The 115,343-nt window shown below is 37.3% G+C and carries 105 protein-coding genes, 4 tRNA genes and 1 other RNA gene (2 of these 110 cut by a window edge); 75 read left to right on the forward strand and 35 right to left on the reverse strand.

The window, feature by feature from the left end; translation table 11 throughout:
* The 4 genes from BMY21_RS01655 to BMY21_RS01670 form a co-directional block, all read left to right on the forward strand.
* Nucleotides 1-1,050 carry the 3' portion of a RelA/SpoT-related domain-containing protein gene (locus tag BMY21_RS01655; protein ID WP_074640277.1) on the forward strand. Its footprint begins 198 nt before the window's first position, so 1,050 of the gene's 1,248 nt are visible here — the last part of the coding sequence; its start codon lies off the left edge, out of view; its stop codon occupies nucleotides 1,048-1,050.
* A 91-nt stretch (nucleotides 1,051-1,141) separates the two neighbouring features.
* Nucleotides 1,142-1,213: transfer RNA gene (locus BMY21_RS01660), tRNA-Glu, on the forward strand.
* A 55-nt stretch (nucleotides 1,214-1,268) separates the two neighbouring features.
* Nucleotides 1,269-3,722: a helicase C-terminal domain-containing protein gene (locus BMY21_RS01665; protein WP_074640279.1), complete on the forward strand. Its 2,454-nt coding sequence runs from the start codon at nucleotides 1,269-1,271 to the stop codon at nucleotides 3,720-3,722.
* 49 nt (nucleotides 3,723-3,771) lie between these two features.
* Nucleotides 3,772-4,533 (forward strand): lysophospholipid acyltransferase family protein, encoded by a 762-nt coding sequence (locus BMY21_RS01670; RefSeq protein ID WP_074640281.1) that lies wholly within the window; start codon nucleotides 3,772-3,774, stop codon nucleotides 4,531-4,533.
* A 178-nt stretch (nucleotides 4,534-4,711) separates the two neighbouring features.
* On the opposite strand, the gene BMY21_RS15630 is transcribed toward BMY21_RS01670, so the two are convergent.
* Complete coding sequence (locus tag BMY21_RS15630) at nucleotides 4,712-4,885, reverse strand: hypothetical protein (RefSeq protein WP_143064140.1); 174 nt, start codon at nucleotides 4,883-4,885, stop codon at nucleotides 4,712-4,714.
* A gap of 156 nt (nucleotides 4,886-5,041) precedes the next feature.
* On the opposite strand from BMY21_RS15630, the gene rpsT reads away from it, so the two are divergent.
* The 7 genes from rpsT to rpmE all read left to right on the forward strand — a co-directional run bounded on the left by rpsT (nucleotide 5,042) and on the right by rpmE (nucleotide 12,213).
* Nucleotides 5,042-5,317 carry a 30S ribosomal protein S20 gene (rpsT, locus tag BMY21_RS01675; RefSeq protein WP_074640283.1) on the forward strand — a complete coding sequence of 92 codons (276 nt, stop codon included), beginning with the start codon at nucleotides 5,042-5,044 and terminating at the stop codon, nucleotides 5,315-5,317.
* A 100-nt stretch (nucleotides 5,318-5,417) separates the two neighbouring features.
* Nucleotides 5,418-5,729 (forward strand): HU family DNA-binding protein, encoded by a 312-nt coding sequence (locus BMY21_RS01680; protein WP_074640285.1) that lies wholly within the window; start codon nucleotides 5,418-5,420, stop codon nucleotides 5,727-5,729.
* The gene (lnt, locus tag BMY21_RS01685; RefSeq protein WP_074640287.1) at nucleotides 5,719-7,407 is read left to right on the forward strand and encodes an apolipoprotein N-acyltransferase; all 1,689 of its coding nucleotides are present in this window, start codon (nucleotides 5,719-5,721) and stop codon (nucleotides 7,405-7,407) included. Before BMY21_RS01680 ends, lnt begins: the two co-directional genes overlap by 11 nt.
* A gap of 17 nt (nucleotides 7,408-7,424) precedes the next feature.
* Nucleotides 7,425-7,856 (forward strand): bactofilin family protein, encoded by a 432-nt coding sequence (locus tag BMY21_RS01690; protein ID WP_074640289.1) that lies wholly within the window; start codon nucleotides 7,425-7,427, stop codon nucleotides 7,854-7,856.
* 214 nt (nucleotides 7,857-8,070) lie between these two features.
* Nucleotides 8,071-9,831, forward strand: a complete 1,761-nt coding sequence (rho, locus tag BMY21_RS01695; RefSeq protein ID WP_074640291.1) for a transcription termination factor Rho — start codon at nucleotides 8,071-8,073, stop codon at nucleotides 9,829-9,831.
* Between the two features lie 60 nt (nucleotides 9,832-9,891).
* The gene (locus tag BMY21_RS01700) at nucleotides 9,892-11,694 is read left to right on the forward strand and encodes a bifunctional metallophosphatase/5'-nucleotidase (RefSeq protein WP_074640293.1); all 1,803 of its coding nucleotides are present in this window, start codon (nucleotides 9,892-9,894) and stop codon (nucleotides 11,692-11,694) included.
* Between the two features lie 309 nt (nucleotides 11,695-12,003).
* Complete coding sequence (rpmE, locus tag BMY21_RS01705) at nucleotides 12,004-12,213, forward strand: 50S ribosomal protein L31 (protein ID WP_074640295.1); 210 nt, start codon at nucleotides 12,004-12,006, stop codon at nucleotides 12,211-12,213.
* Between the two features lie 55 nt (nucleotides 12,214-12,268).
* Here rpmE and BMY21_RS01710 read toward each other — a convergent pair whose 3' ends face one another.
* Complete coding sequence (locus BMY21_RS01710; RefSeq protein WP_074640297.1) at nucleotides 12,269-13,411, reverse strand: class I SAM-dependent methyltransferase; 1,143 nt, start codon at nucleotides 13,409-13,411, stop codon at nucleotides 12,269-12,271.
* A gap of 37 nt (nucleotides 13,412-13,448) precedes the next feature.
* Here BMY21_RS01710 and BMY21_RS01715 point away from each other — a divergent pair, with 37 nt between their 5' ends.
* From BMY21_RS01715 to BMY21_RS01730, 5 genes are all read left to right on the forward strand, one after another.
* Nucleotides 13,449-13,652: a hypothetical protein gene (locus BMY21_RS01715; protein WP_143064141.1), complete on the forward strand. Its 204-nt coding sequence runs from the start codon at nucleotides 13,449-13,451 to the stop codon at nucleotides 13,650-13,652.
* Between the two features lie 29 nt (nucleotides 13,653-13,681).
* Nucleotides 13,682-14,683 carry a hypothetical protein gene (locus BMY21_RS01720; RefSeq protein ID WP_074640300.1) on the forward strand — a complete coding sequence of 334 codons (1,002 nt, stop codon included), beginning with the start codon at nucleotides 13,682-13,684 and terminating at the stop codon, nucleotides 14,681-14,683.
* Nucleotides 14,684-14,785: 102 nt separating this feature from the next.
* Nucleotides 14,786-14,953, forward strand: coding sequence for a hypothetical protein (locus BMY21_RS15730; protein WP_177177692.1), 168 nt, complete (start codon nucleotides 14,786-14,788; stop codon nucleotides 14,951-14,953).
* Nucleotides 14,954-15,107: 154 nt separating this feature from the next.
* Nucleotides 15,108-16,784 (forward strand): DEAD/DEAH box helicase, encoded by a 1,677-nt coding sequence (locus BMY21_RS01725; RefSeq protein WP_074640302.1) that lies wholly within the window; start codon nucleotides 15,108-15,110, stop codon nucleotides 16,782-16,784.
* 15 nt (nucleotides 16,785-16,799) lie between these two features.
* Entirely contained in the window at nucleotides 16,800-18,452 is a 1,653-nt protein-coding gene (locus BMY21_RS01730) for an ABC-F family ATP-binding cassette domain-containing protein (protein WP_074640304.1), read from the forward strand.
* A gap of 91 nt (nucleotides 18,453-18,543) precedes the next feature.
* Here the strand turns inward: BMY21_RS01730 and BMY21_RS01735 are convergent, their stop codons facing one another.
* On the reverse strand, nucleotides 18,544-20,574 hold the full coding sequence (locus BMY21_RS01735; protein ID WP_439895602.1) for an ATP-dependent helicase: 2,031 nt from the start codon (nucleotides 20,572-20,574) through the stop codon (nucleotides 18,544-18,546).
* A 138-nt stretch (nucleotides 20,575-20,712) separates the two neighbouring features.
* Between BMY21_RS01735 and BMY21_RS01740 the strand changes: the two genes are divergently transcribed.
* From BMY21_RS01740 to flgE, 5 genes are all read left to right on the forward strand, one after another.
* Nucleotides 20,713-22,002 carry a hexokinase family protein gene (locus BMY21_RS01740; RefSeq protein ID WP_074640307.1) on the forward strand — a complete coding sequence of 430 codons (1,290 nt, stop codon included), beginning with the start codon at nucleotides 20,713-20,715 and terminating at the stop codon, nucleotides 22,000-22,002.
* A gap of 70 nt (nucleotides 22,003-22,072) precedes the next feature.
* Nucleotides 22,073-22,702: a periplasmic-type flagellar collar protein FlbB gene (locus BMY21_RS01745; RefSeq protein WP_074640309.1), complete on the forward strand. Its 630-nt coding sequence runs from the start codon at nucleotides 22,073-22,075 to the stop codon at nucleotides 22,700-22,702.
* Nucleotides 22,703-22,747: 45 nt separating this feature from the next.
* On the forward strand, nucleotides 22,748-24,151 hold the full coding sequence (locus BMY21_RS01750) for a flagellar hook-length control protein FliK (RefSeq protein WP_074640311.1): 1,404 nt from the start codon (nucleotides 22,748-22,750) through the stop codon (nucleotides 24,149-24,151).
* 79 nt (nucleotides 24,152-24,230) lie between these two features.
* Nucleotides 24,231-24,695: a flagellar hook assembly protein FlgD gene (flgD, locus tag BMY21_RS01755; protein ID WP_422100121.1), complete on the forward strand. Its 465-nt coding sequence runs from the start codon at nucleotides 24,231-24,233 to the stop codon at nucleotides 24,693-24,695.
* A 26-nt stretch (nucleotides 24,696-24,721) separates the two neighbouring features.
* Entirely contained in the window at nucleotides 24,722-26,113 is a 1,392-nt protein-coding gene (gene flgE / locus BMY21_RS01760; protein ID WP_074640315.1) for a flagellar hook protein FlgE, read from the forward strand.
* A 205-nt stretch (nucleotides 26,114-26,318) separates the two neighbouring features.
* On the opposite strand, the gene BMY21_RS01765 is transcribed toward flgE, so the two are convergent.
* Entirely contained in the window at nucleotides 26,319-27,227 is a 909-nt protein-coding gene (locus tag BMY21_RS01765; RefSeq protein ID WP_074640316.1) for an ankyrin repeat domain-containing protein, read from the reverse strand.
* 114 nt (nucleotides 27,228-27,341) lie between these two features.
* Here BMY21_RS01765 and BMY21_RS01770 point away from each other — a divergent pair, with 114 nt between their 5' ends.
* The 5 genes from BMY21_RS01770 to BMY21_RS01790 all read left to right on the forward strand — a co-directional run bounded on the left by BMY21_RS01770 (nucleotide 27,342) and on the right by BMY21_RS01790 (nucleotide 32,191).
* On the forward strand, nucleotides 27,342-28,001 hold the full coding sequence (locus BMY21_RS01770) for a hypothetical protein (RefSeq protein WP_074640318.1): 660 nt from the start codon (nucleotides 27,342-27,344) through the stop codon (nucleotides 27,999-28,001).
* A 27-nt stretch (nucleotides 28,002-28,028) separates the two neighbouring features.
* Entirely contained in the window at nucleotides 28,029-28,712 is a 684-nt protein-coding gene (locus BMY21_RS01775; protein ID WP_074640320.1) for a hypothetical protein, read from the forward strand.
* Between the two features lie 87 nt (nucleotides 28,713-28,799).
* On the forward strand, nucleotides 28,800-30,614 hold the full coding sequence (locus BMY21_RS01780) for a bifunctional metallophosphatase/5'-nucleotidase (RefSeq protein ID WP_218141020.1): 1,815 nt from the start codon (nucleotides 28,800-28,802) through the stop codon (nucleotides 30,612-30,614).
* Nucleotides 30,615-30,737: 123 nt separating this feature from the next.
* Nucleotides 30,738-31,487, forward strand: coding sequence for a VUT family protein (locus BMY21_RS01785; RefSeq protein WP_074640323.1), 750 nt, complete (start codon nucleotides 30,738-30,740; stop codon nucleotides 31,485-31,487).
* Nucleotides 31,488-31,498: 11 nt separating this feature from the next.
* The gene (locus tag BMY21_RS01790; protein ID WP_074640325.1) at nucleotides 31,499-32,191 is read left to right on the forward strand and encodes an SDR family NAD(P)-dependent oxidoreductase; all 693 of its coding nucleotides are present in this window, start codon (nucleotides 31,499-31,501) and stop codon (nucleotides 32,189-32,191) included.
* Between the two features lie 87 nt (nucleotides 32,192-32,278).
* Here BMY21_RS01790 and BMY21_RS01795 read toward each other — a convergent pair.
* A tRNA-Phe gene (locus BMY21_RS01795) sits at nucleotides 32,279-32,351 on the reverse strand.
* A gap of 139 nt (nucleotides 32,352-32,490) precedes the next feature.
* Between BMY21_RS01795 and BMY21_RS01800 the strand changes: the two genes are divergently transcribed.
* From BMY21_RS01800 to BMY21_RS01820, 5 genes are read left to right on the forward strand one after another with little or no spacing between them, the layout of a single operon-like run.
* A complete protein-coding gene (locus BMY21_RS01800) occupies nucleotides 32,491-33,657 on the forward strand; it encodes a UDP-N-acetylglucosamine--N-acetylmuramyl-(pentapeptide) pyrophosphoryl-undecaprenol N-acetylglucosamine transferase (RefSeq protein WP_074640327.1) in 1,167 nt (388 codons plus the stop codon).
* Nucleotides 33,654-34,133, forward strand: a complete 480-nt coding sequence (locus BMY21_RS01805; protein ID WP_074640329.1) for a CvpA family protein — start codon at nucleotides 33,654-33,656, stop codon at nucleotides 34,131-34,133. The genes BMY21_RS01800 and BMY21_RS01805 overlap by 4 nt, the downstream gene beginning before the upstream one ends.
* Nucleotides 34,126-35,352, forward strand: coding sequence for a DNA polymerase III delta subunit-related protein (locus tag BMY21_RS01810; protein ID WP_074640330.1), 1,227 nt, complete (start codon nucleotides 34,126-34,128; stop codon nucleotides 35,350-35,352). Before BMY21_RS01805 ends, BMY21_RS01810 begins: the two co-directional genes overlap by 8 nt.
* Entirely contained in the window at nucleotides 35,337-36,551 is a 1,215-nt protein-coding gene (locus BMY21_RS01815; RefSeq protein ID WP_074640332.1) for a two-component system sensor histidine kinase NtrB, read from the forward strand. Before BMY21_RS01810 ends, BMY21_RS01815 begins: the two co-directional genes overlap by 16 nt.
* 6 nt (nucleotides 36,552-36,557) lie before the next feature.
* A complete protein-coding gene (locus tag BMY21_RS01820; RefSeq protein ID WP_074640334.1) occupies nucleotides 36,558-37,904 on the forward strand; it encodes a sigma-54-dependent transcriptional regulator in 1,347 nt (448 codons plus the stop codon).
* 170 nt (nucleotides 37,905-38,074) lie between these two features.
* Here BMY21_RS01820 and BMY21_RS01825 read toward each other — a convergent pair whose 3' ends face one another.
* Together BMY21_RS01825 and BMY21_RS01830 are read right to left on the reverse strand one after the other, a co-directional pair.
* Nucleotides 38,075-38,548, reverse strand: coding sequence for a hypothetical protein (locus tag BMY21_RS01825; RefSeq protein ID WP_143064142.1), 474 nt, complete (start codon nucleotides 38,546-38,548; stop codon nucleotides 38,075-38,077).
* Nucleotides 38,549-38,583: 35 nt separating this feature from the next.
* Nucleotides 38,584-39,876 (reverse strand): glucose-1-phosphate adenylyltransferase, encoded by a 1,293-nt coding sequence (locus tag BMY21_RS01830; protein WP_074640338.1) that lies wholly within the window; start codon nucleotides 39,874-39,876, stop codon nucleotides 38,584-38,586.
* Nucleotides 39,877-40,080: 204 nt separating this feature from the next.
* On the opposite strand from BMY21_RS01830, the gene BMY21_RS01835 reads away from it, so the two are divergent.
* The 4 genes from BMY21_RS01835 to BMY21_RS01850 all read left to right on the forward strand — a co-directional run bounded on the left by BMY21_RS01835 (nucleotide 40,081) and on the right by BMY21_RS01850 (nucleotide 44,391).
* Entirely contained in the window at nucleotides 40,081-42,156 is a 2,076-nt protein-coding gene (locus BMY21_RS01835) for a SpoIIE family protein phosphatase (RefSeq protein ID WP_074640340.1), read from the forward strand.
* 109 nt (nucleotides 42,157-42,265) lie between these two features.
* Nucleotides 42,266-43,063: a flagellar basal-body rod protein FlgF gene (gene flgF / locus BMY21_RS01840; RefSeq protein ID WP_074640341.1), complete on the forward strand. Its 798-nt coding sequence runs from the start codon at nucleotides 42,266-42,268 to the stop codon at nucleotides 43,061-43,063.
* An 11-nt stretch (nucleotides 43,064-43,074) separates the two neighbouring features.
* Nucleotides 43,075-43,869 carry a flagellar basal-body rod protein FlgG gene (gene flgG / locus BMY21_RS01845; protein ID WP_074640343.1) on the forward strand — a complete coding sequence of 265 codons (795 nt, stop codon included), beginning with the start codon at nucleotides 43,075-43,077 and terminating at the stop codon, nucleotides 43,867-43,869.
* Nucleotides 43,870-43,875: 6 nt separating this feature from the next.
* On the forward strand, nucleotides 43,876-44,391 hold the full coding sequence (locus BMY21_RS01850) for a rod-binding protein (protein WP_074640345.1): 516 nt from the start codon (nucleotides 43,876-43,878) through the stop codon (nucleotides 44,389-44,391).
* 109 nt (nucleotides 44,392-44,500) lie between these two features.
* Here BMY21_RS01850 and BMY21_RS01855 read toward each other — a convergent pair whose 3' ends face one another.
* Nucleotides 44,501-45,877 (reverse strand): GGDEF domain-containing protein, encoded by a 1,377-nt coding sequence (locus BMY21_RS01855; RefSeq protein ID WP_074640347.1) that lies wholly within the window; start codon nucleotides 45,875-45,877, stop codon nucleotides 44,501-44,503.
* A gap of 121 nt (nucleotides 45,878-45,998) precedes the next feature.
* Here BMY21_RS01855 and BMY21_RS01860 point away from each other — a divergent pair, with 121 nt between their 5' ends.
* The 5 genes from BMY21_RS01860 to BMY21_RS01880 all read left to right on the forward strand — a co-directional run bounded on the left by BMY21_RS01860 (nucleotide 45,999) and on the right by BMY21_RS01880 (nucleotide 50,972).
* Entirely contained in the window at nucleotides 45,999-47,027 is a 1,029-nt protein-coding gene (locus BMY21_RS01860) for a hypothetical protein (protein ID WP_074640348.1), read from the forward strand.
* 19 nt (nucleotides 47,028-47,046) lie between these two features.
* The gene (murC, locus tag BMY21_RS01865; RefSeq protein ID WP_074640350.1) at nucleotides 47,047-48,579 is read left to right on the forward strand and encodes a UDP-N-acetylmuramate--L-alanine ligase; all 1,533 of its coding nucleotides are present in this window, start codon (nucleotides 47,047-47,049) and stop codon (nucleotides 48,577-48,579) included.
* Between the two features lies 1 nt (nucleotide 48,580).
* Nucleotides 48,581-49,447, forward strand: coding sequence for a YicC/YloC family endoribonuclease (locus BMY21_RS01870; protein ID WP_074640351.1), 867 nt, complete (start codon nucleotides 48,581-48,583; stop codon nucleotides 49,445-49,447).
* 115 nt (nucleotides 49,448-49,562) lie between these two features.
* Nucleotides 49,563-50,111, forward strand: a complete 549-nt coding sequence (gene cmk, locus BMY21_RS01875) for a (d)CMP kinase (RefSeq protein WP_074640353.1) — start codon at nucleotides 49,563-49,565, stop codon at nucleotides 50,109-50,111.
* 150 nt (nucleotides 50,112-50,261) lie between these two features.
* Complete coding sequence (locus BMY21_RS01880) at nucleotides 50,262-50,972, forward strand: zinc ribbon domain-containing protein (protein WP_074640355.1); 711 nt, start codon at nucleotides 50,262-50,264, stop codon at nucleotides 50,970-50,972.
* Between the two features lie 51 nt (nucleotides 50,973-51,023).
* Here the strand turns inward: BMY21_RS01880 and thrC are convergent, their stop codons facing one another.
* Together thrC and BMY21_RS01890 are read right to left on the reverse strand one after the other, a co-directional pair.
* Nucleotides 51,024-52,436, reverse strand: a complete 1,413-nt coding sequence (thrC, locus tag BMY21_RS01885; RefSeq protein WP_074640356.1) for a threonine synthase — start codon at nucleotides 52,434-52,436, stop codon at nucleotides 51,024-51,026.
* 18 nt (nucleotides 52,437-52,454) lie between these two features.
* The gene (locus BMY21_RS01890) at nucleotides 52,455-53,420 is read right to left on the reverse strand and encodes a hypothetical protein (protein WP_074640358.1); all 966 of its coding nucleotides are present in this window, start codon (nucleotides 53,418-53,420) and stop codon (nucleotides 52,455-52,457) included.
* A gap of 137 nt (nucleotides 53,421-53,557) precedes the next feature.
* Here BMY21_RS01890 and alr point away from each other — a divergent pair, with 137 nt between their 5' ends.
* The 10 genes from alr (at nucleotide 53,558) to BMY21_RS01940 (ending at nucleotide 66,796) form a co-directional block, all read left to right on the forward strand.
* Nucleotides 53,558-54,706 (forward strand): alanine racemase, encoded by a 1,149-nt coding sequence (gene alr / locus BMY21_RS01895; RefSeq protein ID WP_074640359.1) that lies wholly within the window; start codon nucleotides 53,558-53,560, stop codon nucleotides 54,704-54,706.
* 66 nt (nucleotides 54,707-54,772) lie between these two features.
* On the forward strand, nucleotides 54,773-56,113 hold the full coding sequence (locus BMY21_RS01900) for a bifunctional folylpolyglutamate synthase/dihydrofolate synthase (protein ID WP_074640361.1): 1,341 nt from the start codon (nucleotides 54,773-54,775) through the stop codon (nucleotides 56,111-56,113).
* 86 nt (nucleotides 56,114-56,199) lie between these two features.
* A complete protein-coding gene (gene trpS / locus BMY21_RS01905; RefSeq protein ID WP_074640363.1) occupies nucleotides 56,200-57,300 on the forward strand; it encodes a tryptophan--tRNA ligase in 1,101 nt (366 codons plus the stop codon).
* Entirely contained in the window at nucleotides 57,300-58,010 is a 711-nt protein-coding gene (locus BMY21_RS01910; RefSeq protein ID WP_074640364.1) for a LytR/AlgR family response regulator transcription factor, read from the forward strand. Before trpS ends, BMY21_RS01910 begins: the two co-directional genes overlap by 1 nt.
* A gap of 61 nt (nucleotides 58,011-58,071) precedes the next feature.
* Entirely contained in the window at nucleotides 58,072-58,578 is a 507-nt protein-coding gene (locus BMY21_RS01915) for a hypothetical protein (protein WP_074640366.1), read from the forward strand.
* A gap of 14 nt (nucleotides 58,579-58,592) precedes the next feature.
* Nucleotides 58,593-59,339: a sensor histidine kinase gene (locus BMY21_RS01920; RefSeq protein WP_083379634.1), complete on the forward strand. Its 747-nt coding sequence runs from the start codon at nucleotides 58,593-58,595 to the stop codon at nucleotides 59,337-59,339.
* Between the two features lie 98 nt (nucleotides 59,340-59,437).
* On the forward strand, nucleotides 59,438-61,231 hold the full coding sequence (locus BMY21_RS01925) for an ABC transporter ATP-binding protein (protein ID WP_074640367.1): 1,794 nt from the start codon (nucleotides 59,438-59,440) through the stop codon (nucleotides 61,229-61,231).
* A gap of 3 nt (nucleotides 61,232-61,234) precedes the next feature.
* Complete coding sequence (locus tag BMY21_RS01930) at nucleotides 61,235-63,067, forward strand: ABC transporter ATP-binding protein (RefSeq protein ID WP_074640369.1); 1,833 nt, start codon at nucleotides 61,235-61,237, stop codon at nucleotides 63,065-63,067.
* 47 nt (nucleotides 63,068-63,114) lie between these two features.
* Nucleotides 63,115-64,944 (forward strand): ABC transporter ATP-binding protein, encoded by a 1,830-nt coding sequence (locus BMY21_RS01935; RefSeq protein ID WP_074640370.1) that lies wholly within the window; start codon nucleotides 63,115-63,117, stop codon nucleotides 64,942-64,944.
* Nucleotides 64,934-66,796: an ABC transporter ATP-binding protein gene (locus tag BMY21_RS01940; protein WP_074640372.1), complete on the forward strand. Its 1,863-nt coding sequence runs from the start codon at nucleotides 64,934-64,936 to the stop codon at nucleotides 66,794-66,796. The genes BMY21_RS01935 and BMY21_RS01940 overlap by 11 nt, the downstream gene beginning before the upstream one ends.
* A 34-nt stretch (nucleotides 66,797-66,830) precedes the next feature.
* Here BMY21_RS01940 and BMY21_RS01945 read toward each other — a convergent pair whose 3' ends face one another.
* Nucleotides 66,831-69,065, reverse strand: coding sequence for an ATP-dependent helicase (locus BMY21_RS01945; protein WP_074640373.1), 2,235 nt, complete (start codon nucleotides 69,063-69,065; stop codon nucleotides 66,831-66,833).
* Nucleotides 69,066-69,128: 63 nt separating this feature from the next.
* On the opposite strand from BMY21_RS01945, the gene BMY21_RS01950 reads away from it, so the two are divergent.
* From BMY21_RS01950 to BMY21_RS01960, 3 genes are all read left to right on the forward strand, one after another.
* Nucleotides 69,129-69,737, forward strand: coding sequence for a hypothetical protein (locus tag BMY21_RS01950; protein WP_074640375.1), 609 nt, complete (start codon nucleotides 69,129-69,131; stop codon nucleotides 69,735-69,737).
* Nucleotide 69,738: 1 nt separating this feature from the next.
* Nucleotides 69,739-70,557 (forward strand): sensor histidine kinase, encoded by an 819-nt coding sequence (locus tag BMY21_RS01955; protein WP_074640377.1) that lies wholly within the window; start codon nucleotides 69,739-69,741, stop codon nucleotides 70,555-70,557.
* A 66-nt stretch (nucleotides 70,558-70,623) separates the two neighbouring features.
* On the forward strand, nucleotides 70,624-71,241 hold the full coding sequence (locus BMY21_RS01960) for a response regulator transcription factor (protein WP_074640379.1): 618 nt from the start codon (nucleotides 70,624-70,626) through the stop codon (nucleotides 71,239-71,241).
* Here BMY21_RS01960 and BMY21_RS01965 read toward each other — a convergent pair.
* Nucleotides 71,238-72,662: a CCA tRNA nucleotidyltransferase gene (locus BMY21_RS01965; RefSeq protein WP_074640380.1), complete on the reverse strand. Its 1,425-nt coding sequence runs from the start codon at nucleotides 72,660-72,662 to the stop codon at nucleotides 71,238-71,240. The genes BMY21_RS01960 and BMY21_RS01965 overlap by 4 nt on opposite strands.
* A complete protein-coding gene (locus BMY21_RS01970; protein WP_074640382.1) occupies nucleotides 72,659-73,033 on the reverse strand; it encodes a hypothetical protein in 375 nt (124 codons plus the stop codon). Before BMY21_RS01970 ends, BMY21_RS01965 begins: the two co-directional genes overlap by 4 nt.
* A gap of 76 nt (nucleotides 73,034-73,109) precedes the next feature.
* Here BMY21_RS01970 and BMY21_RS01975 point away from each other — a divergent pair, with 76 nt between their 5' ends.
* The 18 genes from BMY21_RS01975 to rodA all read left to right on the forward strand — a co-directional run bounded on the left by BMY21_RS01975 (nucleotide 73,110) and on the right by rodA (nucleotide 90,280).
* Nucleotides 73,110-73,814, forward strand: a complete 705-nt coding sequence (locus tag BMY21_RS01975) for a hypothetical protein (RefSeq protein ID WP_074640384.1) — start codon at nucleotides 73,110-73,112, stop codon at nucleotides 73,812-73,814.
* A complete protein-coding gene (gene aroH, locus BMY21_RS01980; protein WP_074640386.1) occupies nucleotides 73,815-74,195 on the forward strand; it encodes a chorismate mutase in 381 nt (126 codons plus the stop codon).
* Nucleotides 74,196-74,220: 25 nt separating this feature from the next.
* Nucleotides 74,221-75,792, forward strand: a complete 1,572-nt coding sequence (locus BMY21_RS01985; RefSeq protein WP_177177693.1) for a glycogen synthase — start codon at nucleotides 74,221-74,223, stop codon at nucleotides 75,790-75,792.
* Nucleotides 75,793-75,868: 76 nt separating this feature from the next.
* Nucleotides 75,869-75,941: transfer RNA gene (locus tag BMY21_RS01990), tRNA-Thr, on the forward strand.
* A 6-nt stretch (nucleotides 75,942-75,947) separates the two neighbouring features.
* Nucleotides 75,948-76,029: transfer RNA gene (locus BMY21_RS01995), tRNA-Tyr, on the forward strand.
* A gap of 149 nt (nucleotides 76,030-76,178) precedes the next feature.
* On the forward strand, nucleotides 76,179-77,111 hold the full coding sequence (locus BMY21_RS02000; RefSeq protein ID WP_074640390.1) for an MBL fold metallo-hydrolase: 933 nt from the start codon (nucleotides 76,179-76,181) through the stop codon (nucleotides 77,109-77,111).
* The gene (locus BMY21_RS02005; protein WP_074640392.1) at nucleotides 77,108-77,299 is read left to right on the forward strand and encodes a hypothetical protein; all 192 of its coding nucleotides are present in this window, start codon (nucleotides 77,108-77,110) and stop codon (nucleotides 77,297-77,299) included. The genes BMY21_RS02000 and BMY21_RS02005 overlap by 4 nt, the downstream gene beginning before the upstream one ends.
* On the forward strand, nucleotides 77,296-78,360 hold the full coding sequence (mltG, locus tag BMY21_RS02010; RefSeq protein ID WP_074640394.1) for an endolytic transglycosylase MltG: 1,065 nt from the start codon (nucleotides 77,296-77,298) through the stop codon (nucleotides 78,358-78,360). Before BMY21_RS02005 ends, mltG begins: the two co-directional genes overlap by 4 nt.
* A gap of 9 nt (nucleotides 78,361-78,369) precedes the next feature.
* The gene (dnaG, locus tag BMY21_RS02015; protein ID WP_083379636.1) at nucleotides 78,370-80,187 is read left to right on the forward strand and encodes a DNA primase; all 1,818 of its coding nucleotides are present in this window, start codon (nucleotides 78,370-78,372) and stop codon (nucleotides 80,185-80,187) included.
* A gap of 11 nt (nucleotides 80,188-80,198) precedes the next feature.
* On the forward strand, nucleotides 80,199-82,058 hold the full coding sequence (gene rpoD / locus BMY21_RS02020; protein WP_074640898.1) for an RNA polymerase sigma factor RpoD: 1,860 nt from the start codon (nucleotides 80,199-80,201) through the stop codon (nucleotides 82,056-82,058).
* Nucleotides 82,059-82,188: 130 nt separating this feature from the next.
* Complete coding sequence (locus BMY21_RS02025; protein WP_074640396.1) at nucleotides 82,189-83,160, forward strand: zinc ribbon domain-containing protein; 972 nt, start codon at nucleotides 82,189-82,191, stop codon at nucleotides 83,158-83,160.
* A gap of 28 nt (nucleotides 83,161-83,188) precedes the next feature.
* Nucleotides 83,189-83,601: RNase P RNA component class A (gene rnpB / locus BMY21_RS02030), an RNA gene on the forward strand.
* 21 nt (nucleotides 83,602-83,622) lie between these two features.
* A complete protein-coding gene (locus BMY21_RS02035; protein WP_074640397.1) occupies nucleotides 83,623-84,579 on the forward strand; it encodes a tetratricopeptide repeat protein in 957 nt (318 codons plus the stop codon).
* Between the two features lie 30 nt (nucleotides 84,580-84,609).
* The gene (locus BMY21_RS02040) at nucleotides 84,610-85,647 is read left to right on the forward strand and encodes a rod shape-determining protein (RefSeq protein WP_074640399.1); all 1,038 of its coding nucleotides are present in this window, start codon (nucleotides 84,610-84,612) and stop codon (nucleotides 85,645-85,647) included.
* A gap of 26 nt (nucleotides 85,648-85,673) precedes the next feature.
* A complete protein-coding gene (gene mreC, locus BMY21_RS02045) occupies nucleotides 85,674-86,549 on the forward strand; it encodes a rod shape-determining protein MreC (protein ID WP_074640401.1) in 876 nt (291 codons plus the stop codon).
* Nucleotides 86,550-86,554: 5 nt separating this feature from the next.
* On the forward strand, nucleotides 86,555-87,079 hold the full coding sequence (gene mreD, locus BMY21_RS02050; RefSeq protein ID WP_074640402.1) for a rod shape-determining protein MreD: 525 nt from the start codon (nucleotides 86,555-86,557) through the stop codon (nucleotides 87,077-87,079).
* Nucleotides 87,072-88,955 (forward strand): penicillin-binding protein 2, encoded by a 1,884-nt coding sequence (mrdA, locus tag BMY21_RS02055; RefSeq protein ID WP_074640404.1) that lies wholly within the window; start codon nucleotides 87,072-87,074, stop codon nucleotides 88,953-88,955. The genes mreD and mrdA overlap by 8 nt, the downstream gene beginning before the upstream one ends.
* 11 nt (nucleotides 88,956-88,966) lie before the next feature.
* Nucleotides 88,967-90,280, forward strand: a complete 1,314-nt coding sequence (rodA, locus tag BMY21_RS02060; protein WP_074640406.1) for a rod shape-determining protein RodA — start codon at nucleotides 88,967-88,969, stop codon at nucleotides 90,278-90,280.
* A 12-nt stretch (nucleotides 90,281-90,292) separates the two neighbouring features.
* Here the strand turns inward: rodA and BMY21_RS02065 are convergent, their stop codons facing one another.
* Nucleotides 90,293-91,621, reverse strand: a complete 1,329-nt coding sequence (locus tag BMY21_RS02065; RefSeq protein ID WP_074640408.1) for an endo-1,4-beta-xylanase — start codon at nucleotides 91,619-91,621, stop codon at nucleotides 90,293-90,295.
* 161 nt (nucleotides 91,622-91,782) lie between these two features.
* Between BMY21_RS02065 and BMY21_RS02070 the strand changes: the two genes are divergently transcribed.
* From BMY21_RS02070 to BMY21_RS02085, 4 genes are all read left to right on the forward strand, one after another.
* Nucleotides 91,783-92,184, forward strand: a complete 402-nt coding sequence (locus BMY21_RS02070; protein WP_143064143.1) for a hypothetical protein — start codon at nucleotides 91,783-91,785, stop codon at nucleotides 92,182-92,184.
* A gap of 16 nt (nucleotides 92,185-92,200) precedes the next feature.
* Nucleotides 92,201-96,667 carry a leucine-rich repeat domain-containing protein gene (locus BMY21_RS02075; RefSeq protein WP_074640412.1) on the forward strand — a complete coding sequence of 1,489 codons (4,467 nt, stop codon included), beginning with the start codon at nucleotides 92,201-92,203 and terminating at the stop codon, nucleotides 96,665-96,667.
* 133 nt (nucleotides 96,668-96,800) lie between these two features.
* Complete coding sequence (locus BMY21_RS02080; protein WP_074640414.1) at nucleotides 96,801-97,673, forward strand: 2-oxo acid dehydrogenase subunit E2; 873 nt, start codon at nucleotides 96,801-96,803, stop codon at nucleotides 97,671-97,673.
* A gap of 11 nt (nucleotides 97,674-97,684) precedes the next feature.
* Nucleotides 97,685-97,897, forward strand: coding sequence for a SlyX family protein (locus BMY21_RS02085; RefSeq protein WP_074640416.1), 213 nt, complete (start codon nucleotides 97,685-97,687; stop codon nucleotides 97,895-97,897).
* Between the two features lie 21 nt (nucleotides 97,898-97,918).
* On the opposite strand, the gene BMY21_RS02090 is transcribed toward BMY21_RS02085, so the two are convergent.
* The 21 genes from BMY21_RS02090 to mfd form a co-directional block, all read right to left on the reverse strand.
* Complete coding sequence (locus tag BMY21_RS02090; protein WP_074640418.1) at nucleotides 97,919-98,254, reverse strand: hypothetical protein; 336 nt, start codon at nucleotides 98,252-98,254, stop codon at nucleotides 97,919-97,921.
* Between the two features lie 167 nt (nucleotides 98,255-98,421).
* Complete coding sequence (locus BMY21_RS16115) at nucleotides 98,422-98,754, reverse strand: transposase domain-containing protein (RefSeq protein ID WP_083379637.1); 333 nt, start codon at nucleotides 98,752-98,754, stop codon at nucleotides 98,422-98,424.
* The gene (locus BMY21_RS16000) at nucleotides 98,667-99,050 is read right to left on the reverse strand and encodes a hypothetical protein (protein WP_143064144.1); all 384 of its coding nucleotides are present in this window, start codon (nucleotides 99,048-99,050) and stop codon (nucleotides 98,667-98,669) included. The genes BMY21_RS16115 and BMY21_RS16000 overlap by 88 nt, the downstream gene beginning before the upstream one ends.
* A gap of 209 nt (nucleotides 99,051-99,259) precedes the next feature.
* Entirely contained in the window at nucleotides 99,260-99,919 is a 660-nt protein-coding gene (locus BMY21_RS02105; protein ID WP_074640422.1) for an HAD family hydrolase, read from the reverse strand.
* Between the two features lie 114 nt (nucleotides 99,920-100,033).
* Entirely contained in the window at nucleotides 100,034-100,381 is a 348-nt protein-coding gene (gene tnpB / locus BMY21_RS02110; protein ID WP_074640424.1) for an IS66 family insertion sequence element accessory protein TnpB, read from the reverse strand.
* Nucleotides 100,378-100,755, reverse strand: a complete 378-nt coding sequence (locus BMY21_RS02115; protein WP_074640426.1) for a hypothetical protein — start codon at nucleotides 100,753-100,755, stop codon at nucleotides 100,378-100,380. The genes tnpB and BMY21_RS02115 overlap by 4 nt, the downstream gene beginning before the upstream one ends.
* Before the next feature lie 48 nt (nucleotides 100,756-100,803).
* Nucleotides 100,804-101,379: a hypothetical protein gene (locus BMY21_RS02120; RefSeq protein ID WP_074640428.1), complete on the reverse strand. Its 576-nt coding sequence runs from the start codon at nucleotides 101,377-101,379 to the stop codon at nucleotides 100,804-100,806.
* A 116-nt stretch (nucleotides 101,380-101,495) separates the two neighbouring features.
* Nucleotides 101,496-101,660 (reverse strand): hypothetical protein, encoded by a 165-nt coding sequence (locus tag BMY21_RS15740; RefSeq protein ID WP_177177694.1) that lies wholly within the window; start codon nucleotides 101,658-101,660, stop codon nucleotides 101,496-101,498.
* 127 nt (nucleotides 101,661-101,787) lie between these two features.
* Complete coding sequence (locus tag BMY21_RS02125; protein ID WP_074640430.1) at nucleotides 101,788-102,426, reverse strand: hypothetical protein; 639 nt, start codon at nucleotides 102,424-102,426, stop codon at nucleotides 101,788-101,790.
* A gap of 149 nt (nucleotides 102,427-102,575) precedes the next feature.
* Entirely contained in the window at nucleotides 102,576-103,019 is a 444-nt protein-coding gene (locus tag BMY21_RS02130; protein WP_074640432.1) for a DUF2589 domain-containing protein, read from the reverse strand.
* A 3-nt stretch (nucleotides 103,020-103,022) separates the two neighbouring features.
* Nucleotides 103,023-103,217, reverse strand: coding sequence for a hypothetical protein (locus BMY21_RS02135; protein WP_074640434.1), 195 nt, complete (start codon nucleotides 103,215-103,217; stop codon nucleotides 103,023-103,025).
* Nucleotides 103,218-103,219: 2 nt separating this feature from the next.
* Complete coding sequence (locus BMY21_RS02140; RefSeq protein WP_074640435.1) at nucleotides 103,220-103,783, reverse strand: DUF2589 domain-containing protein; 564 nt, start codon at nucleotides 103,781-103,783, stop codon at nucleotides 103,220-103,222.
* Between the two features lie 48 nt (nucleotides 103,784-103,831).
* The gene (locus BMY21_RS02145) at nucleotides 103,832-104,467 is read right to left on the reverse strand and encodes a DUF2589 domain-containing protein (RefSeq protein WP_074640437.1); all 636 of its coding nucleotides are present in this window, start codon (nucleotides 104,465-104,467) and stop codon (nucleotides 103,832-103,834) included.
* A 244-nt stretch (nucleotides 104,468-104,711) separates the two neighbouring features.
* A complete protein-coding gene (locus tag BMY21_RS02150) occupies nucleotides 104,712-107,246 on the reverse strand; it encodes a heavy metal translocating P-type ATPase (protein ID WP_074640439.1) in 2,535 nt (844 codons plus the stop codon).
* 14 nt (nucleotides 107,247-107,260) lie between these two features.
* Nucleotides 107,261-107,605, reverse strand: a complete 345-nt coding sequence (locus BMY21_RS02155) for a metal-sensing transcriptional repressor (RefSeq protein ID WP_074640441.1) — start codon at nucleotides 107,603-107,605, stop codon at nucleotides 107,261-107,263.
* Between the two features lie 112 nt (nucleotides 107,606-107,717).
* On the reverse strand, nucleotides 107,718-108,185 hold the full coding sequence (ribH, locus tag BMY21_RS02160; protein WP_074640443.1) for a 6,7-dimethyl-8-ribityllumazine synthase: 468 nt from the start codon (nucleotides 108,183-108,185) through the stop codon (nucleotides 107,718-107,720).
* Between the two features lie 20 nt (nucleotides 108,186-108,205).
* On the reverse strand, nucleotides 108,206-109,417 hold the full coding sequence (locus tag BMY21_RS02165; protein WP_074640445.1) for a bifunctional 3,4-dihydroxy-2-butanone-4-phosphate synthase/GTP cyclohydrolase II: 1,212 nt from the start codon (nucleotides 109,415-109,417) through the stop codon (nucleotides 108,206-108,208).
* Complete coding sequence (locus tag BMY21_RS02170) at nucleotides 109,414-109,998, reverse strand: riboflavin synthase (protein WP_074640447.1); 585 nt, start codon at nucleotides 109,996-109,998, stop codon at nucleotides 109,414-109,416. Before BMY21_RS02170 ends, BMY21_RS02165 begins: the two co-directional genes overlap by 4 nt.
* Nucleotides 109,983-111,110 carry a bifunctional diaminohydroxyphosphoribosylaminopyrimidine deaminase/5-amino-6-(5-phosphoribosylamino)uracil reductase RibD gene (ribD, locus tag BMY21_RS02175; protein ID WP_074640449.1) on the reverse strand — a complete coding sequence of 376 codons (1,128 nt, stop codon included), beginning with the start codon at nucleotides 111,108-111,110 and terminating at the stop codon, nucleotides 109,983-109,985. Before ribD ends, BMY21_RS02170 begins: the two co-directional genes overlap by 16 nt.
* A gap of 76 nt (nucleotides 111,111-111,186) precedes the next feature.
* Nucleotides 111,187-112,617, reverse strand: coding sequence for a DUF4932 domain-containing protein (locus tag BMY21_RS02180; RefSeq protein WP_074640451.1), 1,431 nt, complete (start codon nucleotides 112,615-112,617; stop codon nucleotides 111,187-111,189).
* An 81-nt stretch (nucleotides 112,618-112,698) separates the two neighbouring features.
* On the reverse strand, nucleotides 112,699-115,343 hold the 3' portion of the coding sequence (gene mfd, locus BMY21_RS02185; protein WP_074640452.1) for a transcription-repair coupling factor. 991 nt of this gene lie beyond the right edge of the window; only the last 2,645 of its 3,636 coding nucleotides appear in the window; its start codon lies beyond the right edge, outside the window; its stop codon occupies nucleotides 112,699-112,701.

A 115,343-nucleotide genomic window follows, 5' to 3' on the forward strand; every position in this document is an offset into this window, starting at 1 on the left:
CAGATGGAAGAAACAAAATCTCTCATATACCTTACTGATATGATGGGTATAAGAATGATTTGTGCCTTTCTTGAAGATATCAATATAGGTCTTGAACAGATTAAAAAGCTTTTTGAAATTAAGGAAGTAGAAGTAAAAGGTGCAGAGAAGAAGTTCTCTGAATTCGGATATGAATCTATTCATGTTCTGGTAAAGATTCCTCCAGAGTTTTTGCCTCCTCTTGAAGGTAAGTATGAAGGTCTTGCTCCAATTTCTGACGAGCTTGTTTGTGAAATTCAGATTAGAACAATTCTTCAGGATGCATGGGCAGAAGTGGAACATGAGCTCATTTATAAGATTGAGTTTAATCCTTTTGATATTCCATTACGCCGTAAGCTTGCATCTATAAATGCATCTCTTACACTTGCAGATATAACATTCCAGGAAATCCGTGATTATCAGAATAAACTTCAGCGCGAACTTGATGAAAGACGACGTTCTTTCTACAGCCTTGCCGATGGTTTCTTAAACGAGAAAACAGAAAAGAAAGAAGAAGATATTAACCGTGTAAGTCCATTTGTACAGGGCACAATAGATGATCTTCTGCTTAAGGCAATTGAAGCTCATAATGACGGGCATCTTTCCGAAGCAGTTGATATTTATACAAGAATTATTGATGCTGTTCCAGATACAGATAAAAATGTACTGGCTGTAATCCGTAAGCACCGTGGTATGGCCTTCTTTGCTATGAATAAACTGGATGATGCTCTGGAAGACTTTCAGAAGAGTATTGAAGCAGATCCTAAGGCTTTCCGTTCTTATTATTATAAGGGTATTGTTTATTCAATCCTTAAGAAGTATAAGGAAGCTATAGAGTGCTATACTAAATCTCTTGAAATCAACGAGTTCCAGGCTCATACTAATTTCCGCCGTGCAATGGCATATTATGAACTTGGTGAATACGAGCAGTCTATGAACGACCTGGACGTTGCTCTTAAACTTGGAATGAATCCGGATGAATGCAAGCCTTTACAGGAAAAGCTTGTTAAAAAGTTCGGAATGAATATGTAAAAAAATATTAAAAAAATTAAAAAAAAGAGACTTAAGCTATTGACGAAACTTTACGTCTCTGATATATTCTTAAAAGTCAGAAATGACTTATGTCTCCTTCGTCTAGTGGTTAGGACATCGGGTTTTCATCCCGACAACAGCAGTTCAATTCTGCTAGGAGATGTACAAGCCTTGTAACGTCAGTTGCAAGGCTTTTTTTTTAGGTGGTGGGAAAAAACGTGGAAATTTCTAAATACTTATCTGATTCTGCCAGACAGACGATAAAGGCTGCAGTAAAGGAAGCAGGCGGAAATGAAGTTTTCTTTACAGGTGATATTACCAGTAACGGTCTTGTTGAATCTGTTAAAATCGGCTCACGAGGCAATTCCCACACTGTTCCTGTCAATTTCCACGACGCACGAAATACATCAGTTTTAATTCATAATCATCCAAGTGGAAATCTTCTTCCGTCTGAAGCTGATCTAAATGTTGCTGCCGGTGCTTCTGAAAATGGCTGCGGCTTTTATATCATCAACAATTCGGCTACAGAAATTTATGTTGTTGTTGAACCTGTGCTTCCTCATGTTGCAAAAAAAGTAAATGAAGACGAAGCCGGGGAATATATTTCTGAGGGCGGCCCTTTATCTAAAATCTCAGATTCTTTTGAAGAGCGTCCTGTCCAGGTTGAACTTCTTAAGCAGATTGTAAATGCTTTTAATGATGATAAAATTGCAGTTTTTGAAGCTGGGACTGGAGTTGGAAAATCTTATTCTTATCTGATTCCTTCTGCCTTGTGGGCACTTACAAATCGTGAAAAGGTTATAATCTCTACCGGAACAATAAATCTTCAACAGCAGTTATGTGAAAAAGATGTTCCTGCTGTAGAAAAAATTATTGGAAAGAAAATCAAATATGTTCTGATGAAAGGCCGTCAGAATTATGTCTGCCTGCGTCGCCTTAATGATGCGGCTTCAATTCTCGATTTATTTGAAGGTGAGGGTGATGAACTTAAAAAAATTGCCGAATGGGCTCAGTCTTCACCTACAGGAAGCCGAAGTGATCTTTCCTTTATGCCTACTGAAAATATATGGTCAAAAGTAAATTCAGAAAGTGATGCCTGCATGGGAATGCGCTGTCCTTATCATAATGACTGTTTTGTCATGAAGGTAAGAAAGGAAGCTGCGGGTGCAAATCTGATTATTGTAAATCACCATCTGTTGTTTGCTGATATTGAATCAAGGTTAAGTGGTGCAGGTTATGATGATGCTGCCGTACTTCCTCCATATCGTCATATAATTTTTGATGAGGCTCATGGAATTGAAAATGCTGCAACAAGTTTTTTCAGTGAAAGTGTAAACAGATTTAAAATCAATAAACTTGTAAATCAGATGTATCGCCATAGAAAGAATTCTGAGGCTGGACATTTATGTAGTCTGGCTATCCTTTCTGCAAATGAAGAAAAAGCTGGAGATGCTTTTGAGTTTACAAATAAAATAAAACTTGCCCTTACTAATGTTGAAATAACAGCTAAGGATTTACTGACCAATGATTATACAATGCGGCTTTATGAAGGTACGGCCAGAAATTTCGGACCTTTCCTTGTAGCCGTTGGTGAACTTACTCGTGCACTCGGTGCTTTTGCAGATTTAATCAGAATAGTTATGGAAGGTGTAAGCGATGACGATAAGGATGCTCCATGCTATTGGGAATCAAAAACAATTCTGCGCCATCTTGATAGTTATGTAATTCTTTTGAAAAACTTTCCTATGTGGGATGAGAAAAAGGATGATGTATTCTGGATTCAGAAAAAAAGACTTCCGCCGGATATGATTCGCGATGGCGGAGATCCTGAATATGTAATTCTTACACAGACTCCTCTTGATATTTCACATCTGATGAATGACGGTGTTTTTGAACAGATGTCCAGTGTAGTATGTACTTCTGCCACCTTAAAAACAGGCAGGGATTATTCTTACTGGATGCGCCGTACAGGTGTAACACTCGCTGGTGAAGATAGAATCATAAAAGGGGAGTTTCCTTCACCATTCCCATACAATAAAAATATGCTTTTTGCTGTTCCGAATGACGCACCGTTACCGGATAACATTCAGTATCAGCAGTATATAGAAATGGCTCTTCCCCGATTGATTCAGGCTGCTGCTGGTCGTACTCTGGTGCTTTTTACTTCTTATGAATCACTCAAGAGTGCTCATCGTACGGTTGTTGCCTGTATGCGTGGATTCCCTGGCAGAATCATGAAGCAGGGCGATGACGATAATTCAAAACTTCTTGAAGCTTTTAAAAAAGAAAATGAAAGCGTTCTTTTTGCAACCGATTCTTTCTGGCAGGGAGTAGATATTCCTGGAGAATCCTTATCTCAGGTTATTATAGTAAAGCTTCCTTTTACTGTTCCTAATGATCCTGTATTTGTTGCCCGTGCAGAAGCTATTGAAAAAAGAGGCGGCAGCTCATTTATGGAACTGAGTGTCCCAGAAGCCGTAATAAAATTCAGACAGGGTATAGGACGTCTTATACGCCGTTCTGATGATAAAGGTGTAGTAGTAGTACTTGATCGCCGTATTTATGAAAAACGTTATGGCAGCTGGTTTATTGCCAGTATGCCGGAATGTAAAAAGGTTTATGAGCCTTTATCTGATATAACTGATAGAATAAATTCCTTTATTTTTAACTGAAAATAAAGTATAATACATATCAGATTTTTTGATTTTCTGGAGCCGATATATGTCTCACTTTCTGACTATTTTATGCTTATTTTCTATGGTAATTCCTGCAAGTATTGCGAATATATTTGCATATCCTGTAAGCAAAAAACTTAGTGTCAGAATCTCTGATTATATTGTAAAGGTTCTTGCTCCTCGTCTTTTTGCAATTCTTTATACTTATAGACATTTCCATTTCTGGGGCTACGAGGATAAAAAAGATTCTCTCCCTGAAAACTTTATTCTGATTTCAAATCACCAGAGTCTTCTTGATATTCCTGTTTTTATGAAATTCTTTGAAGGACAGGAAGTTCGTTTTATAGCAAAGGATACTCTTGGAAGACATATTCCGCTTGTTTCAGAAATGCTTCGTGCTCAGGAGCATTGTCTTATTCCTCGTAAGGCAAAACCAATGGAAGCAATGCGTTATATTTCTGATTTTGGAAAACGTGTTGTAGCACGAAAACAGATTCCAATTCTGTATCCGGAAGGATCTCGTACACGTGATGGTAATGTTGGAAAGTTCTTTTCTGCCGGTTTCCGTCAGCTTTCAGAATCGACAGGACTCCCTGTTGTTGTATGTGCACTTGATGGCGGCTGGCAGCTTCGTGATTTAAGAAAGCTTGTTACAAACCTTAAAAACGGCTGTTACCGTGTAAAGATTCTTAGAATATATGATTCTCCAACAACAAAGGAAGAATGTAATCAGATTCTTGAAGAATCAAGAATGCTTATGCAGCAGCAGCTTGAATACTGGCGAAAGCTGCCATCTGATAAGAAATAGATTCTGAAATAAAATAGTGAAAGCAAAAAAAAAAGACCGTACGTTTCATGATTACGTACGGTCTTTTTGTGTCGGTAAGCATAACTTACCTCTGAGCCATTATGTCGATAATCCTAAAACGACCCTTTCGGCTCGTTTTTTAACGGATTTTCGATTATAGGCAAGTAAAAACTAAAGATTATTTGAAATCTTTAGGTCTTCTTTCAACACGTTTGCATTTCTGGCATTCTGCCTGATTCTTAAGTCTACCATTTTCAATCATGGTCTTCATTATGATTTCGCCACCACAGTCAGGGCAAATGAATTTTTGTGTTGCAACAGTTGTACGAGAGTTTTTACTAGCTCCAGCCATTATGTGCCTCCAATCGAATATTCGTAACAAATATAATAATGAGATAAGGCGCTAGTGTCAATAATTCAAATCACAAAAATCGAAACTTTCATTGACACAAAATATGTAATTTGATAGTATGAACAACAGTTAACTATATTTTTTGGGGGTCTCCAATTGGCAGGCAAAAAATCATCTGCAGAAAAAAGACACGCACAGAGCGAAGTTCGCAGACTTCATAATAAAGCAATCAAGAGTACTTGCAGAACTTATGCAAAGCAGTTTGTAGAAGCAGTTCAGGCTAAAGACCAGAAACTCGCAGAAGAAAAATACAAGCAGCTCCAGAAGGAACTTGATACTGCTCGCAGCAAGGGTGTTTTGAAGAGAAATGCTGTGTCTCGCAAGAAGTCAAGAATGATGAATCTTTATAATGCTACATTTGCAGCAAAATAACATTTTTGATTAATGCATTATAGAAAACCAGTTGAAATAATTTTCAACTGGTTTTTTTTTTACTTTCTGTGTTATAATAAATTAAACAGGAGATTACAAAATGTCAGATTCAAAAATAACTAAAAGTGATTTAGTTGATGCAGTTTATAAATCAACTGATATCGAAAAGCAGATCATTCAGAATGTAATAGACAGTTTTTTATTACAGACAAGAGAGGCTTTGGAACAAGGCTCAACAATTGAATTACGGGGCTTTGGAACCTTTGAGGCAAGACTTCGTAAAGGTAGAGCAGTTGCTCGAAATCCTAAAACAGGTGAAAAACTCAGTGTAGCGCCTCATTATGTTGCGGCTTTCCGTGCTGGACAAATCTTAAAGGACAAGCTCTGGAATCTAAAAAAAGATGAAAAATAAAAAGGCTGCTTCAAAAACTCTGGATTTTTTTCAAAAAACTTTACTCCTGATTACAGCTTCAGTTTTATTCTGGCTTTCAAATCCAAATATTTTTTTTGAAGATGGTCTTGGCTGGCTTGCTTGGTTTAATTATCTTCCAGTTTTTTTCTTAATCAGAAAATGTAATATACGTCAATCCATATTATACGGTGCTTTTTACGGCATTATTTCATATGGTCTTTATGGTTACTGGCTGAATACCTTTCATCCGCTTGGCCTGATTATTGTTTGTATTGCTTATATGATTATCTGCGCACTGCTGTTTGTTGGCTTAAAATGGGCAGATTTAATTTGTATTAAAAACGGCTGGCTGCTTCAGTTTGTTTGTGTCTGCGCTTATGAATATTTAAAAACGCTCGGTTTTCTTGGAATGAGTTACGGTGTAACAGCTTATACTCAATGGAAGTTTACCACTTTGATTCAGATCTGTTCTGTGACAGGTGTGTTTGGTCTTAATCTGCTTGTAATATTTCCTTCAGCATTTTTATTCAGTTTGATTTCAAAAAAACAGGCGAAGCAGAAATTGATTCATCAGGTTGATTTTGAAAGAAAATCGCATATTTCGGCTTATGTGAAAAAAGAGAAGGCGCTTGCCGTTAATTCGCTGCGTTTGACTTATATTTGTGGACTTACCTGGGCTGCGCTGTTTTTTTCTACTTTGATTTACGGCAATTATGTTGTGAGACAGCCTGTTTCAAAAAAATCTGTTACTGTAGCCGCAATTCAAAATAATGATAGTCCTTGGAAAAATGGAATTGAAGAATATTCACGTAATGTAAAGAATCTTATTCAATTGACAGAGGAAGCACAGTCTCTTTCTTCTGAAATTGATTTTGTTGTATGGCCGGAAACTGCTGTAGCCCCATCAATCATTTACAACTATGATTATGGAAATGATGTAAGACGTTTTATGCTGATTTCTCAGCTGCTGAATTTCCTGGATGAAAATAATGCAGTTTTTGTAATTGGAAATTCCCATGAGGTAGAATTTCGTGGTGCAGAAAAGCAGTACTATAACAGCGCATTAGTTTTTGAATCAGGTAAAAATGTGCATCCGCCGGAGCCTCAAATTTATTCAAAAATGAAACTGGTGCCTTTTACAGAAAGCTTCCCATTAAAGCATACTTTTCCTTCATTATATGTCAGGCTTTTGAATGGCGGCTCTCATATGTGGCAGAAGGGTGATGAGTATACAGTATTCAATTACCGTGGCTTAAAGTTTTCTACGCCAATCTGCTTTGAAGATACTTTCAGTACAATCTGTCGTCAGATGGTATTAAATGGTTCCCGATGTTTTATAAATCTGAGTAATGACTCCTGGTCAAAAAGTACTGCCTGTCAGCATCAGCATCTGGCAATGGCTGTTTTCCGTTCTGTTGAAAATCGTGTACCGACGGTAAGAAGTACTGCCAGCGGGGTAACCTGTATAATTAGTCCGACTGGAAAAATTGAAAAGATTGCTCCTGAATTCTGTCAAGCTTTTGTAATTGGTAAGGTTCCGCTGATGAATGAAAACTCACAGACAGTATTTACCAAAACTGGAGATATTGCAGGAATGGCAGAAGCTGTGCTGGGAGCATTTATATTGCTAATACAGACAATTGTTGTTATAATTAAAAAGATATTAGATAAGAAATAATATTTGCAGGTGAATTGATGGCTGATAAAAACGAAATTGAAAAAAAGAATATAACAGTTTTTGGTGAAGAAACAGAATTCGATGGAGTACTTGAATTCAGCGACCGTCTTGTTATTACTGGAAAATTCAGCGGAAAAATAAATGCACCTGCAGGTGACCTAGAAATTGCAAAGAATGCAGTTTGCAAAGTTGATAAAATTGATGCTAATTCAATTATTGTAGCCGGTGGTGATGTAAACGGTGATATGAATGCAGCAGAACGTGTTGAAATCTGTTCTGGAAGTAAGGTAATCGGTAATATCACAACTGCAAGAATCAGAATTGCAAATAATGTAGAGTTTAGTGGTGATGTAAACATGCTTGATAAGGAACCGGAAGTTGATTTGTTCTCGGTTGCATCATCAGAATACAAACAGGCAATGCTTATTCATTCTGATGTTATAAAATAAAGGCTACAATCGAAGAAACGTTATATGCATCAGTGGCAAGCTGTACTTGCCAGTTTTTAAAAATATTGACAGAAATGTCAAAAAAGATAATAATAGAAATATAGGAAATATTTAATCAATTCTTTTTCCAAAAAAATCATTTAAATCGGTGTTTATTTTTTAATCAATATATAAAATCAAAATATAATTCTAATTTTTTTATGAGGATTTTTTAATGGCAGCATTAAGAAGACGTCGCGCAGACGGTGAAAATGTTTCAGAGCCTGCAGAAGAAGCACAGGCTACTCTTGATTTTGGTTCACCAGAAGAACAAAACACAACAGAAACTCAGGTAGAAACTCCTGTACAAAATGAACAGACCGAAGAAGCTTCTTCCGAAACACTACCAGTAGAAGGTGAAGCTGCAGATGCCGGCAAGGTTGTTGTAAAAAAACGCCGCGTTGTTAAAAAGACAGAAGAAACTGAAAAATCAGAAAAGGCAGAAGGCGCTACACCTGCTTCAGAAGAACGTCCAAATACAAACAATTATCGATATCAGAATAACCAGAACAATCAGAACAGATATAACAATAACAGACGCGGTCAGGGCGGAATGAGAAAACCTTATGGTCGTAACTCTTATACACCACCTAGTCCGGAAGTTGCAGAAATGATGGCTGCAGAAGCTGCTGCCGCTGCAGAAGAAAATGCAAACAAACCACGTCTTTTAATCAATGACCTTACAATCAAATCTATGCCAGAGCTTCGTGAACTTGCAATGAACTATGGCTTTACTGCAGATGACCTTGCTCCAATGAAAAAACAGGATTTGATTTTTGTTATCCTTAAAGCACATACAGAACACGGTGGAATTATTTTTGCTTCCGGTTCTCTTGAGATTTTGCCTGATGGTTACGGCTTCCTCCGCAGCCCTCAGAACTCATATCTTCCTGGTCCAGATGATATTTACATCAGCCCAAGTCAGATCAGACTTTTCAATCTTAAGACCGGTGATACAGTTTACGGACAGACCCGTTCTCCAAAAGAGGGTGAACGCTTCTTTGCATTGCTCCGCATTGAAACTGTAAACTTTGATGAGCCACGTATTGCTCAGACTCGTGTTCCATTTGAAAACCTTACACCGCTTTATCCAAATGAAAAGCTCCGTCTTGAAACTGTAAGTACAGAAGTTTCAACACGTATCGTTGACCTCTTTGCTCCAATCGGTAAAGGTCAGCGTCTTTTGATTGTTGCGCCTCCAAAGGCCGGTAAGACAATCCTTATGCAGAAAATTGCTAATGCCATTACAGCAAACAATCCTGAAGTTTTCCTTATCGTTCTTTTGATTGATGAACGTCCTGAGGAAGTTACTGAAATGGAACGCGCTATCAAGGGTGAAGTTATTTCTTCTACTTTTGATGAGCAGGCTACACGCCACGTTCAGGTTGCAGAAATGGTACTTGAGAAGGCTAAGCGCCTTGTAGAGCATAAACGTGATGTTGTAATTTTGCTCGATTCAATTACTCGTCTTGCACGTGCTTATAACCAGACTGTTCAGACTTCTGGTAAAGTACTTTCTGGTGGTGTTGATTCTAACGCACTGTTCAAGCCAAAGAGATTCTTTGGTGCTGCACGTAACGTAGAAGAGGGTGGTTCTCTTACAATCATTTCTACTGCTCTTATTGAAACTGGTAGCCGTATGGATGAGGTTATTTTTGAAGAGTTCAAGGGAACTGGTAACTCTGAAATTGACCTTGACCGCAAGCTTGCAGAACGCCGTCTCTTCCCTGCAATCAATATCAAAAAATCTGGTACACGTAAGGAAGAACTGCTTCTTACAGAAAATGAGCTTCAGAAAATCTGGATTCTTCGTAAGGTACTCAACCCAATGGAAGATGTTGATATCACCGAACTTATTCTTGACCGCATGAAGAAGAGCAAGACTAACGAAGCCTTCCTTGCCAGTATGAATGCTGGTACTGCAGGCATTGAATAATAGAGATTTCCCGGCACAAAAAATGCCGGGAAATTATTCATTTAATAATCAATTTAGAAAATGAGAACAAAATTAATTACTATTTTCACTATTTTTACCTTTTTAATTTCTTTTATTTCCTGTGAACAAAATGAAGATGCCTTGCCTGAGTCTGGTAAAAAAGTCCCGGCAGGCACATACATTTTGTCTCTTATTGAAACCACCGATATTCATGGCTACCTTGTGAACACATCGGAAGAAACTGTTCATTACAAGCTTGCCTATATTGCAGATAAGGTAAAGGATATCCGCGGACGGGGAGAGGCCTATAGTAAAGAAAAAATGCTTCTTCTTGACGGTGGCGATATTTATCAGGGGACTACAGTATCAAATCTACAGAGAGGAAAACCTCTTTATATTGCCTTTGATAAAATGGATTACGATGCAGTCGCAGTAGGAAATCATGAGTTTGACTGGGGCTTTGAAAATATGGTCGAGGCAGATGGAACCCTTCCAGCTTATGAACTTGACGGCCAGCTGTATACAAATCCTGTGCCTGTAATTTGTGCAAATCTTTTTCAGAATGGAAGCCGTATTACAAATACAAAGGATTATGTTATCGTCGAAAAAAATGCTGTAAATGAAAATGGTCACAGTGTTACTGTAAAAATCGGCATTATTGGATTTGCAGAAGATTGGGCTTCAAGTGTTATGACTGCCCAGTTTACTGGAAAAGGTTATGAGATTAAAGAGAATTATTCTATTGCAAAAAATATTGCAGTTGAGCTTGAAGCAAGCGGAAAATGTGATGCTACAATTCTTCTGGTGCATGGGGCTGCAGATACTGCAGTAAATAAGATTGGTAATGATTCTGTAATTGATCTTGTACTTGGCGGACACACACATGTAAATCTTTCCAGTGAAGATGGCCTTATGCCTTCTTATCTGCAAAGTGAGTCTTATGGGGAAGCCTATGCTTATGCAGAGCTTTCTTTTTATGTTGATGATGACGGAAATGTGTCTTTTGCAAACATAAGCAAAAATGAAACAATTCCTGTTGATAAAACAAAGGATACATATACTTTTGCCGGCGAAAATGCAGAAGATCTTGATGAAGAAATTCTTAAGCTCTCCGATGTCGCAATTGAAAATGTCAGGCCTCTTCTGGAGGAGGTTATTGGTTACATTACTGTTGATGCAACCAATAATTATCCGGATACAAGTCTTTCAATTAAAGGAAGTGATGGAAGGGCAAGTGTTATGGCTAACTGGATGTGTGACATCATCCGGGAAATTGGTAATGCTGATATTGCCTTTGTAAACAGTGGCGGGGTTCGTACTTCTATTACCCTGGATGGTTCAGCTAAAAAAAATATAACTGTTTCAGATGTATATGAAATTTTCCCTTTTGATAACCGGATTTATGTTTATGATATTACTTATGAGGAATTGCTTTCGGTTTTCGAATATGCAATGACAAGCAGTGGAAAAGGATTAATTTCCAGAGTAACTGGAATAGACTGTTATTTTACCAAAGAGAAAAAGCTTAGTGTTTCGGGTAAAACGTACACAGCTTATGCAGTTAAGTCGCTTTCAAAAGACGGAGTGCAGATTTATGCGGATGGAAAATGGGCTGACACCTGGAAGGACCGCAAGGTTAGTGTTGCCTTGAGCGAATATCCTGCTACAACAGATCGGCAGAGTTATTCAGATCCACATAATCCATTTGTTGCATGGAATGAAACTGAAAAACTTGTTCAGGATAGTCTTATAGATAATGAGAATGCGATAAAGGTATTGAAAAAGGAAGCTGCTGAAAATTCAGGATTACTTACTATAGATACTCGTCCGCATTTTATTTTGTACGAAGATATTTCGAAATGATTGTATACGGATTTTTAAGGTTTTAACGGTAATTTTGTTTTAGAACCTTTTGTGTTTATGGGGTCTAGCAGGACTTCCGCAGCGCCAACATTACTGAATTAATTAATAATGTGAAAGCCATGTGGCGGCAATAAATTTACAAGTTGCGCACTTGACCTGATAATTTGATTTTAATATAATAATTTAATCATTTTTATCTTGTGATATTATTTTTGTAATTTGTTGACGGTAGCGGAATGATGGTAGTTCTGATAGGACAAGCCAGGGGCAGCCGGGCGTAATATCGGGCAAGAGTATAGGAGTTATAATATGAAAAAGGGAATCCACCCAGACTACAAACTTACAAAGATTACTTGCGTATGCGGTAACGTAATCGAAACACGTTCAACTGTTGAGAACATCCACGTTGAAATTTGTTCAGCTTGCCACCCATTCTATACTGGTAAGCAGAAACTCGTTGATACTGCAGGTCGTATCGATCGCTTCAACAAGCGTTACGGTATTAAAGACAATAAGTAATTTTATAATTATACTTTATCAAAAAGACTTCCGTATGGAAGTCTTTTTTTTATCTTTATTTCAAAACAAATTCCCAAACTTTATGAGCTTTCTTTCCTGCATAGTCTTGTGGAATTGTTTCTTCTGTTATTTCTTTCCAGATGAAGTCGGTGCCGGCTGCGGTTTTCGCTGGGATTTTTGAGATGTCGAATTTTATACGTTCTGAGTTTGTGGAGAAGTAAAGTCTTCCGCCCGGTGCAAGGATATTAAGACAGTCTTTCACTAGCTGCGGCCAGTCGCGGTTTATATCCAGCACATCTGTTGTTGACTTGCTGTTACTGAAGGTGGGTGGATCCAGAATAATCATATCAAAAAGTTCTTCTGCTTTGGGCTTTCCGCTTTTTGCAGCAACTGCTTTTTCCTGCAAATAACGCATGCAGTCTGCACGGGTAAAAACATATCGGTTTTTGTCAGTAAAGCCATTTAACTTCATATTATCTTTTGCCCATGTAAGATATGTGTTTGATAAATCCACAGATTCTACATAAGATGCATTTCCCTGGGCAGCATAAACAGAAAAGCTTCCTGTATAACAGAAGAGATTAAGTACACGCTTTTTGCTTGCAGTGTCGCGAACAACAGTCCTGAGAGGACGGTGATCAAAGAAAAGTCCTGTATCAAGATATGTTGTAAGGTCTACGCGGAAAATCTGTCCCTGTTCCTGAACGAATCCGCTGATTTCCTGTGCATTGTCATTTTTCTGATATTGTTCATCATCCTTATGGCTCTTATGTCCGCGGGATTTTTTTACGATATGAGAAGCTTCAATTCCAAGTACAGCGCTGGCAGCTTCTGCCATTGCATTCAGCCATTCAGCTTCATCTTCATCTGATTTTTCATAAGGACGTTCATAAAGATAGAGTACTGCATAAGTTCTTTCTTTAATTCCCTGTTCAACTGTCGGATCATTTGCAGAAAGACGGGCGTTCTGGTCACTCATAAATCGGGCAGTTTCAATTACAGAATCAACTCCATCCGGAAGAAATTCATAAAGATCAAGACTTACTGGAACTTCCGGAATATCACGGTCATAAAGTCTGTAGCAGCTTATTCTGTTTTTTCGTGCCCACTTACGGAGTTCCTTATATTTTTTTTTCAAACGGTTAGAAAAAAGCTCCGCCTGATAGCTTGTTTTAGTCTGTGTATCGGAATTATTCATGCTTGAAGTTTACCACATATCTGTTATAATTAAAACTATGACTGCGACTGAAAAATATCTTGCTATGAATAATGAATTCTGTAAACTTCGTGATGCAATTTACGAAAGTAATGTAGTAGAAGCAGATGAAGATGAAAATGTTCAACAGAGTGTACAGATGGCTCTGGGAGTTTTGTGCCAGTATCTGGATTACTACAAGGAATTAAACAAGGTTAAAAGCCGCGAAAAAACAAAACAATAAACAGATATTGTTTTAAGGAGAGAGGTTTAATGAAGAAATTCTTTTCAGTATTGCTCAGCATTCTTTTTGCTGTGTGTCTTTTATTTACTTTACTGCTTTCTGTAGTACGTTTTAATTTCAGTTATTCTTCAATTACAAAAATGCTTAGCGAAATGATGAAGCCGGTTGCTGCTGCTCCTGTTGCAGAAGATGGACTTTTTCATCCGGAAGATATTCACTATATGCTTGCAGGTTATGAAGATTATGGGGAATTTGATTTCAGCAGTGTTGATTTAAGTTCAATTGATATGACCAATATGGACGTAAATGCAATTGTTGAGACATATCTGGAAGCTGCCGGCATTGAAGTTGAGCCTGAGTTTGTAGCAGAGGTTCTTGCTTCTCCTGATATATCAGAATTTGTAGACAAGTATGTTGGTGAAATCGTTGATTATATGACAGGTACAACACAAGAACTCAATATAAATCCTGATGATATTTTGAATGTATTGAACAAGTCAATTGATATGTATGAAGAGCATACAGGAGAAGTTGTTGATAGAACTGGAATGAAGGAAGCTGTTACAAACAGTGTTGCAGAAGCAAAAGTTCAGCTGGAAGAAAGTCTTGATCAGGTAAAAGCAGAAAATGCTGAAACTCTTTCGTATTTGAAAAAACTCGATTTACTGCTTTCGTTGAAATTCTATCTTCTTTGTATTTGTGTTTGTGTCGTTTTAGCTTTAATACTATTTTTGATTAACCGTAATATTTTCGTCTGGTTAAAATATGTATTTTTACCATGCTTTATTGATGGTCTGATTCTTTTCATAATTGCTATTGCTGGCAGCGGTATTCTTCCTGGAATTCTGAAGACAGTTATCTCTCAAAATCAACTTCCAGGAGGAGTGTACGAAGGAATCTGGAGTATTGTTGCTAAACTTCTTTCTCAGATGAAGATTTATGGAATTATAAGTGCTGTTCTTGGTATTGCGTTATTTGTTTTTGGAGTATCTCTGGATAAAAAAACTTCTGTGGCAGCTGCTAAAGAGTAAATAAAGCGGATTTAAGGGGGATTCGTCTTTCCCCTTAGTTCAAGTACTTCTTTTACATATAGTAAAGAATGCGTAATTTATTGACGATATATATAAAGTAGTATGGATAATCAGCAGATTAGGGAAATTTTGGAAAGTCTCATAACAGAAAGAAAAGTTCGTCCTCCTGTTAAACTTATTTCTCAGGAAAAACTTGATAAGCTGATAGATTCCTATTACAAAGAACAAAAGGAACCTGTAAAAAGCAGAGTTTCACCTCGCGCTCACTAAATCAGCGATTTATTGTAACTATCTACTTATATATACATAATCTCCAAAAAACATTATAATAATAATCTCAAAAATTTGCATTTATCCCACGGCCTGTGTGTGCGTGCGGTAAAAATATATTTGTGTGACCCTGTGTGGTCAGTAAAGGAATCTTATGGATTTTACAGAGTTTGGTCTTGATGAAAGACTTTTGAAGGGAATTGAAGCCGCCGGTTATGTTACATGTACTCCGGTTCAGGAACAGGTTATTAAGGCTTCTAAAGCAGCAGAGGGAACAAAGGGCCCTGATTTGTACGTTCAGTCTCAGACTGGAACTGGAAAAACCTGCGCATATCTCGTAGCAGTAATCGGAGAGATGGTTAAGGCTGAAAATGCAGGAAAAAAATGTTTGATTCTTGCTCCTACACGTGAGCTTGCAGTTCAGATTGAAGAGGAAGCAAAGGTACTTGTTGGAACAAGCGGACTTAAGGCTTTCTCTGTTTACGGTGGTGTTGGTTACGAAAAGCAGATTGCCACTCTTAAAAAAGGTGTGGATATTGTAATTGGTACTCCTGGTCGCGTAATTGATTTGAATGAGGGTGGAAATCTCGACCTCAGCAATTCACATTTCTGCGTAATTGATGAAGCAGACCGCATGTTTGATATGGGATTTTACGATGATCTTCGTAAGATTTTGAAGAAGCTTCCAGAAGCAGAAACTCGTCAGACTATGCTTTTCTCTGCAACTCTTAACACATATGTAAAGAATCTTGCATGGGAATATACACGTGATCCTGTGGAAATCACAATTGAAGCTGAAAACATTACAGTAAGCGAAATTCAGCAGGAACTTCTTCATGTTTCATCTGATGAAAAAATGAAGCTCCTTGTTGGAATCCTTAAGCATGAAAATCCAGAATCAGCAATCATCTTCTGTAACACAAAGCGCAGCTGTGAAGTAATTGCAAAGCGTCTTGTAATCAATGAGATTCAGGCTGAGTTTATGATTGGAGATCTTCCTCAGTCTAAGCGTCTTGCAATCCTCAAAAAGTTCAAGGCTGGAGAAATTAAGATTCTCGTAGCAACTGATGTTGCTGCCCGCGGTATCGACGTAGATGACCTTGCTATGGTAATCAACTACGACCTTCCTGTTGAAGCTGAAAACTATGTACACCGTATTGGTCGTACAGCTCGTGCCGGTAAATCTGGTAAAGCATATACTTTCTGTTCTGAACAGGATGTTTATAACCTTCCAGCTATTGAGCGCTATATCGAAATGTCTATTCCAGCAACTGTAGCTTATCCAGATCAGATGGAAGAAGATAAATCTGCCGGTATGTATATTAAGACTGAAAACTGGCGTGGGGACGATGATTATGATAACCGCGGTGGTTACCGTAAGGGTAAGGACGGCGATATTCATAACAGACGTCGTGATGACCGCGATGGGCGTGGACACGGAAAACGTAACGGACACGGTCGCGATGACAAGCGTGATGACCGCCGCCATGACGGATATAAGAAAGACGGCTACAAGAAAGGTGGAAAAGGTCGTGATTTCGAAAAGCGCGGAAAGAAGCCTTACATCGATCCTGCTAAACTCGCTGGTCTTTCATACGAAGAGCGCATGAAGATGTATAAGGATGCTTATGCTTCTGGATCTGTTTCAAAAGGTGCAAAAGACATCTACAAGAAGGGCGGATATAAGAAGGGTGATTATAAGAAAGGCGATTACAAGAAGAACGGTAAAAAGCCATACAACAAATCTTATAACAATAACCGTCCACAGCAGAAAGCTGCTCCTGAGAAGAAGTCATTCTGGCAGAAAGTAAAGAGCTTCTTTGGTAGATAATTGAGGGGATAATAAATGATTACAGTTAGTGATGTTAGTGTTTCGTTCAGTGAAAAACCGCTTTTTAAGGACGTAAACCTTAAGTTTAATAAAGGAAACTGTTATGGAATTACCGGTGCAAATGGTGCCGGTAAATCTACTTTCTTAAAGCTGCTTAGTGGAGAGCTCGAAAAGGATTCCGGAGAAATCTTTATGACTCCGGGCGAGCGTATGGCTGTTTTGAAGCAGGACCACTTTGCTTTTGATGAATATTCAGTAAAAGATACTGTTATGATGGGCTTTCCTCGTTTGTATGAGGTTTCAAAGGCTCGTGATGAGATTTACGCAAAGGCAGATTTTACTGAAGAAGACGGAATTAAGTCTGCAGAGCTTGAGGCTGAGTTTGGAGAACTCGGTGGATACGAAGCAGAAAATCAGATTGAGCAGATGCTCTCAGGTCTTGGTCTTGAAGAAGAACACCATGACAAGATGATGAGTGAACTCGACGAATCGCAGAAGGTTCGAGTACTTCTTGCACAGGCAATCTACGGTAACCCTGATGCATTGATTCTCGATGAGCCTACAAACGGTTTGGATATTGAATCAATCACATGGCTTGAAAACTTCCTTCTGGATTTTGAAAATACAGTAATTGTTGTATCGCACGACCGTCACTTCTTGAATACAGTTTGTACATTCATCTGCGATATCGACTACGGTAAGATTACTCAGTTCAGCGGTAACTATGACTTCTGGTATCAGATGACTCAGGTTATGCAGCGTCAGGCTCACGACCAGCAGAAGAAGACTGAAGAAAAGATGAAGGACCTTCGTGAGTTCATTCTCCGCTTCTCTTCTAACGCTTCTAAGGCTAAGCAGGCTACAAGCCGTAAAAAGATTTACGACAAATTGGCAGATTCTCTCGAAGAAATCCCAATTTCAACTCGTAAGTTCCCATATGTAAACTTTAAGGCAGACCGCGAAATTGGTAACAACGTTCTTGAGTGTAAGAACCTTTGTCTTAAGGATGCCGATGGAACTGAGCTTTTGAAGAACTTCAGCCTTACAGTAAACCGCACAGACAAGATTGCTTTTGTTGGTATTGAGCATAACTCGGTAACAGCACTTTTTGATATTGTAAACGGTGTAAGAAAGCCTGATTCAGGTGAGTTCTTCTGGGGACAGACAACTTCTCAGACTTACTTGCCACGTGACAACTCAGAAAACTTCAATAATGATATGAATATTACTGAATGGCTTAAGCAGTACTCTAAGGAACAGGACGACGCATACGTTCGCGGCTTCCTTGGACGTATGCTTTTCAGCGGTGATGAATCTTTGAAGAAGGTAAAGGTTCTTTCCGGAGGTGAAAAGGTTCGCTGTATGCTTTCTAAGATGATGCTCAGCGGTGCAAACTGTATCACTATGGATGATCCTACAAACCACCTTGACCTTGAAGCTATTCAGTCTTTGAACGAAGGTTTGATTGCATTCCCTGGTGTTCTGCTTTTCAGCTCTCACGACCACGAGTTCATTCAGTCTGTTGCTAACCGCATCGTAGAAATTACTCCTAACGGAATTATTGACCGCATGATGAGCTTTGATGATTACATCACAGACCCACAGGTTAGTGAACTTCGTGCTAAGTTGTACGAAGGAACTGGAAAGAAGATTAAATATAGAGTGTAAGTCGGCAAGCATAGCTTGCCTCTGAGGCATTCTTTCGATGAACCTAAAGCAACCCTTTCGGCTTGCTTTTTAACGGTTCTTCGATTGTTGCCTACATTTTGGCTTTTAATTGTCCTAAGAAGTCGGAGAACATCGCACCGGTTTCTTCCTCGGTAATCTGCTTTGGTTCGTGGTATTCTACGAGGTTGGCAGGGATTTCGTCGAGGAAGCGGCTTGGTGTAACTTCTGTATAATCAAAGGGGCTTCCTGAGCCAGTATCATCAGTTCGGAACTGGCGTCTTTTCCTTTTCTGACAGGAAGTCATAACTAGTTTTTCTCTTGCTCTGGTAATTGCAACATAAAATAATCTTCGTTCTTCTTCAACATCACCATTATTTTCTTCAACAGAACGTGCATGAGGAATCAAACCTTCTTCTACACCGGCTATGAAAACAACTGGAAATTCCAGACCCTTTGAGGCATGAATGGTCATCAAGTTGACTTTTCCTTTATTTGCTTCATCATCCCCATTATCATGACTGGCAAGAGTAATACGATTTAAGTAATTATACAGATTAGGATTATTGTTGTCCGGATCATTTTCCCAGGTATCAATAAACTGTGTAAACTCTTCGATATTTTTTAATTTATAAGAAACAGCCTTTTCACTTTTTGGATATTCAGAAATAAGGTAACTCTTGTAATCAATATCATCTACAAACTGGCGAACTTTATTTGCAAGGCCACGTCCACTCAGAAGTTTCTGTCGGTTTTCTTCAATAATATCAACAAAGTTCTGAAGATCTTCTTTAAGAGTGTCACTCGCTGTTGAAGCTTCTGCGTGAATCAAATAATCAATCGCGTTCCAAAGCGTACAACCGTTAAGTTCCGCAGCTTCATTCATAAGTTGAATTGCTGCACGTCCAATTCCACGTCGCGGTGTATTTATAATTCGCAGTAGATTTATATCATCATCATGATTTGAAATAACACGGAGATAACTGATTACATCTTTGATTTCTTTACGTTCAAAGAAGGAAGTTCCACCACTCATTGTGTACGGAATATTGTTATGCAGGAATGCTTCTTCTATGTAGCGGCTTTGAGTATTAGCACGCATAAGAACGCCAAAATCATCGTACTTGCGTTTTTCTTCAACTGCGATTCCAAGAATAGATTCAGCAATAAAGTCTGCTTCATCAGTCTCATTTTGTGGCATAAAAAGTTCAATCGGCTTACCGACACCTTTACCGCTCCACAGCTTTTTATCCTTACGGTTTGTGTTGTGGGCAATTACACCGTTTGCAGCTTCCAGAATTGTTCCTGTTGAACGGTAATTCTGTTCGAGGCGGATTTCTGTTACATCAAAATCTTTTTCAAAATTAACAATATTCTGATAGTCGGCACCACGCCAGCTGTAAATACTCTGGTCATCATCACCAACGACAGCAACATTTTTATCTGCAAGAAGATGCATCATTTCGTACTGCTGATGGCTTGTGTCCTGAAACTCATCAACCATAATGTATTTATAGCGCTCACGGTAGCGGGCAAGAACTTCCGGATATTCCTTAAAAAGTTTAATCGGAAGAACAATGAGGTCATCAAAATCAACTGCGTTATAAAGTTTAAGCCCTTCCTGATAAAGCTCGTAAAGAGGCTTGTACATATCGTTTGCAGTTTCCCAGTTCTTGCGTCCTGTTTTGATATTTGAAATCAGGTTTCCGATTGTGTAAATATCCATTGCTTCCGGTGAAAATTTAAGCTCGCGGCCACATTCCTTAATAAGAGCTACACGGTCTGTTTCATCATAAATTGAAAAGTTTTCCCGCCAGCCTAGTTTGTCTATATCCTGTCGAAGAATCTTTACTCCAAAAGCATGGAAAGTTGAAACAGTAAGATTCTGAAGTTTTTTCTCTGTAAGAGTTTTGATTCGGTCTGCCATTTCCTTTGCAGCTTTATTTGTAAAGGTGAGGGCAAGTATTGAGCTTTGTGGAATACCTTTATCGAGCATGTGAGCAATTCGGAATGTGATTACACGGGTTTTTCCGCTTCCGGCTCCTGCGATAATAAGGATTGCTCCTTCTGTTGTTGTTACAGCGCGGTACTGCTGAGGATTAAGTTCATTTTTCAAGGCTTCCAAATCAAGCATAGGGTTTTATAATACGCAGATACTATTGTCGGGTCAAGTACGGCATTCGACCATCAGATGTATTTGCTATTATAGGGAATTCCTTGTATAATATATGCAACAAAAAACAACATACAGGAAAAAACTATTATGAATAATCAGGTAAGTGCATTTCTTTCTGCACATAATTTTGTAAATCATGTTGATGTATTAACTGTCGCTCAGGCAATTCTGGACGATATGAAAAAGGGCTTGCGCAAGGACGGCGCAGATCAGGATATGATCCGTACTTTCTGTAATCCTCCTGCAGCTTCTGCAAAAGGCAAGTCTGTAATCGTTATTGATGCTGGCGGAACAAACTTCCGTTCATGCCTTGTTACTTTTGATGATGCTGGTGTTCCATCTATTTCTGATATGGAAAAGACCCGTATGCCAGGTGTAGAAAAAGAGCTTTCTCGTAAAGACTTCTTTGAACAGATTGCAAATAATCTTGAACACTTGAAAAATAAATCAGACAGAATCGGATTCTGTTTCTCATACCCAATGGAAATTCAGGAAGATGGCGACGGTATTCTTCTTGGTTTCTCAAAGGAAGTAAAAGCTCCGGAAGTTGTAGGTTCTAAAGTTGGTGCCTGCCTTAAGGAAGCTCTTTCTGCTCATGGCTGGAATTCAATTAAACGCATTACACTCTGTAACGATACTGTTGCTGCATTGCTTGCTGGTGCTGCCTGCGCAGAAGATGGTGATAAATATTCTTCAAACATCGGTTTCATCCTTGGAACTGGTATGAACGCTGCTTATATTCAGCCTGACTGTGACTGCTGCAATATCAAAAAGCAGATAGTAGTTTGTGAGAGCGGTAAGTTCCTTAAAGTAAATCGTTCTGATTTTGATGTTGATTTTGATAGGACTACTGTAAAACCTGGTACATTCTACCTTGAAAAGCTTTGTTCTGGTGCTTATCTTGGACCAGTTTCATGGTTTGCACTCAAGGCTGCTGCTAAAGATGGTCTTTTCACAGAAAAAACTGCTGCAGCAATCAATGGTCTTGAGACTCTTACTCTTATTGAAATGGATAAGTTCCTTCATCATCCATATGATAAATCTTGTGTACTTGGAAAAATCGCTGCCGAAGTTGCAACTGAAGAAGATGTAGATAAGATGTTCCAGATTCTGGATGCAATTGCTGAGCGTTCTGCCCGTTATTCTGCTGCAATTCTTACAGCATGTGCTGTAAAAACTGGAGAAGGTAAGAATTCTTCTAAGCCAATCTGTATTCTTTGTGACGGAACAACATTCTTTAAGACATATAAGGTTCGTGAACGAGTATACGGCTATCTTGATGAAGTTCTTACTCGCCAGCTTGGTATTTACTGGAATATCGTATCTTGTGATAACGATATTACTTTAGGTGCAGCTATTTCAGGTCTTATAGATTAAAGTTTGATTGATTAAACTTTATGTGATATAATTTAATGACAGTCTTCGGACTGCCATTTGAGGGGAAATTATGTCTTTCAAAAAGTCTTTAGGAAAAACTTTTGTACTTTTAATTATCATTCTCATTCTTCTGGCTGGTGGGCTTTTATGGTTCGATTATCTTGGTGTCGTTCATGTAAAATCAGTTTTTTCACCTGTATATAAGATTCTGAAGAAAAATCCACAGACCTCTACAACTACAACACAATCACGTCCCCTCGTTGCAAATCTTGATGAAGACAGACTCAGAAAACAGCGCGAAGCTCTTGATATTTTTAAAGAAGAGCTTGATAAACGCGAATCTGATGTAGAAGCAGCTGAAAAACAGAATGAACAGGTAAGTGCAGAGCTTGCTGAGCGTGAAAAAAATCAGGAAGAAAGAGAAAAAACATTTAACCTCAAAGTAAAAAAATACGATGATAAGAATATAAACGTTGAACAGATTGCTAAAAATCTGAATGGTATGAGACCTGAAGCAGCGGTTAACATTCTTGTTGCGATGGATGATCAGACTGTAATTGACGTCCTTCGCAAGGTCGAGGAGATTGCAGCCGCTGAAGGTTCTTCATCTATGGGTTCGTACTGGCTTTCCTTAATGCCGTCTGACCGGGCTGCAGAAATACAGCGGAAGATGATAAGTAAGCCGGAGTCCCTGGACTAGCATTCAGTAATGGCAAATCTTCAACGCATTAAGGAGATTTGCCAAGTGTCATATCAGGCAATCACAGATATCATCGTAAATCCTTCTCAACTTCAGGACTTACAGTTATCTAATACAGTTAAAGATTCTCCGAAACAGACTTCTGTATCTTTTGCAGATTATCTTGCAGCTTATAACAGCGAAGATGTATCTAAAACAGAAACAAAAACTGTTCAATCAGAAGACCAGACTTCAAAAATTTCTGATTCAGAAAAAGCTGAAAACACAGAAAAATCTGAGAAAACTTCTGATAATCAGGTAAAAGATCAGAATGAATCTGAAAAAGTATCGGAAAAGACTGTAGAAAAAACTGAATCTGATGAAAATAAGGATAATAAAATATCTGAAAAAACAGATTCTAAGGGAAAATCCGTTAATAATTCTGAAACAGAGGCAAAAAAATCTGTAGAAGATAAGAAAACTGGAAAGGCAGATTCAAAGGATACTAAGGATTCAAAGAATAAAAAGCTTTCTGATAAGGACTTTTCTCGTTTTGAAGAAATAGCAAAAACTGCTGAATCAGAAGATAATTCTGCAAAACTCGCAGGGGCTGTACAGAACTCAATTAAATCAGATGAAAAAGAAATAAAGCTTTCTGATAATGAAATTGAAGTTTCTGAAAACGCTATAAATACAGATTCTTCTGCACAGCTGGCATTGAATAATATTCAGACAGAAGAAAGCAGTTCAGATACAGAATTTGATTTTTCAGGTAATCAGGATAAGACAAAAAATCAGTTTACTCTTGATAAAGACGGAAAAATTACAGTTGAAGATCAGCGTACAAAAGAAGTTGCAGAAACTGATAATACTAAAAAATCCGCTCTTAAAACTTCTGAAATAAAACTTGCAAATGAAAACACAGCAGTAATGTCTGTTGAATTGAATCCAAATGCAGAAGCAGATGTTCTTTCATTGAATACTCAGACAGCTGCTTCAAATGGTTCAAACTTCCAGGCAATGCTTTCAAATCAGCTTCAGAATGTTGCTCCTGAATTTGTAAAAGCTGGAAACTTAGTTCTTAAAGACAATAATCAGGGAACAATAAATCTTGTATTACATCCGGATGATCTTGGAAATGTAAAGATTCATCTTTCTCTGGATGGAAAAACATTGAGCGGTCATATTACTGTAGCTACTAAAGAAGCTCTTCAGGTTTTCAAGGATAATTCTGAGACACTGCGCGAAGCTTTCATTAAGAGTGGTTTTGATGCAGCCAGCTTTGATGTTGCCATGAATAATGGTTCTATGGCAAATCAGAATATGGGATTTAATGGTCAGGATGATGGAAGAAATATTTTTGCACAAAGATTGTATGGAAATTCAGCAGAGGGGCTTAGCGCTGAATTGGACGACATCTTTGAAAATGCAGTAGATATTTCGAATTATTCTGTAAACATCGTAGCGTAAGCTGACGATATAAAAAAGGCGGTTCAGAAATCAGTGTGGTGGCTGATTTCTGAAATAACATAAAAAGTGATTGAGGAGAATGATGGAACTACTTAACACACAAAACAGCATTAACACTCAAATGAGTGCGAGCGAACAGTTTGCAGTTGAAAATGCAGTAAACAACTACAACAAAACGCTCGTTGTGGAAGGAAGAAAAACTTCCAATGAATTGGGAAAGGATGATTTTCTGAAGCTGCTTATTACCCAGCTGCAGAACCAGGATCCGACTAGCCCTATGGAAAATACAGAGTTTATTTCCCAGATGGCTCAGTTCAGTTCTCTGGAACAGATGACAAACATGAGTTCATCCTTTTCGAGAATGGCAGCCTTTATCAACAGCTCAGAAGCTGCTGCCACATTAGGTAAGACAGTTGAATTGGATATAGGTGATACATCCGTTCAGGGAGTTGTGGAAGGGGCAACCCGCGGGGAAAATCCACAGGTTCTTGTAAAAGGCATGTATTACAGCATGGATAAAATTAAGGCGATTTACGCTGACTAATCGGGTAGGAAGGAAGGGAATAGCATATGATGAGATCACTTTATTCTGGAGTTTCAGGACTTCAGAATCACCAGACACGAATGGACGTAATTGGTAACAACATTTCCAACGTTAATACAAACGGCTTTAAACGTGGCCGCGTAAACTTCCAGGATATGATCAGCCAGCAGATGAGTGGTGCAGCTAAACCTACTGACGAGCTTGGTGGTGTAAACCCTAAAGAAGTTGGACTTGGTATGACTGTTGCCTCAATTGATAATATCTTTACACAGGGTAACCTTCAGTCAACAGGAGTTTCAACTGATATCGCAATCCAGGGTAACGGATTCTTCCTTCTTAAAAGTGGTGAAGAATCATTCTATACAAGAAACGGTGCATTCGGTCTTGACCGTGATGGTACTCTTGTAAACCCTGCAAACGGTATGCGTGTTCAGGGATGGATGGCAGATGAAGTAAACGGCCAGATGCTTGTTTCTACAGCTGCAACTCCAGAAGACCTTATTATTCCTGTAGGTTCTAAGGATCCTGCTAAGGAAACAACAAATGTAAACTTCGCATGTAACCTTAACAAGAATACTCCAGAGATTCTTGAAGGTGCAAGTGCAGATGATATCTATAAAGGAACATGGGGAACTGAACAGAAGATTTACGACAGCTTTGGTAACGAACACCTTCTTTCAGTTTCTTTCCGCCGTGTAGTTGGTAATCCAAATCAGTGGGAGGCTACAGTTCTTGTAGATGCTGATAATGCAGATTATACACAGACTCGTGTAGGTCTTGGAACAACTGACGGTGTCGGAAATACTTTCCTTGTAAACTTTGATAACTACGGTGCTCTTCAGTCTGTAACAGACTCTTCTGGAAGAGAATCAAATCTTGAAGGACAGATTGTAATTCAGACTTCTTTTGCAGTAGCTGAATCAAATCCTGACGCAGAAGGAAATCCTTACCGCCAGACAATGAACATCAATCTTGGAACAATCGGGTCTTTCAAGGATACAATTACACAGTCTGCTTCTAAGTCTACTACAAAGGCTTTCTATCAGGACGGATACACAATGGGTTATCTTGATAACTTCAAGATTGACTCAAGCGGAATTATCACTGGTGTATACTCAAACGGTACAAACCGCACAATTGGTCAGATTGCTCTTGCAAGTTTTGCCAACGACCGCGGTCTTGAAAAGGCCGGAGACAACACTTATGTAGAATCTAACAACTCTGGTATGGCTCGTATCGGTGAATCAGGAGTTGCAGGTAAGGGTACTTTGATGGCTGGTGCTTTGGAAATGTCAAACGTTGACCTTTCTGAACAGATGACAGACATGATCGTAACACAGCGTGGGTTCCAGTCTAACGCTAAGACAATTCAGACAGCAGATACACTGCTTGAAACAGTATTGAGCCTTAAGAGGTAATAGGTTCTAGGTTTTAGGTTCTAGAATTTAAATATAAAATAATTAATCCCGGTAGATAATCCATCAATCTGCCGGGATTTTTTTTACTGAAAAGCATGGGGATTTTAAGGGGCTTAGCCCCTTAGGAGAAAGGGTAGCCCGCAACAAAGTGCGGGCGTAGGGGAAGACTTTCCCCTCCTATAACCTGGAACCTGACACCTATAACCTATATCTCTTTATGGAAAGGCTTTAAGATTTCTACAAGTCTTTCTTTTTTGAAAAGTACCGCATAATTATAGGCACTCATACCCATCATATCTTTTACATCAGGATCTGCGCCGTTTTCTGCTAGAAGCTTTACGAGAGATTCTCTGTTTGCTCCAACTGCAAGAATCAGATTATTCTGGCCTTCCTTGTTGATTGTATTAAGATCAGCACCTTTTGAAATCAGATACTTTGTAATCTTTTCGTTTCCACGCCATACTGCATCCATTACAGCGGTATAACCGCGGTCTTCTGAAACAGCATTCAGTTCTGCACCAAGATCATAAATCATCTGTACAAATTCGAAATTGTCATTGCGGCATGCAATGTTAAGCATTGGAGTTCCAAGGTCATCGCGGGAATTTATACTCATGCCGGCTTCAAGAAATTCATGAACAATTTCAGGCTTGTTTTTTGCAATATAAGTTCCAAAACAATCAGAAGTATATGGAATTCCTCTATTTAACAGCTTTTTCTTTGCAATTCGCATGTTAGCTTCTTCAGCAAGATTATTGTATTTCTTAGTTAGAACTTTATACAAATCATCTGCATCTTTTCCGCCAATTCCAATTTCTTTTCCAAAAAGATAATTTTCAAGAATAAAATTATTGTTTGTAATTACCGGAATATTTTCAGCTGCAAAAAATCCAAAGACTGCACTCAGTCCTGCACCAACCGAAGGAGATATAGATTTCGGATCTTTAGTAAAAATAATACATGCAGAAAGATCTCTGAATATTTTTTTATATTTCTTAAGTGATTCATCTGTAATTGGGGCACAGAATACTTTATTTTTCTTATTCTGCTCAGAAATAAAAGTATTTATTTTATCAGAGAGAATTTCATCATCAGATATGACCAGCCATTTCATAGTTATTTAATTATAAGGTACAAAAACTCATAACACAAGAAAAATGATAAATCGAATAATTCTTTTTTTTTCTTTTACAATATGGAATTTATAACTTATAATTATATTATATACATGAGAGTTTCATCTACAAATACAACGGTTCCAGATTTCTCATCTGTTATAGCATGTATTTCAAATCATGTTCCATTTGAATATACTCTGACTAGCCCTGGTGCTGAAAGCAGAGAGTTTATTAAAAAGATTACAAATGAATATTTAAAACAGATTCATCTGGAAAAATATTACAATTTATTAGGCCTTTGTATGGAAGAGATTATTTCAAATTCAGTAAAGGCAAATATTAAGAGAGCTTATTTTATTACTCATAATCTGAATATAAATAATCATGATGATTATGAATCTGGAATGAAGCATTTTAAGGAACAGGGATTAAGTAATATTAGAGATGCTAAATTTGTTGAAGAAATCAATAAACTTGGTTTATATGTAAAGCTTTCTTTTAATGTTGAAAATAATTGTTTATATATAACAGCGCGAAACAATTCAGTTATATCTAAAGAAGAAATTTCTAGAATAAATAAGCGACTTTCAATGTCTGAAAATAAGTCATCAGAAGATATTTTTATGAATTCTATTGATCAAACTGAAGGTGCAGGACTTGGTATAATTATGATTAAGAAGATCCTTAGCCAGATAAGTTCAATAGACGAATGTTTCAGGATAAGAGCTACAGATACAGAAACAATTACAGAGTTAATGATTTTACCTTAAAAAAATTATATAATTAAAAATATTATTATGAAAAAGTTTATTTTATTATTTATTACTCTAAATCTTTTTACAGGTTTATTTTCTTTTGATAGAACAATTTCTCATTCGTATAAGGCTGATTACAGTCTTTTTCCAGAATCAAAATATAAGAAAACATATACTGATAAATTAACCGGAAATTATGATATCAGATATTGTGTTCAGACTAATTTAGTTATTCCAAAAAAAGAAGCTAATGGATATACCTGTGAACAGATTATTAAGAAACTGGATCAGATGGGTGGACTTGATAAAGAATGCTTTGGTGTTAGTTTTATAGATGAAAAAAGCCGGGAACGAAAGGCATTATTTAAGCAGGCTGTTTTTAATCAGAATGAAGGGCTTTTATATGTGAAGGATAGGGCTGCAGGTGGACTTAATTTTGATGTGGCAATTGATACTTATAAAAACAACGGAAATATTTATGCAATAAATGCAATCATAAATAAAAAACCGGATAATATTTTTGTAAGAGGAATAAAAAAACGGGAAGCAGAAATATTTGTTTTTATGCAGGAAAATGATGAGACTGTCAGTGTTTATGCTCTTGTACAATGTTCCTATTCTCCGCTAGAACATAAAATAATTAAGAACCTTGTTGAAACCTCAGTTACCTTAAGGGTAGTTGAAATTCAAAACTGGTTTTACAGAATGTTGACAGGAAAAAAATAAATAGATGTAGTCTTCTGAATAATAAAAGGTTATAATGAAGACATGAGAAATCTATTTATAAGAAGAATAATTAGTTATTTTATTGTGATGAGTTTTAGCCTTTGTCCTTTAATGGCTCAAGAATCAAAGACTGTAGATGTAATGTTTACTCATGATGTACATTCCTTTCTGGACAGAATTGCGCAGGCAAAAACTTTAATAAACAGACAGAAGGCTTTAAATCCTGAAACACTTCTCCTGGATGCTGGTGATTTTTCTCAGGGAACTTTATATCAAACTGTTTATGCATCAAAAGCTGCTGAATTAAGAATATTAGGACTTGCAGGCTTTGATGCTACAACAATGGGAAATCATGAATTTGACTGTATGGACACTGGCGTTGCCGGTATGCTTGATGCGGCACGATTAAGTGGCGAGAGACTCCCAGAGTTTTTGCTTTGTAATGTTGACTGGTCAAAAGATGATGATTATACAAAAACTGTAAAGCGTGCTTATGATGCTTACGGAGCGAAGGATTATACTGTATTCGAAAAAAATGGAGTTCGAATTGCAGTGTTTGGTTTATTTGGTGAAAACTCTCTGTTCTGTGCGCCAACTTGTAAACTTACATTCTTTAATCAATATGAGCAGGCTGCAAAGGTTGTTGCTCAGATTAAACAAAAAGAAAAGCCTGATATGATTGTCTGTATAAGTCATAGTGGTACAGATAAGAAAATCAAAAAAAGTGAAGATGAACAGCTGGCAAAAAAAGTTCCAGATATCGATCTTATTATAAGCGGACACACTCATACTATTCTTGAGAAACCAATACAGCATGGAAATACTTACATTGTAAGCTGCGGTGAATTTGCACAGAACATCGGCTCTCTTTCAATGAAACAAAATAAGAACGGCCGATGGGAAATGGCACGATATGAGATTATTCCAACTGAAGGCGTTGAACCCGATTCAGTTATAGCTGCTAAATTAGAGTCCTTCAAAAAAGATATAGATGAAGAATATTTGAGTAAGTTTGGTTTTGAAACAAATGAAGTTTTAGGAAAGGCTTACACTAACTATTCTCATCCGGAAATGGGCCATATCATTTCGGATATGTATAGAAAGGCAGTTGCAGAATATGAAATCACAAATCCAAATGCAGAAAAAACTGGCTTTGGAAAACATATAGATTTAGCCGTTGTCCCAACTGGTGTTGCCCGAGAGGATCTTGTAAAAGGTAATGTAACTACTAAAGATGTATTTAATTCATTCAGTCTTGGAATTGGTCCTGATGAGATTGCCGGCTATCCGCTTGTAAGTGTTTATTTGAGTGGCCGTGAATTCAAGAATGCCTGTGAAATAGATTTATCAATGGGCTCAACTTTAGGTTTCTCTCTATTAAATCTTTATTTTTCTGGAATCACTTATGAATATAATCCTCATAGACTTGTTCTTGATAAGGTAACAAAAGTATATCTTATTAAGGATGATGGAACAAAAGAAGAAGTTCAGGATGATAAATTATATAGAGTAGTTTCTGATATCTACACAGGAAGAATGCTTGGAAGTGTAAATGATTTAAGTTATGGACTTTTAAGTTTAATTCCTAAAAACGCTGATGGTACAATAGTTGAAAATCTGGAAGATAATATCATAAGAACTTCAATTTTTCCCGGTACAACAGAATTTAAGGCCTGGGCAGCAATTGCTACCGGTGTAAAGATGACAGGTGATATTGGCGATTATTCTGGAATTTTAGAAGCTGCTTATAAAGAAGTTCCGAGCAGAAACATCTTTAAGATTCTCAAAAAGCCAAGTAAGTTTGCAAAAATTGTTTACTGTTTGATTTTTGGACTTATAGTAGTTATTGCCGGAATTGTATTACTTTGTATTAAGCGAAAGAAAAGGAATAAGAAGGCTTAATTTTTCTTATACTTGCGTAATAAACTTAAAATTGCTATATTACTCTCGACGTTAGTCCGTGCAGTTTATGATTCCTCATAACACTCCTGCGCGATATAAATTAAAATTCTTATCGAGGTTAACATGAATAAAATCTCTTCCTGGTTCAAGACTGAACTGGATGACACTAAACTTCTTCTTAGAAGTATTCCTTCCCTTACAGTTTGTTTTTTCGTACTTTCTGTTGTTTGCGCAAATCTGATGGCAAATAAAGAGCTTATTAGTTATAAGTTTATTGTTTTTGATTGTGGATTTGTTTTCAGTTGGGTTATGTTTCTTTGTATGGATATAATCTGCAAACGCTGGGGTGCGAAAGCTTCTATTAAGGTATCACTGATTGCATTACTTATAAACCTTGCTGTCTGCGGAGTTTTTGCATTGCTGGCACTCGCTCCTGGAAAGTGGGGTGAGTTCTATTCTTCAGAAGTGAATGAAATAAGTATAGCTGTAAACTCTGCTTTGAATAATACTTTTGGCGGTGCCTGGTATGTTGTTCTTGGGTCAGCACTTGCATTTACAGTTTCTTCAATAGTTAATGCATTATTGAATTCTTTGATAGGAAAACATGTATCAGAAAAAGGATTTGGTGCTTTTGCATTGCGTTCATACATTTCTACAATGCTTGCTCAGTTTGTTGATAATTTCCTTTTTGCAACAGTAGTTTCTAAATTCTTCTTTGGCTGGACCTGGATACAGGTAGTTATCTGTTCGATAATTGGTGCAGTCGGTGAACTTTTGTGTGAAATTTTCTTCTCAGGGATCGGCTATCGCGTTGTATGTAAATGGGAACGTGAAAATGTTGGTTCTGATTATTTAAATAAACAAACTGCATAACGGAGTTAGTGATGAAAGTTGTAATTACCGGTACAAGCAGAGGAATTGGAAAAGCAGCGGCTCTGTTATTTTTACAGAATGGTCATGATGTTTTTGGAATTGATGTTGGGGAATCTACAATTCAAAAAATTGATGATGGCTTTGAACGATACACTCATTATGTTGCCGATATTACAAACAAAGCATCTCTCCCCGAAATATCTGATGTTGAAATCTTAATAAATAACGCAGGAATCCAAACTCCAGTAATTGATGTGGAGAAAGCTTCCTGCGATATTACAACAAATCTAATTGGAACAATGTATGTAACTGAACAATATGCATTCCAGTCTAAAATAAAATCTGTTCTTTTTAATGCATCTGTATCAGCCTTACACGGAAACGAATTCCCTGCTTATGCAGCTTCTAAAGCCGGTGTAGTAGGGTATATGAAAAATACAGCAATCCGTCTTGCCAATGAATATAAAGCTACATGTAATGCACTTTGCTTTGGTGGAGTAAAAACCGAGTTAAATGAAACTGTAATGAATAACCAGGAATTGTGGCAGAAAATAATGGATGTAACTCCATTAAAAAAGTGGCTCTCTGTTGAAGAAGCAGCTCAGTGGATGTATTTTATGACTGTTACAAATACCTTCTGTACCGGCCAGACTATCGACATTTCTGGTGGCGAAAGAAACTGTGCTGATTTATTTGTCTGGTAAAATATTTTAAATCAATTAAATTATTTATTTTTTTATTTTAAATAATTGAACATAAAAAAAAGGCTTCTAACAAGAGTTAGAAGCCTTTGCCACAGGTTGGAATCGAACCAACGACATACGGATTTTCAGTCCGGCGCTCTACCAACTGAGCTACTGCGGCGTTCAGTTGATGTATCTTAATATATAGAAAATGCTCATTTGTGTCAATAGCTGATAAGGCAAATTTTAAAAAAAATTATTAAATGAATTTCAAATTACAGACTTTAAAAAATGCAAATACTGTGTTAAAATGACACACTATGAAATTAAATAAAAATCTTGTTTTTTTTACTGGCGGTGGTACAGGAGGTCATATTTATCCTGGACTTGCTGTTGCAGATGAATTAAAAGCTATTTCGAAATCAAATAATCACAATATATCAATTAACTGGATTGGCTGTTCAAAAGGAATGGATAAAAACATTGTTGATAAAGCAACTGGTCCTGATGGTAATAAAACTGTTGATAAGTTTTATGGCATTCCTTCTGGAAAACTCAGAAGATATTTTTCTTTAAAGAACTTTTCTGATTTATTCAGAATTGCAGGTGGATTTTTTGCAGCTTATCATATACTTAGAAAAAACAAACCAGCTGTGCTTTTTTCTAAAGGTGGTTTTGTAAGTGTTCCACCATGTCTTGCTGCAAGATTGCTTCATATCCCTGTTTATACTCATGAATGCGATTTTACTTTAGGACTTGCAAACAGACTCAATTTTAAGTCTGCTGACTGTATGTTCGTTTCCTATGATGAAACAAAAGCAAGACTGTCTGTAGCTGAGCAGAAAAGAGTTGTTGTTACTGGTAATCCAATTCGTCCTGTTTTTTACAATACCAATCCCCAAAAAGGTCTCGAATTCCTGGGAATAAAAGAAACATCAAAGCCTGTTCTTCTTGTGCTTGGAGGCAGTTCAGGAGCACGTCAAATAAATGAACTGGTATACGATAATATTGATTTTCTAACTGAAAACTTTGTTGTAGTTCATCAGACTGGATTATTAAATTCAGATGACAATCGTTCTGCAGTTCTTTCTGAAAAATATGGCGATTCATATAAACCATATAATTTTATTTATAAGGAAATGCCGGATGTTGTTTCCTGTGCAGATGTTATTTTAAGCAGGGCAGGGGCAAACTCAATATGGGAAGCTGCTGTATTACATAAACCGATGGTTCTCGTTCCTCTTTGTGGTAATGGTACAAGAGGTGACCAGGTTGATAATGCAGAATTCTTTAAATCTCATGGAGCAGCAGAAGTGCTTCTGGGGCAGCAGGCTGATTCTGAACATCTAAAAGAATCTCTTTCAAAAATGATTGAAAAAGAAAACAGAATTGTATATTCAGAAGCCTTAAAAAAGCTGACAGAAGGAGAAATCCCTGCAAATAAAATTGCAAAGATTCTTTTTGATAAAATAGGAGAGGAAAAATGAGCTTTACTGTTATTGACTGGATTTTCAGTATAATAATTCTTATATTTGCGATTTCTGGAGTTATTAAAGGTTTTATTGATAATGTCTTTGGAAAAATTGCTTTTATAGCAGGAATCATATTAGGCTATATATTTTATAAAGATATAGCAACAGGTTTACTTAAGGATATCAAAGTTCAGTTTGCAGCAAATATAATCGCATTCCTTTTAGTTTTTGTTGTTACTTTCTTAGTAATTAAGCTTATACAGATGATTATATCTAAGGTATTTCAGTGGAGTATATTAAAAAGCCTCGATCGTACTCTGGGATTTATTTTTGGAATGGTTGAAGGGGTTGCAGTTGTTGGACTTATTATATTTTTGTTTAATGCGCAGCCTTTTTTTGATGCAGATAAGATTTTTGATGGAAGCTTTTATTTTAATATCGTGTCCAGCCTGTTTATGTCTTCTAAAGAGGAGATAGGAACTCATGTTTGAAAATCTAGTTAATCAGGAAGCGGGAAAACTTCTTGCAGCTGATATAAAATATAACAGACTCCCTGGTGCAATTTTATTTGCAGGTCCGGAAGCCAGCGGAAAACTCACTGCTGCACTTGAGACAGCGCGTATTCTTTCCTGTCATGAGGCTCCTCAGGGAAAATGGATGTGTACCTGTCCATCCTGCTTGCAGCATAAGGCTCTTGTATGCTCAAATCTTATGGTTATGGGACCTAGAGACTGTTCTCTGGAGATTTCAGCAGCTGCTAAAACTTTTACGGAAGCTCATTTTATAAATGCAAAATATATTGATGCTGCCAGATATCTGTTTTTAAGAAGTGTAAGAAAACTGACGCTCCGTTTTAATGGTATTCTTTGGGAAGGGGATACAAATCTTAATAAAATCGGAAGCCTTATAGAAGAAATTAACGAAAGCCTTGAACAGCTTGATTTTCCTCGTGAACTACCGGACGTTAGTAATGTTAAAAAGTTATGCGAAGAAATTACAAAGCAGTGTATGAAGCTCGAAGATGAATATCTGTATGATTCGATTCCAATAAATCAGGTTCGAAATATGGAAGGCTGGGCTCATATAAAATCTGAAGAAGGCCGTAAAACTGTTATTATTGAAAATGCAGATAGAATGCAGACCAGTGTACGAAATGCTCTGCTCAAAATCCTTGAAGAACCACCTGAGGATGTTGTTTTCATTCTTCTTACTTCAAAAAGAAATGCTATTATGCAGACAATTCTTTCGCGTGTAAGAACCTATAATTTCCTGGAACGTACAGAAGATCAGCAGCTGGAAGTTATAGAGAGGGTTTTCCATAATGATGATTTTAAGGGAAATCTTCATGATTATCTTCTTACATATCTTCCAGTTACTCCATCTGAAATAAAAGCACAGGCAAGAATATTTTATAATTCGGTTTCAAGCCGCCAGATCTGCAACATAGAAGAAATTGTAAAAAAGTGTGAAAAGTTCTATCCAAGAATTGAACTCAGACTATTCCTTCTCAATATTGCAAATTTTATGCGTCCTATGTTGAAAACTCAGGCTGGTAGTGAAGCAGCTGCAAAAGCAATGGAATTACTGCGAAACTGCAGCGATAATATTACTTTGTATAATCAGTCACCTGCCTCAGCATTGGAAATACTTTTAAGAGATATGTTTGCGTTGAATAATCAGTTTGGAGGTATATTTTGCGCAGCTATGTAAAACGAGTTAAGCAGAAAGCCGAAAAACTTTCGAAAGAACAAGTGCTTTCTCTTCTTGAAGATGTAGTTGATGAGAATGAAAACCTTTTCTCTGTTCTGGAATCCCTATCAACAGGTCTTTTAATTATTGATGATGATTACAGACTGCTTCGATATAACACAATTGCAGAAAGCTGGCTTCCTTTTTCTGAAAGACTTGAAGATATTCTTGGAACGGAAAATGCAATCTGGGAATATGTTGAAGATGAAGATGTCTCTAATTTCCTTCGCAATTGTATGGAAAAAAATACTACCAACTGTTCAGAAGATTTTTCAACCGTAACTTCTGGAGGTTCTGTACGATTTCTTACAGTTACAATTTCACCGCTTATAACTGAAGGAGAATTAAACGGAAAGGTTATTCTTGTCCGCGATATAACTGAAAAGAAAAATCAGGATATCCTTCTTCACCGAATGGAAAATCTTGCAAATCTTACTAATCTTGCAGCAGGTATGGCTCATGAAATAAAAAATCCTCTTGGTGCAATAAGTATTCATATACAGTTGATTCAAAAGGCTCTTGCTAAGGCCCGTGAAAATGATGATAAACTTCCGGCTCCAAAATTTGTTGAAGATCATATTGATATAGTAAATGAAGAAATTGAACATTTGAACAAACTGGTTATGGATTTTCTTCTGGCTGTACGTCCTGTTAAGGCACAGCTGCAGCTTAAGGAACCTGATAAATTAGTAGAAAATCTTGTTTCTTTCTTTAAGCCAGAATTTAACAGAGAAGGAATTGAAGTAATTTTCAAATCATCTGAAAGCGGAAAACGAATCCTTCTTGATGAAAAACTTTTCCGTGATGTAATAATGAACATTTCGCAGAATTCTCTGGCTGCAATAAAATCAAAATATATCGGTGACAGAATTGGTGCAAAATTCTGTATTTCCAATTCTGTTCGGGAAAATAAATTCATCATCACAATTGCTGATAACGGTTGTGGAATGTCTGAAGAAACTCTTGCAAAAATCTTTGAGCCTTATTATACAACAAAGGCAAACGGGACGGGTCTTGGAATGACAATGGTGTATAAAATTATTAAAGAATTTTCTGGTGAAATAATTGTTGATTCAAAAGAAGGCGAGGGAACTGCCTTTACAATTACCTTCCCAATTCCGCAGAAAGATACAAAACTATTAACTTCTGAAAGCCGCTAGGAGGAAATCACTTTGACTATTTTAACTATCGATGATGAAGAAAATATTCGTAATGGACTTGCTGACAATTTTGAACTGGAAGGTTATGAGGTAAAGCAGGCTGCCAATGGTGCTGAAGGTCTTGAGCTAATTGCACAGGGCGGAATTGATCTTGTGATTACAGATCTTCGAATGGATGGAATCAGCGGCAGTGAAGTAGTGCAGAAGGTGACTACTGACTACCCGGGAATACCGATTATTGTTCTGACCGGTCATGGTAGTATTGATGATGCAACCGCAGCTTTGAAGGCTGGTGCATTTGATTTTTTGACTAAGCCACTTGACCTGGACCACTTAAATAAAATTGTAAAAAATGCACTTCAGGGAAAAATTCTTGCAGAGCAGAATCGTGAACTTAAAGAAAAACTTTTAAAATCTGAAAGTCCAGATGAGATGATCGGAAAGAGCGACTCTTTAAACAGAGTCCGCCAGATGATTTCAAAAGCAGCTCCGGCTAGAGCGAGTGTACTGATTACAGGAGAGAGTGGTGTCGGTAAAGAGCTCGTTGCAAAAGCTGTTCATGAACAGTCGGACAGAGCAGACAAGCCTTTTATTGTTGTTCATTGTGCAGCACTTTCTGAGACTTTAATTGAGAGTGAACTTTTTGGATATGAAAAAGGAGCCTTTACTGGAGCAGAGTCAATTCACAAAGGTCGTTTTGAACTTGCCGATGGAGGCACTCTTTTTCTTGATGAAATTGGTGAAGTCAATCTTGCAACTCAGGTTAAACTTTTACGTGTACTTCAGGAACATAAGTTTGAAAGAGTTGGCGGTGAAAAATCTATTGAAGTTGATGTTCGTGTTGTTGCAGCAACAAACAGAAATCTTGAAGATGAAGTTAAGGCCGGCCGCTTCAGAGAGGATTTGTTTTATCGTTTGAATGTAATACGAATTGAGATGCCAAGTCTGCGTGAGCGCATGGATGACATACCTCTTTTGATGCATGCTTTCTTGCGCGAGTTCAATATTGAAAATAAGAAAAATATAAAAGGCTTCGATAAGACTTCAAAATCTGCAATGATAAAATACAGCTGGCCTGGAAATATCCGTGAACTTAAGAATGCTGTTGAGAGTGCAGTTGTAATGTGCACAGGTGATGAAATTAAAATGGAAGATTTACCAAGAGCTCTCAGAGCTCAAGGAGAAGAAAAGGTAATTTCAATTCCTATTGGCATAACAATGGACGAAGCAGAGAAGATCATCATCCAGGAAAACCTTGCAGCTAACAAAGGAAACAAATCTAAAACAGCCGACATTCTCGGAATTGGCCGTAAGACTTTACATAGAAAATTGGAAGAGTTAAATATTGAATAAGCCTATAATCGAAGAACCGTTAAAAAGCAAGCCGATAGGGTTGCTTTAGGTTCATCGAAAAAATGGCTCAGAGGCAAGCTGTGCTTGCCGATTGTATAAATATGTATACAGAAATTATATGTATAATATTTCATACAATAAGTAATGTCTAAAATATTTTACTATACATTCTACTTTATACCAAAGAAATCACATAAAATTTTATACGAATTCAATATATCATCAATACTTATCTGTCTAATATTTTGCACATCATGAGAATATTGTATAGTGTTTTGTGTATCAGGATGCACTTCTTTAAGCTTTTTATGATATGCAGTTGTAATATCTTTTTGTGTAAATGGATACGCTATATCTAGTGTGGTTAGTATGTTTTGAATTTGTGGTGGAAATTGCATATTATATGTATATTTATACAATTTTATTACTTCGCCGGTATGAATCTGCTTCTTTTTCTTAAAAATACGGGGATTGAGCTTGTCAAAACTGCTTTTAAAAGAATCAGGCCCCGAATCTGAGGCGTTTTCTGTATGCTCTCTTTGCGAGCACTTAACCTCCGGTTCAGGGTCTGTTTTTATTGTTTCTTGAGGAATTTCGCCTGATTCAAGTGCTTCGTTGAGCATTTCGCCCAGCTTGTCGTACATATCAGGCATAATTCCGCGCGCGCCTTGCAGCTGTTTTAGATTTCTGTTCCAGAAGAAATAACTGCACCCTTACGGATAACAATAATGCCGTCTGCACTGTAGAAGCTGCCGTGATCGCCGTCTTCGTACTTCTTTCCGCTTACGCCGATTTTACAGTTATCACCGATTCTTGCGTTCTTATCGATGATTGCGTTGGCAATTTTACAGTTTTTACCGATTCCAGTACTTGGTTTACCGGCTTTTTCGTTTTCAGCCTTTTCTTCTTCTGTGTCGTAATAATCGGCACCCATCATGATTACGCCGTTAAATTCAGTTCCTTCATTGATGATTGAGCGTACACCGACAACAGATTTATTGAATTTTGCATCTGTAATGATACATCCTTCAGAAATAAGGGAAGCATTGATGTCTGCCTTGTTGATTTTTGAAGGTGGAAGGTTGCGCATGTGTGTATAAATTGGCTGTGTCTGTCCAAAGAAGTCGAATGTTGGATTTGGTTCGCACAAAGCAATATTTGCATCATAGAAGCTGCGGATGGTTCCGATGTCTTCCCAGTAGCCGTCGAATACATAAGAACTGATTTTCTTCTTACCGATGGCGAGAGGGAGGATTTCTTTACCAAAGTCTGTGTATTTTTCGTTTTCACCGCCAAGCATTTCTTCCATTGTGTCAGCATTGAAGATGTAAATACCCATTGATGCAAGGTATTCCTTCTCTGGAGGAAGGTTTCCGCGTGCTTCTGCAGGAATCTTCCAGTCGTCAATGTTCAGATCTGGCTTTGGCTTTTCCATAAAAGCTTTTACATGATTCTGGTCATCAATCTGCATGATACCAAAACCTGAAGCGTCGTGGCGGTTTACGGCTGTAGTTGCGATTGTGATTTCAGCACCAGATTTGATGTGGGCATCCATAAATGCACGGAGGTCCATCTTATAAAGCTGGTCACCAGAAAGAATTATGTAATGAGTTGGTTTCTGAGTCTTAAAGTGAATAAAGTTCTTACGAACGGCATCGGCAGTACCTTCATACCAGCCTGAATGTTCAAGAGTCTGTTCTGCAGCAAGAATTTCAACAAATCCGCCAGAGAAACGGTCAAAATTATAAGAATTTGAGATGTGAAGATGAAGTGAAGCCGAGTTGAACTGAGTAAGAAGGTAAATCTTCTTGTATCCCGAGTTAATACAGTTAGAAATAGGGATATCTACAATTCTGTATTTTCCGCCGAATGAAACGGCTGGTTTTGAACGCTCTTTTGTAAGCGGGTAAAGACGTGTTCCTTTTCCACCACCAAGAATGATGGACAGTACGCGTGGTTCTGTGTTTGCCATAGAAACTCCTTTTGATGATGCATTTTGCAAATAATATTTATGCTATGAAAATTATTATAAGACTGAAAATACGTATTTGCAAATTATTTCTATTAAAATTCCGGCTGCTTGCATTTGCCTATGATTCAGTTATATGCTATATTAGTGATAGTAATACTATCAAAAATAATGCACTGCTATCAATAACATAATTCAGAGGTTTTTATGAAATCAAAATTCTCAAAAATCAGATGTATTGCAGCTGCCTTTACTTTCGTTTTTATTTCAGCTGTATTTTTAACATCCTGTAAAGCTAAAAAAGAAGATGTAAAAATTGACCTGACACAAGGATGGACTTATTCTCTTGTTGAAAATGCGGGTTCAGAAGATTTTACTGCTTTTGATAATGCAAAACTCGGTAATCTCGAAACTCTTGTCCCTAAACAGTATGGTTTTATCTGGCTTAAAAAGACTTTTACAGTGCCGGAAGAGCTTAAAAATCAGAATCTTGGTGTTTATCTTGGCCGTATTTCAATTGCAGATGAAACTTTTGTAAACGGCTCTTATATAGGCGGTGAGGGAAAATGCCCTCCAGATGAATTCAGTGCCTGGAATACAGCCCGCTTTTATACAATTTCCCAGGCTATTTTGAACAGTGGAGAAAACGAAATCCTCATAAAAATCTGGGTAGATGCGGAAGGTTCCGTGGTTTCAAATCCTTTTATCAGTACAGTTGATACAGCACGCAAAGCTGCTTCCCGCGAAGCTTTCTGGAACAGCAAAATCAACCTGTTTTTTGCGTTTCTGATGCTGGTTATTGCCGCTTATCACCTTATGCTGTTCTTCAAAAACAAGAATGAAAAGGAAAACAGAATGTTTGCCTTTATAAATATTCTGTCAGCACTTTATCTTTCTGTATTTTTCTATGGAGAACTTCCGTTTGCCTTTGATTCAAAGGTTTCATTTTTGTTCTTCCAGAAGGTTTTCTCTAATTCTCTGCCTTTCTTTATCTGCTATATGGTTATTTCGTTTATCATAACCTTTGTACATTCTACAGAAAAAAAGGCTGTAACTTATATAAGACTGGCATTCCTGATTTTGCCTGTAGCAATCATTCTTTTTGCTCCTGATTACAGAATCCTGCGTTCTATGCGCTGGACTTTTATGATGCTCATTCCTCCAATGCTTTACCTGTTCTTTGTGATTATCAGAGCACTGGTAAAAAAAGAAAAGGATGCTGTTACTCTGCTTTTCGGTTTTTCTCCGCTGCTAGTAATCTTCCTCATTGATATCATAGTTCATAATATTCTTAAGATTTACAGTTTTCCGTATATTACATCGATTGGCTGGCAGCTGGTAATTGTAAGTCTGCTTTTTATTCTTGCAAACAGATTTGTAAATTCAAGAAGACAGGTAGAAGAATTAAATAGAACTCTTGAAAACAAGGTTGAAGAACGAACAAAAGAGCTTTCGGAGTCTAATTCAAAACTTTCTGAAGCTAATAACCAGCTGGAACTTACAAATAATCAGCTGATTGATGCAAAGAAAAAGGCAGACCGCGATCTGAAGCTTGCGGCAAATGTTCAGAACAGCTTTTATAATCCGTCACTCCCGCATTTTAAAAACTGGGATGTAGTCTATCAGTTTAAACCTGCAGCAGGTGTTTCTGGTGATTTGTATGATTTTTTCCATGACGGAAAGGAACTTCAGGGAGTTGGCCTTTTTGATGTTTCAGGCCATGGTATTGCTTCGGGTCTTGTAACAATGCTTGCCAAAAACGTTATCGACAGAAAATTCCGTGAATGTGCAAATCTTCCGTTCTCAAGAGTTGTTTCAGAAATAGACAGACAGATTACTGAAGATAAGGGCGATATCGAAAATTACCTTACGGGTGTTCTTTTACGCATTCAGGGAAATCAGGTTGAACTGATAAATGCCGGACATCCAAAGGTATTTATCCGCACTGCAAAAAATGGACGATGTTACCCGGTTGAACCAAAAGAACCTGTTGAAAAAAATGGAATTATAGGTTTTGGCGGTCTAAAACAGGAATTCAAAGCTCTAAAATTCAAAATGCAGAAGGGTGACAGTATTATCCTGTACACAGACTGTCTCAACGAATCTGAAAATAAGGAAGGTGAACAGTTTACAGAAGCACGTATTGCAGCAGCTTTTGAAGATGCTGGCATCGGAAGTGCGAAGAGTAAGCTTGATTACGTGCTTAACCGCTTTTACAAGTTCACTGAAGGCACAATAGTCAAGGACGACCTTACTGTGATTGTTCTGCAGTATAATCCTTAATTGATATAAGAAGAAAGTTGATGTAAATCAAATTTCCCCCTAAACAAATTTTTTCAAATACCGAAATTATAGGTAGATGTAAATAAATTCTAAAAGGGGGAATTAAATAATGATTCGAGGCTGGTATACCGGAGCTTCCGGTATGAATGCACAGCAGAACAGGCTTGATGCAATTGCCAACAATCTTGCGAATGTAGATACAACAGGCTACAAACGTGACGTTGTTGCAAGCAAGAGTTTTCCTGAACTGCTGATCCGCCGTACAAATCTTGACGGTGTTTATCACACAACCGAAGGTTCTGCAGATGCAGCGCCTGTAATCGGTAAGCTTGGTCTTGGTGTAGAAACAAATGAGAACTACATTGATTTCGCACAGGGCTCTTTCAAAATCACAAATACAAAGACAGATACAGCTCTCAGTGGAGAAGGTTTTTATGTAATCGATACTCCGCTTGGAGAGCGCTATACACGCAACGGAAACTTCTTCATTGGTAAAGAAGGTATTCTTGAGACTAAGGACGGATATCCAGTTCTTGGTGAAAAAGGATATATCTACGTTGAAGATGATAAGTTCAATGTAAATGAAGATGGAATTATCGCTCACGAAGAAAACGGTGAAGAAATTGACCGTTTTAAGGTTGTTCGTTTTGATAACGAGCGCTACCTCAAAAAGATGGGCGAAAGTTTTTATGCTACAAACGACATTGCTGGCCCAGCTCACATTGCAGAAGGTAATGAGCGTCCACGCTTCCTTCAGGGCTATACAGAAACAAGCAATGTAAATGTTGTAAATGAAATGGTTCAGATGATTGAAGTAAACCGTGCTTACGAAGCTAATCAGAAAACAATTCAGTCTGAAGATTCTATGATGAGCACACTCTGGCAGAAAGTTGCCGTTCTGCAGTAGGGGGTAAGTAAATGGTAAGATCACTTTGGACAGCAGCTACCGGAATGAACGGTCAGCAGTCAAATATTGATGCAATTTCGAACAATCTTTCAAATGTAAATACTACAGGTTACAAGCAGCAGCGCGTTGAGTTTGAAGACCTGGTTTATCAGAATCTTAAGCTCGCAGGAACTCCTGCAACTGAAGATACTGTTACTCCGGTTGGAATTCAGCAGGGGACTGGTGTTAAGGTTGGAGCTACTCAGAGAATTATGAATCAGGGCTCTCTCCAGAACACTGGTGTTGATACTGATGTGGCTATCGTTGGTGAAGGTTTCTTCCGCGTTCAGAAATATGACGGAAGCTATGCTTATACCCGCGACGGTTCTTTCAAGGTAGATTCAGCTGGTCAGCTTGTAACAAACAACGGTCTTAGAGTAATCCCGGAAATCATTCTTCCTGAAGGATACGACGTTTCAACTTTGAACGTAACTCAGACAGGTCTTGTTTCTGTAAAAATCAACGGAGAAAATGATCCTGTAGAAGTTGGACAGCTTGAACTTTACAGATTCCCTAACGCTGTAGGTCTTCAGGCAGAAGGTGACAACCTTTTCAAAGTAACAGCAGCAAGTGGTGAGGCAATTGCCGGCCGCCCTGGTTACGATGGTTTTGGTGATGTTCGTCACAAGTTTCTTGAAATGTCGAACGTTTCGGTTGTAAACGAAATGGTTCAGATGATTGTTGCACAGCGTGCGTACGAGTTTAACAGTAAGGCTATCCAGACTTCGGATACAATGCTGAGTACTGCTGTAAACTTGAAGAGGTAGTAAAAAATGAACGTGGGATTAGTTTCTAATACATATAGCGGAATTACAGGTGGACAGGGCGCACTTCAGAGTGCCCGCTCTTCTGCTGAAACTTCTAAATTTGCAGAACTCGTAGAACGCTTCAAAAATCAGAATGAAGGCCGTGGAACTGTTTCTTCAAGCCAGATTGCTGATAATGGCCGTCTTAATGGTGAGTATACAACAGGTTTTGCAGGTACTTATACTTCGGAAGCAGACAAGAATTCTCGTCCCACTGGTGCCGCTGCTAATCAGGCAAATATCCACGTTCAGCAAAAGAATATTGATAGAACTTCCGAATTGTATGAAAAATCAATGCAGCTTGAAAGTTATTTTGTAAAACAGATGCTTTCTGAAATGAGAAAGACTGTACATAAGAGCGGTGAGTCTGACTTTGCCCGCCAGACTTACGAAGACATGCTCTATGATGAGTATGCAGATTCAATGACTAAAAATGCGGGCTTTGGTCTGGCTGATCAGATTTATCTTTCACTGGTCGGCTGATTTACTAAACATAGCTTAGCTTTCAGAGACCCTCTCTGATTATTTGTTTACATCTACCCCCTGACGTCGTTGGCGTTCAGGGGATTTTTATTTGTATGGAATTGTAAATTTATCTTGCTAAATCAGGATGCTGTTTGTAGTAGTTTCTTTTATCTTCATACATTGCTTCATCTGCAATATGCATACAGCTTCTGAGGTTTTTGCCATCAGTTGTCCAGTCGTAGCCAATTGCAAGACAGACTTCTGACCCATAACCGCTTTCTGCACGTAAGGCTACAATCTTCTTTTCGAATTCTTCTTTATGACATTCCTGAACAATTACAACAAATTCATCTCCACCAGAACGGTAGATTTCATAATTACCAAAATGCTTTGTAAGAAGTTTGGCTGCATTGCGTAAGAGCTGATCTCCAGCTTCATGACCGCCTGTATCATTGCATTGCTTTAGTCCATTTAAATCTGCAAAAATAATACCAAACGGAGTTTTTACTGAATAACTGTTATTTACGTGCCAGTCTACGCGGGCATTCATTGAGTTACGGTTTTTAACGCCCGTCAGAGTATCTATATTACTCATGTATTCAAGACGTTCCATAAGATTATTATTGTTAATCTCAGAAGAAAGGAAAAAGGCTGTGAGTTCTATAAAATCTTTAAGCTGGACAATCTGTTTTACATTAAAGTTAGTGATAAACAGAACTCCCGTCATTTTATTTCCCTGCATGAGAGGGGCTAGAATAAGGGTATGTACTCCAGCAGCACGAAGACTTTTAACCCAGACAGGATTTAATTTTGCAAGATTATTCATATCAAAATCATCTTTTACAATGACACAATCTGTAGATTGCAAAGTTTTTTCCCAGGAGAATACAACTTCGGGTGTAAGATAAGGATCGAAATCTGACATTTTAATATTCGGATCGCTGAAGGAAGAACAAAGCGTAGCATATTTCTGGCGTTCTTTATCTATCATAATTATGCAGCTGCTGAAAGATTCAGTCTTCTCTTGAATATCAGCTATTACTGTATTCATCGCTTCATAAAAGTTTGTTGCACCACGAAGTTTAAGGCAGGTTTGAATGACAAAAGGAGCTGTTTCCAGGGAAATATTTGAAAGTTTTTCTGCATCAGGAGTTTTAGTAAACTCAAAATAGAACATGAAATAACTTAATTTTTCGGTATCGTATTCTTTTGAAAGCGGGATATAGGTTGCATCTGTCCATATTCCCATGGATTTTGTATCAACATAGGAATGAAGATGCTGCTTATTTACTGCACAGCGGAAACAGAAATCTTCAAAATTATGTTCTTTAGGAATCAATTCAGAATAGAGCATATCATCATGATAGTTAGGGCCCATAATCTGCTTGTATTGTGAATTTGCACGGACAATTCTGATTTCACCCCAATGTCCATCAGCTGTTTTTTCAACAGAAAGAACTGCGGCCGCCATAGAATAAATATCAACTAATTCCTGAAAATCCATACGGATATATATTTTAATCGATAAGTTAGGAAATAACAAATAATTTATGAATATTATTTACTCAAGAAAAAAATACTTATATTATAATATCATAAGAAAAATTAAAAAAAGGTAAGGTTATATGAAAAGAAAAAGTTTGATAATTTTGTTCTTAGATTGTATTCTTTGTTCCTGTAAAGGTATTACAGGTCGTACAGAAAGACTCAGTTACAATCCTGTAAAAATGACTAAGCAGTTGACTCAACGAAGTTTTGATTCATCAAAAGCTATTGAAGAAATGTCTCGTGAAAGAACCGAAAAACGCATTCCTTTTACTATGAATTACCAGTGGTGTTTTGGAAAGCCTGTAATTGATTTTGATCCAGAACATCATATTTATATGCAGGTAGATACTGGTTTTACAAGAAACTGGTATCACACATCCTTATTGCGAAAAATGAATCTTTCAGATGAAGATTTTATGAAAGAAGTAATTGCCAATATCAGAAAAAATCATTCAGATGTTTCAAATGCGCATCCGGATGATGAGGAACTCAGTAACTATCTAAAAAAAGAATGGAAAAATTATAATGAGAACTGGCTTGCAGAAGCCTGGATTGGGGACACCGTTTTAAGATATGATCCTGCAAGTGATCCTTCATTTGATGGCGTTCTTGGTGAAGATTTTTTAATGCAATATAAACGGGTTACCTTTGACTTTGTAAATAATTATTTGATTTTGGATGATGAAAAACTTGATGGAACTGAAATTCCTTTTGTCCAGACTTCAGCTAAGGAAGTTTTGATCAATTTTACTTATAAAGGACAGCAGGAACTTGCAATGATTGATACTGGAAATTACTGTTTTACTCCAAGACATAATCTTGGAGATGGTAAACAGGATTATGATATCAATGATAATTCAAAATATGGTCTTGCTTATAATGGAAAAGTTCCTGTAACTCCACGTGTAATGCAGACTTATGATGATATAAAAATCGGCCAGGTAACATATAACAATATGAAAGGTGCTTATTCTACAATCCGTGGTTCAGGTTTTGTGAAAGGCTCTCAACTTCATTTGATGAAATTAAATAATTTAGGAAATGTTTTCTTTTATGATCATGTAATTCAAATTGATTATGCTGATAAGGTGTTCATTATAAAGTAAATGTGATAAAATAGATTTCATGCAAAATAATGAATCTGTTTCTTTGCCGGAAGATTTTCACGGCGTTCACATACATTTTGTTGGTATTAAGGGAACTGGAATGGCGGCTCTTGTTGAGATCTTGTTTCATAAGGGTGCTGTTATTACCGGTTCTGATGTTTCAGAGCGTTTTTATACGGATGAAGTTCTGGAAAAACTTGGCTTACATGCAGTAGAGTTTGGTGCTCAAAATATTACAGATGATGTTCAGTATGTAATTTATTCTTCGGCTTATAAACTTGATAAAAATCCAGATTTGATTGAAGCGGTTCGCCGTGGTGTGCCTTGTCTTTTGTACACACAGGCTCTTGGTTCTTACAGCAGCCGTGCTTATTCATGTGGTGTAAGCGGTGTCCATGGAAAAACTTCTACAACTGGTCTTGCAGGTACAATTCTTAAAGAGATTGATTTACCGAGTCAGGTTCTTGCGGGCAGTGTAATTAACTCGTTTGGCGGAACCTGTACTTATACGGCGCCTTCTGTAGCTTCTGAAAACACCGCAGATGCCGGACGTTCTGTGTTTGTTGCTGAAACCTGTGAGTACCAGCGTCATTTTATGAGCTTCTGTCCTCAGAAGATAATTCTGACTTCTGTTGAAAGTGACCACGAAGATTATTATCCGACCTACGAAGATATCCGTAATGCCTTCGTTGATTTTGTGTGCAAATTGCCACAGGGCGGCGAGGTAATTTACTGTGCAGATGATAAAGGTGCGTGTGAGTCTGTAAAGCTTACACTTGAAAAGAGAGCAGATATAGTTGCGATTCCGTATGGGGAAAAGGCAGTTGCTATGGGCGGTGGTGATTTTACCGTGAAGTTCGGTAAGGTTGAAAACGAACGTAATTGTTTTACTCTCGGTTTATTTGCTGAAAAAGGCGAGTTTGCTTTGAGTATGCCGGGCCGCCACGAGGTGCTGGATGCGGCTGCGGCGGTTGCTTTAGTGTGCCGCCTGCTTGTTGCTTACGGAAAGAATCCGCTTGATTACTATGAAAATATTAAAGCCGGGCTGTTGAAATTCAGCGGTGGAAAACGCCGCAGCGAAATAGTAGGGCGCTTTACAAATAAAAACGGAGCTGACGTAATTGTACTTGATGATTACGGTCACCATCCAACTGCCGTAAAGACAACTCTTGAAGGTTACCGCGAGTTCTATAAAGGCCGCAAAATCATTATTGATTTTATGAGCCACACTTATTCGAGAACTCAGGCTTTACTGAATGAGTTTGCACGCTGTTTTACAGCAGCCGACGAAGTGATTCTGCATAAGATTTACAGTTCTGCACGTGAAAATCCTGCAGATTTTGATATTACAGGTCGTACTTTGTACGAAGCAGTTCTTGCAACCGGTCAGAAGAACGTTCATTATTATGAAGAGATTCTTGATGCAGCTGATTTTGCAAAGGCAGAACTCGAGAAACCGCTAGGCACTGAATATCCGGACGGATACCTCTTTGTAACAATGGGTGCCGGCGATAACTGGAAACTTGGAAAAGCAATTTTGGAGTGTAAATAATATGACATCAATGACAGGCTATGCCTATGAGGAAAAATCAACAGAGGAAGCAACAGTTTCTGTTGAAATAAAATCTGTAAACTCACGCTTTCTGGATCTTGCAATAAATCTTCCGCCATATCTGAATCCGCTGGAAAGCTATTTCAGAGCTAAGATTACAGAAAAGGTTCTTCGCGGAAAGGTAGATGTTTATATCAGAGTACGTGAAAACGAAAGCGATTCAGAAGTAATACCTGATACAAACGCTGCTGTTGCATATATGAACGCAATTAAAAAGATTGCTGAGGCTACAGGTTTTGCAGATGATGTTTCTCTCGGACTGATTATAAGTCAGCCGGGCGTTTTGAATGTAAACCGCAAATATGATGTAGAAAAATATAAGGCAATGATTGAGCCTGTTTTTGAGGCAGCCCTTACACGTTTTATGGATGACCGTAAGCGTGAAGGCGAAAATATGAAGGCTGATCTGCAGAAAAAGTTAGAAAAACTCTCAGAGTGTGCAAAATTCTTTACAGAATGGCAGCCTAAAATGGAGCTATACTTCAAGGAACAGATTACAACCAAGTTCCGCGAGCTTCTCGAAGACAAGGCTGACGAAAACCGCATTATGACAGAAACTGCGGCAATGCTTGTAAAATATACAATCAATGAAGAAATCGTTCGGTTGAACAGCCATATAGCTGCAATGCGCGATGAATTAGCAAAAAATCCGGCACCTGGAAAGAGACTGGACTTTATCTGCCAGGAAATGAACAGAGAAATCAATACTATTGGAAGCAAGAACCAGTTTGCCGAAGTTGGCGCAATGGTTATTACGGCTAAAGACAGCCTGGAAAATATAAGAGAACAGTCAAAGAATGTAGAATAAGCCTATAACCGAAGAACCGTTAAAAAATGAGCTGCGACAGCGGGTCATTTTAGGTTCATCGAAAGAACGGCTCAGAGGCAAGCTGTGCTTGCCGACTCAGAAAGGAGGATTATAATTGAAACTGAACAAAGAAATCCGTATCGCAATCAGCGGAAAATCTGGCTGCGGAAATACTACTGTGAGCGGTCTGCTCTCAAAAACTCTTGGAGTTACACTTATCAACTATACTTTCCGTCAGCTGGCAGCAGAAAAAGGTATGACTTTACCGGAAGTTATTGAAGCTGCAAAAAACGATGATTCTTACGACAAATACGTAGATAAACATCAGGTAGAACTCGCACTTGCAGAGCCTTGTGTATTGGGAAGCCGTCTTGCTGTATGGATGCTCAAGGAAGCAGATCTTAAGGTTTATCTTTATGCAAGTGATGAAACCCGTGCCAACCGTGTATTTAATCGCGAAGGCGGCGACCTCCAGCAGATAAAAGATTTTACTGCCATGCGCGACCGCGAAGACACCCGCCGCTACAAAGAGTTCTACGGCATCGACAACAACGATTATGCTTTCTGCGACTTAATTATTGATGTGAATGAAAAAACACCGGAAGAAATCGTAGAAATCATAATCAATGAACTGAAAAATCGGAAATATATTGAAGAAAAATAAAAAAAATTAAATATTTTATCCTTTAAAAAAAATTTTGAATTTAATGCTATAGTATTAAATTCGTTGACAAAATAAATTTAATCGAAAACTCACTTCGTTCGCTTTCGATTAAATAAAATTGTCAAAAATATAAAAAATAAGGATAAAAAAATGGCTTTCTGTAGTAATTGTGGGAATGAAATCTCCGATGCAACAAATTTTTGTCCAAAATGTGGACATGAAATTGGTTCTGTTATTCGTGCTGATGCACAAAACACAGGCGTTAGTTCAAAAGTATCATCAAAAGATGAAATTACAAAAATCTTAGATTATTTTAGTCAACATCAAGAACCTTATCAAAAATATGATTCTTTATGTCAAAAAATCAATGGCTATCCTAGAAAAACAAAACAGATATTTACAATAGTTACTGTTTGTGCTTTTATAATATATTTCATCATTGGATCTTTATTAAATACAGAAAAATCTGAAAAAATTGTTAATGTTATTTGTTCAGGAGTGTATATAGCTTTTATTATTTATAGTGTTTATTTTAGAATTTTTAAAATGAGAAAAATTATTTTAAAATTATCTGAAGAACGTGATAAAGCATATTCTGAAATTGTAGAGTATTATAATGCATATGGAGAGTGTGCTGTTGGAATTGAATATACTCGTGCAAATGATTTACAGAGAATTGCAGATGTGATTTATAGTGGTAGAGCAAAAGAGATTTCTGATGCAATTAATATAATTATTGATGATGAGCATAAAGCTAGAATTGAAAGAAATACTTTTGCTGCTGCTCAGAATGCTGCGGAAGCGGCAAAAGCTGCTAAATCAGCGGCTAGAGCTTCTTGGACAAACTTCTTTACAAAATAATAACTTTATTTAAGATAAAAAAAGGAGCTGTTTAACAGCTCCTTTTTCTTTTTACAGATTAGCAATTAACCAGTCTTTGAACTGATTATAATCATTTTCCATTGGAATAGCGTTGTCAGGAAGTCTCATAACAGCTTCGAGACGGTCCGGCATAGGAGGTTCCTTTCCGATTGCATCAGTTACGATTGAACCGAACTTAGCAGGACTTGCAGTTTCAAGAATTACGCCGACAGCGTTCTTTTTAACAACTTCGTTGCCCCATGAAGGAACATTTGGTGTAAGACCTGGTTTATTCCAGTCGTTCTTTTCACCTGCAATGAGTTTTTCCATAGCACCGCTGCGGATATCATCCCAAGCCTGCCAGCCGATTGCTCCGTGAGGATCAATAATGTAGCCGGTTTTGTCATTACAGCTCTTGATTGCGTCTTTAATTCCGTCATTATCAAGCCAGTAAGAAGCAAAGAGTTCACGAACCTGATCGAGAGTATACATAGCCTTAATGCGTTCGTAATTACTTGGAGCACCAACGTCCATAGCATTTGCATATGTTTCAACTGAAGGGCGGGCATTGTAATCGCCTGTAGCAATCCAGTCTGGAATAGTCTTATTTGTATTAGTTGCGGCAACAAAACCAGCAATTGGAGCACCCATTTCGCGGGCAATCAGACCAGAAGTAAGGTTACCGAAGTTTCCACTTGGTACAACCATAATGATTGCTGGATCCTGAATCTTGTTGTCCATTGCGCTTCTATTGCGAACTGTAAGAGCAGAGTACATATAGTAGAAGCTCTGTGGCAAAAGACGTGCAATATTGATTGAGTTTGCAGAAGAAAGGCGGAGTTTTCCGCGAAGTTCGTTATCTGTAAATGCTGTTTTTACAAGTTTCTGACAGTCATCAAAAGTACCTTTTACTTTCAACGCACGAACGTTTCCTGTAAATGTAGAAAGCTGTTTTTCCTGAAGAGGAGAGATTTTTCCATCCGGATAAAGGATTGTAACATCAAGACCAGGAACATTGTGGAAAGCACTTCCTACAGCAGAACCTGTATCACCAGAAGTTGCAACTAAAATGTGGAGTGGAGTGTCTTCATTTCTGTTGAAGTAAGACATTGTGCGGGCCATAAAACGTGCACCAAAGTCTTTGAAAGCACAGGTTGGACCGTGGAAAAGTTCCATGATATAAGAGATTGCATCAGCAGGAACAACCTTTGGCTGGAATGGATATGCATCAGCAATGATTGCTGCAAGGTCGTTATCCGGAATTTCGCCTTCAACATAAGGCTTTGCCATATTAAAGGCAACGTCGCGGAAAGATGGGGCAGGATCTTTATTCAAAAGAGCCTTATCAAGCTTAGGAAACTCTACAGGAATGTAAAGTCCACCTGTTGCCTGATTCATTCCTCCCATAACGGCAGTTCTAAAATCAGCTTTAACGCTGCTGTCTCTTGTATCTGTATAAATCATTTGTCCATCCTTTACCTGTTACAGACCATAAATAATGTCATCTACAACAAGCTGTGAAAGTTTATCTTTTCCTTTTGAAACGCATTCGTTCCAGTTTTTACCTTTTGATTCATATGAAATAACAGAAGAATAAATCTTATTTCCGTTTTTCATGTTTACAGCTTCGATTTCTGCCTTAAGAATGCAGTAATATCCAGAGCCGTCTTCAAGGGCTGTAACAGGCTGTTCAAATTTGATTGTTCCATAAATTAAATAGCCGTAAGCGTTACCGCCGATAATATCATAAGTATCTTTATAAAGAGTTTTTGGCTTTCCGATGTATGAAGTTTCGTTTACAGGACCGTTTCCTACCATTGTGATGCCACGACCACGGAATTCTGCCTGAATATTATATGAGTTATTTACAGGACGATCTTTTTCATTGAAATCCCATACAAAAAGAACAGCTCCCTTAGATGCAATATCAGATTTAACTTTCCAGTCTGCTGTTGCTGTATAGGCTTCAAGACTTTTTGCAAGTTCTGCATCTTCACTTACTGGAGTTGGATAAGCCTTTACTTTTACATTTGCTGTGAAGGCAGGTTTTTCTGCAACTGAAATGGAAACCAATCCTTCTGCATCTGTAATATATTCCGATTTTTCAAAAGCTATAGTTCCTTCTGTTTTTGTTGTAGGAAGTTCAACTGTAAGCTTAAAGTTTTCTGCAGGAGTTCCATCTGCATTAGATACAGAGAAAACAAATGGGGCTGCAAAAGCTCTTCCTAAAGTGATTTCTTTTGGAGAAGAAACCTTTTTAACAGTTATTCCTTCAATTGATTCCAGAAATAATTCTTCTGGTGATTTTTGAACTGATATAATTGCTTTTGGAGCTGATTTTTCGTGGTTAGAGTGTTTTTCACCGCCAGTTGTTTCTGGGGTGGAAGCACAGGCTGATAAAAGTAAGGTTACTAAAGCGCTTGTAAAAATTAAATTAGATTTTTTCATATATTTTATTCACTCTCATTTATTTCAAATTAATAGTTTATTGTATTATTAAAACCCTTTTTTTACAATAACATATTGCCGAAAATTTACTATAAATTGTATAATTATACGTTATAGAGATAATGGTGGGAATTACTATGGAACGCTGTACTAAAGCTACTATTTATAAAGATAATCTTGAATATAATCTAAATCAAATCAGAAAATACGTAAAAAAAGATGTAAAACTTTGTGTTGCTGTTAAGGCAGATGGTTATGGTCATAATGCCGTTCTTACAGCACAGATTGCAGAAAAGGTTGGAGCCGCCTTTGTTGCGGTTGCTACAGTTGAAGAAGGAATTGAACTTCGTGATAACGGAATAAAATGCGGTATTCTGCTTTTGAGTCTTTGTACTCCATCTGAAATGCCGGCTCTTTTTGAATATAAAATTACTCCTCTTGTTTTTGGAGATGACTATATTAAGCTGATAGGTGATACTGCAAAACGTGAAGGATATTCTGATTATAAGGTTCATCTTGCTGTTGATACCGGAATGGGCCGTATTGGCTGCTATCCCGAAGAAGCAGGCGAGCAGGCTGTTCTGATTGAGTCTTGTGGCCTTAAACTTGGTGGAATGTGTACTCATTTTGCAGTTTCAGACAGTCTGAGTTCCGAAAACATTGAGTTTACAAAAGAACAGTTTGCAGCTTTTAAGGCTGCAGTTGCCGGAGTAAAAGAAAAGGGAATTGAACCTGGAATCTGTTCCTGCGGAGCCAGTGCAGCACTTTTAAATGATGAAGACATGCAGTTTGATATGGTTCGTCCTGGAATTATTACATACGGTTACTATCCTGATGAAATCACAAAGGAATATCTTGAGAAAACAGGCCGCCATTTTGATATAAAGCCTGTGCTTTCCCTTGAAACTAAGGTTGTCGCAATCAGAAGATTCCCTGCCGGAAAGTCAGTTTCATATGGAAGAACCTGGGTTGCAGACAAAGAAACTGATATTGCAGTACTTCCGATTGGTTATGCTGATGGTTTACTCCGCCGTTTTTCTCCAGGTCTGGAAGTTACAATCAATGGAAAAAACTATCCTGTCCGCGGCCGAATCTGTATGGATCAGTGTATGGTTGAAATTGGAAAAGATAATCCTGATGTTAAGGTTTTTGATACTGCAGTAATTTTTGGCCCTGCAGAAAGCGGAGCATTAAATACCGCCGAAGACCTTGCAAAACTTGGACATACAATTTCGTATGAAGTTTTAACTGCATTGAGTAAGCGGGTTAGACGGGAAATAAAATAAGGGTTAGATGAAAATTTAAATCAACCCTTAATGACATTCTTAATCAAACAGATTATAATACACCCCGTGAATGCAATAGACGTGTTTCAGGAATGGTTGAATGACTACCTGAATTTTGAACATACTCCAAAAAAAGAAATCTTCTGGCTCGACACCATCGATTACCTCTGTAAGCGCTTTGATAACCCGCAGGATTATGCACCTTGTGTTCATGTAGCAGGCTCTAAAGGAAAAGGCTCTGTTTCACGCCTTATTTCCTGCATTCTTGATGAAGCCGGCTATAAGGTTGGACTTTATACTTCACCCCACATAACAGATTTCCGCGAACGTATCTGCACTCCAACAGGCTTTTTCTCTGAAGAGATTTATGAAAAGACTGTAAAGGAACTGATGCCGAATATCGATTCCATAATTCCGGAGAATCTTCCTGCAGAGCGTCCTCTTACCTGGTTTGAACTTGTCACACTTTATGCATTCCTCTGTTTCCGAAATGCAGAAGTAGACTGGTCTGTTTTTGAAGTCGGACTTGGTGGACGTCTTGATGCAACTAATGTCATTCGTCCAAAGCTCTGTTGTATTACTCCGATTGAACTTGAACACACGGAGTTCCTTGGTGATACCCTGGAAAAGATTGCCGCAGAAAAGGCGGGCATTATTAAAAACTGTACGCCGGTAATTATTTCTCCTCAGCAGACTGAATCTGTAAAAATCGTTCTTCGTGAAAAAGCAATTACTCGACATGCGCCATACTATTTTGTTGATGATTTTATAACAGGCTCTTTCTATCATTTTAATGAAAATAACAAACGAATGACTGTTCATTTTGAAAGTGAACTTTTCAATCGTCCTATCGAAACTCAGATGCAGCTGCTTGGTAAAATGCAGGCACAGAATGCCGCAATGGCTGCAGTTGCAATCAAAAAACTTCTTCCAAATCTTGATGAAGGTATAATTGAGCGCGGTATTGCAAAAGCAAAGCTGCCGGGCCGTTTTGAAATTCTTGAAAATGTAAAAGGCTATACTGAGATTCCTGCCGTAATTCTAGACGGTGCACATACTCTTAACAGTATCCGCCTTACTATTGATACTCTGAATAAACTGTTTGGTGAAAAAAAGGTGTCTCTGCTTTTTGCCTGCGCTGCTGATAAAGATGTAAAAGACATTTCAATGCTGTTCCGATATCGTTTTGAACATGTTTATGTTACAAGACCTGGTGAACGCAAGGAATCTAACCTCGCAGGCGAAATCGAAGCTTTTACAAATGCTGAAGTCAAGTTTACCGCAGATGCAGATTACAAGATGATGATTAAAAAGGCCTTTGAAGAATCAGCCGCTAACGGAAATATTCTTCTGGTTACCGGTTCATTCTATCTTGTTTCGGAAGTTAAAGAGTTCCTGCACGGCTAGTGATGGCTAGAGTGAAGTTCTCAATTAAAGAATGTCTTTATTGAAAAAGGGCTTGTTTCTATATATAATAATGATGAGGTTTAAAAATGAGTGAAGAAATTCAGTACACAGACATAAACAAAAGTTTTGAGGCCGCTTTGGAGCGCAGCCGCAAAATCGAAGAAGACTTAATCAAAAATCCTAAAAAATACCGCGTACTTACTGGTGACCGTCCTACTGGACTTTTACATATTGGTCACTATTTTGGTTCACTTCAGAACCGTGTTCGCCTTGCAAATATGGGCGTTCCAACAATGATTCTTATTGCAGACTATCAGGTTCTTACAGACCACGATGCATTTGATAAAATCAGCCAGAATACAAAGCAGCTTGTAATCGACTATCTTGCTGCCGGAATCAATCCTGAAAAGCAGGATGTAATTATTTATCCTCATAGCTACGTGCCTGAGTGTAACCAGCTTATGATTCCGTTCCTTACATTGGTTTCAAATGCCGAACTCAGCCGTAACCCGACTGTAAAAGAAGAAATTGAATCTGCCGGCCTTAAAAATGTAAATGCCGGAATGTATACATATCCTGTTCATCAGGCATGCGATATTCTTTTCTGCAAGGGAAATGTAGTTCCTGTTGGAAAAGACCAGCTTCCACACCTTGAAATGACACGTACAATTGCAAGCCGCTTCAACAAGAAGTTCTGTACTGATATGGGTAAAGAACCTGTATTCCCAGAGCCACAGGCTTTGCTTTCTAAGACTCCAATGATTCTTGGATTGGACGGAAGCCAGAAGATGTCTAAGAGCCGTGGAAATGCTGTAATGCTTTCTGCAACAGAAGATGAAACTGCAAAGCTCATTAAAAAGGCAAAGACGGACCAGGACCGCAATATTACTTATGATCCTGTAAAACGCCCTGAAGTTGCAAACCTTCTTATGCTTATCAGCCTTTGTACTGGTGAAGAGCCAACTGCTATTGCAGCCCGTATTGGTGACGGCGGCGGCGGAATGCTCAAGAACACTCTTACAGAAGCTTTGAACGAAAAACTCCGTCCATTACGCCAGGAACGTGCAAGACTCGAGAAAGATCCAGAGTACATCAGAAAAGTACTTCTCGACGGTGCAGCTAAAGCCCGCGAGATTGGTATTAAGACTCTCGAGGAAGTTAGAAACGTAATGAACATGAAAATATAATGCGAATTGCAATCTGCGAAGACGAAAAAGTTGTTTTAGATTTCGAAAGTTCTCTAGTTACTCAGTGGGCGGCCGGTGCGGGCTGCCCGCTAGAACTTGATACCTATATTTCTGCAGAACAATTCCTTTTTGAAAGCGAAGATAAAGCCCCATACGATGTTCTGATTTTTGATATTCAGATGAAAAATATGAACGGTATGGAACTTGCAAAAAAGCTCCGCGCCCGTGGCTGTGATGCTGTAATCATTTTTATAACCGGTGTTCCTGACTATGCAATTGAAGGTTATGAGGTTGGGGCAGTCAGATATATCTTAAAGCCTGTCAAAGCTGAGGTATTGAACGCTCTGCTTGATACAGTTCGTGCAGAACGTCAGAAAAAAGCTGAAGATTATTTTGTGCTTGGCCAGGGGGCAGATGTAGAGAGAATCAATTTTGATAAAATCATCTATATTGAAGCTCGTGGTCACTATGTTTATCTGAAAGGAAAAGGTTTTGAACGGGAGTGGAAGGCAAGTTTTAGCGAAACTTCTCTTGCTTTTGATGGAAGGAGCTTTTTCTGTTTGCGCCGCGGGCTTCTGGTAAATCTTTCTCATGTGACGCGGATTACCCGAACTGATTGCATGCTGGATAACGAAGAAGTGCTTCCTGTAGCCCGTGGTGTTTACAAAGAACTCAACGAAGCATTTATCAGTTTCTTTAAGAATAATTAATTTTTACAATTTTATGAAAGTTTTTTACAATTTTTATTAATTATATTGTATAATTGCTTTCATGACAGAACAGGAATTAAATAAACAAATTAAAAAAATCGGTATTCGAATGATGCTCTTAATGGGAATTACCCTGAGCTTTTTTCTTTCCCTTACAGGACTTTTACTTTCCGGACATTTTACATGGAAAGGCTTGCTTATTAATTGGCTTATCAGTTTTGTAATCAGCTGCATAATTGGCAGAATTTATCCTATGCATAAGATTTCGGTTTTTCTTGATAAAAAGTTTGGCTTAAAACATGGTAAGCTCAGTACACATCTTGTAGAATCCTTTTTATCAGATTGTGCCTATACTCCAATTATCACTTTTGTGATGGTATTTATTGCCTGGAAACAGGCAGTTGCACAGGGGGCCTCAATTTCTTTGGGAGCAATGTTTGGAGCTTCTTTATTAGTCAGCCTTGTTGCAGGTTATGTACTGATTGTAATTTTTATTCCGATTTTTATAAGAATCACCGGGGCTTCGAAATTGGGAAAGCCTGAAGAAATCGAAAAAACTCAGGAATAAATAATTCTGAAATTATGAATGATTTAATAAAGTATCTGTTGATTAGTGGAGCCTCTATTTGCGTCTCTGTTGTTTGCACGGTTCTGATTATCAGGCGGTGTTTTGAACATCGTCTGGAAAAGTTTCAGGATTCGGTGCTTAAAAAGCAGCGCGATGAGGTGCAGAATATCTACCAGACTATGCGGGCCTGGCGCCACGACTATCATAATCATATTCAGTCTATTAAAGCTATGATGGCTATGGGTAAGACTGAAGAAATGTCTGATTATTTAGACAATCTCGAAAAAGACTTAGATACTATTGATATTGCGATCCGAACGGGTAATGTCGGCCTGGATGCTATTTTAAGCAGTAAGGTTTCGATTGCACGTAAAAACAATATCGAAGTAAACTGTACGGCCAAAGTTCCTTCTGAACTTAAGGTTTCAGACGTGCATTTGTGCGCAATTGTTGGAAACCTTATGGATAATGCTATTGAAGCCTGCGAGAAAATGAAAGGGGCTTTAGAAGGGGACGGACCTGCTGCTCCTCGATTTATCCGTGTATACATTGGACTGTTTAAGAGTCAGCTTTATATTTCTGTGACTAATTCTACTAATGAGAGTAAACGCCGCCGCGTTTCGGAACTTGTGACCAGTAAATTGGGCGAACACGGTTTTGGTCTTCGCCGCATTGATAAAATAGCCGAAAAGTATGCCGGTTACGTAAACCGCAAGAATGAACCTGGCGTTTTTGCAACGGAAGTCATGCTGCCTCTTTAATTACACTTCGTGTCCTTTTTTTTGCATTTCGTGAACACCTTAAATCCTTTATATAAAAATATGTTAACGTGTACACATCTTAAGTTTCGAGGTGAACTATGAGCAAAAAAAACTCTGTGCTAAAGAATATCAGTATTGCCTTAAAGGCATGGTTCAAAAGATATCCCTCTGCATGGATACTTGTTCCAGTTTTTTTGATTTTCAGAATCGCAAGACCCTTTATTACAACCCTTATTCCGTCTCTTGCAATAAAAGCAATTTCACAAGGTGATGTAAAAAACTTTGTGATTATGATAGTCGTAACAATATTTGTTTATTGTATCATTAATGCCAGTTCAAATCTTATGGAAACATTTGTTCAAGTTCAGCGTACTTATACTAGACTTGGAGGTTATACAGCAGAATTTTCCCATAAAAATCTGACAACTGATTACGAAAATATTGAACCTCAAAAAAAACAGAAGATTATGGGAAAAGCAGCAACATCGTTAAGTTCAAACTGGATTGGTGTTGAACATCTGATGATTCAGACAACAGAGCTTACTATTCTTTTTTTCGGAATCCTGACTTATGGAAGTGCTGTACTTTTACTGGACTGGAAAATTCTTGTCATAACTCTTGTAATGTTTGTTTGTGATGTTGCCTTAAGAACTCATGCAATTAAATACAGTGATGCAAAAAGAGAAGAAAGCAGTGAAATCTGGAGAAAGAAAAACTACATCAAAACAAAGAGTCTTAATGTAAGTGCAGGAAAAGATATAAGAATCTATCAGCTTGGAAAATGGTTCCATGAGCTTTTATGCGAGGTTGTAGTTGCCCGTCAGAAACTGGAAAAGAAACTGCAGCTTCGATGGTACATTCCAACTGTTTCTGCTACTGGCTTTAACTTTTGCCGCGATGCTCTTGCCTATGTAATCCTGATTAAAAAGGTACTTGAGGGCCAGATGGATATTGCTACCTTTACGCTTTATCTTGGAATTATAAACGGTTTTACAAACTGGATTTATTCACTTTCTGAACGTTTTAATTCGCTTAGAAAAGCTAGTCATGAATTTAATGATTTTCATGATTTTATGAATCTTCCTGATAGAGAAAGAAAAGTGGTTACTGCATGTACTTCAAATAATAAAGCTCCAGAAATAGAGTTTCGTAATGTCAGCTTTACATATCCTGATTGTGAAAAATCAACAATCGATGGTTTAAGTTTTTCAATAAAAGCTGGTGAAAAAATTGCTCTTGTGGGAAATAACGGTTCTGGTAAAACCACAATCGTAAAACTGTTATGTGGCCTTTACAATCAGACTTCTGGAAGCATTCTTGTTGATGGAAAATCAATTGATGAAATTGGACTTGATGCTTATCAGGATAAAATCAGTGTTTTGTTTCAGGATACAAATCCATTAGCTTTCACAATTGAAGAAAACATTACCGGGCTTGAAGCTGGGCAAGGTGATGCAGAAAAACTACAGGACAGTTTGAAAAAATCGGGCCTGATAGAAAAAATTGAAAGCTTACCAGATAAAGAAAAAACTTATATAACACAGACTTTTTCTGAAAAAGGAATTCTGCTTTCTGGAGGAGAAACTCAAAAACTTCTGCTTGCAAAAGCAATTTATAAAAACGGAAGTTTTTTAATTCTGGATGAACCGACTTCTGCTCTGGATCCGATTGCAGAAAGTAAGATTTATGAAGAATACAATAATTTTGCCGGTGGAAAAACTGCAATTTTCATTTCTCACAGACTGGCAAGTACAAAATTCTGCGACCGAATAATGTTTCTGGATAATGGAAAAATCGCTGAGTTTGGTACTCATGAAGAACTTATGGCAAAGGGCGGCAAGTATAAAGAAATGTTTGACATTCAGAGCCAGTACTACAAAGAGGAGGCATAGTTTATGAAAAATAATAAGAAATCAACAATCAGTAAGGTTTTAAAACTGACTCATCGTTTACAGCCTGGTCATATAACTCTTATCGTGATTTCAACAATCATAAGTGCTACCTGGAAATTTGTACCTGTTGTATTTGGAAGTATTATTCTTGATCAGCTTGTTCAGCATCAGCCTTTTGAAGCGATATTGATAAATGCGCTCAGAATGCTTGCATTACAGGCAGCCTGTTCCTTAAGTCACTGGGGGCTTGAGCATATAATCAAAGTAAATGGAGCTGTAATTTCTGAAAAAATAGATCAGATGATTTGTGAAAAGTCTTTCATGATTGATTATGATATTCTGGAAAAACGAGAAACTCTGGATATTGTAAAAAAAGCTGAAGACGGAATGAATGCCCGTGGAGATTTTTCAAGTTTCTGCAGCCAGCTTTCAGGCTTTATTGAACACGCACTTTCAATTATTTACAGTATCGCTTTGTTGATTCCGCTTTTTATTTCAAGGGCATCTGTTCCTGCAGGATTCTTGCCGGAATTCTTGAATAAATGGTATAGCTTTATAATTCTGGCTTTTATGCTGATTTTATCTGTAACAGTCTCTTCATTTACAAAAAGAAAAGAAGGTAAAATGCAGGCTGATTTATTTCAGAGGAATATAAGAGTAAATCGTGAATACGGATATTTTTACAGTCTGGTTTTTGATTATGCTACCGGAAAGTATGTTCGCCTTTATAAAATGCAGTCGCTTGTTGAAGCAAAGATGAAGAAGATTCTGGATTTTCTGGAAAGCGGCATTACAAATCTTGTAAAAAAAGTAAACAAAATGCAGATTCCGTTTTTTATTATAAACTGCATTATGCAGATGACCAGTTATCTTTATGTTGGTCTAAAAGCGATTTTTGGATTGATTTCTATTGGTAGTGCACTTAAATATATTAAGGCATATTCCAATCTTGTAGACAGTGTCTCAAGCATTTTTTATGCGTACATTGAAATCAGCATAAGGTCAGAATATCTATCATTCTTTTATGATTTTATGGAAATCAAAAACAAGCAGTATGAAGGAACTATTCCTACAGAGAAACGTGATGATAATGAATTTGAAATCGAATTCCGTGATGTTTCCTTCCGATATGCAAATACTGATAAGTATGTAATTAAGCATTTGAATCAGAAAATCAGAATTGGAACTAAGACTGCAGTTGTTGGTCCTAATGGAGCTGGAAAAACCACATTTATAAAACTTCTGTGCCGCCTGTACGAGCCGACAGAAGGTGAGATTTTATTGAATGGTGTTGATATCCGTTATTACGATTATAAGGATTATGCAAGTCTGTTCAGTGTAGTATTTCAAGATTTTAATCTGTTCTCATTTTCAATTGCAGAAAATGTTGCTTCAGGTACAAGTTATGATGAAGTAAAAGTTCTGGATTGTATTGAACGGGCTGGTTTTGGGGACCGACTATCAAAAATGGAAAAGGGTATTCACACAAACATCTACCAGCAGGAGGATGAAGGTGTGGAAATCTCTGGTGGAGAAGCTCAGAAGCTTGCTATCGCGCGTGCTCTTTATAAGGATTCTCCGCTTGTAATTCTTGATGAACCAACCTCAGCGTTAGACCCTGTCAGCGAGTATGAAATCTACCGTCACTTTGATGAAATGGTTCAGAACAAGACTTCTATTTATATCAGCCACCGCATGTCGAGCTGCCGTTTCTGCGATAACATTCTGGTTTTTGATGAAGGACAGATTGTTCAGAGCGGAAATCATGATGAGCTTGTAAAGCAGGAAGGACTTTATAAGGAACTCTGGAACGCACAGGCTCAGTATTATGCGTAATGCATGAGTTTCAGATGATTGTAGAAATGTAGAATTAGGGATTATTTATGGAAAAACAAAAAACTAAACGAAATAATATTATTCAGAATGCCTTTATTGTGTATAAAGCAATGTTTAAAAGATACCCGGCAGCAATTCCTCTTGTGCTTGTGTATCTGGTTATGGCAGTTTCTCTGCCGTTTATAAATACTCTTATTCCAGCAATGGCTATAAAAGGAATTACAAGTGGAAAGGTACAGACCTTTATGGCTTACATTGGAATTGCAGTTTTATTTATGTGTATTTTTTCTGGAGTTAAGCTTTTATGCGAGAAAAAAATGCAGATGAAACACACTTACACCCGCATCAGTGTATTTATGTTTAATTTTATAAAGAAAGCAATAAATACTGATTATCTTAATATCGAACCACAGCCTAAACAGAAGATTATGGGTAAGGGCGTTCAGGGAGTAGACGGAAACTATCAGGGGGCAGAACTTGTTTCAACCTTGTCGCTTGAACTTCTTGTTGTTGTGCTAGGCATTTTCAGTTATGGTACTGTTATTTTTATGCTCGACTGGAAAATACTGCTTGTAATGTTCGGAATGTTTTTTACAGATATTCTGATTCGTAATCACGCAGTAAAGTTTGGCGACGATAACCGCGAATCCTTTTCAGAACCTTGGAGAAAGATGCGGTATATGGAGCTTAACAGTATGAATGTAAGCGCTGGAAAAGATATTCGAATCTTCAGTCTAAAAAAGGTTTTTGATTTTCATTTTGATTCGCTTATTACAACCTATAAAAACTTCCGCTCCAAGTATCAGTTAAAATGGTATTATCCGACACTTTCTGATACAGCTTTTAATATTGCCCGTGACTGGCTTGCCTATACACTTTTGATTCATAAGGTTTTGAGCGGCCAGATAGATGCAGCGCAGTTTACAATCTATATAGGAATTGTAGCAAGTTTTTCTCAATGGATTTATGAAGTTTCTATGGACTTTGCAAATCTTCGTGATGCAAGTCATCAATTTAATGATTACCACGAGTTTATGGCACAAAAGGATGTTTTTGAGCATTCGGAAACCACAAGCACAATATCTACTGATAAGGTTCCGCCGGAGATTGAATTCCGAAATGTAAGTTTTATATATGAGGGCAGTGAAAAGCCGGTCTTGAAAAATGTAAATTTCAAAATCCGTGCAAATGAAAAAATAGCTCTGGTTGGAAATAATGGCGCTGGAAAAACAACAATAGTAAAACTTTTGTGCGCACTTTATCTTCCTACAAGCGGTGAGATTTTGATTGATGGAAAAAACATAAATGAAATTGGAATAGAGAAATATCAGGAAATGATAAGCGTACTTTTCCAGGATACAACTCCAATTGCAATTTCTGTTGCAGAAAATATTGGCGGATGTGAATTAGCAGAAGTTGACAGAGAGCGAATGAATAAATGTCTTAAGGAAGCTGGATTGTATGAAAAAGTACAAAGCCTTCCCCAAAAAGAAGAATCTTTCATTACTCAAACTCTTGATAAAGATGGAGTTTTATTTTCCGGCGGTGAAACACAGAAACTTCTTCTTGCCAAGGCAATATATAAAAATGGAACTGTCCTTATTCTTGATGAACCAACCTCAGCTTTAGATCCGATTGCAGAAAGCCGTATTTATGAGGAATACAATCAGATGGCAGATAATAAGACCGCCGTATTTATTTCTCACAGATTAGCTAGTACAAAGTTCTGCGACAGAATTCTGTTTCTGGATGACGGCCAGATTTTAGAAGAAGGCAGTCATGAAGAACTTATGAAAAAAGCTGGAAAATACAAAGAGATTTTTGATATTCAGAGTCACTATTACGTTGAGGATGTGGAGGAAAGAAATGAACAATAAGCAGTCAAATAAAGAATCAGCTCGACGAACTGTCAGAAAAGTTTTAAGCCTCACTCATAAACTGATTCCCGGTTATATAACTTTTCTTCTCATAGTAAAAATGATGGCAGCTGCACAGCCTTTCATACAGATTTATTTTTCAAGTTTAATACTGGATGGACTTTTACGCCTGGATTCTTTTGATTCAATTTTTAGAAACGTTCTGATTATGATAGGATTAGATTCCCTTTTAGTTTTGATTCGCTGGAGACTTGAAGGAATCAACTGGGTAAAAAAACATGAGCTTACTCAAAAAATCAATAAAATGCTTACCGACAAAACAATGGAATTTGATTTTGATATTCTCGAGAAACATGAAACTCTTGATACGCTCAAAAAAGCAAAAGATGGAATAACAACTACAGGCGATATAAGATCATTCTGTGACAATCTTGCAGGAATTATTGAAAAACTGACTACCATAGTTTATTCCGTAGTTCTGCTGATTCCATTATTTATTCCAAAAGTGCTTGAAGAAACTGCAGGCTTAAGCAGCTTATGTGTTTTTCTGAATCAATGGTACAGCATTTTTATTATGATTCTTGTACTTGCTATTCATGTATTTGTTTCTTATGAGACTAATAAGAAATCCTCTCTTCTTCAGATGCAGTTTTTTGAAAAGAATGTTTCTTATAACCGATATTTCAGTTACTGGTTTGATTTGATTTTTAATTATTCAATTGGAAAGTATATCCGTCTTTATAAGATGCAGAAGCTGATGATTAAAAAAGTTCAGGAAACAAATGATAATCTGGAAAAAGAAGGGGTTGCCTGGATAAACAAAGATATTAAGATTTCGTTTATTCCGTTTCTTTCCCAGGCTTTTATGCAGTTTGTAAGTTATTCATACGTGGGATTAAAGGCAGTGTTCTCATTGATAAGTGCCGGTAAATGTTTAATGTATGTTTCAAGTTATACAAGGCTGGTAGAAAGCATTACCGGTATTTCTAATAATTTTGTTCAGATAAAAATGGAAAGCCGTTATCTTGCCTTCTTTTATGATTACATGGAAATAAAGAATAAACGTTATGACGGAACAATTCCTACTGAAAAAAGAGATGATAATAAATTCGAAATTGAATTCCGAAATGTTTCCTTCCGTTATGCTAATACAGAAAAATATGCACTGCGTCATGTAAATCAAAAGATAACTCTTGGTTCAAAAAATGCAGTAGTGGGCAAGAATGGAGCTGGCAAAACAACTTTTATTAAACTTCTGTGCCGTTTGTACGAACCAACTGAAGGACAGATTTTACTCAATGGTGTGGATATCCGCTATTATGATTATGAAGAATATGCAAAGCTTTTTGCTGTTGTTTTTCAGGATTTCAATCTTTTCAGTTTTCCACTTGGAGAAAATGTTGCTTCGGGAATTGAGTATAATCGGGAACGGGCAATTAAATGTCTTGAGCAGGCAGGTTTTAAAGAACGTTTTGAAAAACTTGAAAAAGGACTTGATACACCATTGTATCAATATGAAGATGAAAATGGGGTTGAGATTTCAGGTGGTGAGGCTCAAAAAATTGCTATTGCCCGAACGCTCTATAAGGATGCTCCATTTGTAATAATGGATGAACCGACAAGTGCATTAGACCCTGTCGCTGAATATGAAATCTATCAGAGCTTTGACAAAATGGTGGAAGGAAAAACTTCAATTTACATTTCACATCGTATGTCGAGCTGCCGTTTCTGTGACAACATCTTAGTTTTTGATGAAGGCCAGATTGTAGAACAGGGCAGTCACGATAAGCTGATGTCAAACGGCGGTCTTTACAGCGAACTCTGGAATGCACAGGCGCAGTATTATGCGTAGTACTGTGGTGGTTGAGTTTGTCGAAATCACAGCGTTATGTTGATGTTTTTGTTAGCGGCGCCCTGAAACTCATCTTTCGGGGCGTTGCTGTTTTTTCGAACTTTACAGTGTAAGTGGCAGCGGTTTGATCTATTGCCAGGATTGTGCCGCGGCCGAGGATTTTGTGTTCTACGGTGTCGCCCACAGCGAGGTCTGCAAGCTCGGATTTTTTTGCGAGGATGGAATCTGATTCCTGGATATAGAGTCTGGTTTTTGTAAGCAGCTGTGGTGGTAATTCGACTTCATAATTTAATAAAGATTTATCAATATCAAAAATAAAACGAGATGGATAGCGGCCGCCGGCTCTGTTTGTAAAGCCTTCTGCTTCTGAAAGGTAAAGCCGTTTCTGGGCGCGGGTAACTGCAACAAATGCAAGCCGACGTTCTTCTTCCATAGCTTTGAGGCTGTCGACCTTCTGGCTTGGGAACATGTTTTCGTTCATTCCAACAATAAAAACTACGGGGAACTCAAGTCCTTTTGCTGTGTGAATTGTCATGAGGCGAACTGCATTTTTGTGCGCCGTAATATCGGCATTTGTATAAAGAGCAGCGTGGGCAAGATAATTTTCGAGTGTACATTCTTCGCCGCAGCTTGTTTCGTATTCATAAATTGACTGCTTGAGTTCTGCAAGATTGTCGAGGCGTTCCTGACTTCCTTCTGTTCTCAATGCGAGTTCATATCCGCTCTGGTTCATTACATGGCTGAACAGTTCTGAAATCTGCATATTGTGGTAAGTGGCAGAAAAGTTTTCTATGAGGTCTATGAAGGACTGTGCCTTTGTGTTTGCAAAAAGCTCGTCTCCTGCAGAAAGTTTAAGGGCTTCGTAAAGTGAACCGCCATGTTCTGCAACGTATTCCTTCAGGAACTTTATGCGCCGTTCTCCTACGTTTCGCTTCGGAGAGTTTACTACACGTAGGAAAGAAAGGTCGTCCTTGTAAGCTATCATGCGGAGGTAGGAGAGTGAGTCTTTAATTTCGATGCGGTCGAAAAATGGGACTCCTGAGTTTAAGGTGTAAGCGATTTTTTCGCGCTGGAACACTTCTTCTATTGTGCGGCTGATGTAATGGGCGCGGTAGAGTATTGCGATGTCGCTTGGGGCGAAATTGTTTTCTGTGAGCTCGCGGATTTTCTTTACGAGATTCTCTGCTTCTTCTTCTGCGGACTTTGCATGGAAGTATGATGGCAACGGGGGCGTTGCGGGGGTGTCCCCCGCAGAAGGGGTAGCGAGCGACGCAGTGCGAGCGAGGGGAAGGCTTTCCCCTTCATTACCACAAATTAAATTCTTTTTTATTCTGCCTTTATTCTTATCAATCAGGCTGTTTGCGACATCGAGAATTGGTTTTGTGCTTCGGTAGTTGCGGTTCATCATGATGGTCTGAACGGCAGGGAAGTTTTTGTCGAACTCGAGGAGGTAACGGATATCTGCGCCGCGCCAGGTATAAATGGTCTGGTCGGGATCGCCAACAACAAACAGGTTATTATGATAAGGGCAGAGGGCTTTCATCAGCTCATACTGAATAAAGTCGATGTCCTGGAATTCGTCTATCATAATGTACTCAAGACGCTCCTGCCATTTCTGACGGATTTCATCGTTTATCTGGAAGATGTAGAGTACGAATTTCAAAAGGTCGTTATAGTCGAGGCCGAAGCACTTTTTTTCCTGATAGAGATAACCGTAAAAAATTATATCGTCGGCACGGGTTGCGGCAAGGTATTTCTGATGTATCTCGTCCAGGCTCATGCGGATAAGGTCTTCGTAGTAATGCGGCTCTTTAAAAAGTTTACGGTTTTCAATCATGTCGCGGGCATTGGAGAATGTCATCTGACGAAGGGTAAGTCCGCGCTCCTCGTAGATTATCTGGAGCATTGAGTCTATGTCGGAGTTGTCCAGGACGAGAAAGCTTTTTGGATATGAGACGGCGTGTGAATCTTCCTGAAGTACGCTTACGCAAAAACCGTGGAAGGTGGAAATATAGCCGGTGTCGTTGTCGCCTGTGAGTTTACGGATTCGGTTTCGCATCTCGGCGGCGGCTTTGTTTGTAAAAGTAACGCAGAGAATGTGGGAAGGAAGTATACCGATTTCGTTTACAAGATATGCAAAACGGTAGGTGAGAGCCCGGGTTTTACCGGAACCGGCTCCGGCAATTACGCGGACGTAGCCTTCTGTTGTGGTAACTGCGGCTCTCTGTTCTTCATTCAAATTGTCTAAATTAAAATCTTCGTTACTCATTAGATTGTCCCAAACCCAAAAATAATTATAGGAGATTTATGCAAAATAGACTATAATGATAATATGAAACGAAGATCGAAAATTGCTTTATTTTGTTTAGCTGCAATTGTTCTGAATATGTTATCAACGCTTTTGTTTTTTGATGTTCTGCATATTCCACTTTTTTTCGATACTATTTTTACAGTTGCAATTGTATTTTATCTTGGGCTTGTTCCAGGGCTCGTTGTAGGAATCCTTTTTAATTTTGTTGATACAATTTTTAATTATCTGGTAAGGGGAATTATTTCTCCTACCAATATGTGTTTTTCTGTCTGCGGAGCGGCTATTGTTCTTGTAACCTGGGCCTTTGCCAGAAAGAAGGAAGAATTTCAAATCAGCGTGCCTGTTACTATTCTTTATCTTCTGCTGATTTCCCTGATTTCTTCTTTTGTTACTATTTTTCTTGGCGGTACAATTGATTATTTCCGTTTTACTTATCTGGATATTCCTGATGCTATGGCTCCTATCAAACAGTTTACCGACAGTTTTGTTTCTCAGAAATTCAGTCTGTTTGCTTCCTGTATTCTGGCACAGATTCCGATTTCACTTACGGACCGTCTCATAACCACATTCGCCGGCTACGGAGTTTTTAAATTAACAGAAAAGTATTTTGGACCTTCAAAGGAGTTGTGATATGGTAATCTCTGAACAGGAATTAGAACGTTTACAGAATGTCATTCATCAATATACAACTTTCTTTGTAATTTTTGATATCGTTTTTTTCATCACGATTATACTGGTAATTATTTTTGCCATTCAGTACATGAAGTCTAGAAAACGGCTTAAAAATTCCAGCCGTTATCTGCGTTATGCAATTAAAGGTCAGGAAGAAGAACGGGCAAGAATAGCACGAGAATTACATGATACAATTGCACAGGACCTGCGCTATTGCAGAAATCTTTCAGAAAAAATAGAGGGGGAAAATGGAGTTCAGATTTCAAAATTACTCGAAAAGTCTCTTTCGCATGTAAGAAATATTAGCTATAACCTTGCTCCTCCGGATGTAATCAGAAACGATCTTGCTGCAAATGTTTTGAATCTTGCACAGAACTTCCGTGAGCATTCAAAAGTTGAATTCCGCCTAGCAATACCGGATCAGCTTGATATAGATTTTTTAAGTGAGGAACAGAATCTTAATCTGTACCGAATAATTCAGGAAGCTCTTGCAAATGTAATTAAGCATTCAGAGGCTTCTGAGGTAACTCTTCTTTTGCGTAACGAAAATGGAGATGAACAGAAAGGAATTTACATTTTTATTTGTGATGATGGAAAAGGTTTTGATCCTCAGCAGATAAAGGCACGCGGAACTGATGGAAATCATTTCGGACTTGTTGGAATGGCTGAACGTGCTGAATTGATTGGTGCTAAAATTGAGATTGATTCACATGAAGGCGAGGGAACTCAGATTACTATAATCACGGTTGACCCTGCCAGCACTGTGAAAAATTCATAGGATTTTATGCGTATATACTGATTACAAAAGGGTAAAGAATTATTAAGATATTGAAAAGGTAATAAAATGAAAGAAGTGAATTTCTTTGTTGTAGAAGATCATTCTCTTACAAATCTTGGTATAAGACAGTTTTTTGCTGGAAAGCCGGAATATAAATGCTGCGGCTTTGCTTCAGACAGAGATGAAGCGCTTGAGAAACTGGCAGAACTTGCTGTTAAAGACAAGCTGCCGGATATTTTGATTCTTGATTTGAATCTTGGTGAATGCAGTGGTCTTGATATTTTAAAAGTTGTTAAAGAAAAATATACCTCTACAAAGGTTGTTGTATATTCAATGTATACTAATCCTGGAATTTTAAGTCTTGCACTTGATAATGGTGCTCTTGGCTTTGTTTCAAAGGATAGTATGGAAAGCGAACTTTTAAAGGCTGTTTACGAAGTTGTTCATGGCGGAAGCTATGTACAGCAGACTCTTGTTACTTCACTTTTTACGTACAGAAGTCTTCTTGATAGTCTTACAAAGCAGGAACAGAATATTCTTAAAAAGATTATTGAGCGTAAGGAAAATGAACAGATTGCTTCTGAGTTGAATCTTACAATCCGAAGCGTTGAGAATTATCTTTCAAGAATTTACAGTAAAACCGGTTGCCGCGGACACGAAGAACTCGTTGCTAAATTCGGTTAATTCGACAGTCTTTTTGCAACTTCCAGAAGACGATCCTTATCATTCATTTCAGGATCCTCAATAACGCATTCGAGAAGTTCATTTAAAATCCGTCCAAGTTCTTTTCCTGCGGGAATGCCTGCTGCCATAAGGTCTCGTCCGTTTACTGCAAGAGATTTCAATGAAAGTGTTGTCTTTTTCTCAAGCTCAGAGTGTACACGTTCCTTAAGCTCTAAAAGAAGCTGAATACTTGCACTGTAACGGATATCCACTGGTTCATTATACATGCCGTACATATCTGCCATGCGGAGGTCATAAAGATCTTCCATACATTCTGGTTTTGTGCGGATTATAAAACGTCTTACTGCTGCTTCAGACCAGTTGGTTTCATAATGAAACATATGCTCTTTTACAAGATGACACACATTATTTATCATTTCATTTGAAAACTTCAGTCGTGTCATTACCTGCTTAGTGATTATTTCACTATAGGATTCGTGATTGTAAAAGGTAATTGTTTCAATTTCTTTTGTGCTTCCGTCGTTTTTATCGCCGTCTAGAACTGTTTCTTTTACAAGTTTTTTAGCGGCCGGTTTTCCGATGTCATGGAAGAGGGCTGCAAGACGTACATTCAGCTTATCTGCAGGGGCTCCGTCACAGGCATAATAAAGATGATCCATTACATCAAACTTATGAAAGGCTCTGTAGTCAGACTGAACACAGCCGCGGCATACCATAAACTCTGGAAGGAAAATAGACATTAAGCCGGTTTCTTCCAGAAGCTTAAGGCCTACAGACGGCTTTGGAGATGCCATTATTTTTTCAAACTCATCGCGGAAGCGTTCAATAGAAATTGATGCTGCCTTTTCCTGAATTTCTTTTTTGAAGATTTCTGAATATGTATTATTTTCTATACTAAAATTAAGTTTTGAAGCAAAGCGGAGGGCTCGTACAGGGCGGAGTCCGTCTTCCATAAATCGCTCATGTGCTACGCCAACTGTTTTTATGAGACGGTTTTTTATATCTTCCTGACCGCCGTATGGGTCTACAACCGCACCGTCTTCAAGAGAGGCTGCAATTGCATTCATGGTAAAATCGCGGCGGGCAAGGTCTTCTTCGATTGTTGCAGCGTAATTTATGCTGTCAGGGTGTCTGCCGTCTGAATAGCCTGCTTCTGTTCTGAAGGTTGTTACTTCAATTTCTGTGCCCTTAAAATGTACGGTTACTGTTCCGTGTTCTATTCCTGTTGGTACGACAAACTTAAAAAGCTTGATTACATCCTGAGGAGTAGCGTTTGTAGCAACATCCCAGTCATGGGCAGGAACTTTCATGAACATGTCTCTGACTGCACCGCCAACAAGATATGCTTTATAACCGGCTGTCGTAAAAATTTTTCCAAACTCAATAAGCAGTGGAGGAAGTTTTATATTTTTTGTACTCATCTGATGCCTCCGGAAATATAGCCTATGATATTAGAGGTTCCCGTGCAGAAGATACAGAACACTGCAGAACAAAATAAGGCAATCATATTTATAATATTTTTTATCTGATGTTTTTCTGTGAAAAGTTTAATTGCCGTTTCAACCAGCAGTACAATCGAAAAGAGGCTGTTAAATATAGCCACATAAGACAGCACTGTAAGAATCCACTGCTGATTTTCATCCTGAAAATTCTGATAATTACCAATTATATAAAGAGTTATGAGAATTACACAAAAAGCCGTTACTGCAAGATTCAACGTCATGGAAAACTTGTAGGTAAGGGTATTTGAGAGAAGTTTTTTTGAGTATTTGAATTTCAGTTTATTAGCCATATAATCTGTTTTTGCTTGAAGACGGGCGCCATCTACTGATATAATAACATAATATTGATTGTTCGGGTACAGGTCTATGAAGAAATTTCTAGCATGTGTTTTTATTCTTGCGGTTTTCACAGGCGCCGTTTTTTATGTCGGATGGACTCAATTCCGTGTAAAACCAGATACTATCGGAATTGTTGTTTCCAAAACCAGTGGAGTAGACGAAAAACCTGTCTTAAACGGAGAATTTGCCTGGCACTGGCAGTTCCTCCTTCCAACAAATGCAACTCTTAAAACCTTTCATATAAAGCCGTACAGCACTCAAAAAACAATTTCAGGTACGCTACCTTCCGGTGAAGCTTATGCTTCAATCTATAATGCACAGGGTCTTTTTGATTACAGCATTACCTTTGATATTCAGCTTACAGTTTCTCCAGAAGCTGTTGTGGAGCTTATGGAACTGAATAAAATAACAGATGATGCAGATCTTGCAGTTTACCTTGAAGGAGCGGCAGGCACTTTAGCTCAGCATGCTGCAAATTATATACTCAACCGTGCCGAGACAAATACTGCTTTCAGAACGGAATCCCTGCGTCGTGAAGAAATCTTACGCGGTATTCAGATTTACAAGGATTTTCCAGAGCTTGATGTATCTGTTTTTTCAATTCAGAACTCAAAGCTGCCTGATTATAATATGTATAAAAGAATTTCAAATATGCAGCCAGACCAGCTTAATCCGTCGTATGGAGTTGAGTCTCAGCTGACAGAGCAGACAGAAATGCCGGAGGTTTTATAAATGGAAAAACGATTAGCAGCATTCCGGGGAGCGGTTTGTGTAGAAAACACACCAGAGAACATTACTGAAAATGTATGCCTTATGTGCCGCGAATTATTTACACGTAATTCAATAAAAGCAGAGGATATTGTTTCACTTCAGTTTACAATTACAAACGATATTACAAAACTGAATCCTGCAACTGCATTACGCCGTGGTGACTGTGGACTTGATATAACATCAGTACCGCTTTTCTGCAGTCAGGAAGCCTTTATAGAAGGCGGTATGCCGCTGGTAGTAAGGGCATTGCTTACAACTTATGTAGATGAAAGCTCGGCTGAGCGTCATAACGTATACCTGAATGGAGCTGAGAAACTCCGTCCAGACTTTTCAAACAGGTAACCGGAAGTAACAGGAGGAGATGATTATGAAGATTTGGGTAGTAAGTATGGAATGCGCCGGAATCGCAGAAGCCGGCGGTGTAAAAAACGTAACATTTTCACTGTGTAAGGAATTCTCAGATTTAAAGCACAAGGTAACACTTTTTATACCTGTATATAAATGTACCTGCCTGGATTCTCTTTTTGAATTCAACAAGCTTGAAACAGTTGCAGAGGTAGAACTTTGCGGCAGAAAAGAAAAAATCCAGTATACAACAGCAAGAAGTACTTCTAACTTTGATGTCGTTCTTATCAATCATCCTCTTTTTGCAGATAAGGAAGCTGTTTATACCTACACAGAAAACGAAGAAAAACAGAATCCGGCTCATAAAAAAGGTTCCGGCCATTTAGATGGACTTTATCTTGATGTGCTTTTCCAGAAAGCAGTCTGTGCCTATGGCTCAATAATCTCCCGTTCAGATATTCCTGAAATCCTTCATTGTCAGGATGCTTCAACTGCAATGCTTCCTGCCTTTATTGCAGCTTCAAAAGCTTTTAAAAAGACAAATTCCGTAGTTACAATTCATAATGCAGGTCCGTTCTATCATCACAGTTTTACAAGTATTGGTGAAGCTGCATGGTATACAGGTCTTTCAACTCCACTGCTTGAAAAAGCAATGAATGGAAGGGCAGTTGAACCATTCCTTATTGCCTCAGCTTCCGGTGCATATCTTACAACAGTTTCTGAAGATTATGCCCGTGAACTTATTGATCCAGCAAACACTGAAGCTACAGAAGGTCTGGCTCCGATTTTTGCTTCAAATCATGTTGAAATCAAAGGAATTACAAACGGTTTTGATTTTGACCGCTACAATCCTGCATTAAAGGAGGTTTCAAAACTTCCTTTTGAGTTTGAACCGGAAAAGAATGATCTTGAAGGAAAACTTAAGTGCCGTAAATTCTTTATTCAGAATATTGTAAATACTGATAACTTCAAGGCAGCCGGAATTAAGAAGTACGGAAAACTCGACTGTTCAACAGAATACACAAAAGAGATTTTCTTTGCTTACCATGGCCGCATTACAACCCAGAAAGGAATTGCCGTACTTACAGCAGCTGTTCCTGCAATTCTTGAAAACTATCCTGATGTAAGATTTATTTTTGCAGGGCAGGGCGAACCACGTCTAGAAATAGATATCGTACGCCTCTGCGAAAAGTATCCTGGAAAGGTTACCTTTATGAACGGATATAATCAGACAGTTGTGCGCCTTGCAACAGCTGTAAGTGATTTTATTGTTCTCCCAAGTTATTTTGAACCATGTGGACTCGAAGATTTTATTGGCCAGGTTTATGGAACTGTACCAATTGCACATAAAACCGGTGGACTTAATAAAATCATTGATGGCCGTACAGGCTTCCTTTATGACAGCAATACAGCAGGTGTTCTCATTGCAAAGCTTTCAGAAATAATCATGCTTAAAATGCTGCGTCCAAGTCAGATTTCAAGAATGGTTAAGAGCGGTGCATACAGCGTTCATCATGAATACCTGTGGAAAACAGTTATTCAGAAAAAATATTTGCCATTTTTTAAAGAAATTTTAAAAAATAGTAAAGAATGATATTGACTAAATTATCATAAATCTATAATATAAGACTCACGTTCGACGCAATGAGTTGAACAAAACAAATAAATCTGCTGCCTTAGCTCAGCTGGTAGAGCACGTGATTTGTAATCTCGGGGTCGTGGGTCCAAATCCTACAGGCAGCTTAAAATGGGGAGTTCGCATAGCGGCAATTGCAAGGGACTGTAAATCCCTCGACTCGCGTCTCCAGAGGTTCGAGTCCTCTACTCCCCAGTAGTTCAAGAGTTAGATATCTTCTAACTCTTTTTTTATGCCCTTTTTAAACTATAAAAAATCAAAAATCCAGCTATATGTTTTGACAAAAACTCTTGTATAGGGTAAATTTAAATAATCTAATTTATAAATGTGAATTAGGGGGGAAAATGCAAATCTATTTCTGGGGTGTACGAGGTTCGGTTCCAACACCGTTGTCTCCGCAACAGGTTCAGTCAAAAATTATGGCCGCAATTCAAAGGGCAAAACCAGAAGATCTTGTAAATGCGGAAACCAGAGCAAAGTTTGTTTCATCACTTCCTTCATGGATTTTCGGAACAGCAGGCGGAAATACAGCCTGTGTAGAACTTGTAAATAACGATACTCATATAATTCTTGATGCCGGAACAGGTCTTCGTGCAATGGGAAAGGCTAGAACATGTCCTTCAAATTATCATCTGTTCTTTTCTCATTTTCACTGGGATCATATTCAGGGCTTTCCATTTTTTGATCATGCTTATAATCCTAAGTGTCATTTTGAAGTTTATTCACATTTTGATGATGCAGATGAATATTTCTGGGATCAGGTAGCAGAACCTTATAGTCCTCCTACTGTAGGAAAAACTCTTGCCAGAGACATTCATTTTACCCGTATTTATGAAGATGAAGAGTTCAATATTGATGGAATCAAAATAAACTCTCATAAAATGCGACATCCTGGTGATTCTTATGCCTTTTCTTTTGAAAATAACGGTAAGAAGTTTGTTTATGCAACAGACGTAGAATTAAAATCTACAGATTACCAGGGAAAGAATGAAGGCGAGGCTGTATTTAAAAATGCAGATGTAATTATAATTGATTCGCAATATACAGTAGAAGAAGTGTACCGGAAAGAAAACTGGGGACATTCTTCATTCTGTTATGCAATTGATTTTGCCGTTTACTGGAATATTAAAAAAGTGTATCTCTTTCATCATGAGCCTGTTTATGATGATAAAAAGCTCAATTCAATACTTGAGGCTGCAAGATGGTATGCTCAATATATAAATCATTCTGATATTGAGATTTTTTTAGCAAAGGAATCACAAGAGATTGATTTATGATAGTTGATAATGAAGATATAACCATACTAGATTATTCATTTTCGAAAAAGGAATTGTTTCTTCTCGCAAAATATCTGAGGACAAAGCAGGAAGAATTACCAGAGGGTCTTGAGCTTTTTTATAAAACACTGGAAGATTCCATTTACAATTGTCTTTCACTTGAAGAGGTTAAAAGATTCTACTCATGAAAAAAATATTATCTATTCTTCTGATTCTTTTTATTGTACTGGCAGGAAGTATCGGAGTTTCTGTTTGTTTTGTTAAAAATCTTAGTAAACCGGTTGCATCTGTTGATGATGGTACTAAGGTCAGAATTGAGATTCCAAGCGGAATGTCTGTTTCTGAAGCCGGTGAAAACTTAATGACAAACGGACTTATCCGTAACAAAAAACTCTTTTATTACACAGCACGATATCCAAAATTAAAGGTATTTCTTTATGGTAAAGATGCTGATAAGCCTTTTGTACTCAGAAGCGGAATTTATTATATAAGTCCTTCAATGAATATTGCAGAAATCCAGCAGGAACTTTCTTCTGGTCAGCAGGAGTATATAAAAGTTTCTCTTCCGGAAGGCCTTACAATTTCTAAAATTGCTGCTGAACTTGAAGAAAACCGTATTTGTTCTGCAGCTGATTTTATTGCAGTTTGTAAGAATTCTGATTTTGCTGCACAGAATGGAATTGCAGGTGAAACCTGCGAGGGCTTTTTGTTTCCCGATACTTATTTTCTAACCGCCGGTATGCCAGCAGAATCTGTTGCAAAACTTATGATTGATAATTTCTTCAGCAGAATAAGAGATATCGAAGGCCTTTCTCAGATGAACAGTGCTGACTTATATGAAACAGTTACTCTTGCTTCAATAGTGGAGCGCGAATATCGTGTAGAAGATGAAGCTCCTTTAATTGCAAGTGTATTCAAAAACCGTCTTCGCCGAAGTATCGGACTTTATTCGTGTGCTACAGTTGAATATATTCTTACAGAAATTGAAGGCCGTCCTCATCCGGATCGTATCCTTATTGAAGATACAAAAATAGATAATCCTTATAACACTTACAAATGGGCAGGTCTTCCTCCTGGACCTATTTCAAATCCGGGACTTGTAGCTCTCGGTGCCAGCGCAAATACACCTAAGACAAATTATTATTTCTTCCAGGTTGTAGATCCTGCAGCAGGTCGTCATGTGTTTACAACCAATTTTGATGAACATATTCAAAGCCACAGCCTTTATACAAAAAAGTCTGGTAAGTAGAGGTAGTTTGTGGCCGGCGGATATATTTCCAACGAAACAATAGATGCAGTTCTCAATACAACAGACATTATAACTACTGTCGGTGAATATACAAAACTTGAACGCCGCGGAGGAAATGACTGGTGGGGCTGCTGTCCGTTTCATGGTGAAAAAACAGCTTCTTTCCATGTTGATGGTGATAAAAGATTTTATCACTGTTTTGGCTGTCATAAGGGTGGTAACGTTATTTCCTTTATCATGGAAATGGAAAAACTTTCTTATGCAGATGCAATTGAAAGCCTTGCAAAGAAGAGTGGAATCCCGGTTAAGTATCAGAACGGTTATAATCCCGAACAGAACCGTTCAAAAATAGATGAGACTGAAAAGTTCATAGAACTTTATGAAAGAACAGCTTCTATGTTCCATTATTTTCTGATGGAAACTCCTCAGGGGCAGAAGGCTCTGGAATATGTAACAAAACGCGGACTTACAAAAGAGACTATCGAAAAGTTTAAGCTGGGGTATGCGCCGGCGGACCGTAAGTGGCTCTTTAAGTTTTTGCGTGGAAAGAATTTCAGTGCGGAGTTCCTTGGAAAATCCGGGCTTTTCAGCCAGAAATATCCTGAATATTCATTTTTCTCAGACCGTCTTATGTTCCCGATTTTTAACAGGCGAGGGCAGGTAGTTGCTTTTGGCGGCCGTGTAATTCCGCCGGCAGATGAATCTCAGAGAAAATATCTGAACTCCGGAGATCTTCCCCAATTCAAAAAACGCGAAACTCTGTTCGGTTTCAGTTTTGCTAAAAACGCTATCCGTGAAAAAAAATCCATTATTTTCTGCGAAGGAAATATGGACGTTATTGCATACCACCAGTGCGGGCTTGATTACGCTGTTGCAACTCTTGGAACGGCGCTTACAGAAGATCATATAAAAATGATTTCGGGTTTTGTTGCCGGTGGTACGGTTTATCTTTCGTTTGATTCGGATGGCGCGGGCCAGGAGGCAACGTGGAAGGCGATAAAGCTTTGCCGCGAACACGACCTTACTGTAAAAATCATCAGATTGAAGGGTGGAAAAGACCCTGCCGAGATTATGTTGAATTTCGGAGCGGAGAACTTGACTGCTCAGGTCAAAAATGCTATATTAGATAGTGATTATTTGATATTTAGACTAGGTGAAAAATACCCTATGGACACACCTGAGGGAAAAGCTAAGGCTGCCCTCGAGTTTTTCCAGTATGTGGATGCACTTCAGTCTGATATTCAAAAAGAATCATGTCTGGAACAGTTGTGCCAGGCATTCAATCTGAAACCGGAGGCTGTAAAAAGGGATTTTAACAATCGAAGTCAAGCCCGCGAACGCGCATACATCCGGCAAAATAATAATCAAACAGAACAAGGAACACAAATTAAGCTCGATGCAGAATTGAGAGGATTAATTGCTGTTACCGCCGACCTGAACCAATATGAGGTTCTGCGCTCTAAGCTAACTGAACAAGATTTTACGAATCCAGCTGCCAGAAGGTTATACAGGGTATTGGAAGAATGCTTTGCTGAGAATGTCTTTACTATAAGGGATATCCTTAACCGTTGCGATGATGAAAATCTGGTGCAGTTTATAACTGGATCAATTTCGTCCGGGGTTTATCAGAGTGAAAAGGTAAGTGTCATAGTTGCTGACACGGTAAATTATATAAAAAGAAATAAACTTGATGCCCAGCGAAATAAATTATTGCAAAGAATAAAAGAATATACCGTAGTAACTCAAGAAGATCAGAATCAGCTGAATGCACTTCTTGCTGAAAAATTTGAGCTAGATAAGCAAGTACAGAGCTTAGGGAAAAAGTAGTGAATACTTCTATGGACGAAAAAAGCAGTGAAGCCCTCTTGGTTGGCAACCCTGCGATTGCAAAACTTATTGAGTTTGCAAAACAAAAACGGTTCATTACATGGGACGATGTAATTGAATATCTTGGACAGGAATTTGTTAATTCTGATGAATTGATGGAGCCTGTTCTTAAACAGCTTAAAGATATCAATCGTGAGCCTGTTGAAACTGACATTATCGGTGCAGATGATGTTCCTGAAGATGAACTTGTAGACGACGAAGATGATGATGGCATCATGCTTCAGGACGACGATGATGATATTTCAACAGATGATGAAACTGCTGAAATTGAGCAGGCTGAAAAGAAGCTTGCTGCATCTAAAAATCGCCTTGTAAACAGCGATAAAGATTCCAGTGTAGATGACCCAATCCGACTCTACCTCCGTGAAATTGGTAAAGAAAACCTTCTTACTGCAGAGCAGGAAGTTGAGCTTTCTAAGACAATGGAGCAGGGAAATAACATTATTAAAGATGTAATTAAGAATTCAGGAATTATGATTCCAGAGTTCTTTGCAATTGCACAGAAAGCCTTTACAAGAATCGACATCCATGAGCCTGGCAAAACCCGTAAAGAAATCAATGAAGAAATGGCAGACAAGCGCCGTCTTAAGAGCTTCTATGGAGAGCACATTAAACCTGTTCTTCCTGAAATGAAGCAGTACATGGCTCTTAAAAAACAGCTTTTTGAAGCAGAGCAGTCTAGTGCAATTTTTGAAAACGAACAGCTTGTTGAACTCCGTAAAAAAATAATTCCTGAACTTCAGAAGGTAGATATTCAGACTGAAGAACTTGAGAAGTTTACTCAGAAATATCGTGAAGCAACAATCAAGATTGAAGAATATCATCAGAAGCAGGAAAAGAAGATGAAGGAACTTCGCATTTCGAACCCTTCAGAACTTCGAAGTCTTGGACGTAAGATTTCTATCCGCTCACAGGCTGCAAAGCTTGAGCAGGAACTCAATATGAGTGCTGATGAAATCCGCGAGATTTACACTCAGATTCAGAAAATCGAACGTAAGCTTCATCGCCTCGAGTACGAATTCGAAAATGACGTTGAAATCATCTTGAAAATGGCTAAAGATATTGAGTACGGCCGCCTGATGATGGAGAAGGCTAAAAACCGTCTTATCAACGCAAACCTTCGTCTCGTTGTATCTATTGCTAAAAAATATACAAACCGTGGTCTTCACTTCTTTGACCTTGTTCAGGAAGGAAACATCGGTCTTATTAAAGCCGTAGAAAAATTTGAATACCGCAAGGGATTCAAGTTCTCTACATATGCTACATGGTGGATCCGTCAGGCAATTACACGTTCTATCTCTGACCAGGCACGTACTATCCGTGTTCCTGTTCATATGATTGAACAGATTAACAAGGTTGTTCGCGAAAGCCGTCAGCTTATGCAGAAACTTGGCCGCGAACCAACTGATGACGAGATTGCACAGCAGCTTGGCTGGCCATTGGCACGCGTAAAGCAGGTTAAGAATGTTGCCCGCGAACCAATTTCTCTTGAAACTCCAATCGGTGAGGAAGAAGACTCAATTCTCGGAGACTTCATCGAGGATAAGGAAGTTGAAAATCCAGCAACACAGACTGCATTTACATTGCTTCAGGAACAGCTCAGAACTGTTCTTAATACACTGCCACCACGTGAGCAGGAAGTTCTTAAGATGCGTTTCGGTCTGGAAGACGGTTATTCACTTACACTCGAGGAAGTTGGTCTTTACTTCGACGTAACTCGTGAACGTATCCGTCAGATTGAGGCTAAGGCTTTGAGAAGACTTCGTCACCCACGCCGTGCAAATGGTCTGCGTGATTACATTGAGACCTAACGAAATGGATTGCTTCGCTTCGTTCGCAATGACGTCATTGCGAGGAGCTTGCGACGAAGCAATCCCTTATATAGACTAAAAAGGCAAAAAATTATATTATTACTAGATATTTTAAATAAGGAACCTTGAGATGGTAACAACAGAAGTTTTTGAGAATCTGAAATCTTTGCAGGAGATTCTCGTACAGAAATACGAGCTTGAAGGAAAGAAGAACGACGCTCCTAAACAGCTTAGCAATCAGGAAGACCTGCTTGCAAAAACACAGAAAGAATTCATTGAGTTGAAATCAAACTATGATGAAACTCAGGAAAAAGTAACTCAGCTTAAGACTCAGCTTGATGAAGCTGTAAAATCTCGCGAAGAAGGCGAAAAAGGTGTTGCAAACAGTACTACACACCGCGAGTATGAAGCTCTCGAAAAGCAGATTAACGAGGCTAAAGCACTTGAAGAGCAGGTAAGAAAGGATCTTCAGAAAGAAGAAAAAGAACTTGCTGAGCTTAACGAACGTCTTAAGAATACAGAAGAATCAATTAAATTCAATGAAAGCGAGCTTAACTCAAGCCGTGATTCTCTTAATAAAGAGCTTTCTTCTTATGATGATAAGCTCAAAAGACTTAAGGTTGAAGAAGATAAGGTAACAAAGAATATCAATGACATCTATTCTTCAGAAGAGAATGCAGAGCTTAAGGCTCAGGAAATCCTTTTCAAGTTCCAGAGAATCATTCAGCGCAATTCTGAAGGTATCGTTTCTGTAAGAAATGGTGTTTGTTCAGGTTGTCATATGATCCTTCCTGCAAACTTTGCAAACGAAGTTCGCGAAGGTGAAGATATTAACTTCTGTCCATACTGCAGCCGTATCCTTTATTACGAAGAGGTAGCAGAAGATCAGCAGGAAGATTACTTCGATATCGGAGCTGCTGGAAGTCTTGCAGGTCTTGATGATGAATTTGATGATGAAGATTCAGAGTTCGCAGAGGATGAGGACGAAGAGTCAAGATCAGAGTTCGACGACGAAGACGAAGTTGATGATGAAGACGCTGAAGATTCAGATGATGAAGACGATTCTGATGATGATTCAGATGAAGATGAGGACGAAGAGTAACCTCTTATTCTTTAATTTGTTTTTAATACAGATGGAATATAACCGTGCTGCCTTTCGCTGATGATAACGGAAGGCGGTGAGAGAAAGTCCGGGCTCCTTCGGAAAGAATGCCGGGTAACAACCGGGCACAATCTGGCAGCTGTAGATTTTCTGCATAGCCCAGTGCGTGACAGATAGTGCAACAGAAATTGTACCGCCCGCTGCAAAGCGAGTAAGGGTGAAAAGGCAGTGTAAGAGACTACCGGTCATGTCGGTAACGGCTGACGCTTGTAAACCTCATTCGGAGCAAGATTAAGCAGCAGTTAAGTTATTCCGAGCTATACTGCGGGTAAATCGCTGGAGCTGAATGGTAACATTCAGTGCGGATAGATGGTTATGCCTGCTTTTCTGTTTTTACAGGAAAGTGGAGAACAGAACCCGGCTTACCGTTCCATCTGTTTTTTTTTATAAAGTGGTGGGGAATTGAAAGCGAATTACAATATTGAAAACAGCAGCTACGCAAAAAAGAAAAGCCACCTGCTGCGGAATATTATCCGTACTGCAGTTGTAATAATCGTAGTATCTGCAATCGCTTTTTCTGCCGTTTTTTTAATCAAAAAATATCAGTCTGGAAAAATCACAATTAAAACTATAAAAGAAGCCTGGGCCGTTTACGACTATCAGAAAGTGTATGAGCTCAGCAAGATTTTTCTTCAGGACAACACCTACAATAATACAGCATTAACATATTACAGCTATGCCTGCTTTTTCCTTGCTCAGGCTCAGACAGATACACAGCTTGCACAAAGCTATCTTGATGAATGTATAAATAATATTCGAATTGCCCTTTATGAGGCAGACAAAGATCTTATTCCTCAGCTTCAGTATATGCTGGGACGAGCTTATTTTTCTAAGAATACAATTACAACACATTACTATGCCGATCTTGCTGTAAAATATCTGCTTCTTGCAAAAGAAAACGGTTATGAAGCAGATGATATAGCAGAGTATCTCGGACTCAGTTATGCTTCTCTTGGCCAGACAATGGAAAGTATTTCGGCCTTTACTGAAGCTCTTCTTGTGCGTGAGTCAGATTCACTGCTTCTTGCAATTGCAGAACAGTATTATAAGGCACAACAATTAAATGCTTCTGAACAATATCTATTCAGAATCATAAAAAACAGCGATAATGAAGATATAGTGCTAAAGAGTCAAAACCTTCTTGGTTCTATTTATATAGATAAAGAAGATTATGATTCTGCGCTCGAAGAATTTGAGAATGTTTTGAAAAAAAACGAAAATTCTGCTGACGCACATTATGGAATTGGTGTAATATATGAGAAGCAGGGTAATATTGTGAAGGCTCGTTCTGAGTGGCGTAAAGCCCTTAAGATTCAGGTTAATCACCCTGGAGCCCTGCAGAAAATGTCAGAAAATTAATTTGTAAAAAAGAGAACCGGGAGGAAATAGATGGGTTTTTTTGATAGTTTTTCAACAGATATTGGTATTGATTTAGGAACCTGTAATACCTTGATTTATGTTCGTGACAAGGGAATTGTTATTGACGAACCTTCAGTAATCGCTGTTGAGAAGGGAACAAAAAGAATTGTTGCCGTTGGTGCAGAAGCTAAGCGAATGCTTGATAAAACTCCTGGAAACATCATGGCTATCCGTCCACTTGCAGATGGTGTTATTGCCGATATAGATAGTACAGAAAAGATGATTAAATACTTCATCTCTAAAATCATTCCACGCCATCAGCTTTTCAAATCTGTAAGAATGAAGATTGGTATTCCTTCCTGCGTAACTGATGTAGAACGCCGTGCAGTTATTGAAGCTGCAATGAAGGCTGGTGCTAAGGAAGTTGAAGTAATCGAAGAAAGCCGTGCAGCTGCTATTGGTGCAGATATTCCTATTTTTGAGCCAGCTGGACACATGATTTGTGATATCGGTGGTGGTACCGCAGAAATCTCTGTAATTTCCCTCGGTGGTATGGTTGTTACTCACTCAATCCGTGTTGGTGGAGACAAGTTCGACGAAGCAATCGTAAAGCACGTAAAGAGTGTTCATAACCTTATTATTGGTCAGCCAGCTGCTGAACGTCTTAAGATTCAGATTGGTAATGCCGCTCCAGAAAAGACTATTGAAAAGATGGAGCTTAAGGGAACTGACGCTATTACAGGTCTTCCACGCCGTCTCGAAATCGACAGCGTTGAAGTACGCGAAGCTCTCAAAGAGCCTGTAACAAAGATTGTTGAAGAAATTAAGTCTGTACTTTCAGAAACTCCTCCAGAGCTTGCTTCAGATATCATTGAACGTGGTATCGTAATGACTGGTGGTGGTTCTATGCTCCGCGAGCTTCCAAAGCTCGTTTCAAAGGAAACTGGTGTACCTGTTATTCTCGTAGAAAAGCCTCTTGAATGTGTTGCTCTTGGTGCTGGTAAAGCATTCGGCCTGTTCAAGGATATGTATTCTGAAAGAACAATTTACGACAGTCTTAACGACTAATTCAAGCTTTCTCCGGGTGGGTGGTTATGCGAAGAAAGCCGAATTTTTCTTTCAAAATTAAATTTGCAGAATTTCTCCTCGTTCTATATCTGCTTGCCGGAGGTTTGTCTCTGGCATTCCATACCGGTGGATTTATCTTAAACTTTAAGCAGATTGGTTTTTCTGTTTTTTCTTCACTTGATAAGGGAGTTCACTTTGTTGCAGGTGGATTTAAGAATACCTTTAATGCAGTAGGAGAACTCCGTAAATTAAAAAAAGATTATAATGATTTAGTAATTAAGCTTGAGAACTATGAAGAAATGCAGCGTTCCAATGCAGATATCCGTAAGGAGAATGCACGTCTTAAGGAACAGCTGGACTTTGCAGTTTCTTTAGATGAAAAAAATATCCCGGCACAGATTATTGCCCGAGATCTTGATAATGCATTTACATATCTTACAATCGATAAGGGAAGTGTAAACGGAATCCGTAAGAACATGCCGGTTATTGCATTCCAGAATGGTAACCAGGGACTTGTAGGAAAGGTTGTTCAGGTTGGAACTTTTACAAGTCAGATTATGCCGATTTACAATATCAACAATATCGTTTCAGCACGTATTCAGAATACACGTGACCTTGGTCTTGTAAATGGACTTGGAAGTCAGGATCAGCCGCTGCTTATGCAGTACATCCGAAAGTCTGTAGTTGATGAACTCAGTTATGGAGACATCGTAGTAACTTCCGGTGAAAACGATAATTACATGCGCGATATTGCAATAGGTACAATCACAAAAATTACTACACTTGATTATAACTCATCGCTGAATATTGAGCTTGTGCCGATTATTGATTTTGCAAGACTCGAAAATGTAGTTGTTGTTAATCAGAAAGAACTGAACGACCGAAAGGCAGATAAGGAGTAGAGCGTATGACAAAATCAATTCTTGTAAGTACATTCATACTTTTATGTGCCGTTATTCTTGAATCTTCAATTCTGTCAAACATTACATTCATATATATTGTTCCAGACCTTGTATTAATCTGTTCAATTTATTTTTCACTTTTGAATGGAAAGATAGTAGGTGAAACAACAGGCTTTATTTCCGGAATCTTACTGGATTTTATTACCGGTATTCCTTTCGGCTTTAACTGCATATTCAGAACCATAATCGGATATGTTGGCGGAATCTTTGCCAAGAATGTAATTATTTCTGGTTTTATTCTTCCAATGCTCTGTGTCGGAATCGGAACAATTGCTAAAACTCTTATGGTAAATCTTCTGGGACTTCTGTTTCCAAATGTACACATCTACATTGCCGGAATCATTTCATACGATTTTCTTTTTGAATTTATTGAAAATGTTCTTCTGGCACCGTTTGTATTTAAGTTTTTAAGCTTTTTCCGAAAATCACTTGCAGTACGCTCTGTTAAGGACAGTATAGACAATGATTAATTCTGAAGACAGATTAACAAAAGGTTCTAAAATCTTCATTCTTCTCATTATTCTTGTCATTTTTTTTATCTGCTATGCATACAGACTGTTCTCAATGCAGATTGTACAGGGTGAGCATTACCGTTCGCAGTCTCAGAGAATTTCAAGCCAGATTACAGTTATTTCAGCACAGCGCGGTGAAATCTTTGACCGCAATGCGCTGCTTCCAATTGTAATCAATACAGATTCGTTTGCTGTTGAAGTAACTCCCGGTGAAATTCCTAAGGACCGTTACGATACTGTAATTCTAAAACTTGCACAGTATTTAGGAATCAGTAAAACAGATATTGATAAAAAGATTCCAAAAAATATGCGCCGTTCATATTCTACCGTACAGGTAAAATCAAACGTGCCTTTTACAGTTATTTCTAATATTGCAGAAAATAAAATTGATCTTCCTGGTGTTTCCTGGGTTTCTAAACCAATCAGAAACTATCAGCATACAGGATCTCTTTCTCATATTGTAGGTTATGTTGGTGATATCAACCAGGACGAAATGACTGTTCTTTATAACCAGGGTTACAAGAAAACAAGTATTGTTGGTAAGACTGGTATTGAAAAGCAGTATGATTCACTGCTTCAGGGTAAGGAAGGCCGCGAAATGTCTACCGTTGATGTTCATGGTCGAATTATTTCTGATACACCAATTGTTGAGCCGCCGGAAATGGGTAAGAGCCTTGTTCTCACAATTGACAGTGATACACAAAAGCTTGTAGAAGAAGCTCTTGGAAACAGAGTTGGTGCTTCAGTTGTTCTTAAGCCTGCTACCGGTGAAGTTCTTGCAATGGTTTCTTATCCGTATTACGACTCAAATATCTTCAGTTCGGATGATGCGGGAATCGAATATGCAAAGCTTTTGAATGATACTTCAAAGCCTCTCTTGAACCGTGCCGTTCAGGTTTCTTATCCTCCGGCTTCTACCTTCAAAATCATCATGTCTGCCGCAATGCTTCAGGAAAATGCTTTTCCTGCCAGCAAGAAAATTGAATGTAAGGGTGTGATGGTTTATGGTGGCCGTAAGTTCCACTGTCACGTAAAAGAGCCTGGACACGGCTGGCTTGATATGAAAAACGCTATGGCTCAGTCTTGTGACGTTTATTACTGGACTGTTGGCCGTGATTACCTTGGTATTGAAAAGATTGCCTCTTATGCCCGTGAGTTTGGTTTTGGTAAGAGTGCTCAGATAGATTTGCCTAGTCAGGTTTCTGGTCTTGTTCCAACTGCTGAATGGAAGGAAAAGAAATATCACGAAAAATGGCTTGGTGGAGATACAATGTCTTGTTCTATCGGACAGGGCTATATGGAAGCTACTCCTTTGCAGCTTGCTAATATGGTTGCAATGGTTTCTAACGAAGGCGTAATTTATAAGCCTCATCTCCTTAAGGAAGTTCGTGATCCAGTAACAGGTGAAGTTATTGATGAGGTAAGACCACAGGTTCTTACTGAATCAACAATCGATAAAGATGTATGGAAACAGATTCAGGAAGCAATGCGCTATACTGTTACAGACGGTACACCTCAGTATCCTATGCATAATAAGATTGTTCAGATTGCCTGTAAAACAGGTACTGCAGAAGTTGAACCATACAGTAATCCAAACAGAAAAGATGAACAGAGCTGGCACTCTTGGCTTGTTGCTTATGCTCCTTATGATGCACCTCCAGAGGATCGTATTTGTGTTGCAACAATCGTAGAAGCCTGCAACAAATGGGAATGGTGGGCTCCATACTGTACAAATATCATCATTCAGGGAATCTTTGCACATCAGAATTGTGAAGAAGCTACAAAGGCACTTGGCTTCTCTTATCTTACAAATAACCGCGGAAGACAGGAATAGGAGAGGTTAGTATGAAGAATAAGTTTTTTTCAATGTTCGATTATCTTCTGATTCTTGTTGTATTAACTCTTGTAGCTCTTGGAGTAATGTTCATTTATTCTTCAAGTATTAACTCCGAAGGAGTTCGTGTAACAAACGAATATATAAAGCAGATTATCTGGGCTGCAATTGGTTTTGTGATTATGATTGGAATTACAATCTATGATTACAGAAGAACAGAATCTCTTTCTATTTACGGTTTTATCGGACTTCTTATTCTTCTGGTTTATACAAGAATTTTCGGTCGTTATGTAAATGGTGCAAAAAGCTGGATTGGTATCGGTGAATTTGGTATTCAGCCTTCTGAGTTTGGAAAGGTTTTCTATATTCTTTATTTAGCTCGTGTTCTTGATGATACTGCTAATGGAGATCAGTTGAAGCGTTTCTTCCTTGCAACTGGAGTTCTGCTTCTTCCTATGGGACTCATCCTTTTACAGCCGGACCTCGGAACTTCTTCTGTATATCTTCCTATTTACTTTATCATGTGCTTTATTGCCGGTGTTCCAATCAGATATATCGGTTATATATTCCTCTTTGGTGTATTCACGATTTTCTTTGCGATACTTCCGGTATGGAATGCAGAAATTGCAATAAATCCACTTGCAGTTATTACGATTTTAACAAACTTTAGATTAAGAGCAATTTTGATTTTCGCCTTTGTTGTAATTACACTTTTGGGTTACGTTATCCGCCGTTACCTTCACGGTCCGCGTTATATTCACTGGATTATCTACTTTACATCAATTATTGCACTTGCACTTATTTTCTCAATGATTCTTGGCAAGGTGTTAAAGGATTATCAGATTAAGCGTTTAATCATCTTTATGAATCCTAATAAGGATCCTTTGGGCGCCGGCTGGAACATCATTCAGTCTAAGGTTGCCATTGGTGCGGGTGGTGTAATTGGTCAGGGATATTTGATGGGAACTCAGAGCCATTACCGCTTCCTTCCTCAGCAGAGTACAGACTTTATTTTCAGTATTCTTTCTGAGGAATTCGGCTTCCTTGGCGGAATGCTTGTATTCTCATTATACTTTATTATTCTTCTTAAGATTCTTTATATTATCCGTAAATGCGTAAACCGTTACGGCTCGTACATATGTGCCGGAATATTCGGAATGTTCTCGTTCCATTTCTTTATTAACGTAGGAATGGTTATGGGTATAATGCCGATTACAGGTATTCCGCTGCTGTTCCTTTCTTACGGTGGTTCATCACTGCTTACAGCAATGACTTGTATCGGCCTTGTAATGAATGTAAATTACAGAAAGGCCGAACTCAAGTAGTTTTAATCAGAATTAATTAGCAGCTTCAATAACAGCATAGAATGCAGGTTTAGTATAATAAACCCATTTGTTGCTGTTTGGCTTTGTAAACAGAAGCGGGAACTGATTACAGTTACCAAGCCATTTCTTCTGATATTCCATATTCAGCCAGGTGTTTTCATCATTAAGCCCCCATACAGTAATGCTTTCTACACCATGTTTAGAAGCTGTCTTACGGTTTTTGATATAAACCTGGAAGTAAGCCTTGTAAGCATCAGAAAGACTGTTGAACTGCTTTCCGCTGACACCAACAATATCTTTTTCTTTGTCATAGCTGTTCCATGTTCCAATATCAAGCTCTGTAATCTGAACATCAATACCTTTTGCAAGGAAATCTGTGATTTCTTTTTCTACAGCTCCGGCAGAATTCTTAACACTGTGATGAGACTGAAGTCCCATAGCATCAAGTCGGGTAGGGAGAGTTGCATCATCTTTATGAGAAAGAATAAGATCAACAACACGAAGCTGCTTAGCATGCTTATCGCTTACAGAAGTTCCGTAGATTCCACCGTAATCGTTATAAACAAGCTTTACATCTTTTGGAGCATATTTATTTGCATACTTAAAAGCATCAACAAGGAAGTCTCCGTTCTTATAAACTGAATACCATTTTGAATCAGTTCTAAGCCAGCTTGAACCTCCATCAGGTGTAGCTTCATTAAATACATCCCATGCCCAGATAATATGCTGTCCGTTATTATTTTTCTTTTCCCAGTTATCAACACGTTCCAGAACAGTTTTGATATACCATTCAAGGCGTGCTTCCATTTCATCGCGGCTAACTAAAGCTTTTGATTTATCATAATCTTTACAGAAAAATCCATCTTCTGTCTGAGAATGCCATCCAAGAGTATGACCTCTCATTTTAAGATTATTTTTCTTACAGATTGCAAGAATATCATCAATACGCTGAAGTCCATTAAGAACCGGAGTTTTTATTGTTACACCGTTAGATGCTGTAAAAGAGCCGGAAACAGTTGGTTTATTTCCCCACCATGCCATTACAAACTGAGGCTTAAACTCGTTTCCCATAGTAATCTGGTTTGCATGCTTTGCAAGACCTTTCTGAACTTCATCATAATAAAGTTCCTGTTTTGTTCCCCAGCCATTACCAAAGTTACCGTATTCAACTGCAAAACCAACATGTTCAAAATACTTTTCATAAGTTTTGCTGAAAGATGGAACGGATGGATCAAGCCAGTCTTTTGAAGTTACGGTAGAATTAGATGCGGCGAATGTACAATTAACAGTCATAACAAAAACAAAAATCATACATAAAAGAGTTATTTTGTTCTTTTTCATAATATTACTCCTTATTATTTGTTGAATTTCCTTTTCAATTTTAACATAAGGCTTTTTTTATGTTCATAAAATAGGGGAATTTTTCTAAAAATTTAATTAACAAAATCAATAAATATAACAAAATTATAATTTGTGATTCTTTGACATTTATATTGTAAAAAATGTATAATTTGATAAAGTTTGAAAAAATATATGAGGTAGAAAACGTGAAAAAATTTCATTATTGTGTATTTATATTATTCGTTTTTTTTACAGCGTGTAGCTCAAGTATTCCATTACCTGAAAATAAATCTAACAAAATAGAAGTATCAGTAAGTAATATACAGGATTTTACTCTTAATTCTTCATTAAATACAGAAAAAACAGAATTAACAATAACAGTAGAAAGTTCAATTCCATTTAATGAGCTAACATGGTCATTTGACGGAAAGGAACTTTCTGAAACAGGAAGTCAGACTGTAATTAATATTAATTCTTTAAAAAAAGGTGTCTATAATTTAATTGTTACAGGCATTTATAACGGTATAGTATATTCTGCTGAAATGATTATAACTATAAATTAAGAAAACGGAGTAAAAAATGAAAAACTTTTCAATTAAATTTTATAAAAATGTAATTTACTTTTTGATTGTAGTACTATTTTTTTCATCTTGTCAAAATTCATATAATGATGAATATAATAAAATTTCAGACAATGAAATAACAGATAATTCAACTTACTTTGTTGTAAATAATAATTCTAGTAGATCTGTTCTACCTGAATATAAAAATGATTCTTTTAATGTATATGTATTAAAAGGCAGTCTTGATGATGGAGAAGAAAAAGATTTTGGAACCTTCAATTCATATAATGACTTATGCAAAACCAAGTTTGAGGTAACTGAAGGAGTATGGACTTTAAGTTTAACCGCCCAAAGATATGAAACTGTTTATTCTGATTCAATTACAACTACAATAAAAAATGGGGCAAATTCAGTTTCTTTTGAATTAAAAATGGAAAAATTGGATACAAAAGAAGGTAAAGGAAGTATTCAATTTAATTTAAATGTTCCAAATGAAGTTGAAAAAGTAATATATTTACTAAAAGATTTTTATAACGGCTTAATACTTTCTGGATTTGAAAAAATAGAAACAACTGTAAATAATGGAGTATCCGTTTTTAATGCACAGGACGTTCCTTCTGGAACTTATTATATTGATGCAGTTTTGTATGATAAAGATGGAAATAAATTAAACGATTATAGAACAGTAGCTACTGTTTGTGATAGTGTAATCAGCAAAGGTGTATTTACAATTACTGCAGTAAATCAAATTTATAACATTACTTTCGCTGCTGGTCATTATTCATTTGAAGAAGGATATGTATTCAAAGCATCTTATACAAGATTTGATACTGATCCAATTATTTTACCTGCAAAAGACAATCTGAATACAGCTCTTCAATTTTTGGGCTGGTATTTAAATAGAGACTGTACAGGTGAACCTGTAACAGAAATTCTACCTTCAGAGCAAACAGATTATGTCTTATATCCAAAGTGGGGTAATGAACTTACATGTACAGTATCGGAATTGGAAGAATATATTACTGATTTTTATAATACTGAAATAATTGTTCATATTACTGATTTAAATCCAGAAATTGATAAAATAGGAAAGTGTCTTAAAAAGAATTCAACAGTAAATGTTAGTCTTGATTTAGATGCTTGTACAGAATTAACAAGAATTGATGACACTTTTAGTAATTTAAATAATCTGACTGCAATTTCGATTCCGGAAAATATTACAAATCTTTATTCTTCTGCATTTAGCGATTGTAAATACTTAAAAGAAATAAACTTTAATGTAAAGCATTATCAGAATAGTAGTAGTTATTGGAGATGGCTTAATGATAAAACTGGTTGTGAGTCTGATATTGGTGGTGTAATAATAAATATTGGAGCTGGAGTTGAAGAAATACCATCATATTTCGTGTACTTTGATGGAAATGATTGTATAAAAAAGATTAATTTCCCAGAAAACTCAGCCCTGAAAAAAATTGGAGAATCTGCGTTTGAAAAAGTTGCAGCAATTGAAGAAATAACTCTAGGCGGAAACCTTGAAAATGTAGGAAGTAGTGCTTTTTATGGATGTAAAAATCTCAAAACTGTAAAAATTACAAAAAATGATATTTCACTCGGTTATTCTCCTTTTGATAAAACAAATATCGAGAATATTTATTTTTTTGGAAATCTTACTGACTGGCTTAATTTTTGTAATACAAATTATACTTCCGGATATTCAGGTTCCAGTAAAATAAATTGCAATACAACGGATGGGTCTAATTTATATTTGAATAATGTACTTCTTACCGATGTATATTTAGATGATAAAGATTGTATTATTAATCCTTATGCTATACAGAATATAAAAAGTATTACATCCATAACTATAGGGGAAGCTGTTGAATCAATAGATATAAAATCAATTAGTAGTTCTTATAGAATTCCTAATTTAAAAACAATTAATTTTAATGCAATAAACTGTAAGGATATTTCTTCCTATTCATATATTTTTGGAAAAACTATTGGAAGTAGTGATGGTATAACTGTAAATATTGGAAATAAAGTAAAAAGAATTCCAGCATACCTATTTCAATCTTACTATAATAACAGCGATTTTAACTTAAACAAACTTGTTTTTAAGGATAATTCTGTATGTTCTGAAATTGGTAGATCAGCTTTATCCTCGCTTTCTAAATTAAAATCTATTACACTTCCCAAAAGTATAACTACATTACAGTCTTATGTATTTTCTGATACTGCTTTGGAAAACGTATACTATGAAGGAAGTCTTGAAGACTGGTATACCAAAATAGAATTCTATACAGAGAGTTCAAATCCTTTGTATTATGGTGAAGCTAATTTATATGTTAATAAAAATGAATTAGTAGAAACGCTTGATTTTTCTGATGAAATAACAGATTTATCAATTCAACAACATGCCTTCAGTGGTTGTAAGAGCTTGAAAAAAGTTGTTATACCAGAAAATGTAACTTTAATACCTAAATATTTTATAGACTATGCTTATTATGTTGAAGAGCTTGATTATAATCCTAGTGCTAGTATCAATTTCACTACTGAATATTCCAGATGTTTTCTTGATATGGGAACAAAATCTCCAAATGGTGTAAAACTTGTAATAGGAAAAAATGTTACTAAAGTTCCAGATTATTTCTTTTGTCAATCAAGTGCTGATATTACTGAACTTACATTTGAAGATAATTCTAAATGTAAAGAAATAGGAAAACAGGCATTTTATTATTTAACTTCACTAAAGAAGATTACAATTCCAGAAAGTGTAGAAAAAATTAATTCTGCTGCTTTTAGTGGAGATAGTCGTTCATCATCTTGGGGATCTTATCTGGAAGAAATCAATTTTAATGCAAACATAACAGACAGTAATCACAAAAATGAAGGTTTCTCAAATGCTGGACAATATTATGAAAAAGGACTTGTACTAAACATTGGACCAAATGTCAAAGTTATTCCGGAAAAATTATTTTATAACGCTTGCATAAAAACTGTAGTTTTTGAAGGAACTGGTATTTCAGAAATTAGAGAAAATGCCTTTTACGGACATACAATTAACGAAGTAAAATATCCTGGTACACAAAGACAATGGCAGGAAATAACTTTTGAGAAGGAAAATTCAAATCCTTGTTATGCTGGTGCAAATCTTTATATAAATGGAGAACTTTATACAGAAGTAACATTTGATACTGATATAACAGAAATGCCAAATGCAACATATGCAGGTGTAAAAAGTATTACAAAAATTACAATTCCAGAAGGAATTACAAAACTTGGTAAATACACTTTCTGGAATTGTATAAATGTTACTCAGCTGAATTATAATTCCATTTCCTCGAAAATTTTTGGCAGTTCTCGTTTATTCTATAATGTTGGTCACAACACTGAAGGTGTAACTGTAAATATAGGAGATAAAGTTATAGAAATTCCTGATGAGATTTTCTCGGAATCATATTCAAAAAATTATTCAATAAAAATCACGTGTGTTAATTTCCCAGACAATTGTATTTGTAAAGAAATAGGAGATAGCGCCTTTTATGGGATTATTTCTCTTAAAGAAATAACAATTCCTAAATCTATTATAAAATTTGGAAGTAGAGCCTTCGGAGAATGTGATGCACTTGAAAATGTATATTATCTTGGATCAAAAGTTGAGTGGGAAGAAATTTCATTCAAAGATGAGAAGTCCTCACCATGTTGTAATGGAGCTTCCTTATATTTTCAAGGAAATAAAGTAACTTCAGTAGCGTTCCCAGAAGGTACACTTACAACTCCTGCTGGAGCTTATTCTGGTTGTAAAGATATAACATCTGTTTCTTTGCCATCTACTCTGAAAACAATCAATAACTATATTTTTTATAAATGTACAGGACTTACTTCTATTACAATTCCTGAAAGTGTAGAAGAAATATTGGATTCTCCTTTTTATGGATGTACTGGATTATCAGAAATCATTTATTTACCATCAAAACTTAGTAAAAATACAAGTTATCCTGGTGATATGTTTAAGGAAGCAGGAAAAACATCTTCAACAGGAGGCTGTACTTTAACAATAGGTTCAAATGTAGTTGAAATTTCTGAAAGTATGTTCAGGGAAGCAAGAAATATTAATACAATAAACTTTCAGGAAAATTCTAAATTAGAAGTAATAAAGAGAAGTGCATTTGAATATTCTGGATTAACATCTATAATTATTCCTGATAGTGTTAAAGAATTGGAAAGTGATTCATTCTATGGTTCTCATAGTCTTGAATCTGTTACAATTGGTTCTGGAGTAAAAAAAATATCTAGTCGTTCATTTAGTAATTGTGAAAATTTAAAGCAAGTAACATTTAAGGATACTGAAAATTGGTATAAAAACGAGTACAGTTATTATTCAGAATTTATTTCTGAAGATAAAATTGATGTTTCTGATTCACAAGAAATGGCGCAAAAACTAATAAAAGAATGGAATGACTATTATCTATTTAAAAAATAATATATAATCATTAAGATTAATACAAAAAAATCTCCTCAATTCGAGGAGATTTTTTGTATATAACTTCTTAAAAGTTAATTGCATAATACAATTTAATGCTATAAAATAAATATAACATAAAAAATTTAAAAAAATGGAAAAATCAGAAAAGTTTAGTTTATCGCGAATAGTCATTTCAAACGTTACGCTGGAAAGCTGGAAAACAATTCCGCATGCAGGTGTTACTTATAATGCAGATGTCGGAAATCTTTTACAGATTTTAAAAGAATATAATCTTGAAAAATCAAAAGAACAAAAGATTTCATTAAATACAGCCTTATTAAAAATCATTTCAGAAGCCTTAAAAGTCTGTCCAAAACTCAATTCTCATGTGCACTATAATTCTTTTTTGATTTCTGGATCAACTGTTAATAAAAACAATATCGACATTTCCATGCCATTTGTACTTAATGACAGAATGATTACTGTAAATCTTCATAATCTTGAATCTAAATCTATGGAACAGATAAGAGATTATGTAAATGAGATTCGAAGAAAGTCAGAAAATACAATCATAGATGAAGCGTTAATGTCTGTAGCGGTAAAAGATACCTTAAAGGGACTTAAGAAATTAAAAATATTATCAGCTTTGCGTAGACTGATTGGCACAAAAATAGGACCATATAGAATAAAACGTATACCATTGAAACAACGCCTTGCATATAAAAAGATAGATAAGTCTCAAAAATTAACAGCATATGATTTAGAGCAGGGGACAATCACAGTTTCAAATCTCGGCTCTATTTATAAAGAATGGAACGGTGAATGTACATTACTGGAGATTGTTCCTCCTCAGGTTGTAGCTATTGCTTTAAGTTCAATTAAAAAAACAGACTCAAAGAGTATCATCACCTTTACAATTGCATTCGATCATCGTTCTCTGGATTTTGGAGATATTGTTCCTTTTATGAAGAAACTTGATGAATTCTTTGCATCCAAAGAGATAATTGAAGGATTTATAGCTTAGGGATAACGATTATGGAAAAAGAAACTGATGAACGTTTAACAGCAATCGAAATGAAACTTGCCTACATGGAAGACTTTGTAAATCAGATTCAGAACGTTGCTGTTGAACAGGCTAAAACAATTGATAAACTCCAGAAGGAAACAAAACTAATGGCGGACAGAATCCGTGAAATGTCTAATTCCATGGAAGGAGATATTCCTAATCGAAAGCCGCCGCATTATTAATGTTTTCATTATTTCGAAAAGCTATACTGCGCTGCGCATGTTGTCTTGAAACATATAAATATTAAAAATAAACAGGCGGTTTTTCTTCTGTTTTGCTTCTTTTTCTTTCTTTTCAGCACTCCAGCTGACCAGGAGGCTTACAACACCGGCGATGAGTGCTGCTGTAATAACGATCGGTAAATAAATGAACTTATTTATTACTGCAATGCCGATTACCAGAGTTGAAATAAACGGCAGACAGAAGGTCAGTATCTTGTCAAAGATATTTGAAGAAGAAGTATCTGCAGAATAATGAGTCAGATAGATTGATAAACTGATAACAGCCAAAAAGATTAAAACAGTGATTACACTTTCCATAATAGAAGCCTCCTGATTGGATAGTTTTGTTACTTTATGGCTTTTATTATATAATACAAGAGTGCCAAGGATTGGCATTGAAAAAACAAAAGTTGTCAATGATGACTTGAAGGTCTTAGTGGCCTAATAGGGCGGAAAATTGACGCTTACCCAATATTAAAAGTATATTATAAGTAGACAGAATATACATTATAGAAAGTAAAGGTTGGCAAAAATATAAGGTGTCCGTCAAATTTTGGGCCCCCTTGGGGAGCTATCCAGACACCTTGTGGAACAAATGTGGTGATTTTTATGTTCCAAGGTAACAAATTTTTCCAGTCATCTTCAGTCCAGCCATCAGTATCAGCGGCTTGTTCAAAAATACAACGAAGATAATCTTCTGGATTTACGTTATGAATTTTAGCACATTCAATCAATGTAAACAAGAGACAACTTGAACGGGCTCCATCTTCTGATCCGGCAAACAGCCAGTTCTTGCGTCCAAGTACAAATGGTTTGATTGATCTTTCAGCTCAGCTTTTTCTGAACGGGCACAGAATCTGTATCTTAATTGTGTAGCAAGTTTTTCCTGTAACTGAAGGATTTCCAGATTTTTCTTTTCTATTTCAATCTGGTTCTGTTTGAGTTCGACTTCCTGCTGTCTAATCTGAAGGTCTTTTGAGTGAATTACACTACTCTGTGCATCAATTTTCAACTGCTGGTCTGAGATTTCTTTCTGCTGACTCTGAATGATTGAGTTTGCTGCTTCCAGCATTTTGAGAGCTTCTTCTAATGTAATCCCCTTTTTATTTCCCACGGTTTAAAGGGTAACATATTTAAAAACTTTTAAAAAGAGGATTATTGAAAATATGAGCAGTTTTTAAATCAATTCGTATTGATGGGGATAACATGCATTTAAATCGCACGCGGCTTGACCGCGTGTCGGTACTTAGAAATGCGTGATACGTTCATATCGCAGATGGATTTCCTGTTCCATCAACCAATTTTTTTTATCCCATATTTAAATCAATCTCTATTAGGGTTGACGACCCTCCAAAAATTGCCGGTCGTCATACAAAAAATCTTCACCAGTTCCCCAAGATTATCAACAGTGAAATCTGGCTGCTGCTCTGGTCCCTGTAACTGCCATAACCCACCGCCCCCCTGTCGAATCCACACAGTTTTCATTCCCATTTTCTTAGCAGGAACAACATCATTATCGATTCTGTCACCAATCATAACCGCATGTTCAGCTTTGCAGTCAGCCCGCCCAAGAGCAATTTCAAAAATCCGTGGATCGGGTTTTGAAACCCCTTCTTCAGCAGAAGCAATCACCAGATCAATAAACTGCAGAATACCCCATGCCTGCAGACGAGCCGCAGTTCCTAAACTTTGATTTGCAATTACTCCAATTTTATATTTTGCTTTTAAAGCTTTTAAAACTTCAACAGTTTCTGGATACAAACGCTCGTCTTCTTTAGGCCATTTTGGCTTTGGAATTCCATATTTGTCCATTACCGCCAGATCGCCCTTATCGTTTTGTCTGTAAAACTCCAGAGCTTCTTCCTGAATCAGTTCATAAGGTTTACCGATTAAAGCAGCCGCTTCCAGAAGTCTGGTTTCGTAAGCCTTACTTTCATCAACCAGTGTGTTTCCCACATCAAAAAATAACCATTCTATACACATTTTTTTCTAAAAAAAATTATAGCATAATCTTCGGTTGACGACCCTCCAAAAATTGCCGGTCGTTATACCTGTCTTAAACATAACAATTTCTGTTTGTTTGGTTATTCCATTATATCACGCAAATTTCTCGAAATGAAGTTCTTCATGCATCTTTGTAAAGTCAATTCCAGTTAACAACATTGCCATCTGTCTTGAATTGATTTCATTTACAGATTCTTTGTTTTCTGGCCATGGCCATCTATGCTTTTCAAGTTTCTTTTGCGCTGTCCAGAATCCGGTTTTATCCCACCATATTGCTTTTAAGATATTCCTACGTTTGTTACAGAACAGGAATACAGCCTCACTTAACGGATCTTTTTCCATAATGTTTTTTATTAAATTTAAAAGTTCATCTGTTGAGATTCTTAGATCTGTTACTCCTGGTCTAAGGAATATTCTTGTGTTTGTTAAGTCAAATTTCATAACTCAATCACCGCCTTTAAGATTGTCTGTAACTGTCCTTTTCCTATTGTAGAAGGTAGTTCAATAACTGCCTTTCCAAGTTTTACGATTATCATTTCTGCAGGCTTTTCGTAGCATGGTTCATCATCAATAATCTGAAACTTCTCGATTACTGGTTCTGTAGCAGCTTCTACTTCAACAAAATCTGAAATTTTTACTGCAGGTTGTTTAGGTGGATTCTGATCCCTGTATGATGACATTTTCTCATCAATGGCTTTTGTGATTGTTTCTTTTTTGATGTGATTTAGTTCGCAAAAATTATCTATGGACAGATTTGATGCTGCAAATCTGTCTAACCAGACTTCTCTTTTTGCTTTTGTCTCGAATAAATTCAAAATGGCCTCCGTTCTGGAGACCATTCTATTATGTAAATTTGATTTATTTTAGGTGGTGATAATTAGACGCTTACCTAACATGTCAATAAAATCTTGGTATTTTAGATGATTTATCTCATTGTCTTTCCATATCTTACCTATTTTACTTATAAAATCTTTTAACTCAATAGAATATATTTGATTGTTTCGCAATATGTATTTTAATAATTCAAAAACAGTCCTGTTAGTATTGTCAGTTAAATTATTATTTTTATGCTCATTAATCCATTTATTTAATGGTTTTGTATTTATTGAAGTATTTTTTACACACATTATAAATTCATTTATATCACCCCAGCAATAATTAGGAAAATCTTTAATATCATTAGAATTAATAGCCCTTTCTATTGCGCAGCAAATTAAGTTTGTATAAGCGTACAATGCATCTTCTAAACTGAATGAGAATCTTTTTTTAGGAAAAAAATAGTCTTGACAAATTTGCCATCCACCTTTAAGAAAACCTGCTATTTGATTATGCTTAATATTATATACATTTTCCAAAAAAGAAAATCTAGCTTGTTCAGATAAATATGTTAAGTTATAAAAAAGTTGGTCTGACAAGAATTTTGGTACCCCTTGTTTCATAAAGTTAAGTTTTTTTAATGATAATAATTCTTGTGCAGAATCTTGATATTTTTTTGGAGATATTTCATAATATAAATCATCATATATTATACCTTCAAGGTAAGCATTTTCTGTTTTTATAAAGCAATTATTTTATTTGGAACATCTTGAAGTTTGACCCTTAAATAATTATAACGTGAAAGAAGTTTTTCCCGAAATTCAGCTATTGATAATGTAGTTAAATCCAATATTTCAATATTATTAATAGTAGGCATGCTTTGTTTTGTTAGTGTATAAGACATAATAAACTTCCCTTTTTATTTTTTAGCTAAGCTGTTTTGTTTTATATTCCAATTGATAACATTTGCTAAAGAAGCCCCCTTCTTGTGTAAGAGTATTTTCTTTAGAAAACTTCCTTATATAAAATTATTACCCCTGCTGTAAATACCTAAACAAATCCCAATTGTCTAATCTATTATTTCCTACATTTATAATTTCATTAACTTCAAATATTATATTTGGATAGGTGTTTGCATAAACAGCCTTAACAACAACCATATTCTTAAGATTATCAGATATTGCCATAACTGTTCTAAACTTATTGTTTTCATCTTTTCCTGCCCACATTTTTTCCGGAAGTTTATTTGGATTAAATAATAATGTTGGAGTAATTCCCCAAAATGATGATTGATGATTAATAATTTCTGTATAAATGTAATATGACATTGCTATTTTATTTTTTTTTGAAGTTTCACCTCCTGGTAAAGTTAGATGGTATGCAATTAGACTACCATTTGCTTTTCTTTCGACAATAAACATACATCCAGTATATCCCCATGACATACAACATCTAAGTATTGATTCTTCTGAACGGGTACAAAATGCGTTAGCTGTATATTGGACTAATTCTGCCTGTTCACATTTTCCTGTTGTATTATCCTCATAAAAATAACATTTTCCTGTATTCATAATAAATGGATATCCATTTAAATTTCCAGTTCTAATTGGTTGTGCTAAATGTGGGTCAGGAACTGTACTAATAAACCTTATATTATTCAATTCAATCATTATAAATTCCTCCGTATAATTATGTTACAATTAAGTAACTCTCTTTCTATATGCTTCTACAAAAATAAGGAATATTTCCAATGTGTTTTCATTTGAAAAACAAACCTCGATTTTTGTTCATTGCTATCTTAAATTAACAGAATTGTTAATTACCCCTGATTGTCTAAAATCTTGTTATATTTATCAATTAAGCAATCGATACCATTTGGATTTTCATCAGGTACGATTGTTAATTCCATCTTACAGTTGGCTCCGTTGCCGAACACTCCCTTATTGAAAGAAACACTTACGTTATCATCCTTTTCATCAATTTGAAATTCAAAATTGAATGTTGCTTTTTCAATTTTTGAAGATCTTACAGGAACAAGTGTTATAAGCGGAACTTCCAGTTGTTTTTGTTCAATCGTATTATTTTCTCCTACAACGGGATAATCCATTTTTATAGTTTTTGGAGTAAAATATTCTTCATTTGTTTGACTGGATTTAGATTTATTGAAATAAGTTTCAAAAAGTTCCAGATTATTTTTCATAAGTGAGTCTGATGCATAATTTACTGCTGTATGAAGAATTTTTAAGAAATCTTCTAATTTCATTTATTATGCCCTTCCCGCCTTAACCTTTAATTCTTCAAATTTTGTCATTGCAGTTTCAACTTTTGAATAACTGCTTTGACATAATCCAACTGTAGCACTGCAATTAGGACATGAAAACTTTACACCGCTCAAAAGTGAATATACTTCAATTCTAATAGGTGTCTGACAAACAGGACAGTTAATCTGTGTATTTTCCATATTTATTCTTTCTCCTTAATCTGTTTTGGATTTATATTTTTTGTATAAATATCCAGAATTGTTGTTATTCCTCTTGAAAGAGGAATTTGTTTAGCTTCTATACTTACCGCCATATTACTTTTTGTATCTGTTTTATCATTTTGATTGGAATATTTTGCACCAATGTAAGCTTTATTTTTTATAAGATCAGGATCTGCCTTATTGTTTTTTTCTCCCTTATGATTTACAACTGTAGTAATTTCCATATTGAAATCAATCTTAGCATTATCAATGGCAATATTATTCATTGGAAGAATACTAAGCAAAGGTACTTGAAAAACAAGGCTGTTTCCTTCACTGTCACTAATTTCCATATCAATTAATACAGGCTTATATATAATGTCGTTACCAATTCTTGTTGCATTAAAACAGTATTCAAGTATATATTGTGCCTGACCACTGAGCATTACACAGTTAGCCTTTGAAATTGCATTTAATGGTGCACTTATCATCGACTCTATGTTTTGCCCAGAGGTTACAGGTGGAGTATAAAATCTATCTTTCAATAAAATTTTATTTTTTTCCATCTTTTCTTAAAAATTAATCTCCTCAGTATTTTTTTTTGGAGTATTTTTTTATTGTTGCGGTTTAGGAATTTCAATAGGTGAAATATTCTGTGAGAATGCATCAATTATTGTATTTACACCTCTAGGTAAAGGTAATTGACCAGCATGAACATCAACTGAATACTTTGCTGAATTTGAATTCTCATAATGTGTATCATGTGTTCTAGAATCTTCTGATGAATAACTTACTTTACCTGAAATTGAAACACTGAATGGACCCCAGCCAGCCTTTCCTTCAAGAGTGGCTTCTGCATCTGTTTTCTTTTTTGATTCTTCTTTTTCTGTTTCAGATGAACTTGTTTTTACTTCCATCTCGAAGTGAATTGATGTTGAATCAACTCCCAATGAGTTTATAGGAATGATTGTTAATAGAGGTAGATCGAATTTCGTTTCAAGATTTTCAATCTTTGCTTCTCCAGCATCATCATAACTTATAACACCCCTAGATAACGACATTTGAATCATTATAGGGGTGTAATTCTTCGTTTGCTCATCATAATTGAAACAAGTATCAAGTAAATAATGAGTTTGTGAAATTCCCATCTGGGCATTGGCTTTTGTTACAGCATTTAACGGGCCACCGATAAGATCCTCCATTGGTAAACCTGAAAATTGCTGTGCAATTCCTAAAGCATTGTTTGGCATATGCTCTCCTTTTTTTTAATTCTGTTTCAGAATTAATTTTTTATTATTTTTTAGGGTTAACAACCCTTAAAAGTGCTTTGATGATGATTGGAGTTTACAATATACCAAGCACACAATCAGCACATAAAAATTAAAAAAGAAGCAACAAAACCGCACAATTTTTTTATACTTTTTATGACCTTTGCTTAAAATGTTATAGAATTTCACTTATAAAAGTGACATTTGTCATATTTTGTCTAATATTTTAGTAAATTCCTGCGAATTCATAGCCAGCTTCAGTAACAGCGGCCTTGATAATTTCCTCGTCTATAGTTTTTGTGACTTCGAGAGTAACGAGATTTTCTTCATGAGAAGCAGTTGCAGATGTAATTCCATCAATTGCTTCGAGGGCTTTTTTTACATGGGCTTCGCAGTGTTCGCACATCATTCCATTTACTTTGATTTTCATAGTGTTCTCCTTGTTAAGATTTGTTTGTTCTATAAGATTTCCCTGAACGGGATTCTTTACTGATTTATCTTTTATTGAGTTATAAACTTTTATGAAGTTTAAACGCAATGCATTTGTAACAACACAGAAGCTTGAAAGCCCCATTGCTGCAGCTCCGAACATTGGATTTAGTGTCCAGCCGAAAGCTGCTACATAACAACCGGCAGCCAGTGGAATTCCGATAACATTATAGAAGAATGCCCAGAAGAGATTTTCATGAATGTTACGTAATGTTGCTCGGGAAATACGGATTGCAGCAGCTACATCCATTAATGAGTTTTTCATGAGAACAACATCAGCAGCATCAATAGCAACATCTGTTCCAGCGCCAATAGCAATTCCAAGATCTGCAGCTGTAAGTGCCGGAGCATCATTTATACCGTCTCCAACCATAGTCACTTTACCATGCTTCATTAGTTCACGAATTACAGCTTCTTTACCTTCGGGTTTTACAGAAGCAATAACTTCATCTACCCCAGCCTGCTTACCAATTGCGTTGGCTGTTGTTATATTATCACCAGTAAGCATAACAACATGAATTCCCATTTTCTTTAATTGCAGAATTGCTTCCGGGGAATCTTCTTTTATTGTATCTGCAACTGCAATAATACCAAGAAGCTTATTCTCTTCTGTAAATAAAACTGGTGTTTTTCCCTGCGAAGAAAGTTCTGTAAGTTTTGTTTTGATAGAACTGATATCTGCAGTAGTTTCTTTTCCTATAAAATCTATATTTCCACCAAAACAGTTTTTACCATTTACGATTGCTTTAAGTCCGTTTCCTGCAATAGCCTTAAAATCTGTTGTTTCAGAAAAAACTGTTTCCGCATTTTTACTGTATTCTACAATTGCCTTAGAAATAGGATGTTCACTCTTTGATTCGAGAGAATATGCAACAGAGAGTAAATCAGAATTGGAGATTCCATCTGCTGCAATTACATCTGTTACTTTCATAATTCCAGTTGTAATAGTTCCGGTTTTATCCAGAGCAATAATTTGTGTACGACCTGCCTGTTCAAGTGCTGCAGAAGTTTTAAACAGAATGCCAGATTTAGCACCAATTCCATTTCCTACCATAATGGCTACAGGAGTTGCAAGTCCAAGTGCACAAGGACAGCTGATAACAAGTACAGAAACAGCACGCGCAATTGCATACCCGAAACTCTGACCTGCAATTAACCATGCTGCAAGTGTGACAACTGCAATACCGATTACAGCCGGTACAAAAATACCAGAAACCTTATCTGCAATTTTTGCGATTGGTGCTTTTGTTGCTGCTGCGTCACTAACCATTTTAATGATTTCAGAAAGTGTCGTATCTTCTCCAACTCGTGTTGCACGACATACCATATAACCTGAAGTATTTATTGTTGCAGAAGTTACTTTATCACCAGTTTGTTTTTCAACCGGGACACTTTCTCCTGTTATTGCAGATTCATTTACTGCACTCTGTCCTTCAGTAACTATTCCATCTACAGGAATCTTATCTCCAGGGCGAACAACAAAAAGATCTCCAACCTTTACCTCATCAATTGAAACTGTCTGCTCTTTACCATCAATCAGAAGATCTGCAGTTTCCGGAGCAAGCTTCATAAGAGCTTTGAGTGCATTTGTGGTTTTTCCTTTTGATTTTGCTTCCAGCATTTTTCCTACTGTGATAAGAGTAAGAATCATTGCTGCAGATTCAAAGTAAAACTGATTCATGTAATACATAATCTGATATGACTGATTATGTAAAACTGCATCAGTCATTGCAAAAAGTGCAAAAACACTATAGCCGAAAGATGCTGTGGCTCCCAAGGCAATCAGTGTATCCATATTAGGAGATTTATGTATCAATCCTTTGAAGCCACTAATAAAAAATTTCTGATTAATAATCATAACAAGGGCTGAAATCAAAAGTTCATATAAGCCCATTGCAACATGGTTTCCGTCAAGAAAAGAAGGAAGCGGCCAGTTCCACATCATATGTCCCATTGAAACATACATCAGTGGAATCAAAAGAATTACAGAGGCAATAAGACGCTTCTTCATTTTTGGAGTCTCTGTGTCTTTTAGACTTTCTGAGTAATCTGGTTTTGATGTTTTTGATCCTGATTGTTTTAGGTTTGCTCCATAACCAGCTTCTTCAACAGCCTTGATTATTAATTCTGGTGAAGCAGTTCCTTCAACACCCATTGAGTTTGTAAGAAGACTGACAGCACAACTATTAACACCAGGAACTGCACTGACAGCTTTTTCTACTCTTGTCTGACATGCAGCACAACTCATACCTGTTACATTATATTGTTCCATTCAAAGATCTCCTTTTATTTCATCAGTTTCTGAAGTGTACTTGCCAGCTCGTCAATAATCTCATCATTTCCTGAACGGATATTTTCGGCAACACAAGTCCGTAAGTGATTACCGAGTAAAACTTTATTAAAGCTGTTGAGTGCAGAAGTGATTGCAGAAACCTGCATAAGAATATCTGTGCAATAGGCTCCGTTTTCAACCATTCCCTCTACCCCACGCACCTGACCTTCAATTCGTTTCAGACGGTTCATTAAATCTTTATATTCCGTATCAGTTCTTTCCTTGTGTTTTCCAGAACAGTATGGACAGCTTTCTGTTTCTGCTTTGTGATTTTCTTCATGGCAACAAGCTTTTGACATATTTCACCTCATAAAATACTATACCCCCAAGGGGTATACCTTTTAGTATGAGTATATACCTCCTGGGGGTATGTGTCAATATGTGTTGTACACAATTTAATATATATTATATTTATAGATTTTTGATTACATTAATCATTTCAATTGCAGCGAGAGCACATTCTGTTCCCTTATTGCCTGCTTTTGAGCCGGAACGTTCTACAGCCTGTTCAATGTTTTCTGTTGTAAGAACTCCAAATAAAACCGGGATTCCGGCTTCCAGCGAAACCTGTGCAATTCCTTTTGATACTTCATTGCAGACATAATCATAATGCGATGTTGCACCGCGGATTACTGCTCCAAGGCAGATGATTGCATCATACTGATTTTGTTCCGACATTTTTTTTGCAATTACAGGGATTTCAAAAGCTCCCGGAACTTTTACCAGTGTGATATTTTCTTCTTTGATGTTGTGGCGCTTTAAGCCGTCAAGAGCACCGTCTACAAGGCGGCCTACAACAAAATCGTTGAATCTTGAAGCAATGATTCCGATTTTTACTTTTTCTGATTCTGCAACTACATTTCCTTCGATAATTTTCATTTTGATTACTCCTGAAATATTTATAGGTTTGTGAGCTTATGGCCCATTTTGATTTTTTTTGTCATCAGATAATTTCTGTTTATTGGATTTGACGGTATTTCCAGAGGAACTCTTTCTATAATTGTGATTCCGCTGGATTCCACCTGGAAGGAATCTACCTTATCCGGGTTATTTGTCATCAATCTGATTTTAGAAATTCCGAGGTCTCTAAGAATCTGTACTCCTTCCGTATAATCGCGGAGGTCCGGCGCAAATCCAAGTTTAAGATTTGCTTCAATTGTGTCTAAGCCCTGTTCCTGCAAAGAATACGCTTTAATCTTATTTATAAGACCAATGCCACGACCTTCCTGACGAAGATAAACTAACACTCCCCTGTTTTCTAAACTGATTTTTCTTAAGGCTGCTTCAAGCTGCTGGCCGCAATCACACTTAAGGGATCCAAAAGTATCTCCAGTCATACATTCAGAATGAACGCGGCACAAAACACTTTCTTTTGTTGTAAGATCTCCCATCCAAAGGGCAACATGCTCAACTCCGGTGTATTTATTTTTATAACCGGACATATTAAAGTTGCCGTATTTTGTGGGAAGCTTTGCCTGTGCCTGCTTTTCGATAATCTGTTCGGATTTCTTTCTGTAAGAAATTAAATCTTCAATCGAAATGATTTTGAGGTTATGGGTTAGAGAAAGTTCCATAAGCTGTTTAAGCCGCATCATATGGCCGTCTTCTTCCATAATTTCGCAGCAGAGTCCACAGCTTTGAAAGCCTGCAAGCTTACATAAATCTGTTGTTGCTTCTGTGTGGCCGTTTCTTACAAGTACCCCGCCTTCTTTTGCAACAAGCGGAAACATGTGTCCCGGGCGGCGGAAATCTTCCGGCTTAGATTCCGGATTTACAAGCATTCTTGCAGTAAGGCTTCTGTCGTAAGCTGAAATTCCGGTTGTAGTATCTTTATGATCAATACTTACTGTAAAAGCTGTTTCGTGATTATCTGTGTTACGGCTTGTCATAGGATTTAAGTCGAATCTCTTTGCAAAGTCCGCTGTCATTGGCACGCAGATTAAACCCCGGCCATATTTAGCCATAAAGTTCAGGTTTTCAGGGCTTGCTGTTTCTGCTGCACAGATTAAGTCGCCTTCGTTTTCGCGGCTTTCGTCATCGATTACAACTATCAGCTTACCAGCCCTTAAATCTTCCAGGGCTTCTTCAACAGTATTTAATTTGTAATTCATATTTTTCTCCTGATGTATTTTCCAAGAATGTCGCATTCAATATTTACGCTGTCTCCAGTTTTCAAAAACTGCAGGTTTGTGTTTTGAATTGTGTGAGGAATTATTGCCACAGAAAAACTTGTGTCGGTAAAATCTGCAATTGTAAGTGAAATGCCGTTTACCGTAATTGAGCCTTTTTTTACAATGCCCTCTGTGATTTCTTTGGAACAGCCAAAGGTGTAAATAAAGGAATTATCTTCGCGGGTGATTTTTAAAAGCGTTGCAGTTCCATCAATATGGCCAGTAACAAAATGTCCTCCGAATCTTCCGTTGTTGAGCATTGCCCGTTCAAGATTTACTTTTGAATTGGTTTTGAGCTGAGAAAATTCTGTCTTTCTGATTGTTTCAGGGCTTACATCTGCAAAAACAACCTTATTGTTCTGAAGGCTTGTAACTGTGAGGCAGACTCCGTTTACACAAAGGCTGTCTCCGGTTTTTAAGTCATCAAAGGTAATTCCTGTTCTGATTCCGAGTCTGATTGCGTTTCCGGTTTTTCTGATTGCAGTGACAGTTCCGATTTCTTCAACTATTCCCGTGAACATAACTTACCTCCGCTCATTGCGGGATTTTCTGAAAACTCAATTAAGGTGTCGCTGTCAAAAAGTTTTACCTGCGGTGTACTTGTGATTTTTGAACGGAAGTTTTCACTTATAAAATTTGAACCAACATAAACTTGAAGTTTATTTACAAGATTTTTTGATATGAGGGCCTGTGCAAGTTTTCCTGAGCTTTCTACAAGGATGCTGTCAAATCCCCGTTTACCGAGTTCTCCCAAAACAAAGTCCAGATCCAGATGTCTCTGGCAAAGCGGAGTTCTTATCAATTCCACGTCATGCATTGCCGCGAACTTTCGGACTTTAAAAGCCCTCATTTTGTGATAAAAGATGATTACCGGCGCGGACTGGCGTGCAGCTGGTTTTGAGATATCTGTAAACTCCTCTTTCCCATCCTTAGTTTTAAGAACTCTCGCCCTCATCTTAATCTTAAGTCCCTTATCAAGAATAATCCGTACCGGCTGATGTGTATTTTCCGCAAGTCTGTTTGTCAGAAGACAGTCATCTGTATTTACAGTTTTACTGCTCACCATAATGCCCATAACTTCGCTGCGGGTTTTATGAACTTCTGTCATAGAAACCGGGCCGGAAATCTGCTTATTCCCATGTTTAATAATAGAAGTTCCGTTCAGACTCATTGCGTATTTGAGTGTAACAAAAGGTCTTTTAGTTTTTATGTAATGAAAAAAATAAGGATTGATTTTATCGCATTCATCGCGAAGTATATTTTCAAAAACTTTTATATTATGTTCACGAAGAAGTTTTACCCCTTGTCCGTTTACAAGAGGATTCGGGTCTGCAGAACCGATGTATACTTCTGCAATTCCACTTTCAATTATGATTTGTGTACATGGCGGCTGTTTTCCCTGATGACAGCAAGGCTCAAGTGTTACAAAAAGTGAAGCTCCCCTGCAAATGTTTTCATCTCCGGAAGTCTTAATTGCATTTAAGATTGCATTACGTTCTGCGTGTGCTTCTCCAAAACGTTCGTGATATCCTTTGCCTATTATTTTACAGTCTTTGACAATTACAGCTCCAACAAGAGGATTCGGATTTACATATCCCTTGCCTTTCAGAGCCAGTTCAATTGCTGATTGCATATAGTTTGATATAAAACTTTCTTGCATAAGAATAGTTTTATATCAAACTAAAGATTATTTCAAGTGTTTTTAGTAATTATTCTAAGTAAAAACCTCTTGTGACTGGTTCGCCATCAATATAATCGTTTTCATCAGCTCTCTCATATTCAAAAAAGCTTTTTCCATTTTCCCTCAAATATTCAATTCTAAAGACTTCTCCAGCTTCTACCGGGAACGGATAGTTATTGTATGGCAGAATATCAATTGTCTGTACTTCTTTTACATCATTATATGCATCTTCCAGACGCCAGTATTTTCTGAGTACAAAATCCTGAAAACCGGTGAGATCCTGACTACCACAATATTCTGCTTTATAAGTTTTTCCAAAGACTTCAAAAGATGAAGTTTCATCAGGAGATAATACATTATAAAAATTATCCTCTACAGGATTTGCTTGTTTTGCTTTTAGAATTTCAATAAAGCCTTTTTCAAGTTCAGGCAGGAAGGCATCAATATTTTTATAATCCCCAAGTCTATATTTATCTAATAACTCTACAACTTCAAAAATTTCATCAAAACGATCCTGTTTATCTCTTAGCATCTCTTTTGTAATATAAGAAGTATCACAAAAGCCTTTCAGAATATTCATTGTATTTGCTCTGTTGAAAAGTTCATAAAGATAAAATTTAGTAGTTGGATATGCCATGCTTGCCATCTTATGTTTTTTTGCACCCTGGAAATCAGCTTCTACATAGTCCATAATAACTTTGTTTTTTACAATTTTATCTACTAAAGGATTTGAAAGCGGATGTGATAATTCATGAAATATGAAATTCTCAGTATACCCAGGACATAATTTTGGTTCAAAATAAAGATTCTTACCATCATTAAAACTTGTACCATATCCATTATTTCCGTTTAATACACTAACTGTAATAGTTATTTTACTGACGTTAGTTTTATAATAACTTTCAAAGCATTCAACACCTTTTATCAGTTCATCCTTTTTGGAATATAGAGGCAGTAATGCTTTTTCATAGGCAGGCATTTGAGACTGATAAAAAGTATCAAAATCTGTTGCATCATAAAAAGCCGAAACTACTTCTTTTATTTTTTTAGGATCTCCAGCTCTTGGTTCCAGATATTTTTTTACATTTTTAAGTGAAGTCCTGAATGAGTGACAGTCATCAGAAAGATATGTTCCTACACTTGCGACTGAATCATAGGCAAAGCCGTTTTGTTGTTTCAGCTTTTGAAAATATAGGATTGCCTTTGCAACATCCTGATTATTCAGATACTTATTAAAATATTCATCATAATTAACAAAATCATCTGAATAATCTTTGACATTGAATTCAGGAAAGTCAGCAAGGTGCGCAATTGTGGCAACACACTCATAAGCTCTGCTGGTTCCAATTGTAATCTTGTCGTTGATTTCGATTTTGTATTCAGAATCTGAAGTTTTAGCGGCAAGTGACGATACTGCTAAACTGCTCAGCAGTAAAAACGAGAGGATAGTTTTTTTCATTTTTTTGTTTCTCCAATTTTTTAATTTGTATTTTTAAATTTAAATGATTTCAGATTTGTAAAGTTACAATACAAAATGAAATTATGCCAGCTGGCTAAGTTTTTCTCGTATGAACTCTGACTTTTCCTTTAAGCCGATTTTTCCAAGTTTGATAAAAAGAACGTTCGGTAGTTTCTGATTGAGACGAACCGAGTTCGGATTGTCCTTAATGAGTTTGAGGATTTTATCAATTGAGATATTTGAAACCTGCTGGAACTCAACCGCAACTTCTCCCTGGCGTTCCTTGATTGATTTTATGCTGAGTTTGCGGCAGATAATGCGGATTTCGGCAAGGGCGAGTAAGCTTGAAACTTCTTCCGGTATCGGACCAAATCGGTCAGCAAGTTCGGCAAGTACTGCGTCGAATTCTGCATCGTCGGTAACAGCTGCAATCTTCTTGTAGATTTCCATTTTGATCTGCGGATTGATGATGTATGTGTCCGGGATAAATCCGGTATACTCCATTTCCATAAGAACTTCGGTCTGTTCTTTGTAGTCCTTCTGAAGAGCAAGGCGGTTTACAGCGTCATTCAAAAGGCGTACATACATATCAAAGCCGACTGAGTATACGTCACCGCTCTGGTCGCGGCCAAGAAGGTTTCCGGCCCCGCGGATTTCCATATCTTTCATTGCAATTTTAAAGCCGCTTCCAAGCTCGGTAAAGTCGCTGATTACCTGAAGGCGTTTCATAGCGACTTCGGAAAGTGCTTTATTTTCCGGGTATAAAAGATATGCATAAGCCTGACGGTCGCTTCGTCCAACGCGACCGCGGAGCTGGTAAAGCTGTGAGACACCGTACATGTCGGCGCGGTCGATAATGATTGTATTTACGTTTGGAATATCAATTCCGTTTTCAATAATAGTAGTTGCAATGAGCACGTGGAAACCGCCCATCTTAAAGCGATGGAAGATTTCTTCGAGCTGTGTGCTGGTCATCTGGCCGTGAGCAACGTCAACGAGAACTTCAGGTACGAGAGTTTCAACTTTACGGCGGATTTCCTGAAGGGATTCAACACGGTTGTGTAAATAGAAGACCTGGCCGCCGCGCTCAATTTCGCGTCTGATCGCCTGAGTAATGCGGTCGTCTGTAAATTCATCTACGACAGTTTCAATCGGCTGACGGTTCTGCGGAGGTGTTGTCAAAAGACTCATATCACGAATCTTTAAAAGACTCATATGAAGAGTTCTTGGAATTGGCGTTGCAGACATTGTGAGACAGTCAATGTTGTTCTTCATCACTTTAAGCTTTTCCTTGTCCTTTACACCAAAGCGCTGCTCTTCATCAATAATCATAAGTCCAAGCTTTTTAAAGTTTACATCCTTCTGAATGATTCTGTGAGTTCCAATAAGAATATCAACATCACCTTCTGCAACGCGGGCAAGAATTTTTTTCTGTTCGCCGGTAGCAACAAAGCGTGAAAGGCGCTCAATCTTTACCGGGAAGTTCTTAAAACGGTTCTTACAGTTTTCGTAATGCTGTTCTGCAAGAATTGTAGTTGGAGCTAAGAATGCAACCTGTTTACCACCCATTACTGCCTTAAAGGCTGCACGCATGGCAATTTCAGTTTTTCCGTATCCAACGTCACCGCAGACAAGTCGGTCCATAGGAACAGGACGTTCCATATCAGCTTTGATTTCTTCAGTAACTGTAATCTGATCCGGTGTATCTTCATAAGGGAATGCGGCTTCAAAGGCAGCCTGCCATTCAGTTTCTTTAGGGAATGCAAAACCAACAGAAGCCTGTCGGCGTGAGTACAAATCAATGAGCTTCTGGGCAATGTCTTCTACGGCCTGCTTTACCTTGTTCTTTCGGCTTTCCCACGATTTACTTCCAATGCGGTCAAGGCGCGGTTTATCGCCTTCGTTTCCAATATAGCGCTGAACAAGGTTTACCTGCTCAATCGGAACAAAGGCAAATTCGTTGTCGGCATATTCAAGTTTGATGTAATCGCGCTCGTTTCCCATTGCCTTTACGCGTTCAATTCCGTGGAAAAGACCAATTCCCCAGTTTACGTGAACAATATAATCGCCCGGATTAAGCTCTACGAAAGTATCAATTGCTTTAGATTTAGCTTTATTTACAGACTTTGGAACATACTGTCGGCGTCCAAAAATCTCATTTTCCTGAATTACGAGGAGTTTTGCATCTGGAAGACGGAAACCTGCAGATATTGCTTTTGGAATTAAAATAACCGGATGAACGACTCCATCGTCCTGAATATCGACAAAATCCTTGAAAATTTCGTGAATTCGAAGCTGCTGGTTCTCATTATCAGTAAAAATGAAGATATTCCAGCCTGCATTTTGAAGCTCTGTGAGCTCCTCTTTCATAAAGTTGATGTTTCCAAAGAAACTTCGGGCTGGCTCTGCAGAAATCTGGTGTTTTTCGGCAGATTCTGTCTCCTCTGCCTTCTGTAATGTTCTAAAAAGTATACACTTTGAGATATTTTCTAGGAGTTTACCGTAATCAGAAAGAACCATATCAGGTGGTAAAACCGGATATTCCTCTCTTGAAGTGCGGTAAAGCTTGTTATACTCGCGGTTTATTGTAAGACGTGCGTTTTCCTGCTTATCATAATTAAAGAAAAGCACGAAGGTGTTTTCATCAATGTAGTCTAAAAGTGTATGAGTTTTGTCACTTACAAGCTGATAAAGGAACTCTTCTCCCTCTGCTTCACCACTTACGC

Source organism: Treponema bryantii (assembly GCF_900111035.1).
Classification (GTDB): Bacteria; Spirochaetota; Spirochaetia; order Treponematales; family Treponemataceae; genus Treponema_D; species Treponema_D bryantii_C.

Bases quoted from the DNA above. Each gene is read 5' to 3' on its own strand.
- BMY21_RS01670 (WP_074640281.1), top strand. From the start codon at position 3,772: ATGTCTCACTTTCTGACTATTTTATGCTTATTTTCTATGGTAATTCCT.
- BMY21_RS15630 (WP_143064140.1), bottom strand. From the start codon at position 4,885: ATGGCTGGAGCTAGTAAAAACTCTCGTACAACTGTTGCAACACAAAAA.
- BMY21_RS01680 (WP_074640285.1), top strand. From the start codon at position 5,418: ATGTCAGATTCAAAAATAACTAAAAGTGATTTAGTTGATGCAGTTTAT.
- lnt (WP_074640287.1), top strand. From the start codon at position 5,719: ATGAAAAATAAAAAGGCTGCTTCAAAAACTCTGGATTTTTTTCAAAAA.
- BMY21_RS01690 (WP_074640289.1), top strand. From the start codon at position 7,425: ATGGCTGATAAAAACGAAATTGAAAAAAAGAATATAACAGTTTTTGGT.
- rho (WP_074640291.1), top strand. From the start codon at position 8,071: ATGGCAGCATTAAGAAGACGTCGCGCAGACGGTGAAAATGTTTCAGAG.
- BMY21_RS01700 (WP_074640293.1), top strand. From the start codon at position 9,892: ATGAGAACAAAATTAATTACTATTTTCACTATTTTTACCTTTTTAATT.
- rpmE (WP_074640295.1), top strand. From the start codon at position 12,004: ATGAAAAAGGGAATCCACCCAGACTACAAACTTACAAAGATTACTTGC.
- BMY21_RS01710 (WP_074640297.1), bottom strand. From the start codon at position 13,411: ATGAATAATTCCGATACACAGACTAAAACAAGCTATCAGGCGGAGCTT.
- BMY21_RS01715 (WP_143064141.1), top strand. From the start codon at position 13,449: ATGACTGCGACTGAAAAATATCTTGCTATGAATAATGAATTCTGTAAA.
- BMY21_RS01720 (WP_074640300.1), top strand. From the start codon at position 13,682: ATGAAGAAATTCTTTTCAGTATTGCTCAGCATTCTTTTTGCTGTGTGT.
- BMY21_RS15730 (WP_177177692.1), top strand. From the start codon at position 14,786: ATGGATAATCAGCAGATTAGGGAAATTTTGGAAAGTCTCATAACAGAA.
- BMY21_RS01725 (WP_074640302.1), top strand. From the start codon at position 15,108: ATGGATTTTACAGAGTTTGGTCTTGATGAAAGACTTTTGAAGGGAATT.
- BMY21_RS01730 (WP_074640304.1), top strand. From the start codon at position 16,800: ATGATTACAGTTAGTGATGTTAGTGTTTCGTTCAGTGAAAAACCGCTT.
- BMY21_RS01740 (WP_074640307.1), top strand. From the start codon at position 20,713: ATGAATAATCAGGTAAGTGCATTTCTTTCTGCACATAATTTTGTAAAT.
- BMY21_RS01745 (WP_074640309.1), top strand. From the start codon at position 22,073: ATGTCTTTCAAAAAGTCTTTAGGAAAAACTTTTGTACTTTTAATTATC.
- flgD (WP_422100121.1), top strand. From the start codon at position 24,231: ATGATGGAACTACTTAACACACAAAACAGCATTAACACTCAAATGAGT.
- flgE (WP_074640315.1), top strand. From the start codon at position 24,722: ATGATGAGATCACTTTATTCTGGAGTTTCAGGACTTCAGAATCACCAG.
- BMY21_RS01765 (WP_074640316.1), bottom strand. From the start codon at position 27,227: ATGAAATGGCTGGTCATATCTGATGATGAAATTCTCTCTGATAAAATA.
- BMY21_RS01770 (WP_074640318.1), top strand. From the start codon at position 27,342: ATGAGAGTTTCATCTACAAATACAACGGTTCCAGATTTCTCATCTGTT.
- BMY21_RS01775 (WP_074640320.1), top strand. From the start codon at position 28,029: ATGAAAAAGTTTATTTTATTATTTATTACTCTAAATCTTTTTACAGGT.
- BMY21_RS01780 (WP_218141020.1), top strand. From the start codon at position 28,800: ATGAGTTTTAGCCTTTGTCCTTTAATGGCTCAAGAATCAAAGACTGTA.
- BMY21_RS01785 (WP_074640323.1), top strand. From the start codon at position 30,738: ATGAATAAAATCTCTTCCTGGTTCAAGACTGAACTGGATGACACTAAA.
- BMY21_RS01790 (WP_074640325.1), top strand. From the start codon at position 31,499: ATGAAAGTTGTAATTACCGGTACAAGCAGAGGAATTGGAAAAGCAGCG.
- BMY21_RS01800 (WP_074640327.1), top strand. From the start codon at position 32,491: ATGAAATTAAATAAAAATCTTGTTTTTTTTACTGGCGGTGGTACAGGA.
- BMY21_RS01805 (WP_074640329.1), top strand. From the start codon at position 33,654: ATGAGCTTTACTGTTATTGACTGGATTTTCAGTATAATAATTCTTATA.
- BMY21_RS01810 (WP_074640330.1), top strand. From the start codon at position 34,126: ATGTTTGAAAATCTAGTTAATCAGGAAGCGGGAAAACTTCTTGCAGCT.
- BMY21_RS01825 (WP_143064142.1), bottom strand. From the start codon at position 38,548: ATGTACGACAAGCTGGGCGAAATGCTCAACGAAGCACTTGAATCAGGC.
- BMY21_RS01830 (WP_074640338.1), bottom strand. From the start codon at position 39,876: ATGGCAAACACAGAACCACGCGTACTGTCCATCATTCTTGGTGGTGGA.
- BMY21_RS01835 (WP_074640340.1), top strand. From the start codon at position 40,081: ATGAAATCAAAATTCTCAAAAATCAGATGTATTGCAGCTGCCTTTACT.
- flgF (WP_074640341.1), top strand. From the start codon at position 42,266: ATGATTCGAGGCTGGTATACCGGAGCTTCCGGTATGAATGCACAGCAG.
- flgG (WP_074640343.1), top strand. From the start codon at position 43,075: ATGGTAAGATCACTTTGGACAGCAGCTACCGGAATGAACGGTCAGCAG.
- BMY21_RS01850 (WP_074640345.1), top strand. From the start codon at position 43,876: ATGAACGTGGGATTAGTTTCTAATACATATAGCGGAATTACAGGTGGA.
- BMY21_RS01855 (WP_074640347.1), bottom strand. From the start codon at position 45,877: ATGGATTTTCAGGAATTAGTTGATATTTATTCTATGGCGGCCGCAGTT.
- BMY21_RS01860 (WP_074640348.1), top strand. From the start codon at position 45,999: ATGAAAAGAAAAAGTTTGATAATTTTGTTCTTAGATTGTATTCTTTGT.
- murC (WP_074640350.1), top strand. From the start codon at position 47,047: ATGCAAAATAATGAATCTGTTTCTTTGCCGGAAGATTTTCACGGCGTT.
- BMY21_RS01870 (WP_074640351.1), top strand. From the start codon at position 48,581: ATGACATCAATGACAGGCTATGCCTATGAGGAAAAATCAACAGAGGAA.
- BMY21_RS01880 (WP_074640355.1), top strand. From the start codon at position 50,262: ATGGCTTTCTGTAGTAATTGTGGGAATGAAATCTCCGATGCAACAAAT.
- thrC (WP_074640356.1), bottom strand. From the start codon at position 52,436: ATGATTTATACAGATACAAGAGACAGCAGCGTTAAAGCTGATTTTAGA.
- BMY21_RS01890 (WP_074640358.1), bottom strand. From the start codon at position 53,420: ATGAAAAAATCTAATTTAATTTTTACAAGCGCTTTAGTAACCTTACTT.
- alr (WP_074640359.1), top strand. From the start codon at position 53,558: ATGGAACGCTGTACTAAAGCTACTATTTATAAAGATAATCTTGAATAT.
- trpS (WP_074640363.1), top strand. From the start codon at position 56,200: ATGAGTGAAGAAATTCAGTACACAGACATAAACAAAAGTTTTGAGGCC.
- BMY21_RS01910 (WP_074640364.1), top strand. From the start codon at position 57,300: ATGCGAATTGCAATCTGCGAAGACGAAAAAGTTGTTTTAGATTTCGAA.
- BMY21_RS01915 (WP_074640366.1), top strand. From the start codon at position 58,072: ATGACAGAACAGGAATTAAATAAACAAATTAAAAAAATCGGTATTCGA.
- BMY21_RS01920 (WP_083379634.1), top strand. From the start codon at position 58,593: ATGAATGATTTAATAAAGTATCTGTTGATTAGTGGAGCCTCTATTTGC.
- BMY21_RS01925 (WP_074640367.1), top strand. From the start codon at position 59,438: ATGAGCAAAAAAAACTCTGTGCTAAAGAATATCAGTATTGCCTTAAAG.
- BMY21_RS01930 (WP_074640369.1), top strand. From the start codon at position 61,235: ATGAAAAATAATAAGAAATCAACAATCAGTAAGGTTTTAAAACTGACT.
- BMY21_RS01935 (WP_074640370.1), top strand. From the start codon at position 63,115: ATGGAAAAACAAAAAACTAAACGAAATAATATTATTCAGAATGCCTTT.
- BMY21_RS01940 (WP_074640372.1), top strand. From the start codon at position 64,934: ATGAACAATAAGCAGTCAAATAAAGAATCAGCTCGACGAACTGTCAGA.
- BMY21_RS01945 (WP_074640373.1), bottom strand. From the start codon at position 69,065: ATGAGTAACGAAGATTTTAATTTAGACAATTTGAATGAAGAACAGAGA.
- BMY21_RS01950 (WP_074640375.1), top strand. From the start codon at position 69,129: ATGAAACGAAGATCGAAAATTGCTTTATTTTGTTTAGCTGCAATTGTT.
- BMY21_RS01955 (WP_074640377.1), top strand. From the start codon at position 69,739: ATGGTAATCTCTGAACAGGAATTAGAACGTTTACAGAATGTCATTCAT.
- BMY21_RS01960 (WP_074640379.1), top strand. From the start codon at position 70,624: ATGAAAGAAGTGAATTTCTTTGTTGTAGAAGATCATTCTCTTACAAAT.
- BMY21_RS01965 (WP_074640380.1), bottom strand. From the start codon at position 72,662: ATGAGTACAAAAAATATAAAACTTCCTCCACTGCTTATTGAGTTTGGA.
- BMY21_RS01970 (WP_074640382.1), bottom strand. From the start codon at position 73,033: ATGGCTAATAAACTGAAATTCAAATACTCAAAAAAACTTCTCTCAAAT.
- BMY21_RS01975 (WP_074640384.1), top strand. From the start codon at position 73,110: ATGAAGAAATTTCTAGCATGTGTTTTTATTCTTGCGGTTTTCACAGGC.
- aroH (WP_074640386.1), top strand. From the start codon at position 73,815: ATGGAAAAACGATTAGCAGCATTCCGGGGAGCGGTTTGTGTAGAAAAC.
- BMY21_RS01985 (WP_177177693.1), top strand. From the start codon at position 74,221: ATGAAGATTTGGGTAGTAAGTATGGAATGCGCCGGAATCGCAGAAGCC.
- BMY21_RS02000 (WP_074640390.1), top strand. From the start codon at position 76,179: ATGCAAATCTATTTCTGGGGTGTACGAGGTTCGGTTCCAACACCGTTG.
- BMY21_RS02005 (WP_074640392.1), top strand. From the start codon at position 77,108: ATGATAGTTGATAATGAAGATATAACCATACTAGATTATTCATTTTCG.
- mltG (WP_074640394.1), top strand. From the start codon at position 77,296: ATGAAAAAAATATTATCTATTCTTCTGATTCTTTTTATTGTACTGGCA.
- rpoD (WP_074640898.1), top strand. From the start codon at position 80,199: ATGGACGAAAAAAGCAGTGAAGCCCTCTTGGTTGGCAACCCTGCGATT.
- BMY21_RS02025 (WP_074640396.1), top strand. From the start codon at position 82,189: ATGGTAACAACAGAAGTTTTTGAGAATCTGAAATCTTTGCAGGAGATT.
- BMY21_RS02040 (WP_074640399.1), top strand. From the start codon at position 84,610: ATGGGTTTTTTTGATAGTTTTTCAACAGATATTGGTATTGATTTAGGA.
- mreC (WP_074640401.1), top strand. From the start codon at position 85,674: ATGCGAAGAAAGCCGAATTTTTCTTTCAAAATTAAATTTGCAGAATTT.
- mreD (WP_074640402.1), top strand. From the start codon at position 86,555: ATGACAAAATCAATTCTTGTAAGTACATTCATACTTTTATGTGCCGTT.
- mrdA (WP_074640404.1), top strand. From the start codon at position 87,072: ATGATTAATTCTGAAGACAGATTAACAAAAGGTTCTAAAATCTTCATT.
- rodA (WP_074640406.1), top strand. From the start codon at position 88,967: ATGAAGAATAAGTTTTTTTCAATGTTCGATTATCTTCTGATTCTTGTT.
- BMY21_RS02065 (WP_074640408.1), bottom strand. From the start codon at position 91,621: ATGAAAAAGAACAAAATAACTCTTTTATGTATGATTTTTGTTTTTGTT.
- BMY21_RS02070 (WP_143064143.1), top strand. From the start codon at position 91,783: ATGTATAATTTGATAAAGTTTGAAAAAATATATGAGGTAGAAAACGTG.
- BMY21_RS02075 (WP_074640412.1), top strand. From the start codon at position 92,201: ATGAAAAACTTTTCAATTAAATTTTATAAAAATGTAATTTACTTTTTG.
- BMY21_RS02080 (WP_074640414.1), top strand. From the start codon at position 96,801: ATGGAAAAATCAGAAAAGTTTAGTTTATCGCGAATAGTCATTTCAAAC.
- BMY21_RS02085 (WP_074640416.1), top strand. From the start codon at position 97,685: ATGGAAAAAGAAACTGATGAACGTTTAACAGCAATCGAAATGAAACTT.
- BMY21_RS02090 (WP_074640418.1), bottom strand. From the start codon at position 98,254: ATGGAAAGTGTAATCACTGTTTTAATCTTTTTGGCTGTTATCAGTTTA.
- BMY21_RS02105 (WP_074640422.1), bottom strand. From the start codon at position 99,919: ATGTGTATAGAATGGTTATTTTTTGATGTGGGAAACACACTGGTTGAT.
- tnpB (WP_074640424.1), bottom strand. From the start codon at position 100,381: ATGAAATTTGACTTAACAAACACAAGAATATTCCTTAGACCAGGAGTA.
- BMY21_RS02120 (WP_074640428.1), bottom strand. From the start codon at position 101,379: ATGAAACAAGGGGTACCAAAATTCTTGTCAGACCAACTTTTTTATAAC.
- BMY21_RS15740 (WP_177177694.1), bottom strand. From the start codon at position 101,660: ATGTCTTATACACTAACAAAACAAAGCATGCCTACTATTAATAATATT.
- BMY21_RS02125 (WP_074640430.1), bottom strand. From the start codon at position 102,426: ATGATTGAATTGAATAATATAAGGTTTATTAGTACAGTTCCTGACCCA.
- BMY21_RS02130 (WP_074640432.1), bottom strand. From the start codon at position 103,019: ATGAAATTAGAAGATTTCTTAAAAATTCTTCATACAGCAGTAAATTAT.
- BMY21_RS02135 (WP_074640434.1), bottom strand. From the start codon at position 103,217: ATGGAAAATACACAGATTAACTGTCCTGTTTGTCAGACACCTATTAGA.
- BMY21_RS02140 (WP_074640435.1), bottom strand. From the start codon at position 103,783: ATGGAAAAAAATAAAATTTTATTGAAAGATAGATTTTATACTCCACCT.
- BMY21_RS02145 (WP_074640437.1), bottom strand. From the start codon at position 104,467: ATGCCAAACAATGCTTTAGGAATTGCACAGCAATTTTCAGGTTTACCA.
- BMY21_RS02150 (WP_074640439.1), bottom strand. From the start codon at position 107,246: ATGGAACAATATAATGTAACAGGTATGAGTTGTGCTGCATGTCAGACA.
- BMY21_RS02155 (WP_074640441.1), bottom strand. From the start codon at position 107,605: ATGTCAAAAGCTTGTTGCCATGAAGAAAATCACAAAGCAGAAACAGAA.
- ribH (WP_074640443.1), bottom strand. From the start codon at position 108,185: ATGAAAATTATCGAAGGAAATGTAGTTGCAGAATCAGAAAAAGTAAAA.
- BMY21_RS02165 (WP_074640445.1), bottom strand. From the start codon at position 109,417: ATGAATTACAAATTAAATACTGTTGAAGAAGCCCTGGAAGATTTAAGG.
- BMY21_RS02170 (WP_074640447.1), bottom strand. From the start codon at position 109,998: ATGTTCACGGGAATAGTTGAAGAAATCGGAACTGTCACTGCAATCAGA.
- ribD (WP_074640449.1), bottom strand. From the start codon at position 111,110: ATGCAATCAGCAATTGAACTGGCTCTGAAAGGCAAGGGATATGTAAAT.
- BMY21_RS02180 (WP_074640451.1), bottom strand. From the start codon at position 112,617: ATGAAAAAAACTATCCTCTCGTTTTTACTGCTGAGCAGTTTAGCAGTA.